The sequence below is a fragment of the Falsiroseomonas sp. genome (assembly GCF_041690465.1).
In the GTDB taxonomy this organism is placed as follows: Bacteria; Pseudomonadota; Alphaproteobacteria; order Acetobacterales; family Acetobacteraceae; genus Falsiroseomonas.
Genome location: NZ_JAWLHG010000017.1, coordinates 1 through 102,841, shown reverse-complemented (window position 1 = coordinate 102,841; position 102,841 = coordinate 1). Strand labels below are relative to the sequence as shown.

96 protein-coding genes, 3 tRNA genes and 1 pseudogene are annotated in these 102,841 nt (G+C 71.3%); 34 read left to right on the top strand and 66 right to left on the bottom strand.

Annotated elements, in window-relative coordinates; genetic code table 11:
- Positions 1 to 134 precede the first annotated feature (134 nt).
- On the bottom strand, positions 135 to 950 hold the full coding sequence (gene rpsB, locus ACESM1_RS17310; protein ID WP_372622128.1) for a 30S ribosomal protein S2: 816 nt from the start codon (positions 948 to 950) through the stop codon (positions 135 to 137).
- A 385-nt stretch (positions 951 to 1,335) separates the two neighbouring features.
- Between rpsB and ACESM1_RS17305 the strand changes: the two genes are divergently transcribed.
- The 6 genes from ACESM1_RS17305 (at position 1,336) to ACESM1_RS17280 (ending at position 9,270) form a co-directional block, all read left to right on the top strand.
- On the top strand, positions 1,336 to 3,660 hold the full coding sequence (locus tag ACESM1_RS17305; protein ID WP_372622126.1) for a glycosyltransferase: 2,325 nt from the start codon (positions 1,336 to 1,338) through the stop codon (positions 3,658 to 3,660).
- A complete protein-coding gene (locus ACESM1_RS17300; protein WP_372622124.1) occupies positions 3,657 to 4,778 on the top strand; it encodes a glycosyltransferase family 4 protein in 1,122 nt (373 codons plus the stop codon). The genes ACESM1_RS17305 and ACESM1_RS17300 overlap by 4 nt, the downstream gene beginning before the upstream one ends.
- Positions 4,775 to 6,655: a DUF6212 domain-containing protein gene (locus tag ACESM1_RS17295; RefSeq protein WP_372622123.1), complete on the top strand. Its 1,881-nt coding sequence runs from the start codon at positions 4,775 to 4,777 to the stop codon at positions 6,653 to 6,655. Before ACESM1_RS17300 ends, ACESM1_RS17295 begins: the two co-directional genes overlap by 4 nt.
- 166 nt (positions 6,656 to 6,821) lie before the next feature.
- Positions 6,822 to 7,586, top strand: a complete 765-nt coding sequence (locus tag ACESM1_RS17290) for a hypothetical protein (RefSeq protein ID WP_372622121.1) — start codon at positions 6,822 to 6,824, stop codon at positions 7,584 to 7,586.
- 11 nt (positions 7,587 to 7,597) lie between these two features.
- A complete protein-coding gene (locus ACESM1_RS17285) occupies positions 7,598 to 8,056 on the top strand; it encodes a phage holin family protein (protein WP_372622119.1) in 459 nt (152 codons plus the stop codon).
- On the top strand, positions 8,053 to 9,270 hold the full coding sequence (locus ACESM1_RS17280) for a DUF3618 domain-containing protein (RefSeq protein ID WP_372622118.1): 1,218 nt from the start codon (positions 8,053 to 8,055) through the stop codon (positions 9,268 to 9,270). The genes ACESM1_RS17285 and ACESM1_RS17280 overlap by 4 nt, the downstream gene beginning before the upstream one ends.
- 28 nt (positions 9,271 to 9,298) lie before the next feature.
- Here ACESM1_RS17280 and ACESM1_RS17275 read toward each other — a convergent pair whose 3' ends face one another.
- The 4 genes from ACESM1_RS17275 to cysN form a co-directional block, all read right to left on the bottom strand.
- Positions 9,299 to 9,547 (bottom strand): DUF3126 family protein, encoded by a 249-nt coding sequence (locus tag ACESM1_RS17275; protein WP_372622116.1) that lies wholly within the window; start codon positions 9,545 to 9,547, stop codon positions 9,299 to 9,301.
- Positions 9,548 to 9,617: 70 nt separating this feature from the next.
- Positions 9,618 to 10,451 (bottom strand): hypothetical protein, encoded by an 834-nt coding sequence (locus tag ACESM1_RS17270; protein ID WP_372622114.1) that lies wholly within the window; start codon positions 10,449 to 10,451, stop codon positions 9,618 to 9,620.
- Complete coding sequence (locus tag ACESM1_RS17265; RefSeq protein ID WP_372622112.1) at positions 10,448 to 11,236, bottom strand: hypothetical protein; 789 nt, start codon at positions 11,234 to 11,236, stop codon at positions 10,448 to 10,450. The genes ACESM1_RS17270 and ACESM1_RS17265 overlap by 4 nt, the downstream gene beginning before the upstream one ends.
- 189 nt (positions 11,237 to 11,425) lie before the next feature.
- On the bottom strand, positions 11,426 to 13,294 hold the full coding sequence (cysN, locus tag ACESM1_RS17260) for a sulfate adenylyltransferase subunit CysN (RefSeq protein ID WP_411278372.1): 1,869 nt from the start codon (positions 13,292 to 13,294) through the stop codon (positions 11,426 to 11,428).
- A 215-nt stretch (positions 13,295 to 13,509) separates the two neighbouring features.
- Between cysN and cysQ the strand changes: the two genes are divergently transcribed.
- From cysQ to ACESM1_RS17245, 3 genes are all read left to right on the top strand, one after another.
- Complete coding sequence (gene cysQ / locus ACESM1_RS17255) at positions 13,510 to 14,298, top strand: 3'(2'),5'-bisphosphate nucleotidase CysQ (RefSeq protein ID WP_372622110.1); 789 nt, start codon at positions 13,510 to 13,512, stop codon at positions 14,296 to 14,298.
- Between the two features lie 160 nt (positions 14,299 to 14,458).
- Complete coding sequence (locus ACESM1_RS17250; protein ID WP_372622108.1) at positions 14,459 to 16,054, top strand: hypothetical protein; 1,596 nt, start codon at positions 14,459 to 14,461, stop codon at positions 16,052 to 16,054.
- Positions 16,047 to 17,333: a glycosyltransferase gene (locus ACESM1_RS17245; protein WP_372622106.1), complete on the top strand. Its 1,287-nt coding sequence runs from the start codon at positions 16,047 to 16,049 to the stop codon at positions 17,331 to 17,333. The genes ACESM1_RS17250 and ACESM1_RS17245 overlap by 8 nt, the downstream gene beginning before the upstream one ends.
- 25 nt (positions 17,334 to 17,358) lie before the next feature.
- On the opposite strand, the pseudogene ACESM1_RS17240 reads toward ACESM1_RS17245, so the two are convergent.
- From ACESM1_RS17240 to dnaE, 4 genes and pseudogenes are all read right to left on the bottom strand, one after another.
- A pseudogene (locus ACESM1_RS17240) lies at positions 17,359 to 18,872 on the bottom strand (IS5 family transposase).
- Positions 18,873 to 19,053: 181 nt separating this feature from the next.
- The gene (locus tag ACESM1_RS17235; protein WP_372622104.1) at positions 19,054 to 20,214 is read right to left on the bottom strand and encodes a hypothetical protein; all 1,161 of its coding nucleotides are present in this window, start codon (positions 20,212 to 20,214) and stop codon (positions 19,054 to 19,056) included.
- Positions 20,211 to 20,948, bottom strand: coding sequence for a hypothetical protein (locus ACESM1_RS17230; protein ID WP_372622103.1), 738 nt, complete (start codon positions 20,946 to 20,948; stop codon positions 20,211 to 20,213). The genes ACESM1_RS17235 and ACESM1_RS17230 overlap by 4 nt, the downstream gene beginning before the upstream one ends.
- The gene (dnaE, locus tag ACESM1_RS17225) at positions 20,945 to 24,394 is read right to left on the bottom strand and encodes a DNA polymerase III subunit alpha (protein ID WP_372622101.1); all 3,450 of its coding nucleotides are present in this window, start codon (positions 24,392 to 24,394) and stop codon (positions 20,945 to 20,947) included. The genes ACESM1_RS17230 and dnaE overlap by 4 nt, the downstream gene beginning before the upstream one ends.
- Before the next feature lie 37 nt (positions 24,395 to 24,431).
- On the opposite strand from dnaE, the gene ACESM1_RS17220 reads away from it, so the two are divergent.
- Positions 24,432 to 24,899 carry a nucleoside deaminase gene (locus tag ACESM1_RS17220; RefSeq protein WP_372622099.1) on the top strand — a complete coding sequence of 156 codons (468 nt, stop codon included), beginning with the start codon at positions 24,432 to 24,434 and terminating at the stop codon, positions 24,897 to 24,899.
- Positions 24,900 to 25,025: 126 nt separating this feature from the next.
- On the opposite strand, the gene ACESM1_RS17215 is transcribed toward ACESM1_RS17220, so the two are convergent.
- From ACESM1_RS17215 to ACESM1_RS17045, 35 genes are all read right to left on the bottom strand, one after another.
- Positions 25,026 to 26,393, bottom strand: a complete 1,368-nt coding sequence (locus tag ACESM1_RS17215) for an NAD(P)/FAD-dependent oxidoreductase (RefSeq protein ID WP_372622097.1) — start codon at positions 26,391 to 26,393, stop codon at positions 25,026 to 25,028.
- 73 nt (positions 26,394 to 26,466) lie between these two features.
- Positions 26,467 to 27,150, bottom strand: a complete 684-nt coding sequence (locus ACESM1_RS17210; protein WP_372622095.1) for an ABC transporter ATP-binding protein — start codon at positions 27,148 to 27,150, stop codon at positions 26,467 to 26,469.
- Entirely contained in the window at positions 27,143 to 28,390 is a 1,248-nt protein-coding gene (locus ACESM1_RS17205) for a lipoprotein-releasing ABC transporter permease subunit (RefSeq protein ID WP_372622093.1), read from the bottom strand. Before ACESM1_RS17205 ends, ACESM1_RS17210 begins: the two co-directional genes overlap by 8 nt.
- Positions 28,390 to 29,697, bottom strand: a complete 1,308-nt coding sequence (gene proS, locus ACESM1_RS17200) for a proline--tRNA ligase (protein WP_372622091.1) — start codon at positions 29,695 to 29,697, stop codon at positions 28,390 to 28,392. The genes ACESM1_RS17205 and proS overlap by 1 nt, the downstream gene beginning before the upstream one ends.
- A gap of 487 nt (positions 29,698 to 30,184) precedes the next feature.
- A complete protein-coding gene (locus ACESM1_RS17195; protein ID WP_372622089.1) occupies positions 30,185 to 30,475 on the bottom strand; it encodes a DUF1467 family protein in 291 nt (96 codons plus the stop codon).
- 70 nt (positions 30,476 to 30,545) lie between these two features.
- Positions 30,546 to 32,183 carry a ribonuclease J gene (locus ACESM1_RS17190; protein WP_372622087.1) on the bottom strand — a complete coding sequence of 546 codons (1,638 nt, stop codon included), beginning with the start codon at positions 32,181 to 32,183 and terminating at the stop codon, positions 30,546 to 30,548.
- A 54-nt stretch (positions 32,184 to 32,237) separates the two neighbouring features.
- Entirely contained in the window at positions 32,238 to 33,059 is an 822-nt protein-coding gene (locus ACESM1_RS17185) for a type III pantothenate kinase (protein WP_372622085.1), read from the bottom strand.
- 6 nt (positions 33,060 to 33,065) lie between these two features.
- Positions 33,066 to 33,809, bottom strand: a complete 744-nt coding sequence (locus tag ACESM1_RS17180; RefSeq protein WP_372622083.1) for a biotin--[acetyl-CoA-carboxylase] ligase — start codon at positions 33,807 to 33,809, stop codon at positions 33,066 to 33,068.
- Positions 33,810 to 33,813: 4 nt separating this feature from the next.
- On the bottom strand, positions 33,814 to 35,232 hold the full coding sequence (nuoN, locus tag ACESM1_RS17175) for an NADH-quinone oxidoreductase subunit NuoN (protein WP_372622137.1): 1,419 nt from the start codon (positions 35,230 to 35,232) through the stop codon (positions 33,814 to 33,816).
- A 13-nt stretch (positions 35,233 to 35,245) separates the two neighbouring features.
- Positions 35,246 to 36,757: an NADH-quinone oxidoreductase subunit M gene (locus tag ACESM1_RS17170; protein WP_372622081.1), complete on the bottom strand. Its 1,512-nt coding sequence runs from the start codon at positions 36,755 to 36,757 to the stop codon at positions 35,246 to 35,248.
- Entirely contained in the window at positions 36,754 to 38,667 is a 1,914-nt protein-coding gene (gene nuoL, locus ACESM1_RS17165) for an NADH-quinone oxidoreductase subunit L (protein ID WP_372622079.1), read from the bottom strand. Before nuoL ends, ACESM1_RS17170 begins: the two co-directional genes overlap by 4 nt.
- A gap of 4 nt (positions 38,668 to 38,671) precedes the next feature.
- Positions 38,672 to 38,983, bottom strand: a complete 312-nt coding sequence (gene nuoK, locus ACESM1_RS17160) for an NADH-quinone oxidoreductase subunit NuoK (protein ID WP_372622077.1) — start codon at positions 38,981 to 38,983, stop codon at positions 38,672 to 38,674.
- Position 38,984: 1 nt separating this feature from the next.
- A complete protein-coding gene (locus ACESM1_RS17155) occupies positions 38,985 to 39,689 on the bottom strand; it encodes an NADH-quinone oxidoreductase subunit J (protein WP_372622075.1) in 705 nt (234 codons plus the stop codon).
- Entirely contained in the window at positions 39,686 to 40,177 is a 492-nt protein-coding gene (gene nuoI / locus ACESM1_RS17150; protein WP_372622073.1) for an NADH-quinone oxidoreductase subunit NuoI, read from the bottom strand. Before nuoI ends, ACESM1_RS17155 begins: the two co-directional genes overlap by 4 nt.
- Positions 40,178 to 40,180: 3 nt before the next feature.
- The gene (gene nuoH, locus ACESM1_RS17145) at positions 40,181 to 41,203 is read right to left on the bottom strand and encodes an NADH-quinone oxidoreductase subunit NuoH (RefSeq protein WP_372622071.1); all 1,023 of its coding nucleotides are present in this window, start codon (positions 41,201 to 41,203) and stop codon (positions 40,181 to 40,183) included.
- Positions 41,204 to 41,210: 7 nt separating this feature from the next.
- Positions 41,211 to 43,268, bottom strand: coding sequence for an NADH-quinone oxidoreductase subunit NuoG (gene nuoG, locus ACESM1_RS17140; RefSeq protein WP_372622070.1), 2,058 nt, complete (start codon positions 43,266 to 43,268; stop codon positions 41,211 to 41,213).
- Positions 43,269 to 43,274: 6 nt separating this feature from the next.
- Positions 43,275 to 44,579, bottom strand: a complete 1,305-nt coding sequence (nuoF, locus tag ACESM1_RS17135) for an NADH-quinone oxidoreductase subunit NuoF (protein WP_372622068.1) — start codon at positions 44,577 to 44,579, stop codon at positions 43,275 to 43,277.
- Positions 44,580 to 44,583: 4 nt separating this feature from the next.
- Positions 44,584 to 45,141, bottom strand: a complete 558-nt coding sequence (locus ACESM1_RS17130) for a complex I 24 kDa subunit family protein (RefSeq protein WP_372622135.1) — start codon at positions 45,139 to 45,141, stop codon at positions 44,584 to 44,586.
- A 125-nt stretch (positions 45,142 to 45,266) separates the two neighbouring features.
- Entirely contained in the window at positions 45,267 to 46,529 is a 1,263-nt protein-coding gene (locus tag ACESM1_RS17125) for an NADH-quinone oxidoreductase subunit D (RefSeq protein WP_372622066.1), read from the bottom strand.
- A 14-nt stretch (positions 46,530 to 46,543) separates the two neighbouring features.
- Positions 46,544 to 47,188: an NADH-quinone oxidoreductase subunit C gene (locus tag ACESM1_RS17120; RefSeq protein WP_372622065.1), complete on the bottom strand. Its 645-nt coding sequence runs from the start codon at positions 47,186 to 47,188 to the stop codon at positions 46,544 to 46,546.
- Positions 47,189 to 47,192: 4 nt separating this feature from the next.
- Complete coding sequence (locus tag ACESM1_RS17115) at positions 47,193 to 47,747, bottom strand: NuoB/complex I 20 kDa subunit family protein (RefSeq protein WP_372622133.1); 555 nt, start codon at positions 47,745 to 47,747, stop codon at positions 47,193 to 47,195.
- Between the two features lie 87 nt (positions 47,748 to 47,834).
- Positions 47,835 to 48,203 carry an NADH-quinone oxidoreductase subunit A gene (locus ACESM1_RS17110; protein WP_372622063.1) on the bottom strand — a complete coding sequence of 123 codons (369 nt, stop codon included), beginning with the start codon at positions 48,201 to 48,203 and terminating at the stop codon, positions 47,835 to 47,837.
- Between the two features lie 263 nt (positions 48,204 to 48,466).
- Positions 48,467 to 48,543 (bottom strand) — tRNA-Asp (locus ACESM1_RS17105).
- A 201-nt stretch (positions 48,544 to 48,744) separates the two neighbouring features.
- Positions 48,745 to 48,816: transfer RNA gene (locus ACESM1_RS17100), tRNA-Val, on the bottom strand.
- Between the two features lie 135 nt (positions 48,817 to 48,951).
- The gene (locus ACESM1_RS17095; RefSeq protein ID WP_372622061.1) at positions 48,952 to 49,224 is read right to left on the bottom strand and encodes an HU family DNA-binding protein; all 273 of its coding nucleotides are present in this window, start codon (positions 49,222 to 49,224) and stop codon (positions 48,952 to 48,954) included.
- A 270-nt stretch (positions 49,225 to 49,494) separates the two neighbouring features.
- The gene (gene lon / locus ACESM1_RS17090) at positions 49,495 to 51,921 is read right to left on the bottom strand and encodes an endopeptidase La (RefSeq protein WP_372622059.1); all 2,427 of its coding nucleotides are present in this window, start codon (positions 51,919 to 51,921) and stop codon (positions 49,495 to 49,497) included.
- A gap of 195 nt (positions 51,922 to 52,116) precedes the next feature.
- The gene (gene clpX / locus ACESM1_RS17085) at positions 52,117 to 53,373 is read right to left on the bottom strand and encodes an ATP-dependent Clp protease ATP-binding subunit ClpX (protein ID WP_372622057.1); all 1,257 of its coding nucleotides are present in this window, start codon (positions 53,371 to 53,373) and stop codon (positions 52,117 to 52,119) included.
- A 205-nt stretch (positions 53,374 to 53,578) separates the two neighbouring features.
- Entirely contained in the window at positions 53,579 to 54,223 is a 645-nt protein-coding gene (gene clpP / locus ACESM1_RS17080; RefSeq protein ID WP_372622055.1) for an ATP-dependent Clp endopeptidase proteolytic subunit ClpP, read from the bottom strand.
- A 194-nt stretch (positions 54,224 to 54,417) separates the two neighbouring features.
- Positions 54,418 to 55,758 carry a trigger factor gene (tig, locus tag ACESM1_RS17075; RefSeq protein ID WP_372622054.1) on the bottom strand — a complete coding sequence of 447 codons (1,341 nt, stop codon included), beginning with the start codon at positions 55,756 to 55,758 and terminating at the stop codon, positions 54,418 to 54,420.
- A gap of 191 nt (positions 55,759 to 55,949) precedes the next feature.
- Positions 55,950 to 56,030: transfer RNA gene (locus ACESM1_RS17070), tRNA-Leu, on the bottom strand.
- Between the two features lie 57 nt (positions 56,031 to 56,087).
- On the bottom strand, positions 56,088 to 57,086 hold the full coding sequence (locus ACESM1_RS17065; protein WP_372622052.1) for a class I SAM-dependent methyltransferase: 999 nt from the start codon (positions 57,084 to 57,086) through the stop codon (positions 56,088 to 56,090).
- Positions 57,083 to 59,467 carry a 1-deoxy-D-xylulose-5-phosphate synthase N-terminal domain-containing protein gene (locus ACESM1_RS17060; protein ID WP_372622050.1) on the bottom strand — a complete coding sequence of 795 codons (2,385 nt, stop codon included), beginning with the start codon at positions 59,465 to 59,467 and terminating at the stop codon, positions 57,083 to 57,085. Before ACESM1_RS17060 ends, ACESM1_RS17065 begins: the two co-directional genes overlap by 4 nt.
- A 165-nt stretch (positions 59,468 to 59,632) precedes the next feature.
- On the bottom strand, positions 59,633 to 61,381 hold the full coding sequence (locus tag ACESM1_RS17055) for a calcium-binding protein (protein ID WP_372622048.1): 1,749 nt from the start codon (positions 61,379 to 61,381) through the stop codon (positions 59,633 to 59,635).
- A gap of 138 nt (positions 61,382 to 61,519) precedes the next feature.
- The gene (locus ACESM1_RS17050) at positions 61,520 to 62,968 is read right to left on the bottom strand and encodes a malonyl-CoA decarboxylase (RefSeq protein ID WP_372622047.1); all 1,449 of its coding nucleotides are present in this window, start codon (positions 62,966 to 62,968) and stop codon (positions 61,520 to 61,522) included.
- Between the two features lie 50 nt (positions 62,969 to 63,018).
- On the bottom strand, positions 63,019 to 64,434 hold the full coding sequence (locus ACESM1_RS17045) for an NAD(P)H-hydrate dehydratase (RefSeq protein WP_372622045.1): 1,416 nt from the start codon (positions 64,432 to 64,434) through the stop codon (positions 63,019 to 63,021).
- A 65-nt stretch (positions 64,435 to 64,499) separates the two neighbouring features.
- Between ACESM1_RS17045 and ACESM1_RS17040 the strand changes: the two genes are divergently transcribed.
- From ACESM1_RS17040 to ACESM1_RS17025, 4 genes are all read left to right on the top strand, one after another.
- Positions 64,500 to 64,976 (top strand): hypothetical protein, encoded by a 477-nt coding sequence (locus ACESM1_RS17040; protein ID WP_372622043.1) that lies wholly within the window; start codon positions 64,500 to 64,502, stop codon positions 64,974 to 64,976.
- A 75-nt stretch (positions 64,977 to 65,051) separates the two neighbouring features.
- Entirely contained in the window at positions 65,052 to 65,690 is a 639-nt protein-coding gene (gene parA, locus ACESM1_RS17035; RefSeq protein ID WP_372622041.1) for a ParA family partition ATPase, read from the top strand.
- A gap of 37 nt (positions 65,691 to 65,727) precedes the next feature.
- Positions 65,728 to 66,162 (top strand): GNAT family N-acetyltransferase, encoded by a 435-nt coding sequence (locus ACESM1_RS17030; RefSeq protein WP_372622040.1) that lies wholly within the window; start codon positions 65,728 to 65,730, stop codon positions 66,160 to 66,162.
- Positions 66,163 to 66,313: 151 nt separating this feature from the next.
- On the top strand, positions 66,314 to 67,621 hold the full coding sequence (locus ACESM1_RS17025; RefSeq protein ID WP_372622039.1) for a tetratricopeptide repeat protein: 1,308 nt from the start codon (positions 66,314 to 66,316) through the stop codon (positions 67,619 to 67,621).
- 21 nt (positions 67,622 to 67,642) lie between these two features.
- Here ACESM1_RS17025 and ACESM1_RS17020 read toward each other — a convergent pair whose 3' ends face one another.
- Together ACESM1_RS17020 and ACESM1_RS17015 are read right to left on the bottom strand one after the other, a co-directional pair.
- Positions 67,643 to 68,614: a Bug family tripartite tricarboxylate transporter substrate binding protein gene (locus tag ACESM1_RS17020; protein WP_372622037.1), complete on the bottom strand. Its 972-nt coding sequence runs from the start codon at positions 68,612 to 68,614 to the stop codon at positions 67,643 to 67,645.
- 103 nt (positions 68,615 to 68,717) lie between these two features.
- Positions 68,718 to 69,809: a mandelate racemase/muconate lactonizing enzyme family protein gene (locus ACESM1_RS17015; protein WP_372622035.1), complete on the bottom strand. Its 1,092-nt coding sequence runs from the start codon at positions 69,807 to 69,809 to the stop codon at positions 68,718 to 68,720.
- A 34-nt stretch (positions 69,810 to 69,843) separates the two neighbouring features.
- Between ACESM1_RS17015 and ACESM1_RS17010 the strand changes: the two genes are divergently transcribed.
- Positions 69,844 to 71,064 carry an enolase C-terminal domain-like protein gene (locus ACESM1_RS17010; RefSeq protein ID WP_372622033.1) on the top strand — a complete coding sequence of 407 codons (1,221 nt, stop codon included), beginning with the start codon at positions 69,844 to 69,846 and terminating at the stop codon, positions 71,062 to 71,064.
- A 10-nt stretch (positions 71,065 to 71,074) separates the two neighbouring features.
- Here the strand turns inward: ACESM1_RS17010 and ACESM1_RS17005 are convergent, their stop codons facing one another.
- Positions 71,075 to 72,001 carry a DMT family transporter gene (locus ACESM1_RS17005; protein WP_372622031.1) on the bottom strand — a complete coding sequence of 309 codons (927 nt, stop codon included), beginning with the start codon at positions 71,999 to 72,001 and terminating at the stop codon, positions 71,075 to 71,077.
- 37 nt (positions 72,002 to 72,038) lie between these two features.
- Here ACESM1_RS17005 and ACESM1_RS17000 point away from each other — a divergent pair, with 37 nt between their 5' ends.
- Genes ACESM1_RS17000 through metC form a run of 4 tightly spaced genes read left to right on the top strand, consistent with a single transcriptional unit; the run spans position 72,039 to position 75,487 of the window.
- Positions 72,039 to 72,683 carry an NUDIX domain-containing protein gene (locus tag ACESM1_RS17000; RefSeq protein WP_372622029.1) on the top strand — a complete coding sequence of 215 codons (645 nt, stop codon included), beginning with the start codon at positions 72,039 to 72,041 and terminating at the stop codon, positions 72,681 to 72,683.
- 2 nt (positions 72,684 to 72,685) lie between these two features.
- The gene (locus ACESM1_RS16995) at positions 72,686 to 73,405 is read left to right on the top strand and encodes an alanyl-tRNA editing protein (protein WP_372622027.1); all 720 of its coding nucleotides are present in this window, start codon (positions 72,686 to 72,688) and stop codon (positions 73,403 to 73,405) included.
- A gap of 5 nt (positions 73,406 to 73,410) precedes the next feature.
- On the top strand, positions 73,411 to 74,262 hold the full coding sequence (locus ACESM1_RS16990) for a sulfurtransferase (protein ID WP_372622025.1): 852 nt from the start codon (positions 73,411 to 73,413) through the stop codon (positions 74,260 to 74,262).
- A gap of 28 nt (positions 74,263 to 74,290) precedes the next feature.
- Positions 74,291 to 75,487: a cystathionine beta-lyase gene (gene metC / locus ACESM1_RS16985; protein WP_372622023.1), complete on the top strand. Its 1,197-nt coding sequence runs from the start codon at positions 74,291 to 74,293 to the stop codon at positions 75,485 to 75,487.
- Here metC and ACESM1_RS16980 read toward each other — a convergent pair.
- Positions 75,381 to 75,863 (bottom strand): helix-turn-helix domain-containing protein, encoded by a 483-nt coding sequence (locus ACESM1_RS16980; RefSeq protein ID WP_372622021.1) that lies wholly within the window; start codon positions 75,861 to 75,863, stop codon positions 75,381 to 75,383. The genes metC and ACESM1_RS16980 overlap by 107 nt on opposite strands.
- Positions 75,864 to 75,952: 89 nt before the next feature.
- A complete protein-coding gene (locus ACESM1_RS16975; protein ID WP_372622020.1) occupies positions 75,953 to 76,456 on the bottom strand; it encodes a transcriptional repressor in 504 nt (167 codons plus the stop codon).
- Positions 76,457 to 76,522: 66 nt separating this feature from the next.
- On the opposite strand from ACESM1_RS16975, the gene hisI reads away from it, so the two are divergent.
- Positions 76,523 to 76,954 carry a phosphoribosyl-AMP cyclohydrolase gene (gene hisI, locus ACESM1_RS16970; RefSeq protein WP_372622018.1) on the top strand — a complete coding sequence of 144 codons (432 nt, stop codon included), beginning with the start codon at positions 76,523 to 76,525 and terminating at the stop codon, positions 76,952 to 76,954.
- Positions 76,951 to 77,982, top strand: a complete 1,032-nt coding sequence (locus tag ACESM1_RS16965) for a CobW family GTP-binding protein (protein ID WP_372622016.1) — start codon at positions 76,951 to 76,953, stop codon at positions 77,980 to 77,982. Before hisI ends, ACESM1_RS16965 begins: the two co-directional genes overlap by 4 nt.
- On the opposite strand, the gene ACESM1_RS16960 is transcribed toward ACESM1_RS16965, so the two are convergent.
- The gene (locus tag ACESM1_RS16960; protein ID WP_372622131.1) at positions 77,979 to 78,224 is read right to left on the bottom strand and encodes a SemiSWEET family sugar transporter; all 246 of its coding nucleotides are present in this window, start codon (positions 78,222 to 78,224) and stop codon (positions 77,979 to 77,981) included. The two genes, ACESM1_RS16965 and ACESM1_RS16960, sit on opposite strands and share 4 nt — an antisense overlap.
- A gap of 68 nt (positions 78,225 to 78,292) precedes the next feature.
- Here ACESM1_RS16960 and ACESM1_RS16955 point away from each other — a divergent pair, with 68 nt between their 5' ends.
- Genes ACESM1_RS16955 through lpxB form a run of 3 tightly spaced genes read left to right on the top strand, consistent with a single transcriptional unit; the run spans position 78,293 to position 80,960 of the window.
- Positions 78,293 to 78,895 (top strand): GNAT family N-acetyltransferase, encoded by a 603-nt coding sequence (locus ACESM1_RS16955; protein WP_372622014.1) that lies wholly within the window; start codon positions 78,293 to 78,295, stop codon positions 78,893 to 78,895.
- 2 nt (positions 78,896 to 78,897) lie between these two features.
- A complete protein-coding gene (locus ACESM1_RS16950; RefSeq protein ID WP_372622129.1) occupies positions 78,898 to 79,788 on the top strand; it encodes a carbon-nitrogen hydrolase family protein in 891 nt (296 codons plus the stop codon).
- Positions 79,785 to 80,960 (top strand): lipid-A-disaccharide synthase, encoded by a 1,176-nt coding sequence (gene lpxB / locus ACESM1_RS16945; protein ID WP_372622012.1) that lies wholly within the window; start codon positions 79,785 to 79,787, stop codon positions 80,958 to 80,960. Before ACESM1_RS16950 ends, lpxB begins: the two co-directional genes overlap by 4 nt.
- A 237-nt stretch (positions 80,961 to 81,197) precedes the next feature.
- Here the strand turns inward: lpxB and ACESM1_RS16940 are convergent, their stop codons facing one another.
- Genes ACESM1_RS16940 through hemC form a run of 4 tightly spaced genes read right to left on the bottom strand, consistent with a single transcriptional unit; the run spans position 81,198 to position 85,669 of the window.
- The gene (locus ACESM1_RS16940) at positions 81,198 to 82,472 is read right to left on the bottom strand and encodes a heme biosynthesis HemY N-terminal domain-containing protein (protein WP_372622010.1); all 1,275 of its coding nucleotides are present in this window, start codon (positions 82,470 to 82,472) and stop codon (positions 81,198 to 81,200) included.
- Between the two features lie 13 nt (positions 82,473 to 82,485).
- On the bottom strand, positions 82,486 to 83,868 hold the full coding sequence (locus ACESM1_RS16935) for a mitofilin family membrane protein (protein ID WP_372622008.1): 1,383 nt from the start codon (positions 83,866 to 83,868) through the stop codon (positions 82,486 to 82,488).
- On the bottom strand, positions 83,865 to 84,626 hold the full coding sequence (locus ACESM1_RS16930; protein ID WP_372622006.1) for a uroporphyrinogen-III synthase: 762 nt from the start codon (positions 84,624 to 84,626) through the stop codon (positions 83,865 to 83,867). Before ACESM1_RS16930 ends, ACESM1_RS16935 begins: the two co-directional genes overlap by 4 nt.
- Positions 84,623 to 85,669 carry a hydroxymethylbilane synthase gene (hemC, locus tag ACESM1_RS16925; protein WP_372622005.1) on the bottom strand — a complete coding sequence of 349 codons (1,047 nt, stop codon included), beginning with the start codon at positions 85,667 to 85,669 and terminating at the stop codon, positions 84,623 to 84,625. The genes ACESM1_RS16930 and hemC overlap by 4 nt, the downstream gene beginning before the upstream one ends.
- Before the next feature lie 60 nt (positions 85,670 to 85,729).
- Between hemC and tsaD the strand changes: the two genes are divergently transcribed.
- The 6 genes from tsaD (at position 85,730) to ACESM1_RS16895 (ending at position 89,715) form a co-directional block, all read left to right on the top strand.
- On the top strand, positions 85,730 to 86,770 hold the full coding sequence (tsaD, locus tag ACESM1_RS16920) for a tRNA (adenosine(37)-N6)-threonylcarbamoyltransferase complex transferase subunit TsaD (protein ID WP_372622003.1): 1,041 nt from the start codon (positions 85,730 to 85,732) through the stop codon (positions 86,768 to 86,770).
- 16 nt (positions 86,771 to 86,786) lie between these two features.
- Positions 86,787 to 87,098: a hypothetical protein gene (locus ACESM1_RS16915; RefSeq protein WP_372622001.1), complete on the top strand. Its 312-nt coding sequence runs from the start codon at positions 86,787 to 86,789 to the stop codon at positions 87,096 to 87,098.
- 62 nt (positions 87,099 to 87,160) lie between these two features.
- The gene (locus ACESM1_RS16910) at positions 87,161 to 87,367 is read left to right on the top strand and encodes a YMGG-like glycine zipper-containing protein (protein WP_372622000.1); all 207 of its coding nucleotides are present in this window, start codon (positions 87,161 to 87,163) and stop codon (positions 87,365 to 87,367) included.
- Between the two features lie 58 nt (positions 87,368 to 87,425).
- Positions 87,426 to 88,256 (top strand): 23S rRNA (adenine(2030)-N(6))-methyltransferase RlmJ, encoded by an 831-nt coding sequence (locus ACESM1_RS16905; RefSeq protein ID WP_372621999.1) that lies wholly within the window; start codon positions 87,426 to 87,428, stop codon positions 88,254 to 88,256.
- Between the two features lie 12 nt (positions 88,257 to 88,268).
- Positions 88,269 to 89,264: an NAD(P)H-dependent glycerol-3-phosphate dehydrogenase gene (locus ACESM1_RS16900; protein ID WP_372621997.1), complete on the top strand. Its 996-nt coding sequence runs from the start codon at positions 88,269 to 88,271 to the stop codon at positions 89,262 to 89,264.
- A 196-nt stretch (positions 89,265 to 89,460) separates the two neighbouring features.
- A complete protein-coding gene (locus ACESM1_RS16895) occupies positions 89,461 to 89,715 on the top strand; it encodes a DUF1127 domain-containing protein (RefSeq protein ID WP_372621995.1) in 255 nt (84 codons plus the stop codon).
- Positions 89,716 to 89,842: 127 nt separating this feature from the next.
- On the opposite strand, the gene ACESM1_RS16890 is transcribed toward ACESM1_RS16895, so the two are convergent.
- Positions 89,843 to 90,097 (bottom strand): hypothetical protein, encoded by a 255-nt coding sequence (locus ACESM1_RS16890; protein ID WP_372621993.1) that lies wholly within the window; start codon positions 90,095 to 90,097, stop codon positions 89,843 to 89,845.
- A gap of 199 nt (positions 90,098 to 90,296) precedes the next feature.
- On the opposite strand from ACESM1_RS16890, the gene ACESM1_RS16885 reads away from it, so the two are divergent.
- Positions 90,297 to 90,815, top strand: a complete 519-nt coding sequence (locus tag ACESM1_RS16885) for a hypothetical protein (protein ID WP_372621991.1) — start codon at positions 90,297 to 90,299, stop codon at positions 90,813 to 90,815.
- Between the two features lie 20 nt (positions 90,816 to 90,835).
- Here ACESM1_RS16885 and ACESM1_RS16880 read toward each other — a convergent pair whose 3' ends face one another.
- The 9 genes from ACESM1_RS16880 to dgoD all read right to left on the bottom strand — a co-directional run bounded on the left by ACESM1_RS16880 (position 90,836) and on the right by dgoD (position 98,088).
- Positions 90,836 to 91,201, bottom strand: a complete 366-nt coding sequence (locus ACESM1_RS16880; protein WP_372621989.1) for a gamma-butyrobetaine hydroxylase-like domain-containing protein — start codon at positions 91,199 to 91,201, stop codon at positions 90,836 to 90,838.
- 7 nt (positions 91,202 to 91,208) lie between these two features.
- Entirely contained in the window at positions 91,209 to 91,409 is a 201-nt protein-coding gene (locus tag ACESM1_RS16875) for a Trm112 family protein (RefSeq protein ID WP_372621988.1), read from the bottom strand.
- A gap of 29 nt (positions 91,410 to 91,438) precedes the next feature.
- Positions 91,439 to 92,098, bottom strand: a complete 660-nt coding sequence (locus ACESM1_RS16870; protein WP_372621986.1) for an LON peptidase substrate-binding domain-containing protein — start codon at positions 92,096 to 92,098, stop codon at positions 91,439 to 91,441.
- A gap of 109 nt (positions 92,099 to 92,207) precedes the next feature.
- Positions 92,208 to 93,164 (bottom strand): tetratricopeptide repeat protein, encoded by a 957-nt coding sequence (locus ACESM1_RS16865; protein ID WP_372621984.1) that lies wholly within the window; start codon positions 93,162 to 93,164, stop codon positions 92,208 to 92,210.
- 102 nt (positions 93,165 to 93,266) lie between these two features.
- Entirely contained in the window at positions 93,267 to 93,791 is a 525-nt protein-coding gene (locus ACESM1_RS16860; RefSeq protein ID WP_372621982.1) for a prolyl-tRNA synthetase associated domain-containing protein, read from the bottom strand.
- An 87-nt stretch (positions 93,792 to 93,878) separates the two neighbouring features.
- On the bottom strand, positions 93,879 to 94,724 hold the full coding sequence (locus ACESM1_RS16855) for a carbohydrate ABC transporter permease (RefSeq protein WP_372621981.1): 846 nt from the start codon (positions 94,722 to 94,724) through the stop codon (positions 93,879 to 93,881).
- Positions 94,721 to 95,566 carry a carbohydrate ABC transporter permease gene (locus ACESM1_RS16850; RefSeq protein WP_372621979.1) on the bottom strand — a complete coding sequence of 282 codons (846 nt, stop codon included), beginning with the start codon at positions 95,564 to 95,566 and terminating at the stop codon, positions 94,721 to 94,723. Before ACESM1_RS16850 ends, ACESM1_RS16855 begins: the two co-directional genes overlap by 4 nt.
- Before the next feature lie 97 nt (positions 95,567 to 95,663).
- Positions 95,664 to 96,929: an extracellular solute-binding protein gene (locus tag ACESM1_RS16845; protein ID WP_372621977.1), complete on the bottom strand. Its 1,266-nt coding sequence runs from the start codon at positions 96,927 to 96,929 to the stop codon at positions 95,664 to 95,666.
- 25 nt (positions 96,930 to 96,954) lie between these two features.
- The gene (dgoD, locus tag ACESM1_RS16840) at positions 96,955 to 98,088 is read right to left on the bottom strand and encodes a galactonate dehydratase (protein ID WP_372621975.1); all 1,134 of its coding nucleotides are present in this window, start codon (positions 98,086 to 98,088) and stop codon (positions 96,955 to 96,957) included.
- A 97-nt stretch (positions 98,089 to 98,185) separates the two neighbouring features.
- On the opposite strand from dgoD, the gene ACESM1_RS16835 reads away from it, so the two are divergent.
- From ACESM1_RS16835 to thiE, 3 genes are all read left to right on the top strand, one after another.
- Entirely contained in the window at positions 98,186 to 98,875 is a 690-nt protein-coding gene (locus ACESM1_RS16835) for a GntR family transcriptional regulator (protein ID WP_372621973.1), read from the top strand.
- Between the two features lie 78 nt (positions 98,876 to 98,953).
- On the top strand, positions 98,954 to 99,679 hold the full coding sequence (locus ACESM1_RS16830; protein WP_372621971.1) for a TSUP family transporter: 726 nt from the start codon (positions 98,954 to 98,956) through the stop codon (positions 99,677 to 99,679).
- A gap of 74 nt (positions 99,680 to 99,753) precedes the next feature.
- Entirely contained in the window at positions 99,754 to 100,386 is a 633-nt protein-coding gene (gene thiE / locus ACESM1_RS16825) for a thiamine phosphate synthase (protein ID WP_372621969.1), read from the top strand.
- Between the two features lie 11 nt (positions 100,387 to 100,397).
- Here the strand turns inward: thiE and ACESM1_RS16820 are convergent, their stop codons facing one another.
- Both ACESM1_RS16820 and ACESM1_RS16815 read right to left on the bottom strand, forming a co-directional pair.
- Complete coding sequence (locus ACESM1_RS16820) at positions 100,398 to 101,345, bottom strand: lysophospholipid acyltransferase family protein (protein WP_372621968.1); 948 nt, start codon at positions 101,343 to 101,345, stop codon at positions 100,398 to 100,400.
- Positions 101,342 to 102,736, bottom strand: coding sequence for a cytochrome P450 (locus ACESM1_RS16815; RefSeq protein ID WP_372621966.1), 1,395 nt, complete (start codon positions 102,734 to 102,736; stop codon positions 101,342 to 101,344). The genes ACESM1_RS16820 and ACESM1_RS16815 overlap by 4 nt, the downstream gene beginning before the upstream one ends.
- Between the last annotated feature and the right edge of the window lie 105 nt (positions 102,737 to 102,841).

Sequence of the window (102,841 nt, the reverse complement as noted above, 5' to 3'; positions counted from 1 at the left end):
AACGCGTCGTGCCAGAGGCACGCCTTCGGCATGGCGCGGCCTGCGGCCGCATGGCTGCGCGCCACGGGGCGCGGCGCCCATCCGGGCGCCCGGCCGGCTTTCGCCGGCCGGCAGCTCAGCCGGTCACAGTCACATCAAGCAGCCGGCGGCTGCTCCGGCGCAGCCTCGGCCGGCGGAGGCTCGGCAGCGGCCACCGGCGGCTCCGGCAGCGCTTCCTCGGGCAGTTCCTCCATCGCGCCGATATCGGCGCCGGAGGCCGACATCGCGCCGGCAATGCCATCCAGCACCGCGCCCGCGACGCTGTCGCAGTAGAGGTGGATGGCGCGGATCGCGTCGTCGTTGCCCGGGATCGGGAAGGCGATGCCGGCAGGATCGGCGTTGCTGTCCACCACGGCGATCACCGGGATGCCGAGCTTGTTGGCCTCCTCGATCGCCAGCTTCTCCTTCACCGTATCGATGACGAAGATGATGTCCGGCAGGCCACCCATGTCCTTGATGCCGCCGAGCGCGCGGTCCAGCTTCTCCTTCTCGCGCGTCAGCATCAGGACCTCCTTCTTGGTGAGGCCCGCGATGTTGCCGCCGAGTTGCTCCTCCATCTGCTTCAGGCGCTTGATGCTGCCCTGGATGGTTTTCCAGTTGGTCAGCATGCCGCCGAGCCAGCGGTGGTTGACGTAGTACTGGCCGCAGCGCTTGGCGCTTTCCGCCACGTAGTCGGCCGCCGCCTTCTTGGTGCCGACCATCAGCACGCGGCCGCCGCCGGCGACGACATCGCGGATGGCGCGCAGCGCGCGCTCCATCATCGGAACGGTCTGCTGCAGGTCCAGGATATGCACCTGGTTGCGCACGCCGAAGATGTACGGCGACATGCGCGGGTTCCACCGGCGCGTGTGGTGGCCGAAATGCACGCCGGCCTCGAGCAGGCCGCGCAGGGTGACGTCGGGCATCGCCATCGGGCGAGATTCCTCCAGCTTCCAGTGGTCCGGTTAGGCCTCCGCGATGCGAACCCCGTTGCCGGAGACCGAACCCTCCACCTTGGGCAAGGCAGGAAGGGTGCACCGCGTGCGAATTTGCCGCCGCGGGGTCACCCCTGCGCCGACGCGGCGGCATATGCCCCACGCCAGCCGCCGGCGCAAGCTTTGTGCGGCCTCGCGCAAGCGTTATCGTGCTCTGGCCCGCGAGAAAAGGATGGAGCGGGTCGGTCCGGCGGGTCTCTCCCGCCCTGGGTTCGTCAGGCGGCTTGCCGATGCAGCGCGGCATGGGCCGCGCCACCTTCCTGCCCAGGACGAAAGATCTCTCGCCGCTCCTCCGCCGCCATCCTTCTCTCGCGGACCCCGAATGCGCATCCTGGCCGTCAGCCCCACCCCGACACACCCCCAGGATGCCGGCAACCGCGCCCGCATCCACGCCCTCTTGTCGTCGCTGAAGGCCGCGGGCCACGCGATCCATCTCTGCCTGCTGGCCCGCGAGAATCCCTCCGCCGCCACGCTCGCCGCCATGCGCGAGGCCTGGGACGAGGTGATCGAGGTGCCGCACGACCGCGCCCGCGAAGCCCGCAGCCTGGGCGAGCTCAACGCCCTCGACGACTGGATCCTGCCGGAGGCGGAAGCCGCCTTCACCGCGCTCGCCGCACGCGAGCCCGGCTTCGACATGATCCTGGTGGAATACGTCTTCCTCAGCCGCGCCTTCGAGGTCTTCCCCCGCCACATCCCGCGCGTGCTGGACACCCACGACATCTTCGCCGGCCGCGCCGAACGGCTCGCGGCGCTCGGCCTGGAGAACCGCTTCTTCGCCACCACCGAAGCCGAGGAAAACCGCGGCCTCGACCGCGCCGACCTGGTACTCGCGATCCAGGCGGAGGAGGCGCGCGAGCTCGCTGGCCGCACCCGCGCGGTGGTCATGACGCTCGGCCACCTGCCCTGGGACGACCGCCCGCACTTGCCGCCGCGCGAGAGCCTCGGTCCGGTCGCACTCGGCTATCTCGGCAGCCCCAACCCGCTCAACACCCGCGCGCTCGGCCGCTTCCTCGCCGCGCTCGACCCCGCCGCGCTCGCCGTCGAGGGTGGCGAGGTCGTGGTGGCCGGCGCCGCCGCCCGTGACCTGGCCCCCAGCCCCGGCCTGCGCCCGATCGGGCCGGTGGCGGATGCCGATGCGCTCTATCGGCAGGCCGATCTGGTGGTGAACCCGCACGAGGGCGGCACCGGCCTCAAGATCAAGACGGTGGAGGCGCTGGCGCGCGGCCGGCCGGTGATCGGCACCGCCGAAGCCTTTGCCGGCCTGCCCGCCGAAGCCCCCTTCCACGCCGCCGCCGACGCCGCGGAGCTTGCCGGCATCGCCCGCGCCTGCGTCGCCGATCCCGAGCTGCGCGAAACGGTCGCGGCCGAATCGGCGCGGCTCGCGGCCCGCTACGCGGCGGAGGTGGCCGGCGCGCGCGCCACCCTCGCCTCCCCCGCCGCGCTCGCCCGGCTGCTCGACCGGCCGCGGATGCTGCTGGTGACCGACGTGCCCTTCTGGCAGGCACGCCTCGGCAACCACCAGCGTATCGCGGCCCTCGCAGGCGCGGCGCGCATGGAGATGGATCTCGACCTGTTCTACGCCGCCCCGCTCACGCCCGCCGAGTGCCGCGCCGCGCAGCGCGCGATCGGCCCGCGCGGCCGCGTCTTCGCCGCCGCGCCCTGCGCGCCCGCAGATATCCCTTGGGGCCTCACCCCGTTCGAGCGTGCCCGCTTCGATGGCGCGGTCTTCGCCGCCCTCGCCGCGCATCTCCGCCGCCACCCGCCGCATGCGATGCTGGTCGAGTATATCCGCCTCTCCTACCTGCGCCGCGCGACGCAGTTCCCCGCACCGCTGACGGTGCTCGACACCCATGACGTGATGTCGCTGCGCGCGCAGAACTTCCGCCATTTCGGTCGCGAGCACTTCATCCGCATCTCCACATCCGAGGAGCTGCAGATCCTCGACGCCTTCAACCTGGTCCTCGCCATCCAGCCGGAGGAGGCCGCCTGGCTGGATCGCCTGCTGCCCGGCCGCGTGATCCTCGCCCCGCATGCGCTGCCGGCCATCCCGCGTGCCTCCGGCGGGCCACGCGCGATCCCGCGCATCGGCTTTCTCGGCGGCGACAGCCCGATGAACCGCGACGGGCTGCTCTGGCTGCTGGATCAGGTCTGGCCGGCGATCGTGCCGCTCGGAGCCGAGCTGCACATCGCTGGCGGCGTCTGCCCGAGCGTCCCGCCCGGCCGCGAAGGTGTCGTCCTGCATGGCGAGGTCGCCGACCACCACGCATTCCTCGCCGGGCTGGACATCGCGGTGAACCCGGTCTTCTTCGGCGGCGGATTGAAGATCAAGACGGTGGAGTATCTCGCCCATGGCCTGCCGAGCGTGCTGACGGCCGAGGCGTTGTTCGGCATTGCCGGCGGCAACAAGCGGCTCACGTCCACCGGCTCCGAGACCGGCGCCTACGCCCTCGCCGCCGACCGCGCCGAGTTCGTCGCCGAGTTGGCCGCGCTGGTGCGGGACGCCGCTGCACGGGCGCGCATGGGCGCCGAGGCGCAGGCCTTCGCACGCCGCCACTTCGGCCCGCGCGCGCTCGATCCGGCGATGCGCGCGCTGGCCGGGCTGGCGCGCGGCGTCACGCGGCCCGAGCCGCTGTCCATCGTCGCATGATCGCGCCGAGGCGGCTGGCGCGGCTGCTCATCCTGCTGCCCTCCACCCGGTTCGGCGGGACCGAGCGCCACACGGCCGAACTCGCCGCGCGCCTCACCGCGCGCACCGGCATCGCCGTGGACCTCGCAGCCGAGCCTGCGCTGCATTCCGGCCTTGGCGAACGGCCGGGCGTCACCCTGCGCGCTGCCGCACTCGGCTGGGAGGGCGCGCCCGCCGGGCAGCAGGCGGCGGAAACCGCGCGCCTGCTCGCCGAATTGCGCCCCGACGCCGCCTTCGTGCCCCTCCCCTGGCCCGACGCCGCCTCCGGCATCCTGCCCGCGCTCGCCGCGGCCGGCCTGCCGCGCCTCGTCCTGCTGCACCTCGCCCCCGAGGCGCCGGCACCCGAAGCACCGCCAGCGCTCGGGCTGGAGCGTGCCATGATCGCCGCCGTCTCCGCCCCGCTGACACGCCGGGCCGAGCGCGCCTGGGGCCTCGAGCCCGGCACCGTCGCGCTGCTGCCCAACCCGGCCCCGCCGCCGCCCGTGATGGAGCGCCAGGCCGCACGCGCCCGGCTGCGCGACGCTCTCGGCCTGCCGCCCGATGCGAAGCTGCTGCTGTTCGTCGGCAGGCTGGAGGAGGCGAAGGGCGCCGACCTGCTGCCCGACATCTCGGACCGCCTGCCCGCCACACTTGCCTGCGCCGGCGATGGGCCGCTCCGCGGACTGCTGGAATCGCGCGCCATGGGCGACCCGCGTGGCCTGCTGCGGATGCTCGGCCCGGTGGCCGATCCCGCGCCCTGGTATCTCGCCGCCGATGCGCTGCTGCTGCCCTCGCGGCTGGAAGGCGCGCCGCTGGTGTTCCTGGAGGCGGCGGCGCATCGCTGCCCGGTGGTCGCCACCCCCGATGCGCTGGAAGCGCTCGGCGAGGCGGCGCCAGCGATGGCCTGCCTCGCCACCTCCCCGGATGGCCGCGGGATGGCCGAGGCGGCGGGCGCGGTGCTGGACGATCCGCGGCGCTTCGACGGCATGCTGGCCCGCGCGGCGGCCTTAGCGGCGCGACAGGATTGGGCGAAGACGGTGGAGACGGCGCTCGGCCTGCTGCGCGCCGCGGTGCTGCGGGCGGAGGAAAGCGCGGGATGATCGGCCTCAGGATCGGCGCGGCCGAACTCGTGGAGATGGAAGCCGGCGCACCCGCCGTGGTGCTGGCGCCCGGCATCCTGCTGCCGCACGCCCCGCCGCTGCTCGCGCTGACGCTCAAGGAAGGCGTGCTGGTTCGCCCCGGCGGCGAGACCGCGCGCAGCCTGCCGCTGCCTCCCTGGGCGAAACTCCTGGCGCTGGTCGGGCCGGAGGCGGCGGCCGAGCGGCTGCTGCCGCTGCTCCCGCCTGGCCTGCCGGTGCTGCCCGATGCGACCGCCCTGCTCGGCCGCCTCGCCGAGGTGCTGCGGGAGGCCCGCCGGAGCGCCGAGGCCGCGGCGGCCGAGCGCGACGGGCTGAAGCGTGCCCTCGCCGGCCAGGGTGCAGCGCTGCCGCGCCGGGTGATTGCCCTGCCGCCGGGCGCCGGCACCGAGCCGGCCGCCCCGCCGCTGACCCAGCCGCTCGGCCGCGCGGCCGAAGGGCTCTGCACTGTGGAACTGCATGTCGCGGCGCGGGCCGCATCGGGCCTGATCGTCCGGCTGCTGGCCGGCGCGCAGGTGATCGGCCTGTGGCGCGTGCCGGCCGCGGCACTCCTGCCTGGCTGGCTGGCGCTCGACCTGCCCGAGCCCGCCACCGCGACCGAGGACGCGATCCTGGAAGTTCTCGCCGAACCCGGCGCCGCGCCGCCGCAACTCTCGCCCAGCGCCGACCATCCGCGGGCGAGCCTCGCGCTGCGTGCCTGGACGGCGCCGCCCGGCTGGGCGGTGCTGCCGCGCCATTTCGACTGGGCCGCGAGCGGCACGCCGCGCCCTGCCCTGCCTCTGCCGCTGCCCGCCGCGCTGCTGTCCGAGGCGGTCACCGAGGGCGCGCGTGTCGAGCTGGTCGCCGCCGGCGCGGAGCCCGCCCGCCTGCTGCTGGAGCTCCCGCCTGGCGGCGAGGCGCGGCTCACCCTACCCGCCACGCCGATCGGCCCGGCCGACCTGCTGCGGCTGCGCCTGGTGCAGATCGGCGCCGCGGCTTCGCCCATCTCCGCCGCCATCGAGGTCACCGGCCTGGCGGGCGAGCGCGTGGCCAGCGGCTGGCGCGAACTCGACAGCTCCGGTGCGCTGGCCGTCGCGCTGCCGCTACCGCCCGGCCCGATGGCCACGCTGGCGCTGGCGCTGCGCCATCGCGGCAGCGCCCCAGCCCTGCTGGAGCTTTCCGGCATCGCGCTGCAGGCCGGCGCCGCCGGCGAGCCGCGCCGTCCGCCCCCGGCCGAGGCGAGTTCCGCCAGCCGCGCCGCCGTCATGCTGCCCGGCACATCGCCCGGCGTGCAGCCGGCCGGCTGGCGAGCCGCCCCGCCGGCGCCGCGGCTCTCCGCCGCCGGGCCCGGCGGCTCGCCCGCGCCCCCGAGCCTCGCGGCCCCGATTCAGGCCCCCCCGGGCGCCGCCGGCTTCCAGGAGGTCAAGGTCAACCAGCACCTGGTCAATGCCGAAGGCACCTACAGCCACCTCGACATCGGCGTGGCCGGGCTGGTTTCCGGCGGCGGGCTGTGGCGCCAGCTACGGCTCAAGCTGTTCGACCGGCGCGGGGCCGCCGGCCTGGAGTTCCGCGAGGCGAAGGGCTGGCCGCAGATGTTCGATGTCTGGCCAGTGGGCGGCAGCGACAATTACGGGCCCTTCTGGCGGCTCGACACCGAGGCCGCCGCCGCCGCCCTGCCAGCGCTCGCCACGCCACATGACCGCGCGCTCATCGCCGCGCTGCTGGACGTGCTGCCCGACCTCGCAGCAAAGGCGGCCGCCGCCGCCGGCCTCGCCGGCCCGGAGGCCGAACTCTGGGCCGCCCGCGCCCGCCGCGTGGCGCAGGCCGTCGCGGAGGTACGCGGGGTCCGCGCCGCCGGCTGAGCCACGCCGGAACCGCCCGGCTGAACCTTTCTCTCCCGCAACGCCTGGCATCGGCAGCCTTCCGCAACGAGCGGTTGTCCGGAACGCTTTGGCTCGGCGCGTCGTTGTGGTCGCGACGCCGCCGCCGGACGGCGGTCCAGCTTCGTTGCCAGGAGAGATCAGCAGCATGAGCGACCCAGCACATCCCACCACCCCCACCCCCACGCCCCCAAGCGTGAAGGCTGCCGGCGAGCCGCGGCGGGACGCCACCGAGGACCTGCGCGCCACCGCGCGCGAGACCCGTGCGGCGGCCGGCGAGGCCGCCTCGACCGTCTCGGCAGAGGCCTCGGCCGCTGCCGGCACGCTCAAGCGCGAAGGAGCCGCGCTGCTCGACACTGCGAAGGACCGTGCCGGGGAGATGGCGCGCGAAGGCGTCGAGGCCGGCGCGGAGCGCGCCAAGGGCCTGGCGCGCGCCATCCACCGCGCCGCCGACGATCTGGAGGGCGAGAGCCCGGAACTCGCCCGCACCATCCATGAGGCGGCCGGCGCCGTGGACGGCATGGCGCGCGCGCTGCGCGAACGCAGCCCCGGCGAGATGCTGCGCGGTGCGGAGGCCTTCGCGCGCCGCCAGCCGCTGGCCTTCTTCGGCGGCGCCGCGCTCGCCGGCTTCGCCCTGGCCCGCTTCGCCCGCGCATCCGCCGCCCACCACCACGAGACGCGCCACGCCCACCCGACCCACCAGGCGGCGCATGGCGAGATCCCGGGCACGCCGGTCGGCGGTGGCGTGACGACGAGCCCCGGCACCGCAACGGCCGGCAACGCGGGCACGACGTACCCGAACGCGGCGACACCGCGCGATCCGGTGACCGGCGCGCCGCGACCGGCAACGCTCGCCAGCGCATCGCTCGGCGGCAGCGCCGCCTATCGCCCGCCTGGCCAGGACAAGGTCTGAGGAGCCGCCCGATGTCCACGCAATATGATCCGAACCGCCACGAGCCCGTCACCGGCCGGCCCGTGAACGACGACGCCCGCACGGCCGACAACCGCAGCGTCGGCGACCTGCTGAGCGACATGGTGAACCAGCTCACCCAGCTGTTCCGAAAGGAGCTGCAGCTCGCCCGCGCCGAGATGGGCGAGAAGGCCTCCCAGGCCACCAGCTCGATCCCGGCCATGGCGGGTGGCGGCGCATTGGCCTTCGGTGGGCTGATCCTGCTGCTGATGGCCGCCGCCGCCGGCGTCGCCCGGCTGTTCGAGCTCTCCACCGGCTGGGGGCTGCTGATCATCGGCGTGCTCGCCGCGCTCATCGGCTACGCGCTGGTACGCAGCGGCATCTCGAAGCTGAAGGCAACCAACCTCACCCCGCAACGCACCGCCGAGCAGCTCTCGCGCGATGCCCAGGCCGCGAAGGAGCAGGTCCGATGAGCACGACGAACCCCGGAGACCGCTCGGCCGCAGAGATCGAGCGCGATGTCGAACGCACCCGCGCCCGCCTGACCGGCACCGTCGAGGAACTGAAGGACCGCGTCTCGCCCGGCCAGATGGCCGAGCAGGCGATGGACTGGCTGCGCAGCTCGGGCGGCCGGGACTTCCTCGGCAACCTCGGCGCGACGGTGCGCGACAACCCGATGCCGATCATGCTGGTGGCCGCCGGGATCGGCTGGCTGGCGCTGTCGGGCCGCAACGACGACCGCAACGACCGGCGCCGCGCCCGCCGCGGCATCGGCGACACCGGCCCGGTCGGCGCCTATCCCGGCGGCGACTACCCGGAGGATTACAGCGCCGAGTATGTCGGTGAGAGCTACCCGGCCGGCACCTATATCGCCACCGGCACCTCCACCGGCGAGCACCATCGCTCGCTCGGCGAGCGCGCCGGCGAGACGGCGGGCGGCGTGCGGGAGCGCGCCGAGGACCTGGCCGGCCGTGCCGGCGAGGCCGCGAGCGGTGCCTGGGAAAGCGCGACCGGCGCCGCGCGCTCGGTCACTGGCGGCGCGGCGGCGGCCGGCCGGGGCGCCGCGCGGCGCGCCGGCGATGCCTGGCATACCGCCTCCGACACCGCGGGCGACGCCGCCTACCGCGCGGCACGCCTCGGCAGGCGCACCAGCCGCAGCGTCGCCGAGGCGGTCGAATCGCAGCCCCTGTTGCTCGGCGCGATCGGCTTCGCCCTCGGTGCGGCGCTCGGCGGGCTGCTGCCACCGAGCGAGGCGGAGGACCGGCTGATGGGCGAGCGCCGCGACCGCATGGCCGGGCGACTCTCCTCGCTGGCCGGCGAGGCGTACGGCAAGGCGCGCGAGGCGGCGGGCGAGCAGGCCGAGCGCGCCGGCGAGCACCTGGGCGAGGCCTATGACCGCTCGCGCGAGCGCGTCGGCGGCGTCTCGCCGCAGCAGGGTGCGACGGCGCTCGGCGAGGTTGCGCGCGATCTGCGCCACGCCGTGGAGCGCACCGCCCAGGAGGCCGGCGAGGCGGCGCGGGAGGCAATGGGCAAGCCCGAAAGCGGCACCAGCAGCGGCTCCGGCAGCGGCTCCGGCACGAAGCCCGGCACCAGCACGGGCGCCGGCAGCGCCAAGCCGCCGACCAGCGGGACGCCCTCGACGGGCTCTCCCACGGCCCAGCCGTCCCGCCCGGGCGGGACGGTCTGACGCAGGCCGGGCGGCGCCGCGGCGGAGCCTATTTCCGGCGCGGCGCCGGGCCGGCCGCGGCCGGTGCCGGCGGCAGGTCTTCCTCCAGCACCGTGATGTGGACGGCGTAGGAAACCTCGCCCTCCTCGTCGTCACGGTGGATGGTGCCGATCACCTCCTCGTCCACCGCGAGCTCCACCGACATGCCCTTGCGCGCCGGTGGCACCAGCTTGATCTTTTCCGAGCCGAACAACCGACGCAGATAGGTCTGCACGCGAGTGATTTCGGTTGGTGTCATGCGTCGCTTGCTCCGGAATCTCGGCGCACCCTATGCACCCGGCCATCCCGCCGGTCGAGGGCGCGGGCAGTCAGGCCGCGGCTTCCTGCTCCCGCGCGGCAAGCCAGGCGTCAAGCGGGGTGGCGATGCGGTCCCATTCGGCGGCGATCGCAGCATGCACGCCGAGATCGAAGGCGTTCAACTCGGCGATGCGGGCACGCAGCGCCGGCTCCTCGAGCGCCTGCATCACCTCCGCCTTCTCGGCGGCCGCGCCCTCGTTGACGCGCTTGCGCGCCGCCGGGCGCGAGGGCCGGCCGGCCGTTAGCGCCGTCAGCGCCCGGTAGCCGAGCTCGTAGCGCTCCTGCAGGCCGATGAAGGCGAAGCGTTTGCCCAGCAGATCGAGGCCACCTGCGACATCGCCATCCGCCACCACCTTCGGCGGCAGCAGGTGGCGGGCGATGCGGTTGCGCTGACCCTTCAGCTCGACGAAGGCGGCGAAGTCCGGGATGCGCGCGCGCACCTCGGCGGCCAGCGGGTGCATCGGCGAGAGCTGGTAGAGATAGTCCGAGACCAGCCGCGCCACCGGCTCGCGCAGCATGGTGAACAGCCGCGTGCCGGGCACCGCATCGGAGATGCGCTTGACGTTGCGGAACTGCACATGGCCGGAGGCGATGCGGCACGGCGCCGCCGCCTGCGCCTCGAGGAACCGCTCGGTGACGATGTCGTAGCGCTCCGGCGCCGGGCGGGAGCGGTCGGTGTGGTCGATATGGATGCTGCGATAGGGCGGGATCAGGGCCGCCAGGTCCGCGGCCAGCGAACTGCCGGCGGTCTTCGGCACATGCACGAAGAGCCACAGCGGCGGCCGCGGGCCGGGTGCCAGCCAGGTGTCGAACCGGCCGGCGAAGAGGTGCCGGGTCGCCGTCATGCCAGCCGCTGGGCCAGCGCCTCGCGCATCTGCTGCCAGCGGGGGAAGAAGGCGTCGTAGATCGCAACGTCGAGCGGATTGGCGGCGCGGATGCGCTCGGCGACCTCGGCTGCGACCTGCCGCTCGGCCTCGTTCTCGGTGTTGACGTTCTCCCGCAGCTTCGGCCAGGAGGGGGTGCCGACCAGGGTGGTCAGGACCCGGAAGGAGATCGGGTACATCTCCTGCATGCCGACGAAGGCGTAGGTCCGCATCACGTAGTCCACGCACTCCGCCGCGTCGCCGGCTAGCAGGATGTCCGGCGGAACAAGGTGCTGCGCGATCTTGTTCCGCTCCGACTTCAGCTCGAGATAGGCGTCGAGGCTCGGCACCCTGGCGACGAACTCGGCATGCACGGGGTGCCGCGGCGACCGCTGGTAGCGGTAGTCGGAGATAACCCGGTGGACCGGGTCGCGCAGGAAGGTCACCAGCCGCGCCTTCGGGAAGCTGCCGCGGATGCGCAGCACGTGCCGGCCGAGGATGTGGCCGGAGCCGAAGCGGATCGGCGAGGCGCTAGCCTCGGCGATGAAGGCCTCCACCGCCTCGTCCATCCGCTCGTGGAAGCTGCGCGCCGTGTCGGTGTAGTCCACCGCGATGTTGATGTCGGGCTGCAGCAGCTTGGCGATCTCGCCACGCAAGGAGGTGCCGGCGGTCTTCGGGACATGCACGAAGACGCAGAGCTCGCCGCCGACCGCCGCTTCGCGGAAATACTCGTCAAGCCGCCCCGCGAAGAGCAACTCCATCATCATCGCGCGACCCGCTCCCGGGGCGAATCAACCATGGCGTGCAAGCCTCCCCGCCCTCGTCGCCTGCGATCTTCGCAGTTAGGTGGTCGTTCCCGTGTGACGGTCCCTATTCCTGTGCCCCGGCGCGCGTGGTGTTGCAAGACCGCGCCAAGGCAAGCGATCAAAAAAATAGCAATTGCCCATACAGCGCGATCATGCCTCGAGCAACCGCCGGACATGTGCCAGGACGACTTCCGCCGCCTGCTCCGGCGTCTGGCCGACGGTGTCGATTCGCAGTTCGGCATTCTCCGGGGCCTCGTAGGGGCTCGAGACGCCGGTGAAGTTCTGGATCGCCCCGCGCGCCGCCTTGGCATAGAGCCCCTTCGGGTCGCGCCGCATGCATTCCTCGATCGGGGTGTCCACGAACACCTCGACGAACTCGCCCGGTTCCATCAGTTCGCGCACCGTCCGCCGCTCGGCCCGGAAGGGCGAGATGAAGGAGCAGAGCACGATCAGGCCGGCATCGGTGAACAGCTTCGCCACCTCGCCGACGCGGCGGATGTTCTCCACCCGGTCCTGGTCGGTGAAGCCCAGGTCGCGGTTCAGCCCGTGGCGGAGGTTGTCGCCATCCAGCGAGTAGGTGTGCCGCCCCTCGCGGTGCAGCGCCTGCTCGACCAGCTTGGCGATGGTGGACTTGCCCGAGCCCGACAGGCCGGTGAACCACAGCACCAGCGGCTTCTGGTGGTCGAGCGCGGCGCGGGCGCTCTTGTCCACCAGGAATTCCTCGGTGTGGATGTTGGTCGCACGGCGCAGCGCGAAGCTGACCATGCCGGCGGCGGCGGTGCGGTTGGTGAACCGGTCCACCAGCACGAAGGCCCCGGTGGCGCGGTTCTCCGCATAGGAATCGAGCGGCACGCGGTTGGCCAGCGAGAGATTGCACACTGCGATCTCGTTCAGCTCCAGCCGCTTGGCCGGTTGCTGCTCCAGCGTGTTCACATCGACCCGGTGCTTGATCGTGGTGACCGAGGCGGCGGTCCAGAGGTTGCCGAAGCGGGCCAGGTACTGGCGGCCGGGCAGCATCGCCTCCTCGTCCATCCACAGCAGGTGCGCGGCGAACTGGTCGGCCACTTCCGGCCGGTCGGCGAGCGGGGCGAGCACGTCGCCGCGCGCCACGTCCACCTCATCGGCCAGGCAGATCGTCACCGCCTCGCCCGCCCCGGTGCTCTGCTGGTCGCCATCCGGGCCGAGGATGCGCGCCACCCGGCTCTGCCGGCCGGAAGCGGCGACGACGACGCCGTCGCCCACCGCGATGCGGCCCGATGCGACGGTGCCGGAGAAGCCGCGGAAATCCAGGTTCGGCCGGTTCACCCACTGCACCGGGAAGCGGAAGGGCTTGTCCTCCACCCCGTGCTCCACATCCGCGGATTCCAGGTGGGCGAGCAGCGTCGGGCCGCGGTACCACGGCGCATTGCCGCTGCGCTCGGTCACGTTGTCGCCGAACCGCGCGGAGACCGGGATCGGCACCAGCGAGGTGAAGCCGAGGCCGGAGGCGAAGGTCGCCCAGTCGCCGACGATGCGGTCGAAGGTCGCCTCGTCCCAGTTCGCCAGGTCCATCTTGTTCACCGCCAGCACCACGTGGCGGATGCCCAGCAGCGAGCAGATGAAGGTGTGCCGCCTTGTCTGCGTCAGCACGCCCTTGCGGGCGTCGCACAGGATGATGGCGAGGTCGGAGTTGGACGCCCCGGTCGCCATGTTCCGCGTGTACTGCTCATGGCCCGGCGTGTCGGCGACGATGAAGCTGCGCTTCGGGGTCGCGAAGAAGCGGTAGGCGACATCGATGGTGATGCCCTGCTGGCGCTCCGCCTCCAGCCCGTCAACCAGCAGCGCGAGATCGATGTCCTCGCCCACCGTGCCGTGCTTACGGCTGTCCTTCTCGATGGTGGCGAGGGTGTCCTCCATGATCTGGCGGGACTCGTAGAGCAGCCGCCCGATCAGGGTGGACTTGCCGTCGTCCACCGAACCACAGGTGAGGAAGCGAAGCAGGCCGCGCGCCGAATGGGCGCCGGCAGGGTGCATGTCCATGATCCCGCTATCCTCGAATCCGCCTGTCCTGCAGCACGGCCCCACCCCGGAAGCCACGCCCGACTTGAGATGCAGCCGCCGTCACACGCCTTCGCACGGGGTGCAACCGGCGCGCGGGTGCGCTATCCCATGGACCACCTCAGCGCTGCAAGGTGCCAGCGCCTCAAGAGCACCCTGGTGCCCTTCCCCTCGTGACCGCAGGAACGTTCCGCACGATGCAAGATGCCGCCGCGCTGCTCCCCCGCCTGGTCGCCATCGCCGCTGAGGCCGGGGCGCGCATCGTCGAGGTGCGGCAGCGCCCCCATTCGGTGGAGGCCAAGGCCGATGGCAGCCCGCTGACCGAGGCCGACCTGGCGGCCGAAGCGGTGATCGCCGCGGGCCTCGCCGCCGCCGCCCCCACCATCCCGGTGGTCTCGGAGGAGGACGCCGCCCGCGTCGCCCCGCCCGAAGGCGCGACCTTCCTCCTGGTGGACCCGCTCGACGGCACGCGGGAGTTCCTCGGCCCGACCGGCGAGTTCACCGTGAACATCGCCCTGATCGAGGCCGGCCGGCCCGTCTGCGGCGTGGTCTATGCGCCGGCGCTCGGCCGCATCTGGCAGGGAGCCGCCGGGCTTGGCGCGCAGGCCGGCGACCTGCCGGCCGGGGGCGACGCGGGTGCGATCGCCTGGCGGCCGGTCCGCGCCCGGCCGCGCCCCGCCGAGGCGCTGGTGGCGGTGGCCAGCCGCTCGCATCTCGACCCGCAGACCGAGGCCTTCCTCGCGGCGCTGCCGGTCGGCGAGCGCCGCTCGATCGGTTCCTCGCTGAAGTTCTGCCTGGTCGCGGAGGGCGAGGCGGATGTCTACCCGCGCCTCGCCCCCACCATGGAATGGGACACCGCTGCCGGCCAGGCGGTCCTGGAGGCCGCCGGTGGCCGCGTCACCACCCCGGAGGGTGCGCCCTTCCGCTACGGAAAGGCGGGCGCTGGCTTCCGCAACGGGCCGTTCGTCGCCTGGGGCGCGGAGTGATTGGCCTGGGGCGCGGCCTGACAGCTCCCACGCGGAACGACGCCGCGCAGGCCTCGCGGCAAGGTTGACAGGGGGCGCCAAACCACCGCTCTGTCGCCGTGGCGCGCTGCGCCCGGCGTGACGGGGGGCCGGGCGGCGCGTAGGGCGGGCGGAGGTCCTGGTGTTCGTCTATCTGGATGAATCTCTGCAGTTGGCGCTCGACTGCGTCGCAATGGTCACGCCGCGCCGGGGCATCGCCTATGGCTGGGCGATGACGCCGCGCGGCGTCGGCACGGAGCTCTCGGTCTCCGCTGGCGCCGAGGGCGATTGCGCGATCGAGCATTGCAGCTTCCATCCGCGCCCGGACGTGGTGCCCGCCGATCCGCGGCGTGCCGCGGTGAACGGCTTCACCCTGCTCTTCGACCTGCCGGAGGACCCGCGCGAGCTGGTCCTCACGCTCGCAGCCGGCGATGCGCTGCTGCGCGCCGACATGCGCGACCCGAGCATCGAGGCCAACCTCTTCAAGGCAACCGCCGAACGCAACTGGCGCGTCACCTTCGGGCTGATGCAGGAGAGCGCCGGCAATGCCGCGCTCGGCAGCCTGCTGCGCTACCAGGGCCGCCCCTTCGGCGCCTTCGCCGACTGGATGGCGCGGCTGCCCCTGGTGCGCGGGCGCGCCGAGAATTTCGGCCAGCTGGCCGAGGTGGAGGCGCTCACCGCCGCCTCCGGCGAGGTGCTGGTGATGCTGCGCGCCGCTGGCGCCGTCCCGCGCGAGGCGGAGATCGGCGCCGCCATCATCGGCTGGCTGCGCGGCGAGGCCGGTGCGCTGGCCGAGCCGGTGCTGCTGCCGCTGGCCGATTGGCACGGCACGCGGATGCCCGCCGCGCTCGGCGGCTATGGCCGGCTGGAGCCGGCGGTGCTCGACCGGCTGCAATCGGTCGAGGTGATCGTGCGGGCCGAGCTGCGCCCGGGCGAGGAGGTCTGGCTGCGCTGCCAGCCCGGCCCGGCCACCGTGCCGGACCTGCTCGACGCCGCGTGCCGAACCACCGCCGCCGCGCTCGCCCTGCCTGTCGAAGCCGCCGCCTCGGCCGGGCTCGAATTGCTGCGCCAGGTGCTGGCGCGTCGCGAGGCCGCCTTCTCGCCGATGCTCGGCGCACTCGCCGCCCATGGCGCGACGGCCGAGCCGGGTGCCGGCCGGCTGCCGCGGCTGGCGCTGATCCTCGGCGCCGACGACCCGATGGCCGGCCGCCTGTTCCACGTGACCGCCGCCGAGTTCGAACGCCGCTGCGACACCGTGCTGGTGATGGGCGCGGCCGCCGACGATGTCGCGCAGGCCTTCGCGCGGCGCGGCCTGGTGGAGGTGATGGTCGGCGTGGAGGCGACGCAGGCGCTGCGCGAGGCCGCGGGCCGCGCCGGCATCATCGCGGTGGACGCCGCCGCCTTCGCCGAGGCCGTGGCCGCCGGCACGCCGGAGCGTGCCTTCTCCCGCCCGCTCGATGCGGCCGAGGTGGCGCGGCTGCTGGCGCTGCATGCGGTGGCCGGCTGCGCGCCCGCGCTGACCGACAGCCTGCAGCGCCTGCTGCGCGCGCGTGGTGGAGGCCCGGCGGAGGCGCGCGGCGCGTCACACCGCGATGCCCGCTTCACGCCGGTGCAACGCGCCTGGGGCAACCGCCACGCCGCCGAGCTGGTGAATGCGCATCTGCAACGCCTCTGGTCGGCCGGCGCCGCGCCCGCCGCCCCGCACGCCATCCTGCCGGAGCCTGCCCTCCATGGCTGAGGTCCCCGCCGCCGACCGCAGCGTCTGCATCCTGGCCCATTCGCATCCCGATTTCTCGAAGGGCGGCGGCGAGATGGCGGCGCACCGGCAGTTCCTCGCCATGCGCGCCGCCGGCCGCCGGGCGGTGTTTGTCGGCGCCTGCGATGTCGGCACGCAATACGCGGCGCAGCGCCCGATCGAGCAGATCATCGAGCATGGCGAGGACGACTACGTCTTCGCCTTCGCCGGCATGGCGGAGGACCGGCTGGGCTGGGAGGATCCCTATCAGCGGCGGATGATGGTGGAGTTCCTCGCCGGGCTGCGCAGCGACGTCTACCACTTCCATCATTACTGGCGGCTCGGCGTGGACCTGATCCACGATCTGATGGAGGCGCGGCCGGACGCCACCTTCGTCATGACGCTGCACGAGATGCTGGCCATCTGCCTGCACCATGGACAGATGATCAAGACCCGCTCGCGCGAGCTCTGCCGGCGCGAGAGCCCGCTGAGCTGCCTGGCCTGCTTTCCGGACCAGACCCTGGAACGCTTCGCCTTCCGCAAGGCGACGCTGCTGACCATCATGCGGCGCTTCGACCACATCATCTACCCCAGCGAGTTCGTGCGCGCCCGCTACGAAGCCTGGGGTCTCAAGGGGCGGCCTTCCTCCGTGCTGGAGAACTACCTGGGCGACGAGCTGATGGCGACGCCGCGCATGCAGTGCGACGCAGAGCGCATGGCAGCGCGCTTCGGCTTCTTCGGCCAGCCGACACCCTTCAAGGGCCTCGACATCCTGCTGCGCGCGCTGCCGCTGGCGCTGCGCGAGGACCCCGGCATCACCGTCACCGTCTTCGGCGCCGAGCGGGAGGACGTGCTGCGCTTCTTCCCGGTGCTGGAGCCGGTCATTGAGGCATCCGGCCAGAGCCTCTCCTTCGCCGGCCGCTATGACCCGCTGGATGCGGTGGAGCTGATGCGCTCGGTCGGCTGGGCGGTGGTGCCCTCGATCTGGTGGGAGAACTCGCCGGTGGTGATCCAGGAAGCGCGCCGTGCCGGCACGCCGCTGATCGTCGCCGACATCGGCGGCATGGCGGAGAAGGTGGAGGCCGGCGTGGACGGCATGCATTTCAAGCGCGGCTCGCCGGTGGACCTGGCGCGCGCGATGCTGGATGCGGCGCATCCCGCCCGCCGCGCGGCCTACGGGGCCACGGTGCGCGACGTGATCGGGCTCAAGGAGTTCCTCGCCGGGCTGGATCTCGCCTTCGCGCCGCGCGGCACCGCAGCGGTGGCACAGGCCGCGGAGTAGCTAGTCGCCCGTGAAGAATGCGATTTCAGCGGGCGATGAGCCGCAGTGCCGGCATGAGAGCCGTGGGCGCGCTGATGGCGAGGAGGCTGAGGAGGAACGCAAGAAGCCGGATCAGCCAGGCGCGGAGGAGGCGGAGGTTGTGGCCGGCGGTGGCCAGGGTGACGTTGATGGCGTCGCCCGCAGCGCCAGCGAGGAAGTTGCGGCCTAGGAGCCTGTCCGAGAAAGCAGATTCGCGACAAAGGGCGACACAACCTTGCTCCTATAGCGTCTGTGAAAGTGAAGGCGGATACCGATGATAGCCTTCGCGTATCAAAATTGCTGACTGCGGCGTGGGCGGGGAATACTCGGACAGGCTCCTAGATGGCCGTCGGCCTTCATGTGGCCGATCACTGGCTCGATGCCGGCACGCCGTCTGATCTCGCGACGAATGGTCGGCGTGACGCCACGCTTCTGTCCGGAGAGGAAGACGCGCGCCTTGTCGGCGTCGTGCCCGCGATAGCCGCGGTCGACATAGGCGCGCTCGATGGGCAAGCCGGTGATGCGCTCGATCTGGGCGATCTGTTCGGCGAGCGTGTGGCCGTCGAAGGGATTGCCCGGCAGGGTGCGGGCGCCGAGCACGAACTGCCCACCCGGTGCTGGTCGGTTGGTGGTGGCGAGGGACACCTTGCACCCGAATTCGAAGCGTGTGCGTGCCTTGCCCTTGCCGATGCACTCCACCTCGGGGGCGTGCAGCGCGTAGATCTTCTCGCGACCGCGGTCATCGCGGCGCTGGCGCAGCAGGCGGGCGATGCGCTCGAGCGGCGCAGCGAAGGCGGCGCGCACCGCCTCGTCGGCGCCGGCGATCTTGCGGGCGATGTCGCGGGCAAGCCGGCCGAGCCAGGTGCGCATGCGCCGGACCACGCGCTCGGCCTCGCGGTGGCGGCCGCGATGGATCAGCTTTGCGACCTCGCGCCGGGCGCGGGTGGAGACGCGCACGTAGGACTGGCGCAGCGCGATGCTGTGCTGGCGTGCGAGGCGGCCGAGGATCTCGACGCCGCGATGCAGCAGTTTGCTGTCGGTCGGGTGCGTCACCGCCTTCGGCTGGACGGTGGTGTCGATGGTCACCCGCTGGAAGTGCTTCGGCTCGACGGCCCCGGTGCGCTCTGCGGCGGCGAGCGTCTCGGCGAGCAGCAGTTCGAGCCGCTCGGCACCGATGCGCTTGCGCCAGCGGGTCATCGAGGAGCGGTCGAGCGGCAGGGCGTGCTGGAAGTGGGCCTCGCCGCAGAACAGCTGGACATAGGGGCTGTCGAGGAAGCGGCTGCAGACGGCCTCGTCGGAGAGCCCGTCCATGTGCTTGATCAGGTGCAGGCCAACCATCAGCCGGGTCGGCAGCCCGGGCCGGCCGATGCCGTCGCGGTAGAGTGGGCCGAAGGCCTCGGCGAAGCGCTGCCAGTCGATCAGGCTGGCCAGGCGCACCAGCGGATGCTTCGAATCGACCAGGTTCACCAGGGCCGAAAGGAAGAGTTCGGGCTGCTCGGGCGGCGGCGATACGGGAGGCAACGGGGCGTGCTCCTGCGCGGCGACGCGCCGACAGAATCGCGCCGCTCGACCGGCGGCAACAGGGGCGCCGAATCGCAAGGTTTTCACCCGCTCCGGACAGCGACCTTGCAAACGCGAATACTTGCGCCGGCCAGAAACCCAAGGAAATCCGCGGGCCTCCACGTTCTTCACGGACGACTAGCTACGGGCAGAACTGCCGCTCGGCCCGCGCGGCGACGCGCTGCTGGACGAGGTCGAAGGGCAGCTGGAAGGCAATCTCGTCCCAGCCCCAGAACTGGCGCAGTGCGCCGCGCAACGCGTTGGGCCCCAGCGCAGGCCTCCTTCCATCATGCGCAGAAACCGGCAGGACGGGTGCCAGCAGGTCTCGCCAGAAATCGGCCGAGAGCCAGGCATCCACCACGCTCGCGTGCATGCCCGGTGCCAACTCGTGGCGTTGCCGCGCCAGACGGAAGGGCGGCGTGCCGAGGAAGACGCCCTCCTTCCCGAAGAAGCGCGCCTCCTCCACCAGCGAGGAGGAGACGCCGACCACACGGCGGATGCTGTCCTGCGCCATCAGCAGATAGGCGTTGTCCGTCGCCTCGCGGATGCGGCGCAGCGGCAGGCAGAGATCGTGCAGGCCGAAGCCGTCCGCGTTGTAGGGGTGCGGCTTGAACAGCACGCGGCCCTCGCGCCCCACCGCCTTGTGAAAGGCTTCGAGAAAGCTGGCGAGATCGAGCAGCCTTCCCTGCGCGATCAGTGCACGGTCCACGCGCGTCTGGCCGACCACCAGCACGGATTCCGTGACAGGCGGGTGTAGCGGCACCTTCACCGCCGTCGCGGCGAGAAGATCGGCCCAGGGCTCGAAGACATGCTCCTCGGCATGGTGCGGCGCCAGCGCCTCGGCAATCGCGGCGTGGTTCGTCTGCACGGCGAAGAGGAGGTCCGGGCCGAAGCGCACCGGATGGATGTTCAGGTCCACCCAGGCGATGCCGAGGCGCGTCAGCAGGCGCTTCTGCGTCTCCGCCAGCTCGAAGCCGATCACCGCCGCCGCGCCCTCGAAGGCGCGCGCCAGCAGGCGGGCGGCGTCGCGCGGCAGTTCCGACGCGTCGAACAGCCCGACCCAGCCTTCGATGTCGGCGGGCGCACCGGCCTCGGCGAAGAAGGCCGGCGTGTCGAAGGCGATGGCGCCCGAACCCGCCGGCGGCGCCCAGGCCAGCGCCTGCACCTCGAGGCCCGATGCTGCCGCGAGCGGCCGGCGCAGCAGCCGGTGCAGCCACAGGATGTTGCCCGTCTGCGCCGGCCGGAACGCCTCGTCCTGCGGGCGAAGGAAATCGCCCGTGAGGATGATGCGCGCCGCAGTCAAGCGCGCTCGATCCTCGCCCAGATCAGGCCCAGGCCGATGCGGCGCGTGTCGCGCTTCGGCCCGACGGCCGGATCGTCGTGCTGCGGGCCGTGCAGCAGCAGCGTCAGCCGCGCGCTCGCCGGCATCTCGGGCAGGGTCAGCGCCGCCTCGAAGATCCCGACGACGCCGTCATTGGCCACCGTGTGGAAGGCGAGCGGTGCCCCGTCCAGGAACAGGTCGTGCTCGCCGATGTCGAGCGGCAGGCCGAACGGCGCGCGCAGGCAGAGCGTCAGCACCAGCTCGCCGCCGCCGAGCGCCGGCAGCAGCAGGGTTGCGCAGCGCGAGGCGCCCGACCAGCGCAGCGAGCCGCCCTCGGTGCGCTCCGCCTGCCACCAACCGAAGCCGACGAAGTCCGGCGCGCCGGCATCGAGCGCAACCGGCCCCTCGATCGGCTCCTCCGCCGGGCCAAGCGCGGCGCCAAGCCGCGACTTCGGGATGAAGCGCAGCGGATCGAGGCGCATGCGCTCCTCGCGCGACAGCATCGCCGCGCGCTGTGCATCCTCCAGCGCGTCCAGCCGCGCCGCCTGCCGCGCCATCTCGGCCAGCAGGAACTCGCCGAAGGGCTGCGCCTCCGCGGGCAGCGCGGCGAGCAGCGGCGCCACGTCCTCGCCCAAGCGCAGCGCGTGGCGACGTTCCAGCGCCGCGTCGATCAGTGGCGCGCGGTCGGGCGAGAGGTCGGGCAGGTCATCGGTCACAACTCCTGCACCTCCGCCACGCCGGGCAGCACCTTCATCGCCTGCATCAGCCGCGGCGAGACGTTGAAGCCGCCGGGCAGCGCGATCTCCACCTCCTGCCCCGGCCCGGTGACCGGCACCAGCACGACGCGCCCGCGCCCCTTGCCCTCGCGGTGGAGCAGCGCGCGAATGGAGCCGATCGCGGCCGTCTGCTCCAGCCAGAGCTTGATGCCGCCGGCGATGCCCTGCGCCGCCTTCTCCAGCGGCTCGGCATCCTGCGCGGTGATGCGGATGGTCTCGCCATCCATGCGGATCTCCGCCGTCAGCAGGATGGCGTTGCCCTCCGTCAGATGCTCGCCGGCGCGTGCGAGGCTCTCGCTGAAGAAGGTCGCCTCGTAGCTGCCCTGCGCGTCGGAGAAGCGGATCCACGCCATCTTGTTGCCGGTCTTGGTGCGGCCGTTCTTCACCGCGACGACGGTGCCCGCCAGCTTCATGCGCGCCGCGCCGCCCCGCGCGCGCTCCGCGATCTGCGCGGAGGACACGACGCCGAGCTTCGCAAGCGCCTTCTTGTAGGTATCGAGCGGATGCGCCGAGAGATGGAAGCCGACGGCCTCGGCCTCATAGGTCAGGCGTTCCAGCATCGGCCAGTCCTGCGCTTCCGGCAGGCGCAGCGGCGGCGGCGCGGTCTCGGCGCCGAACATGTCGCGCGTCGGGTTGAGGCGGCGCTCGGCCGCTTCCTGCGCGCCGCGCAGGATGAACTCGGCGCCCTGCACGACCCTCGCGCGGTTCCGCTCCAGGCTCTCGAAGGCGCCGGCCTTGGCGAGATTCTCCAGCTGCATCTTGTTCAGCAGCTTCGGGTCCACGCGGCCCGCGAAATCCGAAAGCGACGCGAATGGCCCGCCCGCATCGCGCGCCTTCACCAGCTCCTTCATCGCCGCGACGCCGACCCGCTTGACCGCGCCGAGCGCAAAGCGGATGGCGGCCTTGCCGTCGGCCATCGTCTCCATGACGAATTCCGCGCCGGAGAGGTTCACATCCGGCGGCAGCACCGGAATGCCGAGTCGTGCCGCCTCCTGCATGTGCCCGGCCAGCTTCTCCGTCTTGTCGAGGTCGAGCGACATCGAGGCGGCGAGGAACGCCACCGGGTGGTTCGCCTTCAGATAGGCGGTCTGGTAGGCGACCAGCGCGTAGGCGGCGGCGTGCGACTTGTTGAAGCCGTATTCAGCGAACTTCTCCATCAGGTCGAAGATCTCGCCGGCCTTCGCCTCCGGCACGCCGTTCTTCACCGCGCCATCCACGAAGATCCTGCGCTGCGCCTCCATCTCGGAACGGATCTTCTTGCCCATCGCGCGCCGCAGCAGGTCCGCGCCACCGAGCGAATAGCCGGCCAGGTCCTGCGCGATCTGCATCACCTGTTCCTGGTAGACCAGGATGCCGTAGGTCTCGTCCACGATGTGGCGGATCGCGGGATGCGGCGGCTCCCACTTCTCGCCATGCTTGCGCTGGCAATAGGCCGGGATGTTCGCCATCGGGCCCGGCCGGTAGAGCGACACCGCCGCGATCAGGTCCTCGAAGCGGTCGGGGCGCATCATGCGCAGGCATTCGCGCATGCCCTGACCTTCGAACTGGAACACGCCCGCCGCATCGCCCTTCGCCAGCATCGCGTAGGATTTCGCATCGTCCAGCGGCAGCGTCGCGAGGTCGATCACGATGCCCTGCGTCTTCAGCAGGTCCACCGCGCGTTCCAGCACGGTCAGCGTCTTCAGCCCGAGGAAGTCGAACTTCACCAGGCTCGCCTGCTCGACATACTTCATCGAGTACTGCGTGATGAGCATCTCGGACCGCGGGTCCCTGTAGAGGGGCACGATCTCCATCAGCGGCTTGCGCCCGATCACCACGCCCGCCGCGTGGGTGGAGGCGTTGCGGTACAGCCCCTCGAGCTGCTGCGCCACGTCGAGCAGGCGCGCCACCTGCTCGTCATTGTCGCGCATCTCCTGCAGCTTCGGCTCGCCCTCGATGGCCTGCGCCAGGGTCACCGGCTTGGCCGGGTTGAACGGGATCAGCGAGGCGATGCGGTCCACCTGGCCGTACGGCATGCCCAGCACGCGGCCGACGTCGCGCACCGCTGCCTTCGCCTGCAGCTTGCCGAAGGTGATGATCTGCGCCACGCGATCCGCGCCGTATTCGCGCACCACGTACTGGATCACCTCGTCGCGCCGGTCCTGGCAGAAATCGATGTCGAAGTCCGGCATCGAGACGCGCTCGGGGTTCAAGAAGCGCTCGAACAGCAGGCCGAAGCGCAGCGGGTCGAGATCGGTGATCAGCAGCGCCCAGGCGGCAACGGAGCCAGCCCCCGATCCACGCCCCGGCCCGACCGGGATGTCGTTCTGCTTCGCCCACTGGATGAAGTCGGCAACGATCAGGAAGTAGCCGGAGAAGCCCATCTTCTCGATCACGCCCAACTCATAGGCCAGCCGTTCGCGATAGACGCCGCGCGCCTCCTCGGGCGTCTTCTGCGCATCGAGCCGCTTCTCCAGCCCTTCGCGCGCCATGGCGGCGACGGTCTCCGGCTCGGTCATGCCGGGGCGGACCTTGGGGCAGATCGGCAGTTCGGGCTTGCGGCTCTCGGCCATCACGGCGCAGCGGCGCGCGATGGCGAGCGTGTTGTCGCAGGCCTCCGGCAGGTCGGCGAAGAGCTCGCGCATCGCCTCGGCCGCCTTGAACCAGTGCTCGCGCGTGACGCGGCGGCGGTCCTGCTCCGCCAGCACGCGGCTCTCGGCGATGCAGAGCAGCGCGTCATGCGCCTCATGCATCTTCGCCTCGGCGAAATAGACGTCATTGGCCGCGACGATCGGCAGGCCGTGCTCATCGGCCAGGCGCAGCAGGCCCGGCTCGATCGCGCGTTCCACCGCCAGTCCGTGGCGGTGCAGTTCCACCACCAGATCGTCCGGCCCGAACATCTCGCGAAGCTGTGCCAGCAGCTTGCGCGCAGCCTCCCGCCGGCCTTCCGCCAGCAGCCGCCCGAGCGGCCCGGTGGTGCCGCCGGTCAGCAGGATCAGCCCTTGCGCGTGCCGCCCGAGCGTCTCCAGCGTCACGCAGGGCTGGCCGGAGGGATCGCTGCCGAGGAAGCCGGCGGAGGACAGGCGCTGCAGGTTCTCCAGCCCCGCCGCATCCCTGGCCAGCGCCACGATCGGGTCCGGCCGGCTGCGCTGCGGATCATGCGCGCGGCCCGGCTCATCGGTCGCTGCGCGGCCGAGGAAGAGCTGGCAGCCCATGATCGGCTGGATGCCCTTGGCCGTGCACCCTTGTGCGAATTCCAGCGCGCCGAACAGGTTGGCCGAATCGGTCAGCGCCACCGCCGGCATGCCCGCGGCACGCGCCAGGGCCGGCAGCTTCTCCGCCTTGATCGCCCCTTCGGAGAGCGAGTAGGCGCTATGGGTGTGCAGGTGGACGAAGGAGGCGCTCATCGCCCCGTTCCTAGCACGGACGCCGAGGAGATTCGCGATGCCCGACGACCTGGCCCTGCTCCGCCGCGCCATCGCGCTGGCGGCCGAAAGCCGCGAAGCCGGCCAGCATCCTTTTGGCGCCGTGCTGGCCGATGCGCAGGGCCGCGTGCTGATGGAGGCGACCAACGGCTTCCACCCGCATGGCGACGGCACCGCGCATGCCGAGCGCCTGCTCGCCACCCGCGCCTGCCTGGAACTGCCGCCGGAATTGCGCAGCGCCGCGACGCTCTATTCCAGCGCCGAGCCCTGCGCGATGTGCAGCGGCGCGATCTACTGGGCCGGGATCGGCCGGCTGGTCTATGGCCTCTCCGAGTCGCGCCTGAAGGCGATGATCGGCCCGCACCCCGAGAACCTGACCATGGCCCTGCCCTGCCGCCAGGTCTTCGCCGCCGGCCAGCGCGCCATCGCGGTGGAAGGCCCGCTGCTGGAGGACGAGGCCGCGGTGGCGCATCACGGGTTCTGGTGAGCCGCTCCACCACCCCAGGCCGCGCAAGCGGCCCGCGCACAGCGCAACCGCTGGGCAGGTCGCACGAGCGCGTAGGCGCGCAAGCCAGGCGGCCGGAGGCCGCGCCCGGCGCCTGAGGGCACCGGATCAGTGCAGCTTCACGCGCGGCTCCGTCCGCTGGCTGAGCAGCCGCCCGAGCGAGGCCAGCGCCGTCTTCGGCACGCCATGCAGCGCGCGCTGGTGCATCTTGTAGAGCGAACGGTACATCAGGCGGGCGAAGTAGCCCTCCACCATCAGGCTCTTGCCGACCAGCACGCCCATCAGGCTGCCGACCGTCGAATAGTGGCCCAGCGAGACCAGCGAGCCGAAATCACGGTACTTGAACGGCTCCGGCGCTTCGCCCTTCAGGCGGCGGCGGATCTGGCGCAGCACATGGCTGGCCTGCTGATGCGCCGCCTGGGCGCGCGGCGGCAGGAAGCCGCCCGGCCCGGGACCGGGGCAGGCCGCGCAATCGCCGATCGCGAAGATGTCGGGATCCTGCGTGGTCTGCAGCGTCGGCAGCACCGCCAGCTGGTGCATGCGCGCCAGTTCCAGCCCGTCCAGCCGCGCCAGCACCGCCGGCCCCTTCACCCCCGCGGACCAGACGACGAGTTCCGAATCGAGCCTGCGCCCATCGGCCAGCTCCACGCCCTGCGCCGTGACGGCGCTGACCCGCGTGCCGGCCAGCACCACCACGCCAAGACCCTCCAGCAGCTTGGTCGCCGCTTCCGAAAGCCGCTCCGGCAGCGCCGGAAGGATGCGCGGCGCCGCCTCGATCAGCGTGATGCGGATGTCGCGCTCGGCGTCGATGCGATCCAGCCCATAGGCGACCAGCGAGCGCGTCGCGCGATGCAGCTCCGCGGCGAGTTCGGTGCCGGTCGCGCCGGCGCCGATGATCGCCACATGGAGCTGGCCCGGGCGGATCGGCTCCGGCTGGGTATGGGCGCGGATGCAGGCATTCACCAGGCGGCGGTTGAAGCGCCGCGCCTGCTCCGTGGTCTCGAGCGGAATGGCATGGTCACGCACGCCGGGCGTGCCGAAATCATTGGTCGTGCTGCCAACGGCGATCACCAGCGTGTCGTAGGGCTCCACGCGCTCCGGCGTGATCTGCCGCCCATCCTCGTCGAAGGTGGGGCCGAGCAACGCCAGCTTCCGCGCGCGGTCCAACCCGACCAGGTCGCCATAGCGGTAGGTGAAGTGGTGCCAATGCGCCTGCGCGAGGTAGTCCAGTTCGTGGTCGTCCACATCCAGGCTGCCGGCCGCGACCTCGTGCAGCAGCGGCTTCCAGAGGTGGCTGCGGGAGCGATCCACCAGCGTCACCACCGCCTTGCCGCGCCGGCCGAGCGTGTCGCCGAGGCGCGTTGCCAATTCCAGCCCGCCGGCGCCGCCGCCGACCACCACGATGCGGTGCAGCCCCGCCGCCCCCGCGGCCGCGGCATCCGCCGGGCCCTGCGGCCGGCTCAGATCATTCGGCATGCCGGCTTTCCCTCCGCTGCGCGATCAGCATAAACCGGCAGCGCGCGGCGAAGCCAAGCAGAACCGTTGCGCCTCAACCCGGGACGACGTGGCCCTCGCGCAGCGTCACCACCCGGTCCATCCGGGCGGCGAGGTCTGGATTGTGGGTGGCGATCAGCGCCGCGACGCCCTGGCCGCGCACCGCGTGCAGCAATTCGTGGAAGACGCGATCGGCGGTGCCGACATCAAGGTTGCCGGTCGGCTCGTCGGCCAGCAGCACGCGCGGCGCATTGGCCAGCGCACGCGCGATCGCCACGCGCTGCTGCTCGCCGCCCGAGAGCTTGCCCGGCCGATGCTGCTCGCGGCCCGTCAGGCCGAAGGCGTGCAGCAGCTCCGCGGCGCGGGCATTGGCCGCCGCGCGCGGCGTGCCGGCGGCCATCTGCGGCAGGGCGATGTTCTCGAGCGCGGTGAACTCCGGCAGCAGATGATGGAACTGATAGACGAAGCCGATGGTGCCGCGGCGGATCGCGGTGCGCTGGTCGTCGTTCAGCGTGCCGGCGGCGCGGCCCTCGACGAAGACCTCGCCGGCATCCGGCTTCTCCAGCAGGCCGGCGAGATGCAGCAGCGTGGACTTGCCGGTGCCGGAAGGTGCGACCAGGGCGACGATCTCGCCGGCATGCAGCGTCAGGTCGGCGCCGCCCAGCACCGGCAGCTCGCCCGCCTCCGTGCGGAAGCTGCGGACGACGTTCCGCAGCTCCAGCGGTGCCGCCTCACTCATTCCGCAGCGCCTCGACCGGGTCGGTCTTCGCCGCGCGCCAGGAGGGATAGATCGTCGCCAGCAGGCTGAGGCCCAGCCCCATGCCGACCACCTGCGCCACCTCCCTCGGGTCCACCACAGCCGGCAGGCGGGTGAGGAAATAGACCTCCGGGCTGAACAGCTCGGTGCCCGACAGCCACTGGATTGCCTGGCGGATGCTCTCGATGTTGGCGACGAAGGCCATGCCGAGCAGGAAGCCGATCAGCGTCCCCGCCACGCCGACGCTGGCCCCGCACAGCAGGAAGATGCGCAGGATCGCGCCGCGCGTCGCCCCCACCGTGCGCAGGATGGCGATGTCGCGGCCCTTGTCCTTCACCAGCATGATGAGCGAGGAGACGATGTTGAACGCCGCGACCAGGATGATCAGCGTCAGGATCAGGAACATCACGTTCCGCTCAACCTGCACGGCGGCGAAGAAGCTGGAGTTGGCGTCCTGCCAGTCCAGCACGCGCACCGGCGTCTCCAGTGCGCTGCGGATCGCGCGCGTCACGCCGCGCACTGCCGTCGGGTCCTGCACGAAGACCTCGATCTGCGTCGCCGTGTCGCCGGTCTGGAAGAAGGTCTGGGCGGCGGAGATCGGCAGGAAGACGAAGCTGCTGTCGTATTCGTGCATCCCCACCTCGAACAGCGCCGCGATGGTGAAGGCGCGCACCCGCGGCACCGTGCCGAACACCGTGGTGCGCCCCTGCGGCGAGACCAGCGTGACGCGGTCCCCCACCGTCACGCGCAGGCGCTGCGCCAGCCGCGTGCCGATCACGATGGCATCGTCGCCCGCGAACCGCTCCAGCGAGCCGACCGCGATGTTCTGCGCCACCAGGCCGCGCGCGCGGAACTCCTCCGGCCGGATGCCGCGCGCCAGGCCGCCGGAAGCGCCGCCCTGCTCGCTGGTCAGCAGCACCTGGCCCTCGACGATCGGCGTGGCGCTGACCACGCCGGGCACGGCGCGGATGCGGCCGGCCATGGCATCGTAGTCCGTGATGTTCCGCTCGACGCCGTAGACGCCGAGATGCCCGTTCAGCCCGAGAATCCGGCTCAGCAGCTCCTGGCGGAAGCCGTTCATCACGCTCATCACGATGATCAGCGTCGCCACGCCCAGCGCGATGCCCACCAGCGAGAAGATCGCGATGACCGAGACGAAGCGCTCACCCTTGCGCGCGCGCAGATAGCGGAAGGCGACGGCGCGCTCGAAGGCGTCGAACATCAGCCGCGGATCTTCGCGAGCGCGTCCTCGGGCGAGACCTCGTGCCGCTCCCCGGTCATGCGGCGCTTGAGCTCCACCCTGTTCGCCGCGGCGCCGCGGGGGCCGACGATGACCTGCCAGGGATGCCCCATCAGGTCGGCATCGGCGAATTTCGCGCCGGCGCGGTCGGCTCGGTCGTCATAGACCGCCGCATCGCCGAGCGCGCCGTAGAGCCGCTCGGACAAGGCATCGCAGGCGGCATCGCCGGCCTTGAGGTTCAGCACCGCCGCGGCGAAGGGCGCCACGGCGTCGGGCCACTTGATGCCCGCCTCGTCGTGATTGGCCTCGATGATCGCGCCGACCAGGCGGGAGACGCCGATGCCGTAGCTGCCCATCTCCGGCACCACAACCTGGCCATCGGCGCCCTGCACCGTCAGCCCCATGGGCTGGGAATACTTGGTGCCGAAATAGAAGATGTGGCCGACCTCGATCCCCCGGGCGGAGACACGCTCGGCCGCCGGCAGCTTCTCCCACGCCAGCGGGTCGTGCATCTCGTCGGTGGCGGCGTAGTGACCGGTCCAGCGCCCGACCAGCGGCGACAGGTCGGAATCGTAGTCGGGCGCCTCGGCGAGCGGGTCCATCTCCAGCAGCGCCTTGCTGACGAAGACCTGGCTTTCGCCGGTCTCGGCCAGGATGATGAATTCGTGGCTGAGGTCGCCGCCGATCGGGCCGGTGTCGGCGCGCATCGGGATCGCCTTCAGGCCCATCCGCGCGAAGGTCCGCAGATAGGCGAGGAACATCTGGTGATAGGAATGCGTCGCGCCTTCCTTCGTCAGGTCGAAGGAATAGGCGTCCTTCATCAGGAATTCGCGGCCGCGCATCACCCCGAAGCGGGGGCGCACCTCGTCGCGGAACTTCCATTGGATGTGGTACAGGTTGCGCGGCAGGTCGCGATAGGACTTGGCGAACTGGCGGAAGATGTCGGTGACCATCTCCTCGTTGGTGGGGCCGAACAGCATCTCGCGCTCGTGCCGGTCCTTCAGGCGCAGCATCTCGGGCCCATAGGCGTCATAGCGGCCGGACTGGCGCCAGAGATCGGCCGGCTGGATCGTCGGCATCAGGATCTCCTGCGCGCCGGCGCGGTCCTGCTCCTCACGGACGATCTGCTCCACCTTCTGCAACGCCCGCCACCCGAGCGGCAGCCATGCATAGATGCCGGCAGAGGTCTGGCGAACCAGCCCCGCACGCAGCATGAGCCGGTGGGAGACGATCTGCGCCTCGGCCGGGGTTTCCTTGAGTGTCGGCAGGAACGCACGAGAGAGGCGCAAGGGGTGGCTCCGGGGGAGAAGGGAAGGCGCCGGACCCTACAGCAGGATGGGGGCGTCCGGAACGGGCCATGGGCGCGGCGGCCGGAATGCTGCGCCAGATGAAGCACCGTCCATGCTCCGACCCCCAGGGCACTGTGAAACGACGAGTCCCGATCATGTTGCGCCGCAACAAAATGACTCGTGCGGGGTCGCGCAAGAATAAGTCGCGTCGTCACGCGCGGCACAGTGTTCAAAAATCCCTTTGCATTTCTGAATCGCGCCGCTACAAAAAAAAGCGGGCCGCGCCCTTACGGGAGCGGCCCGAGTTTAGGGAGGAAACGCCAGTCACACGGCAGAGAGAGGATCAACCTCTCCCTGAAGACATAGTGGCGTGGGGAGCAAAGGCGGCACAACAGCAAAGCCCGCCGCGGAAAGCCAAAAAACGGGCGTCTAGAACCGAACTGCACATTCGAGTGGCGGCACCCGCTGGGGAGGCGGGTTTGCCGCCCTAATTTTGTGCACCGCCCTGCGGCGGCGCCGGGCCCTCATAAGCCAGCCAGCCCTCCCGGAAACTGATCAGGTCGGACTCGATCAGCGCGTAGGCGCCAAGCCAGAGCAGGCTGGCCAGCACCGTGGTGCCGATGAGCTTGCGGGCGAGCAGCGGCCGCGCCGGCGCGCCGCGCCAGCCGCCGGCCTCGGGGTCCGGATCCTCGACCGGGCGGGTGCCGATCGGCAGCACGGCGAACAGCGCCGTCCACCAGATCAACACATAGACGACACTCCCTGTGAACCAGTCCATGGCGTTCCGCCTCAGCGTCCCTCGCTCTCGGGAAATCTGGCGCGCAGGCCGAGCAATGCCAGCCGTGCCGTCAGACCCGCAGCAGATGTACCTCGACGCTCGGCCGCTTGCGCAGCCGGCGGCCGACTGCCTTGCGCACCGCGCTCCGCGCCGCTTCCCGCAGCGTGCCGTCCTCGCGCTTCATCGGCGCCGGCAGGTCGCCCATGGCGCGCGCCAGATCGGCGGCGATCTGCGCCGGCTCGTCATCGGTGCCGTCGAACAGGCCGGGCGCCGAGATCTGCGGCTTGCCCAGCACCCGCCCTGCCCCATCCACCGCCAGCGAGGCGACGACCACGCCGTTGAACAGCATCTTCTTGCGCGCCGCGAGCAGTTCGCCATCCAGCGGCAGCAGCCGATGGCCATCCACCGCCAGCCGCCCGACCGGCGCCGCCTCCACCACGTCCGGCGTGCCGGGCGCGAGGCGCAGCACGTCGCCATCCTCGATCACATAAGCTTCCGCCCCCAGGCTCTCGGCCAGGTTCGCGTGCTCGTTCATGTGCCGCCACTCGCCATGCACCGGCACCGCGTATTTCGGCTTCACCAGGCCGTAGAGCCGCTTCAGCTCGTCGCGCGCCGGATGGCCGGAGACATGCACCATGTGGTCGTCCGCGGTCATCACCTCGACGCCCGCCCGCGCAAGTTCGTCCTGGATGCGCAGGATCGCCCGCTCGTTGCCGGGGATCATCCGGGAGGAGAAGATCACCGTATCCCCCTCCCCCAGCGAGACATGCGGATGGGTGTCGCCGGCGATCTTGGCGAGTGCGCTGCGCGGCTCGCCCTGGCTGCCGGTGCAGATCATCACCAGTTTGCTGTCCGGCACGTCGCCGGCCTGTTCCTCCGTGAGGAAGGGCGGCAGGTCGCGCAGATAGCCGCATTCGCGCGCCGCGGCCTCGGCATTGCGGAGGGACCGGCCGAACAACGCGCATTCGCGCCCCGCCGCGCGGGCGGCGAGCGCGACGCTCTCCACGCGGGCGACATTGGTCGCGAAGCAGGCCACCGCCACACGGCCCTTCAGCTTGCGGATGATCGCGGCGAGGTTGCGCCGCACCTCCGCCTCGCTGCCGGAATGCCCCTCGACCAGCGCATTGGTGCTGTCGCCGACCATCGCCAGCACGCCTTCCTCGCCGAGGCGGGCGAAGGCGGCCTCGTCGGTCGGAGGGCCGATGAGCGGGTTGGGATCGAGCTTCCAGTCGCCGGTATGCAGCACCGTGCCGTGCCTGGTGCGGATCGCCAGCGCCTGCGCCTCCGGCACGGAATGCGCCACGCGGAGGAACTCCAGGTCAAAGGGCGCCACGGTCCAGCGGCTGCCCGGCGCCTGGGTGATGATCTCCACCTGCCCGAGCAGGCCGGCCTCGCCCAGCTTCCGCCGCAGCACGGCGGAGACGAAGGGGCCGGCGTGGATCGGGCAACGCAGCTGCGGCCACAGATGCGCCACCGCGCCGATGTGGTCCTCATGCGCATGGGTGATCACCAGCCCGACCAGCCGGTCGCGGCGTGCGACCAGCCAGGACGGGTCGGGCACCATGACCTCCACCTCCGGATGCTCCGGCCCGCCGAAGCCGAGGCCGCAGTCGACGGCGAGGAGTTGCCCATCGCAGCGATAGACGTTGAAGTTGAGTCCGATCTCCCCCGTCCCGCCGAGCGGGATGAAGGCCAGGTCTCCGGTCATTTCTGTTCCAGTGTCGTCGTCAGTTCGGTTCGGGGATCGGTCGGATGGCGCGCCTCAGGCGAGGCCGTCGTCGCGGCGGGGATGTCGCACCAATGTGGGGGCGGGATTGCGCTGCGCCAACAGTCGGAGGCCGTCAAGAGTGGTGTCGGGGTCCGTCGTCTCGATCACGGTGGTTCCCTCGGCAAAAAGGGGGGCGAGCCCGCCGGTTGCGATCACCTTCAGCCGCCCGTCCTTCACCTCGTCGTATTCGGCGCGGATCCGCGCCACGATGCCCTCGAGCAGCCCGATATAGCCCCAGTAGATGCCGGACTGCATGGCGGCCACGGTGTTGCGCCCGACCACCGCCTGCGGCCGGCCGATGCCGATGCGCGGCAGGCGGGCAGCGGCACGGTGCAGCGCCTCGATCGAGAGGTTGATGCCGGGCGCGATCACGCCGCCGAGATAGGCGCCATCCTTGGCGACCACGTCGAAGGTGGTGGCGGTGCCGAAATCGATCACCACCAGCGGGCCCTTGTAGCGGTGATGCGCCGCCAGCGCATTCAGCAGGCGGTCGGCGCCGACCTCGTGGGGCGCGTCCACCCGGATCTCGAACCCCCAGTCGAGCGGGGCGCGCGCGATCAGTGGCTCGCAGTCGAACCATTCGCGGCAGAGGCGCCTGAGGTTGTAGAGCGCCGCCGGCACCACCGTGCCGATGGCGCAGCGCGTGATGTCCATTGGCTTCAGCCCCGCGTGCTGCAGCAGCGCGAGCAGCCAGACGGCGTATTCGTCCGAGGTCCGCTCGGCTTCCGTGCGTAGGCGCCAGCGGCCGCGCCACTCGGTGCCGTCATGCACGGCGAAGACGACGTTGGTGTTGCCTGCATCCACTGCCAGCAGCATCGCACCTCAATCCCCTCCCGCGGCCAACTCGCCGGTGGCGAACCGCCGTATTCCGCCCGCCGTCTCGAGCAGCAGGGCGCCGTCCCGGTCCAGACCCCGATACAGGCCGATGGTTTCGCCCGCGGTGGTCCGCAGCGTCAACCTCGCACCGAGCGCCGGGCCGCGGCGCTGCCAGGCTTCCAGCAACGGCCCGAGCCCTTCCCCGGCCAGGACGCGGCGCCAGCGATCCACGGTGGAAACCAGGGCAACCGCGGCATCCTCCGCATCCGGCGCCGGCGAATGGGCGGCAATGCAAGTGGTCGCCCGTCCCTCGATCGCCGGGGCGACCGCCAGGTTGGCGCCGAGGCCCAGAACCACCCATTCGATCCGGCCATCGCGGGCCGATGCCTCGCAGAGCATGCCGGCCAGCTTGGCGCCGCCCAGCAGAAGGTCGTTCGGCCATTTCAGGCGGATCGCGGCGGGATCGGGGAGAAATCGGGCCAGCGCCTCGGCCAGCGCAACGGCGCCGAGCAGCGCCCAGTGCGATGCCTCGGAGGCCGGCGCATCGGGCCGCAGCAGAAGGGAGATGTAGAGATTGCCCGCCGGGCTCTGCCAGTTGCGCCCGTCGCGGCCGCGGCCAGAGGTCTGCCGGCGTGCCATCACCGCCAGGCCATCCGGCTCCCCTGCCGCAGCCAGCCGCAGCAGGAGATCCGAGGTCGATGGCAACTCCGCCTCGACCCGCAGCCGCCAGCCCGGCGGCAGCATGGCCATTGCGTCAGCCGGCCAGGGCCGCGACGGCCACCTGCGCCGCGCCGATCAGCGCCGCCGGGAACAGGAAGAACAGCAGCGTGAGAAGGCCGGTGCCCGCCATCACCACGGTGAGGCTCGCCGGCCGCGCATCCAGCGCGCCTTCCGAGGCCGCGTCGAAATACATCACCTTGACGATGCGCAGGTAGTAGTAGCTCGCGATCACGCTGGTCAGGATGCCGATGATGGCGAGCGTCCAGTAGCCCGCCTGCACCGCCGCCAGGAACACGTAGAGCTTGCCGAAGAAGCCGGCGAGCGGCGGGATGCCGGCCATGGAGAACATGAACACCGCCATCCACAGCGCCATGCCCGGATCGGTGCGGCCGAGGCCGGCAAGGTCGTCCACCTCCTCCAGCGCGCGGCCCTGGCGGCGCATCGCGATCAGCACCGCGAAGGTGCCGAGGCTCATCACCACGTAGATCGCCATGTAGACCAGCACGCCGCGGAACCCGACATCGTTCACCACGGCAAGGCCCATTAGCGCGTAGCCGACATGGCCGATGGAAGAATAGGCCATCAGCCGCTTGATGTTGCGCTGCCCGATCGCCGCAAAGCCGCCGAGGATCATCGAGCCCGCCGAGATTAGCCACACCACCTGGCCCCATTGCGCCGCCATGTCACCGAAGGGGCCGATCAGCACATGCATCAGCAGCGTGATCGCCGCCACCTTGGGCGCGGTGGCGAAGAAGGCCGTCACCGGCGTCGGTGCTCCTTCGTAGACATCGGGCGTCCACATGTGGAACGGCACCGCCGAGATCTTGAAGGCGAGGCCGGCCAGCACGAAGACCAGGCCCACCACCACGCCGGTGGATGGCTGGCCCGAGAGCGCATCCGCCAGACGGTCGAAATTGGTGGTTCCGGCGAAGCCATAGACCAGCGACGCACCATAGAGCAGAAGCCCCGAGGCCAGCGCGCCGAGCACGAAATACTTCAGGCCCGCTTCCGCGCTGCGCGGATTGTCGCGGTCGAAAGCGGCGATGACGTAGAGCGAGAGCGACAGCAGCTCCAGCCCGATATAGACCGACATCAGGTCGTTGGCCGAAACCATGACCATCATGCCGAGCGTCGCGAACAGCAGCAGCACGCTGTATTCGAAGCGCGCCAGCCCGGACTTCTCGTTGAAGTCCAACGCCAGCACCAGGCTGAGCGCAGCGCCGAGCAGGATCAGCACCTTGGCGAAGCTGGAGAAACCATCCGCCACATACTGGCCGACGAAGGCGGTGCCCTCGCCCTGTCCCAGCACCAGCACTGCGGTGATGACCAGCGCGCCGATCACCGCCATCGAGACCGGGAAGAACGTCTCCTTCCGCGGGATGACCCCGCCAAGCAGGATCAGGAGCCCGCAGACCGCAAGCACGATCTCCGGCAGGGCGAGCGACCAGTTCATCGGCACCATGGCGTCACATCCCGGCCAGGCGTGCGGCACCGAGCGCGGCCTCATGCCGCGCCACGAGGTTCGCCACGCTCGCCTCGAAGAAGTTCAGGAAGGACGAGGGATACACCCCCATCCACAGCGTCAGCAGGATCAGCGGCGCGAAGGTGGCGTATTCGCGCGGGCTGAGATCGAGCAGCGAACGCAGGTCGTCGCGGGTGATCTTCCCGAAGGCGACGCGGCGGTAGAGGTAGAGCATGTACGCCGCGCCGAGGATCATGCCGGTCGCCGCACCCAGCGCCACCCAGGGGTTCACCTTGAAGGCCCCGACGATCACCAGCAGCTCTCCCGGGAAGTTGGCGGTGCCGGGCAGCGCGACGGAGGCCATGGTGAACAGCATGAGGACCAGCGCGTAGGCGGGCATGACCTTCGCGATGCCGCCGTATCGCGCGATCTCCCGGCTGTGCACGCGGTCGTAGAGCACGCCCACGCAGAGGAACAGCGCGCCGGAAACCACGCCATGCGCCAGCATGGTGAACAGCGCGCCCGAGAGCCCCTGCTGCGTGAAGGTGAAGATGCCGAGCGTGACGATGCCCATATGCGCCACCGAGGAGTAGGCGATCAGCTTCTTCATGTCCTCCTGCGCCAGCGCCACCAGCGAGGTATAGACGACGGCGACGACCGAGAGCGCGAAGATCAGCGGCGCGAACTCCGCCGAGGCGATCGGCAGCATCGGCAGCGAGAAGCGCAGGAACCCGTAGGCGCCCATCTTCAGCAGCACGCCCGCCAGGATGACGGAGCCCGCCGTCGGCGCCTCCACATGCGCGTCAGGCAGCCAGGTGTGCACTGGCCACATCGGCACCTTCACCGCGAAGGAGACCAGGAAGGCGAGGAAAAGCCAGAACTGCATCGCCGGCGGGAAGGCGGTCGTCATCAGTGTCGGGATGTCGGTGGTGCCGACGTGGTACCAGACCGCCAGGATCGCCAGCAGCATCAGCAGGCTGCCCGCCAGCGTGTAGAGGAAGAACTTGAAGGCGGCATAGACCCGTCGCGCGCCGCCCCACACCCCGATGATGAGGAACATCGGGATCAGCACCGCCTCGAAGAAGATGTAGAACACCACGAAGTCGAGCGCGCAGAACATGCCGACCATCATGCTTTCCAGCACCAGGAAGGCGACCATGTACTCGCGCACCCGCGTCTGCACGCTCTCCCACGAGGCCAGGATGCAGAGCGGGGTGAGCAGCGTGGACAGCAGCACGAACAGCACCGAGATGCCGTCCACGCCCATGTGGTAGGCAACGCCATACTCCGGCAGCCAGGTTGCGCGCTCGACGAACTGGAACTCGGCGCTCGACTGGTCGAACCGCGCCCAGAGGATGAGCGAGAGCGCCAGCGTGATCAGGCTGGTCCACAGCGCGGTCCAGCGCGCGTTGCGCGCCACCACCTCCTCCTCGCCGCGCACCATCAGGATGATGAAGGCGCCCGCCAGCGGCAGGAAGGTGACCAGCGAGAGGATCGGGAAACCGGCGGCGTTCATCGGGCACCGTAGAGCAGGATGGAGACGAAGAGGACGAGGCCGATGATCATCGCGAAGGCGTAGTTCGCGACCCGTCCGGTCTGGATACGCACCGCGCCGCGGGCCGCCTGCACCGCCAGCGCCGCGGCGCCGTTCGGCACCCCGTCGATCAGCCGCGCATCGCCGGTCTTCCAGAAGGCGCGCGCCAGGTGGCGCGCCGGCTGGACGAAGATGGCGTCATACAGCTCGTCGAAATACCACTTGTTGAGCAGGAAGCGGTACAGCCCCTGGAAGCGCGCAGCGAGGCGCCCCGGGATGCCCGGCGCCACCATGTAGAGCAGGTAGGCGAGCACGATACCCGCCACGCCCACCACCGTCGGCGCCAGCGGCACCCAGGCCGGTACGTCATGTGCATGGTGCAGCACTTCGTTGTGGGCGGCGGTGTGGATCGCCCCGCGCCAGAAGCTCTCCTGCAGCTCGCCGACGAAGAGCGGGTAGAACAGGTAGCCCGTCACCACCGCGCCGGCCGCCAGCACTAGTAGCGGGATCAGCATCACCGCCGGGCTTTCGTGCACATGCTCCATGGTGTGGTGGTCGGCCCGCGGCGCGCCGTGGAAGGTCAGGATCAACAGCCGCCAGGAATAGAAGGCGGTCATGAAGGCGGCCAGCAGGCCGAGCACGAAGGCATACATGCCGGGCCCGCTATGCGCCGCATAGGCAACCTCCAGCACGATGTCCTTCGAATAGTAGCCGGCGAAGAAGGGCACGCCCGCCAGCGCCAGGCTGCCGATCCACATCACGGCGTAGGTGATCGGGATCTTCCGCCAGATGCCGCCCATCCTTCGGATATCCTGCTCGTCCGACATCGCGTGGATCACGCTTCCGGCGCCGAGGAACAGCAGGGCCTTGAAGAAGGCGTGCGTGAAAAGGTGGAAGATCCCCGCCTGGTACACGCCCACGCCGATGGCGAAGAACATGTAGCCGAGCTGCGACATGGTGGAGTAGGCGATGATCCGCTTGATGTCGTTCTGCACGCAGCCGATGGTCGCCGCGACAAAGGCCGTGCTGGCACCGACGATGGCGACGATCGAGAGCGCAACCGGCGCGTATTCCATCACCGGCGACATCCGCGCCATCAGGAAGACGCCCGCGGTCACCATCGTCGCGGCATGGATCAGCGCGGAAACCGGCGTCGGCCCCTCCATCGCGTCCGGCAGCCAGGTGTGCAGGCCGAGCTGCGCCGACTTGCCGCAGGCGCCGAGGAACAGCAGCACGCCGATCACTTCCAGCGCCGGCATTCCCAGGAAGGTGATCTGCCGTGCCGCCTCGACGCCGGCGAAGATCGTCGCGAACTCCACCGACTGGAAGGTCCAGAAGGTCAGCGCCAGGCCGAGCATGAAGAACAGGTCGCCGACGCGGTTGACGATGAAGGCCTTCATCGCCGCGGCGTTCGCGCTCTCCTTCTCGTACCAGTAGCCGATCAGCAGGTAGCTCGCGAGGCCCACGCCCTCCCAGCCGAAGAACAGCTGCACGAGGTTGTCGGCCGTCACCAGCATCAGCATCATGAAGGTGAACAGCGAGAGATAGGCGAAGAAGCGCGGGATCGTCGCATCGTGCGACATGTAGCCCACGGAGTAGAGGTGGATCAGCGTGGAGATGAAGGTGACCATCGCCACCATCACCACGGAGAGCGTGTCGTAGCGTAGCGCCCAGGCCACCTCGAAGCTGCCGACGTCGATGAATGTGACGATCGGCACGACGCCCGAGGCACCATTCAGCGCGACCTCGATGAACGCTCCGATGCCGAAGACCGCGGCCATGGCCATGCAGGCGACGGTGACCCACTGCGAGGCCTTGTCGCCGAGCCAGCGGCCCAGGAACCCCGCCAGGCAGGCGCCCAGCAGGGGGAAGAAGACGGCGCCGACGTACATCGACCTAGCCCTTCAGGGTGGAGACGTCCTCCACCTCGATCGTGCCGCGGTTGCGGAAGTAGATGACCACGATGGCGAGCCCGATCGCCGCCTCGGCGGCAGCGACGGTCAGGATCAGCATCGCGAAGACCTGGCCTGTCAGATCGCCAAGCGCGGAGGAGAAGGCGACCAGGTTGAGGCTGACCGAGAGAAGGATCAGCTCCACGGACATCAGGATGACGATGACGTTCTTCCGGTTCAGGAAGATGCCGAGCACGCCCAGCGTGAACAGGATGGCACTGACCGTGAGGTAGTGCGCGAGGCCGACGGCCAGCATCTCAGTGGTGCCCCCCCCCGTTGGAGCCGTGGGCGCCGGCGTGTTCGACCTGCTTCGGCTTGGCGCCCGGCGGCGGCTCCACCGGCGGCCGCTCGACGCCGATCTCGCCCAGTCCGGCGCCGAGCGCCGGCTGGCGCAGGTTGACGCTTCCCGCGCGCGCGACCTGGCGCCCGATATCCTGCCGCTTCGAGGTGGGCTTGCCGCGCAGCGTCAGCACGATGGCGCCGATCATCGCCACCAGCAGGATCAGGCCGGAGAGCTGGAACAGCCAGACGTAGTCCGTGTAGAGGATCCGCCCGAGCGCACGCGTGTTGTCCACGCCGGCCGGCGTCGGGTTCAGGCGGAAGCCCGCCGCATCGGAGGCGAACTGCCAGGTGCCGAACACCAGCAGCAGTTCCAGCAGCAGGATCGCGCCCACGACGCCGCCGACCGGCGCGTAGCGCTGGAAGCCCTGGCGCAGCGCCGAGAAATCCACGTCGAGCATCATCACGACGAAGAGGAACAGCACCGCGACCGCGCCGACATAGACGATGACCAGGATCATCGCCAGGAACTCGGCGCCCGCGATCAGGAACAGCGCGGCGGCATTGAAGAAGGCGAGGATCAGGAACAGCACGCTGTGCACGGGGTTGCGGCTGGTCACGACCATCACCGCGCTCGCGATCAGCACCGCGGCGAAGAGATAGAAGGCGGCGGCAGCGATCATCGGTAGGGTGCGTCCAGCTCGAGCCGCTTGGCCAGCACCGCTTCCCAGCGGTCGCCGTTATCCAGCAGGCGTTCCTTGTTGTAGATCAGCTCCTCGCGCGTCTCGGTGGCGAATTCGAGGTTCGGCCCCTCAACGATCGCGTCCACCGGGCAGGCTTCCTCGCACATGCCGCAGTAGATGCACTTCGTCATGTCGATGTCGTAGCGCGTGGTGCGACGGGATCCGTCCTCGCGCGGCTCGGCCTCGATGGTGATGGCGAGCGCGGGGCAGATCGCCTCGCAGAGCTTGCAGGCGATGCAGCGCTCCTCCCCGTTCGGGTATCGGCGCAGCCCATGCTCGCCCTTGAAGCGAGGGCTGAGCGGCGCCTTCTCATGCGGATAGTTGATCGTCGCCTTGGGCTTGAAGAAGTAGCGCAGCGTCAGCGCCATGCCGGAGACGAGCTCTGCCAGCAGGAAGCTGCGCGCCACGCGGTCGAGCGTGATGGCCATATGTCAGACTCCCCCCGCCACCGGCAGCCAGCCGAACAGCTTGAGCGCTGCGGCCGTGATCACCAGCCAGACGAGGCTGAACGGCAGGAACACCTTCCACCCCAGCCGCATGAGCTGGTCGTAGCGGTAGCGCGGGAAGGTGGCGCGCACCCAGATGAAGACGAACAGGCAGAAGCAGATCTTGAAGATGAACCACAGCGGCCCGGGGATCCAGTTGAACGGCGCGATGTCCACGGGCGGCAGCCAGCCGCCGAGGAACAGGATCGTCGTCAGCGCCGACATCAGGATCATGTTCGCGTATTCGCCGAGGAAGAACAGCGCGAAGGACATGCTGCTGTATTCCACGAAGAAGCCGGCCACCAGCTCGCTCTCGCCCTCCGGCAGGTCGAAGGGCGCGCGGTTGGTCTCCGCCAGCGTGCTGATGAAGAAGATCACGAACATCGGGAAGAGCGGGATGACGAACCACATGTTCGCCTGCGCCCGCACGATCTCCGTCAGGTTCAGCGAACCCACGCAGAGCAGCACGGTGACGATCACGAAGCCCATGCTGACCTCGTAGCTCACCATCTGCGCCGCGCTGCGCAGCGCGCCGAGGAAGGCATACTTCGAGTTTGACGCCCAGCCCGCGATGATGACGCCGTAGACGCCGAGCGAGGAGATCGCGAAGAGGTAGAGGATGCCCACGTTGATGTCGGCGATCGCCCAGCCATCGTTCACCGGGATCACCGCCCAGGCCAGCATGGCCAGCATGAAGGTGATCATCGGCGCCATGATGAAAAGCGCACGCGATGCGCCGGCGGGGATGATCGTCTCCTTCATCAGCATCTTGATGGCGTCGGCGAAGGGCTGCAGCAGGCCGAAGGGACCGACCACATTCGGCCCCTTCCGCAGCTGCATCGCCGCCAGCACCTTGCGCTCCGCCCAGGTGAGATAGGCGACGCCGATCAGCAGCGGCACCAGCAGCGCCATCGCCTGCGCGACAGTGAGTGCCAGGACCCCGACCGGGGTGGCGAGGAAGCCTTCCATCGTCAGCTCACTCCGCCGCCTGCAGGGTCGGCTGTCCGCCATAGGTGCGCGCGCATTCCGCCATCACGTCCGAGGCACGCGCGATCGCGTCGGCCAGGTGGTACTGGGCGATCGGCAGCGCGAAGGGCGCGTCCGACATCTGTGCCGGGTCGCCCGCCGGACCAGCCGCGTCCTCGCAACCACGCCGCTCGAACGGCTGCGCCAGCACCGGCGCCGCCTGAGTCATCGCGGCGCGAAGCTGCGCCAGGTCGTCGAAGGGCAGGCGCAGGCCCATCGTCTCGCCCGCCGCGCGGATGATGCGCCAGTCCTCGCGCGCATCCCCCGGCGCGTGCACCGAGAGCCAGGCGCGCTGCACGCGGCCTTCGGTGTTGACGTAGGTACCGTCCTTCTCGGTGTAGGCGGCGCCGGGCAGGATCACGTCGGCGCGGCCCGCGGCGCGGTCGCCATGATGGCCCTGGTAGATCACGAACGTCTCCGCCGGGATCAGCGACGGGTCGAAGCCGTCCGCGCCGAGCAGCCACATCGCATCCACGCCGCCGCCCAGCATCGCACCGAGCGTCTTCCCCTGCGGACCCGGCAGGAAACCGAGTTCCAGCGCCCCGACCTGCCCGCCGAACAGGTGCAGAAGATTGATTCCATGCCAGTCCGGCCGCAGCGCATTCGCCGCCGCCGCCACCTGCCACGCCGCCGCGAGCACCGCGAGCCCGTCGCGCCGCGCCAGCGCGCCGCGTCCTACGATCACCATCGGGTTCTTCGCTGCCTTCAGCGTCTCCATGAAGGGATGCGAACCATCGAGCAGCGCACGCAGCACCTCCGGCCCGTCGCCGAGATGCTGGTGCGGATAGGTCAGGTCCACGCCCGCCGGCCCAATGCGTCCGATGGGGAACTTGCCCAACACCCAGCGCTTGCGGATGCGCGCATTGATCACCGGCGCTTCCTTGCGCGGATCGCTGCCGACGATCAGCAGCGCATCGGCCTGGTCGATGCCGGCGATGGTCGTGTTGAACAGGTAGAAGTCGCGCCGCGTCGCATCGATCGCCGCACCATCCTGCCGGCAATCAAGGTTCTGGGAACCGATCGCACTCATCAGCGCCTTCAGCGCAAAGGTGCTCTCCGCCTCCACCAGGTCGCCCGCCACCGCGCCGATGCGCTCCGCCGGCAGACCGCGCAGCTTCGTCGCGATGACGCGGAACGCCTCGCCCCAGCTCGCCGGCTTCAGCCTGCCGTCAACCTTCACCCAGGGCCGGTCCAGCCGCTTGCGCTTCAGCCCGTCGAACGAGAAGCGGCCGCGGTCGGCCATCCACTCCTCGTTCACGTCGTCATTGATACGCGGCAGGATGCGCAGCACCTCGGGCCCACGATTGTCGATGCGGATGTTGGTGCCCGTCGCATCCTGGACATCGATGCTGTCGGTCTTGCGCAGCTCCCAGGGCCGCGAGACGAAGGCATAGGGCCGGCTGGTCAGCGCGCCGACCGGGCAGATGTCGATCAAATTGCCGGAGAGCTCGGTCGTCAGCGCCTTCTCGACATAGGTGCCGACCTCCATCGCCTCGCCGCGGCCCGTTGCGCCGAGTTCCGGCACGCCGGCGACCTCGCTCGCGAAGCGGATGCAGCGCGTGCACTGGATGCAGCGCGTCATGATCGTCTTGATCAGCGGGCCGACATACTTGTCCTTCACCACCCGCTTTGGCTCGCGATAGCGGCTGTGGTCCATCCCGTAGGCCACGGCCTGGTCCTGCAGGTCGCACTCGCCGCCCTGGTCGCAGATCGGGCAGTCGAGCGGGTGGTTTATCAGCAGGAACTCCATGACGCCACGGCGCGCATTGCGCACCATCGGGCTGTCGGTCTTCACCACCATGCCGTCCGCAACGGGATAGGCGCAGGAGGCGATGGGCTTCGGCGCCTTCTCGACCTCGACCAGGCACATGCGGCAATTGCCGGCGACGCTCAGCCGCTCGTGGTAGCAGAAGCGCGGGATCTCCTTGCCTGCGGCCTCGCAGGCCTGCAGCACCGTCGCCCCGTTCGGGACTTCGACCTCGATGCCGTCCACGATGATCTTCGCCATGGCGCGCTACTCCGCCGCCATCGGGAGAGGCCGCGCGACGCGCCGCTTGTACTCGGCGATGCGCTCCTCCATCACCGGGCGGAAATGCCGGATCAGGCCCTGCACCGGCCAGACGCCGCCATCGGCGAGCGCGCAGATGGTGTGGCCCTCGATGCGGCGGGTGACTTCCTCGAGCAGGTCGATCTCCTCGATCTCGGCGCGGCCTTCGACCATGCGTTCCATCATGCGGCTGACCCAACCCATGCCTTCACGGCAGGGCGTGCACTGGCCGCAGCTCTCATGCTTGTAGAACTTCGACAGCCGCGCGATGGCGCGGACGATATCGGTGGACTTGTCCATCACGATCACGCCCGCGGTGCCGAGCCCGGTCTTGTGCTCGCGCAGCGCATCGAAATCCATCAGCACGTCGTCGCACACGCTCTTCGGGATCAGCGGCGTGGAGCTCCCGCCGGGGATCACGCAGAGCAGATTGTCCCAGCCGCCGCGCACGCCGCCGGCGTGGCGCTCGATGAGTTCCCGCAGCGGGATGCTCATCTCCTCTTCCACGTTGCATGGCTTGTTCACGTGCCCCTGCAGGCAGAAGATCTTGGTGCCGGAGTTCTTCGGCCGCCCGAAGCCGGCGAACCAGGCCGCACCGCGGCGGAGGATGGTCGGCACCACGGCAATGGTCTCGACGTTGTTCACCGTGGTCGGCGCGCCGTAGAGCCCGACGGCGGCGGGGAATGGCGGCTTCAGCCGCGGCATGCCTTTCTTGCCCTCGAGGCTTTCGATCAGCGCCGTCTCTTCGCCGCAGATATAGGCCCCTGCCCCGCGATGGACGTAGAGGTCGAAATCCCAGCCGCTGCCTGCGGCATTCTTCCCGAGCAGGCCGGCATCGTAGGCCTCCTGGATGGCGGCCTCCAGCACGACGCTCTCGTTGTAGTATTCGCCGCGGATGTAGATGTAGCCGGCATGCGCGCCCATCGCGAAGCCGGCGATGAGGCAGCCCTCGATCAGCGTGTGCGGATCGTGCCGGATGATGTCGCGATCCTTGCAGGTCCCGGGCTCGGACTCGTCGGCGTTGACCACGAGGTAATGCGGCCGCTCGCTCGCCTGCTTCGGCATGAAGGACCATTTCATCCCGGTCGGGAAGCCCGCGCCACCCCGGCCGCGCAGGCCGGACTGCTTCATCTCCTCGATGATCCAGTCGCGGCCCTTCTCCAGGATGCCCTTGGTCCCATCCCAGTTGCCGCGCCGCTGCGCCGCGGGCAGGCGCCAATCCTGCACGCCGTACAGGTTGGTGAAGATCCTGTCCTTGTCGGAGAGTGCCATCGGCCTATTCCCCCGCCACGTCGAGCAACGTCAGCGGGCCACCTTCCGGCGCGCTGGTCTGGCGGCCGATGGTGCTGCCCGGCTGCGGCCGCTCACCGCGCTTCAGCGCCTCAATCAGCGCGACCGTGCGGTCGTAATCGAGGTCCTCGTAGTAGTCGTCGTCCACCTGCAGCACCGGCGCGTTCACGCAGGCGCCGAGGCATTCCACCTCGGTCAGCGTGAACAGCCCGTCCGGCGAGGTGTGGCCATAGCCCTTCACGTGCCCGGCATCCTTGCAGGCCCGCAGCACGTCATCGCTGCCACGAAGCATGCAGGGCGTTGTGCCGCAGACCTGCAGGTGAAAACGGCCGATAGGGCGCGTGTTGAACATGAAGTAGAAGGTCGCGACCTCATAGACGCGGATCGGCGGCATGCCGAGCCGTGCGCCGATCACGTCCATCGCCACGCGCGGCACCCAGGCGCTGCCGGTCTGCCGCCCCATCTGCTTCTGCGCGACATAGAGCAGCGGGATCACCGCGCTGGCCTGCTTGCCCGCGGGATAGCGCGCGACGATCTTGTCGATCTGCGCGTTGCTCTCTGCGTCGAACTCGAAATGCGTCGGCTGTTCCGGGTGCTCCCGGTCGGCCGCATGCGTGGCCCCCCAGCCGCCGCCGAGCGACTGCGCGCCGTCCTTGCGGATGTCCTCGCTCACCGGTCGATCTCCCCGAAGACGATGTCGAGGCTGCCGATGATGGCGACCGCATCCGCCAGCATGTGCCCCTTGGACAGCACCTCCATCGCCTGCAGATGCGCGAAGCCGGGCGCGCGGATCTTCACGCGGTACGGCCGGTTGGTGCCGTCGGCCACCATGTACACTCCGAACTCGCCCTTCGGCGCCTCGGTCACGGTGTAGGTCGCGCCCGCCGGCACGTGGTAGCCCTCGGTATAGAGCTTGAAGTGATGGATCAGACTTTCCATCGAGCGCTTCATGTCGGCGCGCGAGGGCGGGACGATCTTGTTGTCCTGGATCTTGATCGGGCCGGGCTTCATCTGCGCCAGGCATTGCTCGACGATGCGCAGGCTCTGACGCATCTCCTGCATGCGCACCAGATAACGGTCGTAGCAGTCGCCATGCACCCCGACCGGCACGTCGAACTCGACACGGTCGTACATGTCATAGGGCTGCGACTTGCGCAGGTCCCATGCGCAGCCCGATGCGCGCAGGCAGGGGCCGGAGAACCCCCAGGCCATCGCCTGCTCCGCGGTCATCACGCCGATATCCACGGTGCGCTGCTTGAAGATGCGGTTCTGGCTCAGCAGCCCTTCGAGGTCGTCGAGGAATCTCGGGAATTGCCTGCACCAGGCGGCAATCCGGTCCTCAAGCCCCGCGGGGAGGTCGCGCGAGACACCGCCGGCTCGGAAGTAGTTGACGTGGTAGTGGCTGCCGCCGACCGCCTCGTAGAATTCCAGCAGCGGCTCGCGCTGCTCGAAGCCCCAGAGGGAAGGCGTGATGGCGCCGACATCGAGCGCATAGGTGGTGATGTTCAGCAGGTGGTTCGCGATTCGCGTGATCTCCGCGAACATCGTGCGGATCCAGCGGGCGCGATCCGGCACCTCGGCCTCGATGCCGAGCAGCCGCTCGGTCGCCAAAACGAAGCTGTGCTCCATGCACATCGGCGAGACGTAGTCCAGGCGGTCCATGTAGGGCATCGCCTGGAGATACGTCTTGTACTCCATCAGCTTCTCGGTGCCGCGATGCAGCAGGCCGATATGCGGGTCGGCGCGCTCCACCACCTCGCCCTTCATCTCCAGGATGAGGCGCAGCACGCCATGCGCCGCCGGGTGCTGCGGGCCGAAATTGATGGTGTGCGAATCCACCTCGATCGTCCGGCGCTGCAGGCCGTCTCCGGTGGCGGAGGCGAAGGCGGCGGGATCGGCGGAAGCCGCCAGCGGCCCCGCCTCGGACGCCATGGAAGAACTGCCGCTCATCGCGGACCCCCAGAGGAATCTTCTATCTGCCCGCGCTCGGCACGGGTGAGGTGCACCTTCTCGTCGCCCGGAAGCGTGGTCATCGCTTCCCAGGGCGAGAGGAAATCGAAGTTGCGGAAATCCTGCGTCAGCGCGACCGGCTCATACACCACCTGCTTGCGCGTCTCGTCGTACCGCACCTCGACATAGCCGGTCAGCGGGAAGTCCTTGCGCAGCGGGTGGCCCTCGAAGCCGTAATCGGTGAGCAGGCGACGCAGGTCGGACAGGCCCTCGAAGACGATGCCGTACATGTCCCAGGCCTCGCGCTCGAACCAGGTGGCGGTCGGCCAGATGCCGCTGACGCTCGGCACCGGTGTCGCCTCGTCGGTCGTGACGATCACGCGGATGCGCCGGTTATGCGTCAGGCTGAGCAGGTTGTAGACCACCTGGAAGCGCTCGGCGGCTTCGGGGTAGTCCACGCCGCAGAGGTCCACCAGCTGCTCGAAGGCCAGCCGCGGGTCGTCGCGCAGCAGCGTCATCAGCGGCAGCAGCCCGGCGCGCGTCGCCCGCAGCACCAGCTCCTGCCCGCGCTCGACATAGGCTTCCTCCACCGCAGGGCCGGCGGCGGTGGCGATGGCGGCACCGAGGTCCGCGAGGCTCATCCGCTCAGCCACGGAGGATGGTCCCCGTCCGGCGGATCTTCTTCTGCAACTGCAGGATCCCGTACACCAGCGCCTCCGCCGTGGGCGGGCAGCCCGGCACATAGACATCCACCGGCACGATCCGGTCGCAGCCGCGCACCACCGAATAGCTGTAGTGATAGTAGCCGCCGCCATTGGCGCAGCTGCCCATGCTGATCACCCAGCGCGGCTCGCTCATCTGGTCGTAGACCTTGCGCAGCGCAGGCGCCATCTTGTTGGTCAGCGTGCCGGCGACGATCATCACGTCGCTCTGCCGCGGCGAGCCGCGCGGGATGATGCCGAACCGGTCGAGGTCGTAGCGCGCCATGTAGGCGTGGATCATCGGCACGGCGCAGCAGGCCAGCCCGAAGGTCATCGGCCAGAGGCTGCCCGTGCGCGCCCAGTTCACCACCTTGTCCAGGTTGGCGACGACGAAGCCCTTCTCCTCCATCTCGCCGGTGATGCCCTTGATCACCGCGTCCTGCGCCGGGCCGGGGGGCAACGCCTCCCGGTTCCAGAGCATTTCGTCCCGCGCGCCCATCGGCGCGACCGCTTCGGAATTGGTAGCACTCATTGCATTCTCTCCCGGCGCCCGCCGCGCCCGAGGTTCAGGCAGCGCCCTTCGACGTCATTCCCAGTCCAGCGCGCCCTTCCGCCATTCGTAGATGAAGCCCACGGTCAGTACGCCGAGGAAGCCCATCATCGAGAGGAAGCCGAACCAGCCGATCTCGCCCAGGCTGACCGCCCAGGGGAACAGGAATGCGACCTCCAGGTCGAAGATGATGAAGAGGATCGCCACCAGGTAGAATCGCACGTCGAAGCGCCGGCGCGTGTCGTCGAACGGCTCGAAGCCGCACTCATAGGCCGAGAGCTTCTCCGGGTTCGGCTTCTGGTGCGCAGCCAACATCGCGCCGCCCACCATCGCACTGGCGATGGCCGCGGCGATCCCGAGGAAAACGAGGATCGGAAAATACTCCGCCAGCAGCGGCTGGGTCATGTGCCTGTGCTTTCGCCTTGCCGAACCAGACCCGGGATCTTGCGTCCCGCGGTGACGCAGCGCCGCGCCAAAGGCGGGCCTCCCGCGTGTTGTCCCGCAGGGCCCCGCCGATGCCGCACCGCAGCGTGGCCGGACATTAGCCGCGCCCCGCGCGCTCCGCCATAGGGGCAGGCGGCGATGAATCACAACTCGCGAGATGTGCAGCCAAAGCCGGAACGTCCAGCCCGAACGAATTAACGGTTTCAATGGGGAGATGCGCGGCGTGGCGCGAGTGACGGGGCTCGAACCCGCGACCTCCGGCGTGACAGGCCGGCGCTCTAACCAACTGAGCTACACCCGCATAGCGCGACAGGCGGCGGGAAATACGGGGGGAGGGCGGAGGTGTCAAGCGGCGGGGTGCGGCATTTCGTGGCGGGACGAAGGACAGTTTCACCGCTGGTCAGCCGCACTGCGCGGCAGCGTCGCGCAGGCCGCTCCGCCGAACGCCCTCGGGATCCGGCCCCGTCCAGGGGGTTCTTCCGCGGCTTTCCCGCAGAAGGAATGGGCGCTGACGGATTCGAACCGCCGACATCCTGTGTGTAAGACAGGCGCTCTACCGCTGAGCTAAGCGCCCCCGCACCCCTGCCCTACGCCGACCTGTCTTGCACGCCAAGAGGCCAGCTTTCAGCGCCACATGCAAAAGGGGCCGATCCTCCGCAGGATCGGCCGCCTATGCACGTCCCTCCGACCCAATGCCGGCAGGCGAAACTCAGCTCACGGCATCCTTCAGGCCCTTGCCGGCCTTGAACCGAACCGTGGTGCTGGCCGGGATCGTGATCTCCTCGCCGGTGCGTGGATTGCGACCCTTGCCGGCCTTGCGCTTCGACGTCGAGAAGGTGCCGAAGCCGACCACGCGGACCTCCTGCTGCGTCTTCAGCGCCGTCTGAATCGCCTCGAACAGCGCGTCGAGCACATCGCCCGCCTTCGCCTTCGGCAGATCGCCCGCCTCGGCGACGACGGCAACGAGATCCTGCTTGTTCATCCCACCCCCCAGCTTCCCCGCAGAAACAGGCAGACGACCCGGCCCCTTTTCACGGCGACTCTAGGCGCGCCGTTTCGGTCGCGTCAACGTGCGCCCCACCCCGATTCGCGGGGAAGGGCCGCCCCTTGCAGGCCGCTCGGGACGACGAAGACAGGCCCCCCGCCTGCGGCTGGGGTGACCCCGGCACCCTCGGTGCCGGAAACCAGCCGTCACAACGGAAAAGGGCGCCCGCCGCAAGGCGGACGCCCTTCCCGAACATCACGCTCCGCGTCAGTGCGGGCGGACAGCGGCCCCGTCGCCACCCGCGGCCGCCGGCGGCGCCTCGGGCGGCTCTTCCCAGGTGATCGGCTCCGGCTTCCGCACCAGCGCCTTGCCGATCACCTCATCCACATGGCTGACCGGGATGATGGTGAGGACCTTCTTCACGTTGTCCGGGATGTCGGCCAGGTCTTTCTCGTTGTCCTTCGGGATGAAGACCGTGGTGGTGCCGGTGCGCAGCGCCGCCAGCAGCTTCTCCTTGAGGCCGCCGATTGGCAGCACGCGGCCCCGCAGCGTGATCTCGCCCGTCATGGCGACATCCCGCCGCACCGGAATGCCGGTGAGCACCGAGACGATCGAGGTCGCCATCGCGATGCCCGCGCTCGGGCCGTCCTTCGGCGTGGCGCCCTCCGGCACGTGCAGGTGGACGTCGCGCTTCTCGAACAGGGTCGGCTTGATGCCGAAGGTCGTCGCACGCGAGCGGACATAGCTCATCGCCGCGCTGACGCTCTCCTGCATGACGTCACCAAGCTTGCCGGTCTGCTTCACGTTGCCCTTGCCGGGCACCATGACGCTCTCGATGGTCAGGATCTCGCCGCCCACCTCGGTCCAGGCCAGGCCGGTGACGACGCCCACCATGTCCTCCGCCTCGGCCTCGCCGTAGCGGAATTTCCGCACGCCGGCGAACTTCTCGAGGTTCTTGACGGTGACTGCCACCTTCTTGGCCTTCTTGGCGACGATCTCGCGCACCGCCTTGCGGGCGATGCCGGCAAGCTCGCGCTCCAGGTTGCGCACGCCCGCTTCCCGCGTGTGGTAGCGCACCATGTCGCGGATCGCCTCGTCGCTGATCGTCCACTCGCCCTTCTTCAGCCCGTTGGCCTCGTTGACCTTGGGCAGCAGGTGGCGCTTGGCGATCTCGACCTTCTCATCCTCGGTGTAGCCGGGGATGCGGATGATCTCCATGCGGTCGAGCAGCGGCTGCGGCATGCGCAGGCTGTTCGCCGTCGTGATGAACATCACGTCCGAGAGGTCGTAATCCACCTCCAGGTAGTGGTCGTTGAAGGTGCTGTTCTGCTCGGGGTCGAGCACCTCCAGCAGCGCGGCCGAGGGGTCGCCCCGCCAGTCGGCGCCGAGCTTGTCGATCTCGTCCAGCAGGAACAGCGGGTTGGAGGACTTCGCCTTCTTCATGCCCTGCACGACCTTGCCGGGCATCGAGCCGATATAGGTCCGCCGGTGGCCGCGCACCTCCGCCTCGTCCCGCACACCGCCGAGCGACATGCGCACGAAGTTCCGCCCCGTCGCCTTGGCGATGGACTTGCCGAGCGAGGTCTTGCCGACGCCGGGCGGGCCGACCAGGCACAGGATGGGGCCGCGGATCTTCTGGCTGCGCGACTGCACCGCCAGGTATTCGATGATCCGCTCCTTGACCTTCTCCAGCCCGTAATGGTCGGCGTCGAGCACCTGCTCGGCCGCGACGATGTCGTTGCGGACGCGCGTGCGCTTCTTCCAGGGGATGGAAAGGATCCAGTCAAGGTAGTTGCGCACCACCGTCGCCTCGGCGCTCATCGGCGACATGGACTTGAGCTTCTTCAGCTCCGCCATTGCCTTCTCGCGCGCTTCCTTCGACAGCTTGGTGGCCTTGATCTTGGCCTCGAGCTCCGCAGCCTCGTCCTTGCCGTCCTCGCCTTCGCCCAACTCCTTCTGGATCGCCTTGAGCTGCTCGTTCAGGTAGTACTCGCGCTGGGTCTTCTCCATCTGCCGCTTGACGCGGTTGCGGATGCGCTTCTCCACCTGCAGCACGCCGATCTCGCCTTCCATATGGGCGAAGACGCGCTCCAGCCGCGGGGCAATGCCGGCGGTCTCCAGCAGTTCCTGCTTCTCGGAGATCTTGAGGTTGAGGTGGCTCGCCACCGTATCGGCCAGCTTGGACGGATCGTCGATCTGGTTGATCGAGACCAGCACCTCCGGCGCGATCTTCTTGTTGAGCTTGATGTAGCTCTCGAACTGCGTGACGACGCTGCGCGCCAGCGCCTCCTGCTCACGCCCCTCGGACGCCTTCTCCTCCTCCATCGGGGCGGCGAAGGCCTCGAAATAGGGGTCCGTGGACTTGTAGGCAGCGATCTTCGCGCGCTTGCCGCCCTCGACCAGCACCTTAACGGTGCCGTCCGGCAGCTTCAGCAACTGCAGCACGGTGGACACCGTACCGACCTCATACAGGTCGTCGACGCCAGGGTCGTCCTGCGCGGCATTCTTCTGCGCGACGAGCAGGATCTGCTTGTCGTCGCGCATCACCGCTTCCAGGGCACGCACGGACTTCTCGCGCCCGACGAAAAGCGGGACGATCATGTGGGGGAAAACCACGATGTCGCGCAGCGGGAGCACCGGCAGGAGCTCGCCACGGCCGACTGGAACCTTCACTTCAGGCGCATTATCCGCCATCTGGACCTCGCTCGGACGATCGGTGCGGGGACGCCCACGGAGGGGCCAACGATGGCCCTCCGCCTCTTTCGGCACGGCCCCGGCACCACGGGATTGTCATGCAGATGGCCCCCGCCCCCCACCGCCGCAAGAACCTGACCGGCGCATGGCCGGTCGGCGTCGCAGGGAGGGGTGGGGGGCCTTGAACCATGCGGCTCAGCCGGCGGACTGCTCCGCCTTGCGCTCGCCGTAGATGAAGAGCGGGCTGGCCCGGCTTTCCGCGACCTCGCGGTTCACCACCACCTCCTCCACGTCCTCCAGCCCCGGCAGGTCGAACATCGTGCCGAGCAGGATGCTCTCCATGATGGAGCGCAGGCCGCGGGCGCCGGTGCGGCGCTGGATCGCGCGGGTGGCGACCGACTTCAGCGCGTCCTCGGTGAAGGTGAGCTTCGCCCCCTCCATCTCGAACAGGCGCTGGTACTGCTTGACCAGGGCGTTTTTCGGCTTGGTCAGGATCTCGATCAGCGCCTTCTCGTCGAGGTCCTCGAGCGTCGCGACCACCGGCAGGCGGCCGATGAACTCGGGGATGAGCCCGAACTTCAGCAGGTCCTCGGGCTCCACCTCGCGCAGGATGGCGCCGGTCCGGCGGTCATCCGGTGCGCGGACCTCCGCCCCGAAGCCCATCCCCGAGCCCTTGCCGCGCGCGCCGATGATCTTCTCCAGGCCCGCGAAGGCGCCGCCGCAGATGAACAGGATATTGGTCGTGTCCACCTGCAGGAATTCCTGCTGCGGGTGCTTGCGCCCGCCCTGCGGCGGCACGGAGGCCACGGTGCCTTCCATGATCTTCAGCAGCGCCTGCTGCACGCCCTCCCCGCTGACGTCGCGGGTGATCGAGGGGTTGTCGGACTTGCGGCTGATCTTGTCCACTTCATCGATGTAGACGATGCCGCGCTGCGCCCGCTCCACGTTGTAGTCGGCGGATTGCAGCAGCTTGAGGATGATGTTCTCGACATCCTCGCCGACATAGCCGGCCTCGGTCAGCGTGGTCGCATCCGCCATGGTGAAGGGCACGTCGAGGATGCGCGCCAGGGTCTGGGCGAGCAGCGTCTTGCCCGAACCGGTCGGGCCGATGAGCATGATGTTGCTCTTCGCGATCTCGATGTCGCCGGACTTCGCGCTGCTGGCCAGGCGCTTGTAATGATTGTGAACGGCGACCGAGAGCACCTTCTTGGCGTGGTCCTGGCCGATCACGTAGTCATCCAGCACCTTGCAGATCTCGCGCGGGGTCGGGACTCCATCGCGGGACTTCACGAGGTGCGTCTTGTGCTCCTCGCGGATGATATCCATGCAGAGCTCGACGCATTCGTCGCAGATGAACACGGTCGGCCCGGCAATGAGCTTCCGGACCTCGTGCTGCGACTTGCCGCAGAACGAGCAATACAGGGTGTTCTTCGAGTCGCCGGACTTGCTCATGCGCGCTCCAGGAGCCTCCCCCTCCATGCGAAGGGGTCGGCGTCAACTTTCGCCCGACTCCCTGCCAGGAGATCGGCCAAACAGAACCATAGCCCCCGGCTGTCCCCGGGGAAAGCAGAACCGCGCCCCGGCCCGCCCCGGCAACGGAACGTGGCAGGGACGGGACAGGGCCGGACGGGGTCGCCCCCGCCCCGAAGGGCCCCGCTCAGCTCTTCGCCGCCTCCGCGGGCGGCACCGGGCGCTGTGCGACCACCTGGTCGATCAGGCCGAAATCGCGCGCTTCCTCGGCGGACATATAGGTGTCGCGCTCGAGTTTCGACTGGATGGCCTCGATCGGCTGGCCGGTGTGGTGCACGTAGATCTCGTTCAGCCGCTGGCGCAGCTTCAGGATCTCGCGCGCCTGGATCTCGATGTCCGTCGCCTGGCCCTGGGCGCCGCCGGAGGGCTGGTGCACCATGATCCGGCTGTTCGGCAGCGCGAAGCGCTTCCCCTTTTCGCCCGCCGTCAGCAGCAGCGAGCCCATGGAGGCCGCCATGCCCATGCAGACGGTGGAAATCGGCGACCGGATGTATTGCATGGTGTCGTAGATCGCGAGACCGGCGGAGACCACGCCGCCCGGGCTGTTGATGTAGAAGGCGATGTCCTTGTTGGGGTTTTCGCTCTCCAGGAACAGCAGCTGGGCGCACAGCAGGCTGCCCACCTGATCGTACACCGGGCCGGTCAGGAAGACGATCCGCTCCTTCAGCAGGCGCGAATAGATGTCGAAGGCGCGCTCGCCCCGCGCCGTCTGCTCGACGACCATGGGGACGAGGGTGTTGTTGTAGACCTCGACGGGGTCGCGCTCAGACATGACAATCCCTTTCACCCCGGGCATGCGCCCAGGCCTGCCGGCGGCGGCGCGCCCCCTGCGGGGCGGCCCGGCCGCACGGCCATTGTGCAGCATCATGCTTAATGTGGTGGAACCAACCCGCCGCGCAAAGCCCCCGACGCACAGCGAAACGTGATCGCTGCCGCCGGAGCCGGGCGGGAGGGGCCGGCAGGGCGTCAGCCGCCGGCGTTGGCGGTCAGCTCGTTCGGCGCCACCGGCTTCTCGCTGACCTTGGCGAGTTCCAGCACGAAGTCCACGACCTTCTCCTCGAAGATCGGGGCGCGCAGGCCATCCACAGCCTGGGGGTTGCTGCGGAAGTAGTCGAGCACCTGCTTCTCCTGGCCGGGATAGCGGCCGGCCTCGGCGCGCATCGCCCCGGCCAGCTCGTCGTTCGTGACCTGGATGTTGTTGGTCCGCCCGATCTCCGAGAGCAGCAGGCCGAGCCGGATCCGGCGTTCGGCGATGCCGCGGTACTCGGCCTTCAGCGTGTCCTCGTCCTTGCCCTTGTCGTCCTCGTCCAGCCGCCCGGCCTTGAGGTCGGCCTCGACGCGCTGCCAGATCTGGGCGAACTCGGCCTCCACCATGCCTTCCGGCACGGTGAAGCTGGCCTGTTCGGCCAGCGCGTCGAGCAGGGCGCGCTTCACCTTCATCCGCGCCAGCGCGTCGTATTCGCGCTGCAGGTTCTCCACCACGCGGGCGCGCAGCGCCGCCAGGTCGTCCACGCCGAGGCGCTTGGCGAATTCGTCGTCGAGCTCCGGCAGGACCTTGTGCTTCAAGGACTTAGCGGTGATCGCGAAGACCGCCTGCTTGCCGGCCAGCTCGGCGGAGCCGTATTCGGCGGGGAAGGCGACCTCGATATCCTTCTTCTCGCCGGGCGACATCCCCTCGAGCTGCTCGGTGAAGCCCGGGATGAAGCCGGTCCCCGCCACCTCGATCGGCATCTCGGAGGCGGTGCCGCCCTGGAAAGGCTCGGCCAGGGTGCCGTCCTCGTTCTTCAGCCGGCCCTCGAAATCGCAGACCAGGATGTCGCCCTTGGCGGCGGGACGGGCCTCGGCCACGTCCTCGGTGCCGGCCAGGCGCTCGCGCATGGTCTTGAGGAACTCGTCCACCTGCTCGTCGCCCGGGGTCGCCTTCTCGCGTTCCAGGCTGATGGCGGCGAAGTCCGGCATCGGGATCTCGGGCAGGAGCTCCAGGTCGAGCTTGTACTCCAGGTCAGCGCCGTCGCTGTAGTTCACCAGCTCGATCTTCGGCTGCAGGGCGGGGCGCAGGCCGCGATCGGCGATCACCTGGCGGGTGGCCTCGTTGACGCTCTCCTCGAGCACCTCGCCCTGCACCGCGGCGCCGTAGCGCGCCTTGACGACGGCGGGCGGCACCTTGCCGGGGCGGAAGCCCGGCAGGCGCAGCTCGGTTCCGAGCTTCTTCAGGCGTGCGTCGCGCCGTTCGGCGAGGCTCGCCGCGGGCACGACAACCTGGAATGCCCTCTTCAGCCCCTCGGCCGGCAGCTCGGTGACCTGCATGGTGACTCCGGAATCCTTCTCGCGGCCCCACGGCGGGGACCGCCCAACGCGATCAAGCCCGCCCCGTTAGCGCCGTGCGGCCCAGGGGGCAATGGGGCGAGCCCGATCCTGCCCGGCCAGGAGCGGCACCCGTGACGGCGCGAAAGGCAAGCGGCCGGAGGCTGCGCCCGCCGCTCGAGGGCAACGGATCATGCGGGCGGAGGGACTCGAACCCCCATGGCTTGCGCCACTGGAACCTAAATCCAGCGTGTCTACCGTTCCACCACGCCCGCGCGCGCCAAGAAATGCGACAAGCCATGCCGCCGGTCGAGTCCCCCCGCCGCCCGGCCTCAGCCCGGCCGCCGCAGCACGAAGCTGTGGGAGAGATAGCGCCCGGCCTCGCGAGTCGCCTGGTGGCTGTCCTCGCGCACCTCCAGCACGGCGAGGCCGGCCTCGGCAGCCAGGCGGAACACCTCCACCTGCGGCAAGGCGTGCATCTCCATCCCCGCGGCGGGCGGGCGGGCAAGGTAGTCGGCCATGCTGAACCTGTAGCCACGGATATGGGTCAGCAGCTGGAACAGCGCGACGCCGCCCGGCGCCAGCCCGGCGAAGGCCCTGCGCAGCACCTCCCGGCTCACCGGCGGCGGGTTGTGCTGCAGCACGAGCTGGCTGAACCAGAGATCCCACGGCGGCGCCGGCAGGGGCGCCTCCGGCGTCGCATGCCACCAGGCGATGTTGCCGCGGCCGGCGATCTCCGCGGCTTCCCGCGCGAAGCCGAGGTGCGGGTCGGAGATGTCGCAGCCGGTGACGCGCGCGAAGTGCCGGCTGAGCGGCAGCGTGATCCGCCCGACCCCGCAACCGAACTCAAGGCAATGCGGCAGGGCGGCGGGTGCGATGCCGTGCCGGGCCAGCATCGCCAGCGCCACGCGGCAGGCCTCCGCGCCGGTCGCCTCGAAGGCCGCCAGGTTCTCCGCAAGCCGGTCGGGGCGGAAGCGGTCGTCGGTGACGACGGACCAATGCGCCCCCGCCTCGCCCAGCCCGGTCCAGGCACGGCCGGTGCGGGCGAGCAGGGCCTGCAACGCGCCCTCCCCTGCCTCGGTCTCGACATCCGCAGGCGGCAGATCGAGCTCCATCGGCCGCCAGCGCGCCGGGTCGAACTGCGCGCGGCACTCGGCCGAGGCGAGGAAGCGGTTGCGCAGGTCGCGGTTGGTGGAGGCGGCGGCGAGATGGGCGGCGATCACCGCCTCGCTCTCCGGCTCGCGGCCGAGCAGGTAGCGATAGGCGGCGACGACCTGCGGGCGTTCCGGGCGACGTTCGAACCAGCCCAGCGGCCGGGGCCGGTCGCTCATCCCGGCAGCAGCGCCTCGGCGCAGGCATCCAGCACGGCGTCCACGTCGAGGCCGTATTCCCGGTAGAGGTCCGGGATGTCGCCGGCCTGCCCGAAGCGGTCCACGCCGAGCGGCACCACACGCTGCCCGCGCACCGCGCCGATCCAGGCATGTGCCGCAGGGTGGCCATCCAGCAGGCCGACCAGCGCCGCATCAGGCGCCAGCGGGGCGAGCAGGCGCTCGATGGTGGAGGGCTGCGCCGCCCTGCCCTGCCGCCGCGCCCGCCGCGCGGCGAGCCATTCGGCGTGCAGGCGGTCGGGCGAGGTGATCGCCAGCAGCCCCGCCCCCGGCTCCTCCTCGCGCAGTTGCGCGAAGGCTTCGGCCGCCTCCTGCGCGACGGGGCCCTGGTAGGCGATCGCGATCCGGGCGCCTTCCGCCGGCGGCACCGCCCAGTAGCCGCCGGCGATCACGCCGGCCGGGTCGAGCAGCCGTTCAGGCTGCGCCAGGGCCCGGGTGGACAGCCGCAGCCAGACCGCCGAACCGTCCGGCTTCTGCATGTGCGCGAAGGCGTAGCGCATTAGCACCGCGAGTTCGTCGGCATGCGCCGGCTCGAAGGCGGCGAGGCGGTCGGCCGCCATGCCGAGCAGCGGCGTGTTGACGGATTGATGCTGCCCGCCCTCCGGCGCCAGCGTCAGCCCGGAGGGCGTGGAGACCAGAAGGAAGCGCGCATCCTGGTAGCAGGCATAGATCAGCGCATCGAGGCCGCGATTGACGAAGGGATCGTACACCGTCCCCACCGGCAGCAGCCGCGCCCCGTAGAGATCGTGCGAGAGGCCGAGCGCCGAGAGCAGCAGAAACAAATTCTGCTCGGCAATGCCGAGCTCGACATGCTGCCCTTCCGGCGCCATGCCCCAGCGCTGCGCGGAGGCGAGCTTGGCGTCCCGGAACACATCGTTCTTCTGGTGCCGGTCGAAGATGCCGCGCCGGTTCACCCAGGGGCCGAGGTTGGTGCTGACCGTCACGTCCGGGCTGGTGGTGACGATGCGCTGCGCCAGCTCCTGTGCCTCGCCATGGCCGCGGCCGAGCTCGGCCAGGATCTCGCCGAAGGCACCCTGGGTGGAGAGCTTGCGCCCGGGCGCCACGCGCGGCGGCGGGATGACGGCCGGCACCGGCACGACAGGCGTTGACAGCCGCCGGCCCTCCGGCGCGACCGGGCGCGCGAAGGGGCTGGCGTCGAGGAAGGCGCGCAGCTCGGCCTCGGATGCCTCCAGCCCCTCGAACTGGTCCCATTCATGGCCGTCGCGGATGCGCATGGCGTCCTTGAAGGCCGCCATCTGCTCCTTCGTCATCAGCCCGGCATGGTTGTCCTTGTGGCCGGCGAAGGGCAGGCCCATGCCCTTGATGGTGTAGGCGATGAAGCAGGTCGGCTGGTCGCCCTCGGCATCCTGCGCGCGGAAGGCTTCCGTCAGCGTCTCGATGTCGTGGCCGCCGAGATTGGTCATCAGCTCGGCCAGCTCGTCATCGGTGAGCGGATCGATGATCGCCCGCACACCCGGCACGCGGCCGAGATCGGCCAGCACGGCGTTGCGCCAGGCCGCGCCCCCCTGGAAGGTCAGCGCGGCGTAGAGGCTGTTGGGGCAGTCGTCGATCCAGCGGCGCAGCGTCTCGCCATCCGGCCTCGCGAAGGCCGCCTGCAGCCTGCGGCCGTATTTGAGCGTGACGACGTTCCACCCCATGTCGCGGAACAGCCCCTCGATCCGCCCGAACAGCCGGTCCGGCACCACGGAATCGAGGCTCTGGCGGTTGTAGTCCACCACCCACCAGACGTTTCGCACATCGTGCTTCCAGCCCTCGAGCAGCGCCTCGTAGATGTTGCCCTCGTCGAGCTCGGCATCGCCGACGACGGCGACATGCCGCCCCCTCGGCACGTCCGGCCGCGCCATGCCGTGCAGGTGGACGTAATCCTGCACCAGGGAGCCGAAGGTGGTCAGCGCGACGCCGAGGCCGACCGAGCCGGTGGAGAAATCCACCTCCGCCCCGTCCTTCACGCGGCTCGGATAGGGCTGGATGCCGCCGAATGCCCGAAGCGTCGCGAGCTTCTCCCGCGATTGCCGGCCGAGCAGGTAGTTGATGGCGTGGAAAACGGGGCCGGCATGCGGCTTCACGGCCACGCGATCCTCCGGGCGCAGGATCTCGAAATAGAGCGCCGCCATGATCGAGATGCAGGAGGCGCAGGAGGCCTGGTGCCCGCCCACCTTCAGCCCGTCCCGGTTGGGCCGGATATGGTTGGCGTGATGGATCATCCAGGCCGAGAGCCAGAGCAGCTTGCGCTCCACCTGGCGGAGCAGGGCGAGGCGCTGGGCGGGCTGCCTGCCTGCCCGGATCGGCTGCTGCACCGTCATCGTCCCACTCCGCTGCCTTGCCCGGACGGAAGATAGGGCGGCCCGGCGCCGGCGCGAAGGCTGGGGCTCAGCACGGCTCGACCCGAGCGCCAGGGCGGTGCGGCGGAGACGCGGCAAGGGCGGCAGCGCCGGTGCGCCGCCGCCGCTTCCCGCATCGGTCCCGTTTCAGAGCGCGAAGTCGCTCGCCGTCAGGTTCCACACGCCGACCACGGTCATGGACATGTCGGCCAGGCCGTCGCCGTTCACGTCCATGTTCACGTTGCTGCCGACCAGCGTCGAGCTCACCCAGAGATCGCCCGGGCTCTGGAAGAAGGCGCCCGACCCGGTGAAGGCGAAGGCCTGGTTGCCCGCGAGCGTCGTGTTGGCGTCGATCCAGGTGAGGTCGATCTTGTCCTGTCCCTGCTCGAAACCGTAGATGAAGTCCCGGCCGTTCGCGGTGTTGCTCTCCGAAAGGCTCTGGTAGCAGAAGCGGTCCATGCCGACCTCGCCGTAGAGCTTGTCGGCGCCGAGGCCGCCATAGATGTTGTCGTTGCCCTCGCCGCCGCGGATGATGTCGTTGCCGCTGCCGCCCTGGATCAGGTCGTTTCCGGCTCCGCCAAGCATGCTGTCGTTGCCGGCATCGCCGTGGAGATTGTCGTTGCCGGTTCCGCCGTCGATCGTGTCGTTGCCGTCGCCGCCGGTGACGTAGTCGGCGTCCCCCATCCCGTAGAGACGGTCGTTGCCGGCCTCACCATGGAGGCTGTCGATGCCGTTGCCGCCATTGGCATAGTCGTCGCCATTGCCGCCCTTCAGCTGGTCGGCGCCATCGTTGCCGAAGAGCTGGTCGTTGCCGTCGAGCCCGTTCAGGCTGTCGGCGCCGGCGCTGCCGCGCATCACGTTGCCCAGCGCGTTGCCGTTGCCCTGCGCGGCCGCGCTGCCCTGGAAGGTCAGGTTCTCGACATTGGCGCCGAGCGTGTAGGAGGTGACGCGCGTGACCACCGTGTCGGTGCCGGCGCCGGCGGCCTCGACAACCACGTCGGTCGCATCCATCACGATGTAGGTGTCGTTGCCCTCGCCACCGTTCATCGTGTCGGCGCCGACGCCGCCGTTGATGTAGTCGTTGCCGGCGGCGCCGTGGATGACGTCGTTGCCCGAGCCGCCGTCGATGGTGTCGTTCTCGGCGCCACCGTCGATCAGGTCATGGCCGGCACCGCCGTAGAGCTTGTCGTGTCCGGCGCCGCCCGAGAGGGTGTCGTTGCCGTGATCGCCTTGGAGGTGGTCGTTGCCGTTCTCGCCGTAGAGCTTGTCGGCGGAGACCCCGCCGCGCAGCGTGTCGGCGCCCTCGCCGCCCTGCAGCGTGTCGAGCATGTCGCTGCCGGTGATGACGTTGTCCACCGCATTGCCGACGATCTTGACGCCGACATCCGCCTTGCCGTGGTCGTACTTCCCGTCGGTGGTATCCCAGCTGTCGCTGAAGAAGCCCCAGTACCAGACGTCGGTGACCTGCAGGTTCTCGACGTTCTGCGGGATGTGGTAGGTGTCATTGCTCCAGAGGCTGATCTCGATCGTGTCGGTGCCCTCGTTCGCGTTCTCGACGACGCTCACCTGATGGTCGTCGCCGTCGATGATGTAGCGGTCGTTGCCGAGGCCGCCGTGCAGGACGCCGTCGGAGTTGTAGAAGTCGAAGGTGTCGTTGCCCTCGCCGCCGTACACCGTGGAACTGCCCGAGGTCTTCGGGTTGGTGTCGAAGGGGCCACCGATGGTGTTGGTGGCGGCGTAGTAGTCGTTGCCCTTGCCCAGGTAGAACAGGTTCGTTCCCTGCCCCGCCTCGGCGAAGTCGTGGCCGCCGCCCATCTGCACGATCAGGTCGTCTTCGTAGGCCTGGCCGCTGAAATGGTCGTTCTCGTCGCCGAAGGTGATGCTCGTGGTCGCCATGTCGCGTCTCCCGCGTCCGGATCGGCCCGGGACATCCGGGCCTGCGGGAGACCTTCTGGCGGCGTAACCTTGCCGGCGCATTTTGCTGCCGCAACAACTGTTGCGCGACGCGTTTCAGTTGTTCCCGAGCGTGCGTGTCTAGATGAAGCCCTTCGCCAGGCGCCGCACCGCGGAGGAGGCGGCGCGCTTGCCCTCCCCGGCATAGTCCTCGTGGTAGTCCTCGATCTTGGCGGGATCGTAGAGGTAGTTCACCATCATCCCGGCACTCTCCCGCCAGCCCTTCTCGCTGAGGTCGCCGCGTGGGTTGAGCCGTTCCACCCGCGCGCCGTTGGAGAGGTGGAAATGCGCCACCGGGTCGCGCGCGCGCTTGCCGCCGCGGCCATTCTCCGCAAGCAGGTAGCGGGCGCAGGCACGCGAAAGCACGGGATCGAGCAGCTTCGCCACCGGCTCCTCCCGCGCCACGGCACGGCGGGCCAGCAGCCTGGCCAGGGTCTGCGCCGGCGCCTCCTCAAGCTGCGCCGCCTCCAGCACCTCGCCCTCCGCCGCGGGCGCGGGCAGCGCCAGGTCCGGCGGCGCGGCTTCGCGCAGCGCCCCGGCCTCGTCCCCGGTCAGCAGCGTGGCGTCGCCGGCGGCGATGCGCTCCTCCAGCCAGCGGCGGAAGCCGGGGATGGGCGAGAGGGTGGCGAAGCTCTTCAGGTTGCGGAACTCGTCGGCCAGCAGCGCGACCACGCGCTTGATCAGGAAGTTGCCGAAGCTGATCCCGTCCAGCCCGCGCTGGCAGTTGTTGATCGAGTAGAAGATCGCGGTGTCGGCCTGCTTCGGGTCCAGCACCGGCTCCTTCTCGTCCAGCAGCCGCTGCACATTCCCCGCCATGCCCTTGACCAGCGCGACCTCGACGAAGATCAGCGGCTCCTGCGGCATGCGGGGGTGGAAGAAGGCGTAGCAGCGGCGATCGGAATCCAGCCGGTTCTTCAGGTCGCGCCAGGTGCGGATGCGGTGCACCGCCTCGTAGCCCACCAGCTTCTCCAGCAACGAAGCGGGAGAGGACCAGTCGATCCGCCGCAGTTCCAGGAAGCCGACATCGAACCAGGCGGCGAGCAGGTTGCGCAGGTCGCCTTCCAGCGCCTCCAGCAGCGGGTCGCCCTTCATCCGCGCCAGCAGGTCGGCGCGCAGATCCACCATGAACTTCACTCCGTCGGGGATGGCGGTGAACTGCGTGAGCAGCCGCAACCGCGGCGGCTCCAGCGCCCGGCGCAGCCGGGCCTGTGCCGCGGCGCGCTCGGCCGCGCCGTTCGCGGCGGCCACACCCTCCCAGGCCCGACGCACCGCCTCGTGGTCGGAATCGAAGGAGGCCAGGGCACGCAGGAACTCGTCCCGCCCGGCATGGTCGGCCACCAGGTATGCCTGCGCCAGGCCCGCCGCGCGCGCACGGGCCGAAACCTCGCCGCCGCGCGCCTCCAGGCAGGCACGCATCTGCTCGGCGAACCCGTTCCCCGACGCGGCGGGGCCGGCCATGTCGCGCCAGAGGGCCGTGACGCGCCGGAGCGCTCGGTCAAGCAGGCCGGGGCCCTCCGCCAGATCGGACATCACGGATCCTTACCGCATGTTTCAAGCAGATAGTGACCGAAGGCGCCGCTTCAATCGAGCCATAAGGTTGCGAGCGCAGCCGGAATCGCACGCGGCAGGTCCTCCGCCAGCAGACCTGGGCCTGCCAGGCGGGCCGCCGCGCCATGCAGGTGGACGGCGGCGGCCGCGGCCTCGAAGGGCGCCATGCCCTGGGCGAGCAGCGCCGCCGCGACGCCGGCCAGCACGTCGCCGGTGCCGCCGGTGGCCAGCCAGGGCGGCGCGTTGTCGTTGATCGCGAGCCGCCCGTCGGGCGCCGCGATCAGCGTGTCGGCCCCCTTCAGCACCACCACCGCGCCGGTCGCCGCCGCGGCGGCGCGAACCGCGGCGGGGCGGTCGGCACCCGGCGGGCCGAACACCGCGGCGAACTCGCCGGCATGCGGGGTCAGGATCGCCACCCCGGCGAGCGCCGCCGCATCGCCCGACGCCGCGCGCACCGCCCCGGCATCGGCCACCACCTGCCGGCCCGCTGCCACCGTCTGGCGCAGCAGCGCCAGCGTGGCCGCATCCGGCGGCAGCCCGGGGCCGAGCACCCAGACGCCGATTCGCGGATCGGCGAGCAGCGCAGCGCGATCGGCGACGACGATCACGCCCGGATCGCCGGCGCGCAGCACCGCGGCGGTCGCCTCATCGGGCGCGGCGATGCTCAGCAGCCCCGCCCCCGCCCTCCGGGCGCCGGCGGCGACCAGCCGCGCCGCACCCGTCATGCCCGGCCCGGCGGCCACCGCGACATGGCCGCGCGCGTATTTGTGGCTCGCTGCGCCGGGCCGTGGGATGCGCCAGAGATGCGGCCCGTTGCGCCAGGCGCGGGGCGCGATGGCAGGCAGCACGGTGGCCGGCAGCGCGATCCCGGCAAGCACCGTCTCGCCGCAGAGATCGCGGCCGGGCAGCAGAAGATGCCCGGGCTTGCGGCGGAAGAACGTCACGGTCAGCGCCGCCTGCGGCGCCACGCCCCGCACCGCCCCGGTCGCGCCATCCACGCCGGAAGGCACATCCACCGCCAGGACGGGGCCGGCGAGCGCGGCCAGCACCTCCGCCGCGCGCCCCTCGACCGGCTTCGACAGCCCGGCGCCGAACACCGCGTCGATCACCAGCCCCGCCCGCGCCGCCTCGGCGGCGGAGAACGCCACCACCTTCCCGCGCCAGCGCGCCGCCGCAAGCGCCGCATCGGTGCCGGCGCGCGGCGGCGCCAGCGGCGCGACCGCCACCGGCCAGCCCGCCTGCTCCAGCAGCCGCGCCGCCGCCCAGCCATCGCCGCCATTGTTGCCCGGCCCGGCCAGCACCAGCGTCCGGCACGGCCGGAAGCGCCGCATCGCCGCCCGCGCCACGGCGCGCCCCGCGGCCTCCATCAGCACGATGCACGGCACGCCGCCGGCGATCGCCGCCGCATCCGCGCGCGCCATCTCGGCCGGGGTGAGCAGTTCCTCCATCGTGCCCAGCCTATCGCCTCTGCGGATCGCAGCGAACCCGCCCCTTGGCGGCGCGCTAACCCCGCATGATCCGACATGTGCCGCTCGCCCTGCTGCTCCTTGCCGCAGGATCCGCCCAGGCCCAGCGCGAGGCCGACCCGCGCGAGGCCCTCCGCTCCGGCCCCGATGCCCCCGCGGTCAGCAGCCAGCTGCCGCCCTCCATTCCGCCGGGCAACAGCTTCCAGGGCCCGGAAGGCCCGCTGCTCGCACCGCGCCTGACGCCGGACGCCGAGACCGGGGACACCGGTGCCGGCGCGCCGGAGACGCAGAGCACCGACCACATCCGCGGCGTCGCGCCGACCCCGGAACTCGGAATCGGCGGCGTGCAGGTGCCCGGCGCGGGCCGCAGCCCGCCCCCCGGCCACGAAGTGCTCGGCGGCCCGGCCCTGCCCGGCGCCGTCCGGCCGGACGACTCGACCGGCATCTTCACCGATCGCGACGTCATCCCGCCGCGCCCCGGCGAGGGACCTTCACTCAGCGACGTGCCACCCGTGGTCCGCTGACGTCGCGACGTTTGGGCCAAGGGGGCCGCGGCTGCTATATCCCGCACCGCACAATGACCGTGCGGAGCAGCACCCATGGCCTTCATCGTCGCCGTCGCGCAGCGCAAGGGCGGTGCGGGCAAGTCCACCCTTGCCGCCAACCTCGCCGCGGCCTTCGCCGGCCAGGGCGAGCGGGTGGCGCTGCTCGACACCGATCCGCAGAAGACGCTCAGCCACTGGCATGGCGAGCGCGCGCGCGCGGGAAGCCGCGCCGGCCTGCTGGCCTTCGACGCGCCGGCCGGCTGGCGGGTGCCCGCCGCCTGCGACAAGCTGCGCCGCAGCCACGACGTCATCCTGCTCGACACCCCCCCGCACGACGACACCGATGCCCGCATCGCGATCCGCGCCGCCGATCTGGTCCTGGTCCCGCTGCAGCCCTCGCCGGCTGACCTCTGGGCCACCGGCGCGACGCTCGATCTCGCCAGGGCCGAGCGCCGGCCGGTCGCGGTGGCGCTGAACCGCGTGCCGGCGCAGGGAAAGCTCGCCGAGCAGGTGGCGCAGCAGCTGCGCGCCCAGGGGCTGACGCTGCTCGATGCGACCCTCGGCAATCGCACCGGTTTCGCCAGCGCCTTCGCCGCCGGACTCGGCGTGACCGAGGCCGCGCCGCGCTCGCTCGCGGCGGAGGAGGTGCGCGCACTGGCCGCCGCGCTGAAGGGGCTGGCGCCGCGGCGTTGAACGTGGACTCCTGCGCGGCCCGGTGCGACGAGACGGCATGAGCGAGAAGAAGAACGACATCGAGATCGTCGAGGACGCCTTCCCGGAGCTGGACGCGGTGGCGGCCATCCAGCGCGGGCTGCACGCCTTCAACCAGGAGATGGGCGGCGACTATGACCGCGAGCCGGTGACCCTGCTGGCCCGCGCGCCCGGCGGCACGGTGCGCGGCGGCCTGCTCGGCCTCACCTTCTGGGGCTGGCTGTTCATCGACTGGCTCTGGCTGGCGCGCGAGGCCCGCGGCCTCGGCCTGGGGTCGGAGCTGCTGCGCCGCGCCGAGGCGATCGCGCGCGAACGCGGCTGCGCCCATGCCTACACCGACACCTTCTCCTTCCAGGCGCCGGATTTCTGGCAGCGCAACGGCTATGCCGAGTTCGGCCGGCTGGACGGCATGCCCGCCGGCCATTCCCGCCTTTGGTTCAGGAAGAGTCTCTGATGATGCCTCAGGCGCGGGCGCCTGAGGCATCCCGCGGCTTGGCTTCGCGCCCACGCACTGGCCCACGGACGGGCAAGCCCGCGCTGTGCGCGGGGCCGCATGCGCGACCCGGACGGGCTGCATCGGCCTCGACCATGTCGTAGAACGGCGCATGCCCAAACCGGATCTCATCCTCCACATCGGCCAGTCCAAGACCGGCACCTCCTCGATCCAGCGCGTGCTCGGCGCGCGGCGGGAGGCACTTGCGGGGCTCGGCGTCTGCTATCCGCTCTCGCCGGGCTGGGCGAACCACGGGCTGCTGCCGGCCTCGCTGGTGCCGCTGGAGCGGCTCGGCCACTTCCATCCGAATGTGTGGGAGGGCCTGGCGCCCGCCGCCCGCCTCGCCCGCTTCCGCGCCGCCTTCGCGGCCGAACTCGCCGCGCTGCCCGCCTCTACCAGGCTGCTGCTGATCTCGGCCGAGCAGATGTCCGGCCTGCTCGACACCGAGGAGAGCCTCGGCGCGCTGCGCGACCTGCTGGCGCCGCATGTCGGCAGCGTGCGGGTGGTGATGTATCTGCGCCGGCAGGACAGCCACTTCGCCTCCGGCTACACTCAGGCGCTGCGCGTCGGCCATGTCGGCCCGCCGATGCTGCCCCCGGCCGGGCCGGAGCAGCGGCGCGACTACGACTACCACGCCATCCTCGACCTCTGGGCGCGGGTCTTCGGGGAGGCCGCGGTGCAGCCCCGCATCTTCGAGCCGGAAAGCCTGCTGAACCGCGACGTGGTGGACGACTTCCTCGCCTTCTGCGGCATTCCGCTCGAGGTGCCGAAGGACGACCCCGACCGCCAGAGCAACCTCTCGCTGACACCCGGCGGCATCGACCTGGTGCGCGCCATGGCGGAGGCGCTGACGGCGACGCCGGCCGGCCTCAACGGCTCCTCGCCCCTCTGGCGCCGCTTCGTCCAGGCGGCGAACGAGCACCTGCCCGGCCGCGGCTGGAAGCCCGGCCCGGCCGAGGCCGCCGCCTTCCTCGCCCGCTTCGCCGCGGTGAACGAAGCGGTGCGCCGCCGCTGGTTCCCCGACCGCCCGAGCCTCTTCGCGCCGATGGCGGTGCCCGAGGGCGCGGCGCCCGCCGCCGCCGCCTCGCCGATCGACCGCGCCGCCGCGCTGACAGCCGCCCTTACCCTGATCCTGCGCGAGACCGAGGCGGCGATGGCCCGCGAGGCGCAACTGCAATCCAGCATCGGCCGCCTGCGCGAGCGGCTCGGCGAGCATGACGGCGCACGCACCGCCTGGCGCGCCGCGCTGCGTGCCGACCCGGCGCATCCCATGGCGCAGCAGCGCCTGGCCGAGGCCGCGCTCGCGAATGGCGACCGTGCGACGGCGGAGGCGCACCTGGCGGTGCTGAAGGCCGCGCATCCCGCGCATCCGCTGACGCAGCGCGTCGCGCGGATGGTGGCTAAGGCCGCCCACGCGTGATGCGCGGGCGGCGCGGCGCGATCAATCCACGGTGATGTTGCTGCGCCGGATCACCTCGGTCCATTTCGCGGTGTCGGCCTGGATGATGGCGGCGAAGCGGGCGCGGTCGGTGGCGGCGACCTCGTAGCCGATCCCGGCGAGGCGCGCGGCGATGGCGGGCTTGCTCGCCTGGCGCACCAGCAGCGCATTGGCGCGCTCCAGCACCTCGGCCGGGGTGCCCGCGGGCGCCACCACGCCGAAGAAGGGTTGCGCATCCACCGCCGGCAGGCCGGACTCGGCGAAGGTCGGCACCTCGGGCAGCACCGCGCTGCGCCGTGCGCCGGTCACCGCCAGGGCGCGCAGGCGGCCGGCCTCGATATGCGGCTTGCAGGCGGGGATCGAGGAGAAGACGTAATCCACCTCATGCGCCAGCGCCGCCGTCAGCATCGGCCCGCCGCCGCGATAAGCCACCAGCGCCGCCTGCGCATCGGCCGCCAGCAGCAGCTGCGCGGAGGCCAGGTGGATCGCCGTGCCGTTCCCCGCATGGCCGATATTGCTCTGCCCCGCCCGGTCGCGGATGCGAGCGGTCGCCTCCGCAAGGGAGCGCGCCGGCACGTCGGGATGTGCCAGGAACACCAGCGGCGACGTCGCGACCAGCCCGACCGGCGCCAGGTCACGCATGGCGTCATAGGGCAGCCGCGGGCCGAACAGGCCCGGATTGATCACCAGCGCGGTGTCGATGAAGCCGAGCGTGTAGCCATCGGGCGGCGCCGTCGCGACGGCCTGGGTGCCGGGGATGCTGGCGCCGCCGCCGCGGTTCTCCACCACGAATGACTGCCCGGCCTCCCGGCCCGCGGCTTCCGTCACGATCCGGGCAACGATGTCGGTCGCGCCGCCGGCCGAGTAGGGCACGATCACCCGCACCGCCCTGGTGGGCCACGCCTGCGCGCGCGCCGGCGCCGCGCCGAGGCCCGCCATCGCCGCCGCCAGCATTCCGATATCCCGTCTGCGCATGCGTCTTGCCTCCCTGTTCTGGTTCACGCGCGGAACCGCGCGACCTTCCTTCACGCGCGGAACCGCGCGCCTTTCCTTCACGCGCGGAACCGCGCGTTGCCTGTCACACGCGGAACCGCGCGATCAAGTCCGGCTCCGGCTCCACCCCGAGGCCAGGCCCCTGCGGCACCGCGACGCGGCCGCCGACCACATCGAGCTGGCCCGCGAAGGGCGTGGCCTCCAGATCCACGAAGAACCGCTCGATCACCGTCTCGCGTTCGGCAGCGGCGAGCAGGTGCAGCGTCGCCGCAAAGCCGGGCCCGAAATAGGCCGAGTGCGGCGCGAGGCGCACGCCATGCTGCGCCGCCGCCGCCGCCGCCTCCAAGAAGCCAGTGATGCCGCCGATCTTCGTGACGCTCGGCTGCGCAAAATCCACCGCGCCCGCTGCCACCATCTGTGCCAGATCCGGCGCGCAGACCGACGTCTCGCCCGCCGCCACGGCGACCCCCGCCTCGCGCCGCACGCGGGCAAGCGTGGCATGGTCCTCCGGCGGCCAGGCCGGCTCCTCGACCCAGAGCGGCGCGATGGCGGCGATGCGCCGTGCATTCTCCACCGCCTCGTCGCCGCGCCAGGCGCAGTTCACATCCACCATGATCGGCACATCGGCGCCCGCCGCCTTGCGCGCCGCGGCGATCGCATCGTGGCGGATCTCGTGCAGCTTCACCTGGCGGTAGCCGGCCGCCAGCGCGCGCTCCACCCCTGCCGCGACCAGCGTCGGATCGCCGTAGCGCAGCAGGCTCGCATAGGCATCCAGGCTCTGCCGCCGCGCGCCGCCGAGCAGCGCGTGCAGTGGCTTTCCCTGCGCCTTGGCCGCCAGGTCCCACAGCGCGATGTCCACGCCGGAGAGCGCGAACATCGTCGGCCCGCCACGCCCGAGATTGTGCAGCGTCACCTGCAGCCGCTGCGACATCGCCGCCGGATCGCCGAGTTCCGCGCCGATCAGCAGCGGCGCGACCAGTTCCTCCACCACCAGCCGCGTCGCCGGCCAGATCAGCGCGCCGAAGCCATCGCCCCAGCCGACAAGGCCGGCATCGCTCTCGATGCGGATCAGCAGCGTGTCCATGGTGGTGCGCGGGCGGCCGGCGAAGGCCGGCGGCGGACCGCCATGCGTGAAGGGAATCCGCAGCGGGATGGTCTCGATGCTGCTGATCTTCATCGGCCGCGGCGCCCCTCTTGCGGCGCGATCCTAGTTGGCGTCGGATCGGGGTGTCGAGGGCTGGTGGAACACGATGCGCATCCTGGAGATCCGTGAGACGGCGGTGCCGATCCGCTCGGCGATGCGCAATGCGGTGTTCGATTTCTCGGAAATGACCACCTCCGTCGTCGCGGTGATCACCGACCGGTTGCGCGATGGCCGCCGCGTGGTCGGCTTCGCCTTCAACGCGACCGGCCGCTATGCCTGCGGCGAGCCGATGCGCACGCGCTTCATCCCGCGCCTGCTCGCCGCCGCGCCCGACACGCTGCTGGACGCCGACGGCATCATCGATCCCGAGCGCTGCCTCGCGGTGATGTCGAAGCGCGAGAAGCCCGGCGGCGACGCCGAGCGCGCCATCCCGATCGGCACCATCGAGACCGCGCTGTGGGATGCCGCGGCGAAGGCGCGCGGCCTGCCGCTGCACGCGCTGCTCGCGCGCCGCTACGGCCCCGGCACGCCGGGCGGAAAGGTGTTCTGCTATGTCGGCGGCGGCTGGTACCTGCCGGGCCAGACGCTCGACGATGTGCGCAACGAGATGAAGCGTCACCGCGATGCCGGCTATGTGATGATCAAGACCAAGGTCGGCGGCCTGCCGCTCGCCGAGGACCGGGAGCGCATCGCCGCCGTGGTCGAGGTGGCCGGCGCCGGCAGCAATGTCGCGGTGGACGCCAACGGCGCCTTCGACCGCGACCGCGCCTTCGCCTATGCGGAGATGCTCGCCCCCTTCGGCCTGCGCTGGTTCGAGGAGCCGGCGCCGCCGCTCGACTTCGCGCTCTACGCCGAGATCTGCGCCCGCTACCCGCACCCCATCGGCAGCGCCGAGAATCTCTACAGCCCGCAGGATGTCGCCAACCTGATCCGCTTCGGCGGTCTGCGCCCCGACCGCGACATCCTGCAGGTCGATCCGCCGCAGGCCTACGGCCTCGCAACCTTCGCGCGGATCGTCGCGATGGCGGAAGCGGCCGGCTTCTCGCGGGCGCAGATCTTCCCGCATGGCGGCAACCTGATGTCGCTCGCCTGCGTCGGCGGCCTCGGGCTCGGCGGATGCGAGGCCTATCCCGGCGTCTTCGGGCCCTTCGCCGGCTACACCGACGATGCCCGCGTCGAGGATGGATGGATGCGGCTGCCGGACCTGCCGGGCATCGGCTTCGAAGGGCAGTCCGCGCTCTACGCCGTGATGCGGGAGCTCGCCCCGGAAGCCGCGTCCGGCATGTGAGCCAGGCGCCTCAGCGCCGCACCCCCAGCCGCGTCTCGCGCCACCAGATGAACAGCCCCGCGCCGACCAGCACCGCGAAGCCCGCGAGATCCACCACGCCGGGCCACTCCGCCCAGATCAGCGCGCCCAGCAGCATGGTCCAGACCAGCCCCGCATACTCGAAGGGCGCCAGCAGCGTGGTCTCGCCCCGCCGATAGGCCTCCGTCATCAACAGCTGCGCGACCGCGGAGACCACGCCGATCGCGCCCAGAAGCAGCCATTCGCGCGGCGTCGGCTCCACCCAGACGGGGATCGTCGCCATCCCCGCCAGCACCGCGGAGCCGATCGCGAACCAGATGACGATGGTCACGCCATGCTCGCCCGCCTCGCCCAGCCGGCGAATGGTCATCATCGCCAGCGCCCATCCCAGCGCGCCCAGCAGCACCAGCAGCACCGGGCCGAGCGGCAGCGCCGCCGCATCCGCCCCCGGCCGCGCCACCAGCAGCACGCCGGCGAAGCCGACCCCCACCGCTGTCCATCGCCGCCAGCCCACCCGCTCGCCGAGCAGCACGACGGACAGCGCCGTCAGGAACAGCGGCATGGTGAAGCCCAGCACCGTCGCGGTCGCCAGCGGCAGGTAGGTGTAGCCCGCGAAGGCGCCGACCATGCCGCTCATGCCGAAGAGGATGCGCAGCGCGTGCATCCCCGGGAAGCGCGGCCGCAGCAGCGCCAGCCCGCCCACCTGCATCAGCATCAGGAACAGCAGCGGCAGGGCGAGCAGGTTGCGGAACAGGATGAGCTGCGCCATCGGGATGGCGCCACCCAGCGCCTTCACGGCGGCCGCCGCCAGGGTGAAGGTCGCCGAGGCGCCCAGCACGAGCAGGATGGCGCGCTTCCGCGCGTCTGCAGTGGCGCGCTGCTGCGCGACGGCGATCGCCGCCGGATCGGGTGAGGACATGGACCTTCCTGACACCCGAGGCTAGTTTCCCCCGCGAATGAGCGCCAGCCCGCCACGCCACCCGAAAGCGCCGCCGATCCCGCCCGCGCCGGGCCTTGCCGTGGAGGAGGACGAGGTGGTGTTCGGCAACCGCTTCGCCATGCAGCGCGTGCGCTTCCGCTACACCCGTTTCGACGGCAGCCTCTCCGGCCCGCTGACCTGGGAGCTCTGGCGGCGTGGCCGCGGCGTGGTGATCCTGCCCTACGACCCGCGCACCGACCGCGTCGCGCTGATCGAGCAGTTCCGCCTGCCCGCCCATGCCGCGGGCCTCAACGGGGTGCAGACCGAACTCCCCGCCGGGCTGCTCGACACGGCGGAGGATCCGCGCCTCGCCGGTATCCGCGAGCTGCGCGAGGAGGCGGGGCTGGAGGCGCGGGCCATGGCCCCCATCGGCCCCTTCCTGCTGATGCCCGGCGGCTGCGACGAGGTGGTGCATTTCTACTGTGCGCATGTGGACCTCTCGGCCAAGGAAGCCGACACCCACGGCCTCGACGCCGAGCACGAGGAGACGCGCGTGGTGGTGCTGCCGGCCGAGCACGCTTTCCGCCTGGTCGCGGAGAACCGGGTGGACGGCGCCCCCACCGCGCTGGCGCTGCTTTGGCTTCAACTGCATCGCGCCAGGCTGCGCACCGAATGGACATGACGATGGCGACCGAACAGCTCTTCACCGCCGATGCCTATCTGCGCGAGGCGACGGCGCGCGTGCTCGCGCATGAGGAGCGCGGCGTGATCCTGGACCGCACGGTGCTCTACGCCCGCAGCGGCGGGCAGCCCGGCGATTCCGGTGCGCTCGCCTGGAGCGGCGGCGAGGTCGCGGTGCCCGAGGCGATCAAGGGCGAGGAGGGCGCGATCATCCACACCCTCGCCCCCGGCGCCGTGCCGCCGCCGATCGGCGCGGAGGTGACCGTCACCCTCGACTGGGCGCGGCGGCACCGGCACATGCGCATGCACACCACGATGCATCTGCTGTGCAGCGTGCTGCCCGGCATCTACGCCACCGGCAACCAGATCGGCGCCGAGAAATCCCGCCTCGATTTCGACCTGCCGGAGCCGCCCTCGAAGGAGTGGTTCGGCGAGAAGCTGAACGCGCTGATCGCCGGGGACCATCCGGTCGGCGCCAGCTGGATCACCGAGGCCGAGCTCGATGCCAACCCGCAGCTGGTGCGCACCCTCTCGGTGCAGCCGCCGCGCGGCGCGGGCCGGGTGCGGCTGGTGCGCATCGGCACCGAGGCGCAGCAGGTGGACCTGCAGCCCTGCGGCGGCACGCATGTGCGCTCGACCGGCGAGATCGGGCGCGTCGAGGTGACGAAGCTCGAGAGCAAGGGCCGGCAGAACCGGCGCATCCACTTCATCCTGGCGGAGTGAGCGCGATGGACAATCTCGTCTCGACCGAGTGGCTGGCCGGCGAGCTCGGCAAGCCCGACCTCGTCCTGCTGGACTGCACGAAATACCTGCCGAACGAGGCACCGCTCGACGGCCGCACCGAGTTCCTGAAGGCGCACATCCCGGGCAGCCGCTTCGCCGACCTCGACGAGCTGGCCGACATCGAGGACCCGTTGCCGCACATGGTCCCGACGCCGGCGCGCTTCGCGAAGGTGGCCGGCGCGCTCGGCATCTCCAATGCGTCGCGCGTCGTCGCCTATGACCAGAAGGGGCTGCAATCCTCGCCGCGCATCTGGTGGCTGCTGCGGCTGTTCGGGCATGAGGCGGTGGCGGTGCTGGATGGCGGCCTGCCGAAGTGGAAGGCCGAAGGGCGCAGGCTGGAGTCGGGCGAACCCGCGCCGCCGCAGCGCGCCACCTTCGTGCCGGACCTGATCGCGCGGCGGCTGGCCGGCATCGGCGACATGAAGCGCATCGTCCGCCAGGGCGGCGGCGAGGCGCTGATCCTCGACGCCCGCAGCAAGGCCCGCTTCGACGGCAAGGCGCCCGAGCCGCGTGCCGGCATCGCCTCCGGCCACATGCCCGGTGCGGCGAGCATGCCCTTCACCGAGTTGCTGAATGCCGACGGCACCATGAAGGACGCTGCCGCGATCCGCGCCCTGTTCGAGGCCCGCGGCGCCGACGACACGCGCCCGCTCGTCACCTCCTGCGGCACCGGCGTCACCGCCTGTGTCCTCGCGCTCGGCGCGGTACGCGCAGGGCTGCCCGAGCCGGCCGTCTATGACGGCTCCTGGACGGAATGGGCATCGCGGCCCGAGACGCCGAAGGCGTCGAACCCATGAGCAGCACAACCCCGAAGGCAACCGCGTGATGGATGACGTGACCTCTCCCGGCGCGCGGCGTGGCTTCGGCACGCGGCTGACACATGGCTCCCGCCCGGCAGTGCGCAGCCACGGCTTCGTCAACCCGCCGCTCCATCGCGGCTCCACGGTGCTGCAGCCCTCCTGCGAGGCGCGGATCGAGAATGCGAAGCACCGCTTCGAGCGGGTGATGACCTACGGCACCCAGGGCGGGCCGACGCATTACGCGCTCGAGGACATGGTCGCCGGCATAGAGGGCGGCACGCATTGCACCATCGTCGGCACCGGCCTCGCGGCCGTCGCGGTGCCGCTGCTGGCCTTCCTCAGGGCGGGCGACCACTGCCTCATGCCCGACAGCGCCTATGGCCCGGCCCGCAACCTGGCCGAGGGCCTGATGACCGGCTGGGGGATCGAGACCACCTTCTACGACCCCACCGCCACCGCCGAGTCGCTGGCCGCGCTGTGGCGGCCCAACACGCGGGTGCTCTACATGGAGAGCCCCGGCAGCCACACCTTCGAGATACAGGACGTGCCCGCGCTTGCGGCACTCGCGCGCGCCCGCGGCGCGATATCGATGATCGACAACACCTGGGGCATCCATCATTTCCAGCCCTTCGCGAAGGGCTGCGACGTCTCGATCCAGGCGCTGACCAAGTATGTCGGCGGCCATTCCGACATCCTGCTCGGCTCGGTCACGGTGAACAGCCAGGCACACCATCACGCCGTGCGCGCCGCGTCCTCGGCGATGGGCCACTATGCCAGCCCCGATGATTGCTGGCTGGCGCTGCGCGGCGCGCGCACCATGGCCGTGCGGCTGGCGCATCAGGAGAAGGCGGGGCTGGAGGTCGCCCGCTGGCTGCAGGCGCGGCCGGAGGTGGACCGCATCCTCCATCCCGCCTTGCCGGAGGATCCCGGCCACGCGATCTGGAAGCGCGACTTCACCGGCGCCTGCAGCCTGTTCGGCGTGGTGTTCCAGCCGCGCTATGCGCAGGAGGAGATCTTCCGCTTCGTGGACGGGCTGCAACTGTTCGGCATCGGCGCGTCCTGGGGCGGCTATGAGAGCCTGGCGCTGCCCACCAACCTCGCCGTGGTTCGCCGGGTCACGCCCGCTCCTGCCGCGCAGATCGTCCGTCTGCATGTCGGGCTGGAAGAGGTTGCCGACCTCCAGGCTGATCTGGCCCAGGCCCTGGCACTCCTGCCGCGCTGAACCCGCGCAGCCCGCCGAGCGAGGCGGCCGCCTGCTCGGCGAAGCCCAGGGTCGCTGCGACATAGGCGTCGTAGCCCGCATGGCCATGCGGCGTGAGGCGGTAGAAGCGGGTCCGGCCGACCCGGCGCCCGACGCAGACGCTGTCCGCCTCCATCAGGCGCGTCAGCACCATGCGGATGGTCGGGCCGCTGTAGCCTGTGCGCTCGGTGATCTGGCCGACCGCCATGCCCACCTCGCCCCGCTCGTAGAGCAGCAGCCCGACATCGAAGGCGATGCCGCTGTGCCGGACCCCGATCGGTTCGCTCAGGCGGCGCAGTTCGCGCAGCAACGCGATGGCTGAGTCTCGGGGGGCGAGGAGGAGAGCCGTATCGGGCATGGCGTGCGGTTCTGCCATCGGGCCCGCGAAAGGCAACGATGTAGCAACGGCTTGTAAGAACTCTCACACAATCGTGAAGAGTAACAATTTCAGGCGCATGCCGGTGCGGCTGCACAGGCGACGCAAAGCCCCTCGACCTCCACCGTGGTCCGGCTGGGCACGAAACCGGCGGCGCGCGCCGCCTCGGCCACCGCCTCCGCCACCCGCTCGTCGCAGATCTCCGCCGTGGCGCCGCAGCGGCCGCAGATGAGGAACTGGTGCGGATGGTCGTGGCCATGGCCGCAGCTGTGATGCGCCTCCGGTCCGGCGCAGCCGACGAAGGCGTTGAGCCGCTCCACCCGGTGCACCAGCCCCTGCTCCTGCAGGAAATCCAGCGCGCGGTAGATGGTGGGCGGCGCCGCGCCGGGGCGGTCGGCACGCAGCCGGTCGAGCAGTGCATAGGCACCGATCGGCTGCGGCGACTCCAGCACCAGGCGCAGAACCTGCCGGCGCAGCTCGGTGAACTGCACGCCACGCGCCACGCAGGCCGCTTCCGCCCGATCCACCGCTTCCGCCACGGCGGAGCCGCGCACTGCCTCTGTCGTCTCGGCCATGGCTTGCCTCTTTCGCCCCGGCTGCTGCGGGGCGATATACTGTAACGCCGCAGCGGATCTCTCGCCATGCCCTCGCTTCCCGTCACCCCACCCGATGCCATGGAGCCCGCCGCCCGCGCGCAGCTTCTGGATGCGGTGCGCTTCGATCACGCCGGGCTCGTCGCCTGCATCGCGCAGCAGCACGACACCGGCGAGGTGCTGATGATGGCCTGGATGAACCGCGCCGCGCTGGCCGAGACGCTGGCGACGGGCCGCGTCACCTACTGGTCCCGCTCGCGTGGCGCGCTGTGGCGCAAGGGGGAGAGTTCCGGCCAGGTGCAGAAGCTGGTGGACCTCCGCCTCGATTGCGACGGCGATGCGCTGCTGGCCCTGGTGGACCAGACCGGCGTGGCCTGCCACACCGGCCGCCGCAGCTGCTTCTTCCGGGCGCTGCGCGAGGGCGAACTGGCCGAGATCACTGCGCCGGAAGTGGCCCCCGAGGCGCTGTACGGCCGATGACCACCCCGGTTCCGCTGACCGTCCTCACCGGCTTCCTCGGCGCCGGCAAGACCACGCTGCTGAATGCGCTGCTCGGCGACAAGGCGCTGGCCGACACCGCCGTGCTGATCAACGAATTCGGCGAGATCGGCCTCGACCATCTTCTGGTGGAAAGGCTGGACGGCGAGGCGGTGCTGCTGAACGCCGGCTGCCTCTGCTGCACCGTACGCGGCGACCTCGTCCGCGCCCTCGATGGCCTGTGGGAGCGCATCCTCGCCGGCCGCGTGATCCGCCGCGTGGTGGTGGAGACCACCGGCCTCGCCGATCCCGCCCCGATCCTGGCGACCCTGATGGCCGATCCCCGCCTCGGCGCCCGCTTTGCGCTGGATGGCGTGGTGACGGTGGTGGACGCCGTCGCCGGCGATGCCACGCTGGACACGCAGGAGGAGGCGGTGCGCCAGGCCGCCGTCGCCGACCGCATCGTGCTGAGCAAGACCGACCTCGCCACGCCGGAGCAGGTCGCGGCGCTCACCGAAAGGCTGCAGGCGCTCAATCCGGTCGCGCCGGTGATCCCGGCCGTGCAGGGCGCCGTGGCACCGGAGGCGATTCTCGCCGCCGGTCCCTTCGACCCCGCCGCCAAGGCGCCCGATGTCGCGCGCTGGATCGGCGCCGCCGGCCACCACCATCACCACCACGCACACGACCCCAACCGCCACGATGCGCGCATCCGCGCCCTCTGCCTGGAGTACGACCGCCCCCTGCCATGGGAGGGCATCGCCGGCTGGCTCGATATGCTGGCGATGACCCGCGGCGCCTCCGTGCTGCGCGTGAAGGGCATCCTGGATCTCGCCGGCGAGGACCGCCCGGTGGTGGTCCATGGCGTCCAGTCGGTGTTCCACCCGCCCCGCCGCCTGCCCGCCTGGCCGCCCGGCGAGCCCCGTCGCTCCCGCCTCGTCTTCATCCTGCGCGACCTCGACCCGCAGGTGGTGGAGGAGGGTCTCGCCGCCTTCCTGCGGGCCGCCGAGGAGAAGGCGGCGATCGCCGGCTAACCCTGCCGCAGCTTCATCCCCAGCAGGTAGAGCGTCAGCGGCACCGTCACGACATTCGCCGCCACCAGCGCCGCCGAGCCGGTCAGCGCGCCATAGGTCAGCCAGAGGCAGTTCCCCAGCACCAGCAGCCACAGCAGCCCCAGCGAGAAATCCCGCGCCGAGCGCGTGCGCCAGGTGCGCACCACCTGCGGGACGAAGGCCGAAGTGGTCAGCACCCCCGCGATCCCGCCGATCGCCTCCACCGGATCCAAGCGCCTCTCCCCCTCCCCGGCCCTTCCCCAGGGCGGGCGCGATCCCTATGCATCCCCCCATGGCCGAAATCCATCTCACCTTCGAGACCCTGGCCGGCCCGGCGCTGCACCCGCTGCTGCCGGACCTCGCCCGGCTGCGCACCATCGTGTTCCGCGGCTGGCCCTACCTCTACGAAGGCGAGGAAGCGTACGAACGCGACTATCTCCGCGCCTATGCCGATGCACCCGGCGCCGTGGTGGTGGTCTGCCGCGACGGCGTGCGGGTGGTGGGTGCCGCGACCTGCGAGCCGATGAGCGAGGGCCACGAGCCCGTCCGCCGCAGCTTCCAGGCCGCCGGCCTCGACCCGGCGCAGTTCTGCTATTTCGGCGAATCCGTGCTGCTCGCCGAATACCGCGGCCGCGGCGCCGGCGTGCGCTTCTTCACCGAGCGCGAGGCGCATGCGCGCTCGCTCGGCCTGCGCTTCGCCGCCTTCTGCGCCGTGGTCCGCGACCCCGACGATCCCCGCCGCCCGGCGGACTACGTCCCGCTCGACGCCTTCTGGCGCAAGCGCGGCTACACCCCGCGCCCGGAGATCACCGTCACCTTCGACTGGAAGGAGGTCGGCGCGGACGCCGAGACACCGCACACCCTCTCCTGCTGGATCAAGGACCTCGACGCGTGAGCCTGCCCGAGCCCCGGACGCTCCGCCTCGGCCTGCTGCAGTATCCCGTCGAGAAGCCGGCCTCGATCGAGGCCTTCGGCGCCAAGCTCGACCGCTGGCTCGCCGAGGCGAAGGGCCACGCCGATCTCTGCGTCCTGCCCGAATACGCCGCCGTCGAGCTCGGCGCCGCCCTGGTCGGCCGCGCGACCACCGACGAGCCCACCGAGCTCGCCGCCATGGTCGCGCACGCGGACGCCATCCTCGGCGCGATGCGAGCCGCCACGATGCGCGCCGGCATCTGGCTGCTCGCCGGCACCCTGCCGATGCGCCACGGCGACCGCGTCATCGCCCGCGCGCCCCTCATCACCCCCGATGGCCGCATCGCCTTCCAGGAGAAGCGCGCCATGACCCGCTTCGAGACCGAGCGCTGGGGCATCACTGGCGGCGCCCCGCCGCGCGTCTTCGACACGCCCTGGGGCCGCCTCGGTGTCTCGATCTGCTACGATGTGGAGTTCCCCAAGCACGTCCGCGCCCAGGTCGAGGCCGGCGCCTGGCTAATCCTGGCGCCGAGCTGCACCGACACGCTGCATGGCTTCACCCGCGTGCGCGTCTCCGCCGCCGCGCGCGCCATCGAGAACCAGTGCTACGTCGCCTGCACGCCGACGGTGGGCGAGGCGCCGTGGTCGGCGGCACTCGACATCAACCACGGCCACGCGGCGGTGTTCTGCCCGCCCGATCGCGGCTTCCCCGCCGATGGCGTGCTGGCCGCCGGCAAGCTCGACGCCGCGCAATGGCTGTTCTGCGAGCTGGACCCCGCGCGCATCGCCGAGGTGCGCGAGCATGGCGCCGTGCGCAACCACCGCGACTGGCCGCGCGCACCCTACCCGCCCACCGTCGCAGCGGACTTCGCGTGAGCCTGGTCTACATCGTCGCTGGCGAAGCCTCCGGCGACGCGCTCGGCGCCCGCCTTCTCGCCGCGCTCCGCGCCCGCCGCCCCGACCTGGCCTTCGCCGGCATCGGCGGCGAGCGACTGGCCGAGCAGGGCATGCCGAGCCTCTTCCCGATGCGCGAGCTCGCCCTGATGGGCCTGATCGAGGTGCTGCCCAACCTCCGCAACCTCACCCGCCGCATGGCCGAGACGGTGGCGGACATCACCGCCCGTCGCCCCACGGTGATCGTCACCATCGACAGCCCCGGCTTCGCGCTGCGCCTGGCGGAGCGCGTCAGGCCGCTCGGCATCCCCATCGTGCACTACGTCGCGCCGCAGATCTGGGCTTGGCGACCCGGCCGCGTGGCGAAGATCCGCGCGCGCGTGGACCGCATCCTCTGCCTGCTGCCCTTCGAGACGGTGATCTTCGAGGCGGCCGGCATCCCCGCCAGCTTCGTCGGCCACCCGGTGCTGGAAAGCGGCGCCGGCACCGGCGATGCCGCGCGCTTCCGCGCCACCCACGACATCGCGCCGGACGCGGCCCTGCTGCTGGTGATGCCCGGCAGCCGGCGGATGGAGGCGAAGCGCCTGCTGCCCATCTTCGGGGCCGCCCTCCGCCTGCTCGCCGCGCGCATCCCCGGGCTGCGCGCCGTCATTGCCGTCTCGCCGGTGGTGGCGGATGCGGTTCGCGCCGGCGTCGCCGACTGGCCCGGCCGCCCGGTCCTGGTGGACACCCTGGCCGCCAAGCACGACGCCTTTGCCGCCGCGGCGCAATCCGGCGGCGCGGGCCTGATCAAGTCCGGCACCTCAAGCCTGGAGATGGCGGTGGCCGGCGTGCCGCATGTCGTCTCCTACCGGGTGAACCCGATCACCGCCGCCATCGTCCGCCGGCTGGTGCAGGTGCGCTTCGCATCCCTGGTGAACCTGCTCGCCGAGCGCGAAATCGCGCCCGAATTCATCCAGGACCGCGCGACACCCGAGGCGCTGTCGGAGGCCCTGCACCGCCTGCTGACCGACCCCGCAGCTGCCGCCGCGCAGCGCGCCGCCTTCGCCCCCGTGCTGGCGCAACTCCACCCGCCCGGCCTCGCGCCGAGCGAGGCGGCAGCGGAGGCGGTGCTGGAGCAGATCGCCGGAGGGCGGAATCGCCCGGAGTCGTGAAGCCGCTCCTGGAGCAGCCGTTAGAGCGACGTGCCGATATTCTGACCTGCGGCCGGCGACGCTGGCCGAGCGGCCGAATGGCCGCCGCCGCCAGTGCGGCGAAGCCGAGCCGCGGAGCGGCGCTGGCGTTTGAAGGCCGAAATGCACCAGCATTTCGGCACGCCGCTCTAAGCGTGCCGTGCGACGCCTGATCCGGACCAGGCGCGCCGGGCTCCGGACCGGGCCTGGCCCGCCGGCCTACCCCGCCGCCACCGGCAGAAGCTGTGGGCTCGTCCAGCCGATGGTGCCGACCGACTGGCAGTGCGGGCAGACCGGCGCCCAGGCCGGCTGGTCGGTGCCGCAGGCGGAGCAGCGCCAGCGCGGCTCCGGTGCCGCGGTGGCCGCCATGCGCAGCCATTTCGCCTGCGCCGCGCGGGTCTCCGGCGTGTCGCCGCCCTCGGCCTCCTCGAGGTCGGACAGCGCCAGGAAGGCACGGCGGTCGGCCTGCCCGGTTGCGGTCAGCGCCTCCAGCTCCTGGCGGGCGCGGCCGGTGAGGCCGGCCTCCACCGCGAGGCGGCCGATCAGCAGATGGCTCTCCGGGTGGCGCGGGTTGCCATGCACCAGCTGCTCCGCCGCCTTCACCCGCTGCAGCGGATCGGCCTCGGCGCCGATATAGGCGTCGGCGAGGTCCGGATGCGGCCGCGCCTTCCAGGCTTCCTCGAGCACCTGCCGGGCGCGGCGGGGGCTGCCGGCCTCCTTCAGGCGGCGGGCATGCGCCAGCGCGGCGGGGGCGAAGCCGGGATCGGTCTGGAAGGCCTGCCGCTCCAGTTCCGCGGCACGGCCACCCTCCGCCGGCTCCTGGCTCGCCGCGGCGAGGGCAAGCGGCGCCTGGGCGGTGCCGGGGGCAGCGAGCGCCAGCGCCTCGCGCCAATCCCGCGTGCGCAGCGCCAGCGTCTCGCGCTCCTGGCGGAGCCAGGCGGCGCCGGGCTGGGCGGCTTCGGCCTCCCGCGCCAGGCGCTGGGCGGTCGCCCAATCCTCGCGCTGGATCGCCTGGCGCAGCAGGCCGCGCAGGCCGAGGAAACGCGAATCCGGGCGCGCCGCCAGCGCGTGGAAGGCCTCGGCCGCCGCCTCCTCGCGGCCGGCCAGGCGTTCCGCCTCGGCGGTCAGCATCAGGGTCTGCGGCGTATCGCCCAGCCGGTCGCGCGCGCGGCGCACCTCCAGCCGGGCGACTTCCGGCGTGCCGGCGGCCAGCGCCACCAGCGCGCGGGTCACCGCCGCCTCCCCCTCGACGCGATGCCGCGCCTCCCGCTTGGCGCGCCGCTTCGCCGGCCAGCGGCGCAGCGCGGCGATCGCGGCGAGCGTCAGGTGCAGCGCCAGGAAGAAGATGGCCAGCAGCAGCAAGGCCACCGCGAAGGGCACGATGACCTGCACATCGCCGACGCGGATCTCCACCGCGCCGCCGAGGCGGGCCATGTAGAGCACGCCCGCCACGCCGAGCGCGAGGAGGGCGAGATAGACGAGGGCACGACGCATCCGGGGGCGCCCCTCAGCCCGCGGCCATCTGGCGCAGCGCGTCGCGCGCCGCGACCAGCGCCTCGGCCTGGGCGATCCAGTCGCCCATCGCCTGCTTCGCAGGCGGGGAGAGGCGCGACAGGAAGCGCAGCGCGCCCTGCAGGTCGCCAGCCTCGACGGCGCGCCGGGCGCGCTCGATCTCGGCGGCGGCGGCGTCGCCCCACAGGACCTCCTCGCCGCGCCGGACCGTCACCAGGCCCGAGAGGCGCGAAACCGCGCTGTCCAGCACGCCGGCGCCTTCCCGCGCCGGCTCGCTGGCAGCGAGCGCGGCCCGTGCGGCCTCGTCGAAGGAGAGGCGCAGCTGCGATTCGGTCGGCGGCGCCGCCTCGGCGAAGCGGCTCAGCGCCGGCGGTGGATCCTGCAGCGGGCGCAGCGCCGGGCCGAGCGGCTGGCCGGCATCGAGCCTGAGCCGCGCTGCATCCAGCGCCGCCATCCGGGCCGAGCGCCCCTCCAGCGCCGAGAGGCGCTGCGCCGCAGCCTCCAGCGTCGCGAGGCGCTGGGCCTGCTGTTCGAGCGCCTGGCCGCGCTGGGTCAGCTGGCCCTCGAGCTCGCGGATGCGGCCGGCGAGCTGCTGCTCGACATTGCCGATCCGGCCCGCGAGCTGCTGCTCCAACTGGCCGATCCGCCCGGCCTGCTGCTCGAAGGTCTGCGCGCGGGAGGCGAGCGCCGCCTCGTTCGCGGCGACGCGGCCGGCGAAGCCGCCGATCGCCTGTTCGGTGGCGGCCAGCCGCTGCTGGGTCTGCGCCCCGGCTGCCTGCAACTCGCGCGACAGCGCCTCGACGCGGTTCGCCAGCTGCTCGACGGCGGCGCGGGAGGCCAAGGTGGCGGGGTCCAGCTGCGGGCGCCCGGCGAGGTCGCGGGCGGTGGCGGCGACGCGCTCCTCCAGCGCCGCGGCGCGCTGCTCGGCTGCCTCGGCGCGCTGGGTGGCGGCCTGCACCTGCTGCGCCAGCGCCTGGGCCCGCTCGGCCGCGGCCTGCGCCTGCTGCTCGGCTGCCTGCGCCCGCCGCTCGGCAGCCTCGACCCGGCCGGTGGCGGCGGCGAGCCCCTCGCGCAGGGGCGCGAGATCCGGCGCGGGCGGGGTCGGCCGGCCCTCCAGCGCGGAGAGGCGCGGCGCAATCCCCTCCAGCGCGGCGACGCGGCCGGCGAGCTGTTCCAGCTGTGCCTGGCGCTCGCGCAGCACGGCGACGTCCTGCGCGGTCTGCGGATCGGGCCCGGCGACGGGCTGCGGCAGCGGCCGGCCGAGCAGCCAGACCACCGCGCCGATCAGCACGATGACGGCCACCACGATGGGCAGGACCGTCGGGTCGAACTGGCGCAGGCGATCAAGGAAGCTGGGGGAGGGCTTTGGCGGGCTCATGACTCTCCTGACGGGGTAGGACCGCCGGCGCGGGCGGGGGCGTCCCGCCTGCCGAGCAGCCTCAGCAACGCGTCTTCCTCGGGCCGGTCGGCGACGCGGATGGCGCGCCACGCCAGGGGAGCGAGGGCTGCGGCGGCGGCCTCGGCCACCCGCCGGCTGATCGCCAGCACCTCCATGCGCGACGCAGCCGGCGCAAGACCGGCGGCCCGGAGCAGGGTCATCGCACACAGCGCGGAGCGTGGCGAGTGGAACAGCACGGCACCGACCCGTCCCGCCGCCACCGCCCGGACGGCCGCTTCCGGCAGCGATGCGGCCGGCGCCGCGGCATAGGCGATCCGGCGGATGACGCGAAATCCACGCCGCCGCAGATCGCCGGCAAGGTCCAGCGAATAGCCCTGACCGACAGCCAGCAGCAGCGGCCCGGCGGCCGGATCGAGGCGTTCGGCGGCGAGGCGGGCGAGGTCCTCGGCGGTGCCGGCCGCCGCCTCGGTCAGCGGCCACCCATTTGCGCGCGCCTCGGCCGCCGTCGCGTCGCCCACCGCGAGGATCGGCAGGCCGGGAACCGGCGCGGGCAGCGCGCGGGCGGCGGCCCGGCTGGTCAGGAGCAATGCGTGGGCAGGCGGCATCACGAAGGCGCGAGGGCGCAGCACCAGCGCCGGTGCCAATACCGGCTCCCAGCCCAGCGCCGCGACCCGGGCCGCGGTCTCCGCACCGCCCGGCTCCGGCCGGGTGACCAGCACGGACGGGGCGGTGCTCACCCGAAGATGTCGGCCGGGCTGTCCCGCCGCAGGCTCTCGCCGAGGTCCCGCCCGAGCCGCGCTGCCTCCTTCGGGTCGCCATGCAGCGCACGCTTGAGCAGGAAGGACCCATCAGCCCGCGCGACAAGGCCGGTCAGCAACAGCTGACCATCGGGCAGCAGGCGTGCATGGCCGCCGATCGGGGTGCGGCACGACCCATCGAGCGCCGCCAGCAGCGACCGCTCGGCGGTGGAGACGGCGCGCGCCTCGGTGTCCTCGATGGCGGAAAGCAGCTCGTGCAGTTCGATATCGTCGGCGCGGACGGTGACGCCGACGATCCCCTGCCCGGCCGCGGGCACCATCGCCTCCGGGTCCAGCACCACCGCCGCCTGCTCCTCCAGGCCGAGGCGCCGCAGCCCCGCCAGCGCCAGCAACGAGGCCGCCGGGCCGTCGGCGGAATGCACCTTGGTCAGCCGGGTCTGCACGTTGCCGCGGATCATCTCGACCTTCAGGTCGGGCCGGGCGTGCAGGATCTGGCTCTGCCGCCGCACCGAGGAGGTACCGACCACCGCGCCTGCCGGCAGGCATCCATAGGGGTCGGCCGGGTCCACCGGGCTGCAGGACGGACCGAGAATCAGCGCGTCCCGTGCATCCTCACGCGTCAGGGTGCAGGCCAGCACGATGCCGGGGGGAAGCTCGGTTTCCAGATCCTTCAGGCTGTGCACCGCGAAATCGATCCGGCCATCGGCCAGCGCCTCGTGGATCTCCTTCGAGAACAGCCCCTTGCCGCCGATGTCGGCCAGCCGCTTGTCCTGGATGCGGTCGCCGGAGGTGGCGATGGCGTGCTCCTCGAACGCCTTGGCGTCGCGCAGCACGGGGCAGATCCGGGTGATCAGCGCGAGGAAATGCCGCGTCTGCCAGAGCGCCAGCGGCGAGCCGCGGGTGCCGACGCGCAGCGGCAGCGCATGGACATGCGGCCGCACCTGCGGATGCGCCGCGGCCCGTGGACCGGCCTGGGGATGCGCGCCGGGATGGGCTGCGCCGTGCGGATGGGCTACCGACATGTTGGCGCGCGTCATAGAACCGTCAGGGAGACCACGGAAGTGCTGGCTGGGGATGCCGCCATGCCTGTCCTGCGGGACGGATCGCTCGTGCTGGGCCTTGAAAGCTCCTGCGACGAGACGGCTGCCGCCGTGCTGCGCGCCGATGGCACCGTGCTGGCCGAGGCGGTGCTGAGCCAGCTGGCCGACCATGCCCCCTTTGGCGGGGTGGTGCCGGAGATCGCCGCCCGCGCCCATCTCGCGCACCTGCCGGCCCTGGTGCGCCGCGTGCTGGCCGAAGCCGGCACCACGCCCGCCGGGCTCGCCGCGGTCGCGGCCACGGCGGGGCCGGGGCTGATCGGCGGGCTGATCGTCGGCGCCACGCTTGGCAAGGGCATCGCCGCGGCGCGCGGCATCCCCTACCTAGCGATCAACCACCTGGAGGCGCATGCCCTCTCGCCGCGGCTGCCGATGGTCAGCCCACAGGGCCTCGCCTTCCCCTATCTGTTGCTGCTGCTCTCCGGCGGGCATTGCCAGTGCGTCGCGGTGGAGGGGGTCGGGCGGCACCGCCGGCTCGGCACCACGCTGGATGACGCGGTGGGCGAGGCGTTCGACAAATCGGCCAAGCTGCTCGGCCTGCCCTGGCCCGGCGGCCCGCATCTGGAACGGCTGGCGGCCGAGGGCGATCCGAAGCGCTTCCCCCTGCCCCGCCCGCTGCTCGGCCGGCCGGGCTGCGACTTCTCCTTCAGCGGGCTGAAGACGGCGGTGGCGCAGCTTGTCGCCAAGGGGCTCGACGAGCGGGGACGCCATGACCTGGCGGCGAGTTTCCAGGCCGCGGTCGCGGCCACGCTGGCCGATCGTGCGCGCCATGCGCTCGCCATGGTGCCAAGTGCGACGGCGCTGGTCGTGGCCGGCGGCGTGGCGGCGAACGGCGCCGTGCGCACGGCCCTGGCCGAGGTCGCCGCGCGCGCCGGCCTGCCGCTGGTGGCGCCGCCGATCCGGCTCTGCACCGACAACGCGGTGATGGTCGCCTGGGCCGGCATCGAGCGGCTGCGCGCCGGCCTCACCGACCCGCTCGACCACGCGCCGCGGCCGCGCTGGCCCCTCCAAGACCTCGCAGCCTGACGGAACCAAGCCCCCCATGGCCGACAAGCCCCGCTCCCTGCCGATGCGCAGCGAGGACCTGCGCGAGACCCTGAAGGATATCACGGACCTGCTGATGCAGATCCGCCGGCAGCAGCTGGAGATGGAGGCCTATGGCACGGTGACGCGCCTCGCCCTCGCCGCGTTGCTGCGCGGCCAGCCGGAAGCCGCCCGCGCCGTTGCCGCAAGGCTGGCGGAGCCGCCGGAGGCGCTGCTCGGCCCCGGGATTCCGCCTGCCAGCCCGCTCGGCCGCGCCGTGCTGGACGAGGCGGCGCGGCTCGCCGCCGCGCTGGGCGCCGACGTGCCATGATTTCGCCGCGCATCCTTCCGCCCCACAGTGCGTTCCGGGCCTGGACGCTGAAGGAGCATCAGATGCGCATGGCACCCCTGGCCCTGTTGGCCGCCCTCTCCCTGACTCTGGCCGCCTGCGGCAGCTCACCGACCTCGCGCGCCGCCAGCGGTGGCCTGCTCGGCGCCGGCACCGGCGCGGCGATCGGCTCGATGTCCGGCAATGCCGGCACCGGCGCGCTGATCGGCGGCGGCGTCGGCGCGCTCGGCGGCGCTGCCACCGCGCGCTGACCGCAACCGGCTGGGGGCGCGGCTTGCGCACCCAGCCCCGCGCGGCTAACCGCCGCCGGTGAACTACCGACACGCCTTCCACGCCGGCAACTTCGCGGATTGCGCCAAGCACGCATTGGTGGTCGCGTTGCTCCGCGGCCTGCTGGCGAAGGACAAGCCCTTCGCCGTGCTCGATACCCATGCCGGGACCGGCGGCTACGACCTCTCGGCGCCGGAGCCGCAGCGGACCGGGGAGTGGCGCGACGGCATCGGCCGCGTCGCGGCAAGCGACGACCCCGTGCTCGCCGACTATCTCGCGCAGGTGCGGGCAGAGGGCTTTCCCGGCCGCTATCCCGGCTCGCCGGCGCTGATCCACCGGCTGTTGCGCCCCGGCGACCGGCTGATGCTCTGCGAACTCCACCCGGAGGACGCCGCGACGCTCAAGGCACGCTTCCGCGGCGATCCGCAGGTCGCCGTGCATCGGCGCGACGCCTGGGAGGCGTTGACCGCCCTCACCCCCTTCCCCGAGCGCCGCGGCCTGGTGCTGATCGACCCGCCCTTCGAACAGGACGGCGAGTTCGAACGCCTCGCCGCGTCGCTGGCCGTTCTGCGCCACCGCTTCCGCGCCGCGGTGGTCGCGGCCTGGTATCCGGTGAAGCACCGCGCGCCTGTCCGCGCCTTCCACGCCGCGCTGCGGGAGGCGGAGGTCGCCGATTGCCTGGCCTGCGAACTCACCCTGCGCGAGCCCACGGACCCCACGCGCCTGAACGGCTGCGGCCTGCTGGTCGCCAATGCGCCCTTCGGCTTCGAGCTTGAGGCGCGGCGCATCCTCGATGCCTTGCTCGCCCGCCTCTCCCGGGGCGAGGATGGCGAAGCAGCAACGGTGACCCGCGTCACCGTGGAAAGATAGGGAGGCGCCCCGATGGCGGGTCGCACAAGGCGGCGGATCACGGTGCTGGGCGCCGGCGCCTGGGGGACCGCGCTTGCCATCCAGGCGGCGCGGGCGGGCAATGCGGTCGGGCTCTGGGCACGCAACCCGGATCGCGCCGCGGCGATGGCCGAGACGCGTGAGAACGCCGCCTACCTGCCGGGCATGCGGCTCTCGCCGGCGATCGAGGTCACCACCGATGCCGCCGCGGCACTCGCCGATGCGCTGGTGGTGCTGGTCGCAGTGCCGGCGCAGTTCCTCCGCCCGGTGCTGAACGCCCTGCCCGACACCGGCGCGCCGTTGGTGGCCTGTGCCAAGGGCGTGGAGCGCGGCACCCTGCGCTTCCCGCTGGAGGTGATCGCGGAACTCCGCCCGGCAACGCCGGCGGCGGTGCTCTCCGGCCCCAACTTCGCGCATGAGATCGCCAAGGGGCTGCCGGCTGCGGCGGTGCTGGCCAGCACCGATGCCGGGCTGCGCCAGGTGGCCGGCGACCTGCTCGGCACCGCCGGCTTCCGCATCTATGGCGGCGACGACCCGATGGGGGTGCAGGTCGGCGGCGCGGCCAAGAACGTGATCGCCATCGCCGCCGGCGCGGTGATCGGCGCCGGGCTCGGAGAGAATGCGCGGGCGGGGCTGGTCACGCGCGGGCTGGCGGAGCTGTCGCGCCTGACGGTCGCGCTGGGCGGGCGTGCGGAGACGGCAGCGGGCCTTTCCGGCCTCGGCGACCTGTTGCTGACCACCACCGGCCCGGGCAGCCGCAACACCTCGCTCGGCGTCGAGCTGGCGCGCGGGGCGAGCCTGGCCGATGCGATGGCCAGCCGTGTCGGCGTGGCCGAGGGCGTCGAAACCGCGCCGGCGATCGTCGCCCGCGCCGCGGAGGTGGGCATCGAGCTGCCGATCTGTGCCGCGGTGGCGGAGCTGCTGGCCGGGCGGCTCTCGGTCGGCGACGCCATGGGGCGGCTGCTCGCCAGGCCGCGCCGGGACGAATAGCCGGCCGCGCGAAACCTTCCGCGCCATCCTCGACATGCGCGCCGCGCGAAGCGGGGTCCGGCTGACATGCGCGCAACCTAATTCCCCGCCTGCCCCGCCATGCGCGACATCACGCCGCAATGCCGGAACGTCAGCATCCGCCACATCGCCCCCGCCCGGCATCGGGCCGGCCGGGGCCTCGTGACGGAGCAAGACCATGCAGATCCCCGCCTACATCCACCTGCCCGGCGACGCGCACGACGTGCCCGCCGGCCCCCGCCTGGACCGCCTCGCCAGCCGCCTGGTGGCACGGACCCGCCTGTGGCTGGCGGCACGGCGCACGATGAGCGAACTGCGCCGGCTGGATGACGCCACGCTGCGCGACATCGGCGTCACCCGCTGGGACCTGCGCGCCGGCCTCGTGGCAGCGCGCGAGCGGGCGGAAGGCGATGCGCGGCGGCTGCGCGTCTGAGCAGGCAGTCGGTGCCGGACCCGAGTTGCCCGGACTGTGTCCGGGCATCTCTGTTCCAGTCCCTTCGAGCCGGCGATTCACGCCCTGGCGTGCCCGCCTGCGGCGTGCACGCCAGGGCGATCGCGGGCTAGATCGCGCGGCGGCCGTATCCCGGTCGCACGACGATCGGCGGCCGCGGCCCGAGCACCGCGTCGATCATCGCCTTGGCCTGCGCGATGAGATCCGCCAGCGTGGCGTCCGGCTTGCCGGCCGTCACCTGGTGCGGCGAGCCGCGGCCGCCGGGCGGATGAATGATCACCGCACAGCCGATCCGCCCGCTGTCGCGCAGTTCGAGCTGGTGCCCACGATAGGGCTTGAACGACACGGCTGTCAGGCGACCCACACGGCACCTCGCAATCGCAAGGCCGAACGCCTCGCCGGGAACAGGCCGGAAGGCTACCCGCGGCTGCGCTGCACTGCAACATGAGGATGTCGCAGGCGTGATGCTCCGGTTTTCGTCAGCAGCGGCCCGGCCGGCCGCGGTCGCAATTCATGCTGCGATGCACCATATTGCAGGGATCAGCAGCAAAGCGAGACACGGCATGAACGCCAACCCCCTGTTCCAGGCGAACCCCTTCCTCGGCCCATGGCTGGCCGCTTCACGCTCCGTCGCGACGGCGTGGGGACAGGCATGGCTCGGACCCTTCGCCCGCCAGCAGTCGGATGTCATGGCGGATTTCAACCGTCAGGTGATGCAGTTCTGGGCGGCCGGCTGGATGCAGGCGCTGCAGACCCCCACGCCGGCCCCGAAAGCGCAGACCCGCACGCCGGAGCCACAGGCCGCGGAGCAGGAGGCGCCGGAGCCCGCGCCGATGCCGCAGATCCAGCTGGAGGCGATGGCCGAGACGGTCGAACTGTCGGCGGCGCCGGCGGAGGCCCCGGACGCGCCGGCGCCCGCCATGCGCTCCGCACGGCAGACCAGGGAGCAACCCGCACCGACACCGGCCGTCAAGCGCGGCAAGCCCGCGGCGCAGCTTCGGGCGGCGACGCAACGCCGCAAGGCGCCGGTCACCAAGCGCAAGCCCGCCCCCGCCCGCGCCTCCCGCGTCACCCGGCACTGACCGGGGCGGGACCTGCCGCGTCACCCCCGGCGCGGCGGGTCCCGGCTCAGGCCCTTGGCGGCCAGGGCCTGCTCATAGGCCGCCCAGCGCTCCGCCTGCTCGCGACCGAGTTCGTGCAGGTAGCTCCAGGAATAGATCCCGGTGTCGTGCAGGTCGTCGAAGACCAGCCTGACGGCGTAGTTGCCGACCGGCTCCACCCGCATGATGCCGACATGCCGCCGGCCCGGCACGATCACCCGCTGGCCGGGCCCATGCCCCTGCACCTCGGCAGAGGGGCTTTCCACCCGCAGGTATTCCGCAGGCAACGCGAAGTGCTCGCCGCTCTCGAAGGTGACGTGCAGCACCTGCTCCGCGCGGTTGAGCCGGATCTCGGTGGGAGTCGGCACGGCCGGGTCAGTCGAGCTTGCGGGCTTCCTCGGGCAGCATCACCGGGATGCCGTCGCGGATCGGATAGGCGAGCCCCGCCTTCTCGCTGACCAGCTCCGCCTTCTCGCGGTCGTAGCGCAGCGGACCCTTGGTCACCGGGCAGACCAGGATCTCCAGCAGCCGCGGATCAACCGTCGCAGCCGTCGCCGCACCTGCCTCGCCGCTCATGCCCTGCATCCTCTCGCCATTGGCGCGGTTTAGCTTGGGCGGCTGTCCGGCGCCATCCCGTGACTGTCCATCTGCATCAGCGCGACCAGCATCCGCGCCCGCTCCTCGGTGCCCCGCGCCTCCAGCAGCGCCTGCTTCTCCCGCACGTCGAAGGGACAGACCATGCTGAGGGTGGTGACGAGCATGGCATCGCCGCTCTGCTCCACCGCGTCCCAGTTCGCCTCGATGCCGCGGGCGCGGAAGTACGGCCGGAGCGCACCCAGCAGCGCCTCGCGGTCCAGTGCCGGCGGCGCGCGGCCGACGGCGAGGTCGGGGGCATAGTCGCCATACTCGACCCGCGCTCGCCGGTAGCCGCGGAGGCCCTCGATCTCCGCCTCGATCCGGTAGCGGATCACGCCCGTCAGGGTGATCAGCATCCGCCCGTCATCGGTCTCCGAGAAGGAGGAGATGCGGCCGAGGCAACCGACGCGGAACAGCTGGGAGCCTGCCTCCGTCCGCGGCAGGGAGGGATCGCCCTGCACCATGCCCAGCATGCGGCCGGAGCCGAGCGCATCCTCGATCATCGCGAGGTAGCGCGGCTCGAAGATGTTGAGGGGAAGCCGCCCTTCCGGCAGCAGCAGCGCGCCGGGGAGCGGGAAGATCGGGATCTCCCCGGGGAGATCTGCGAAGGCGGGATGGAAGGCGGGCATCATCTCCTGCTCGGCCGCATCGCCCGTCCCGGTCGCACCGGGTTGGCGGCCTGGCTGCGCCGCCCCGGCCTGCCGCCCGGGGTGGCGTGCAGGCCCGCGCAGACGCGGTTCAGCGAAACAGAAGGGTGGAGAGCTTCCGCCGTCCCGCAAGGGTCGCGGCGTCATCGAATCCCCAGGCTTCGAAGAACTTCAGCAACTGCTTGCGCGCCGCTTCGTCGTTCCACGACCTGTCGCGCCTGATGGCCTCGATCAGCGAATCGACAGCCTTGCCGCGCTCACCCATCGCGTTCAGCGCCACCGCCAGGTCGATCCGTGCGGCATGGTCGTCCGGGTCGGCCGCCAAGCGCCGCTCGAACTCGCCGAGCTTCTCGCGCGCCTTGCGGCCCTCGATCGCCAGTTGCAGGGCCGAGCGGACGGAGACGACCTCGGCGTGCTCCCGGACCTTCTCCGGCACCTGGTCGAGCACCTGCTGCGCCTGCTCCTCCTCGCCGAGGTTCATCAGCGCGCGGGCGAGGCCGGCGAAGGCCTCGGCGTTCTCCGGCTCCGCCTGCGCAAGGGCGGCGAAGAGCTCGAGCGCGGTGCGGTGGTCGCCGGCTTCGGCGGCGGTCTTCGCTTCGGCGAGCAGATCGGCCCCCGGCAGCTGGCCGCCGCCCATCTTGAGCAGACTCTCGACGAACTTCTTGACCTCGCCCTCGGGCAGCGCACCCTGGAACAGGTCGGCGATCTGGCCCTGGACGAAGCCGACGACGGTGGGGACCGACTGCAGCGGCAGCCCCATCTGCGCCAGCTGCTGGACCAGCTGCCGGTTCTTGTCGATGTCGATCTTCACCAGCCGCACCCGGCCCTGGGCGGCCCGCACCACCTTCTCGAGCGTGGGCGTAAGGGTCTTGCAGGGGCCGCACCAGGTCGCCCAGAAATCCACCAGCACGGGGGTTTCGCGGCTGGCCTCCACCACGTCCTGCATGAAGGTGCGCTGGTCGCCGTCCTTGATCAGGTCGGCGGCGCCGGGGCCGGAAGCGGTGCCGCCGGGGGCGGGCTGGCGGGTCGGGTCGAAGATCACGTCCATGGTCGGGCTTTCCCCAGTCTGTTGCGGCGATACATGCGCAGCGCCGGGGCGGAGGGCAATGGCCCCCCCCGGCGGTATGCGCAACGCGGCCACGATCCGTGGTCAGGGCGCGGCGGCGGGCGGCTCGGCGAGTTCCGGCGCATGGCCGAGCTCGCGCAGGAAGCGCAGCAGGTCGGCGGGCCGGATGGCCGTTGTCATGGCGTTGGTGAGCGGGTGGAAATTCACCCATTCGAACCCCTGCATCAGCTCGCGGTCGAACACCACGCGGACCGCGCCGGGGCGGGCGTTGACCATGCCGAAGGGGGTCACGGAGCCCGGTTCCACACCCAGCTGCGCCATCAATTCCTCGGCCGAGCCGAAGCCGACCCGCGGCAGCCCGAGACTGCGGCCGAGCGCATTGACGGAGACCCGCCGGTCCTCCTCGAGGACCGCAAGCAGGAACGGCCCGTCACCCTTCTGCGGCTTGAGGAACAGGTTCTTCGAGTGCCCGCCCGGCAGATCGGGGCGCAGGGCCTTGCTCTGCTCCACGGTGAAGACCGGCGGATGGGTAACGGTGCGGTGCGCGATGCCGAGGGCGTCGAGCCTGGCGAGGAGGGCTTCGGGGGTTTCGGGCATGGCGACCGGCATGGGGATTGGAGTCGCCATCTTCTGGTGCATCGGCGCCGCGAGGGGAAGTGAACCACCCCGTCACGCCTGCCCGACGGAAGTCGCCCGCTATCCCTTCACCGCTCCGGAGGTCAGGCCCGCGATGATCTGCTTCTGCATGGCGAAAAAGACGAGCAGCATCGGCAGGCAGGACACCACGGCGGCGGCCATGATCAGCCCGTACTCCGCCATCTGCTCGCTGTTCAGCCCGGCGATGCCGACGGGCAGCGTGAACATCTCCTCGCTCCGCATGAAGACCAGCGGCCAGATGAACGAGTTCCATGACGCGATGAAGATCAGGATCCCCACCGTGCCGAGCGCCGGGCGCGACAGCGGCAGGATCACCGTCAGGAACAGCCGGAACTCGCCGCAGCCATCGATGCGTGCTGCCTCGATCAGCTCGTCGGGCAGCGTGGACATGTACTGGCGCATCATGAACAGGCCGAAGGCGCTGGCGGCGAAGGGCAGCACCAGGACCAGGTAGGTGTTCAGCAGCCCGAGCTTGGCCATCCAGCCGAACAGCGGGATCACCGTGGTGAAGGGCGGGATCGAGACCGAGGCGATCACCATCCAGAACAGCAGCGTCTTGCCGGGGAAGCGGAACTTGGCGAAGGCGTAGCCGCCGGTGCTGCACAACACCATGCCGACCATCGCCGCCGAGACCGAGACGATGACGCTGTTGAGCAGCCAGCGCGGATACATCGTCGTGGCGAACAGGTCGCGGTAGTTCCCGAGATGCCAGACCTCCGGCAGGAAGCCGGTGGACATGATCTCGGAGCGCGGCTTGAAGGAGGAGAGCAGCGCCCAGACCCAGGGCATCAACACCACCGACAGCAGGGCGCACAGCGCCAGGAGCAGCCCGAGCCGCAGCACGGGCGAGGGATCCTGCGCGCTGCCGCGCCGCGCCAGGATCATCGGTCCTTCTCCCCGAGCCAGAGCTTCTGCGCGATCGAGATCAGCACGATGACCAGCGTCAGCACATAGGAGGCCGCCGCCGCGTAGCCGAGCTGCAGGAACTGGAAGCCCTGCTGGTAGACATACATCACCGCCGTCAGCGTCGCGTCGCCCGGCCCGCCCTGGGTGAGCACCATCGGCTCGTCGAACATTTCGAGCGCGGAGATGGTGGTCAGGATCACGCAGAACAGCATGACCGGCTTCAGCCCGGGCAGGATGACATGGCGGATCACCTGCCATTCGGAAGCGCCGTCCAGCCGCGCCGCCTCCTTCAGGTCGGAGGAGACCGCCTGCAGGCCGGCCAGGTAGATGATCGCGTAGTAGCCCATCGTCCGCCAGACGCGCATGGCGACGATGGCCAGCGGCGCGGTCGCGGGATCGCGCAACCAGGCCGGGCCCTCCAACCCGAACACCGAGAGCAGCTTGGCCAGCAGGCCGATGTCGCCGGCATAGATCAGCTGGAAGATCACCGCGGTGACCACCATGGAGATCGTCATCGGCAGGAAGAAGGCGGTGCGGAACAGATGCCGCGTCGGCATCCAGGGCGCATCGAGCAGCAGGGCGAGCGAGAGCCCGGCGAGGTTCGCGAGAACGACGTAGAGCGCCGCCATCCACAAGGTGTTGCCGAGCGCGGTGTAGAAGCGCTCGTCGGCGAACAGGTCCGCGTAGTTGCGCAGGCCGACGAATTCCGGCGCGGTGATGCCCCGCCACTCCGTGAAGGAATAGGCGAAGGAGGCGAGGATCGGGCCGGCCCAGAAGATGCCGAACAGCAGGAAGAACGGCGTCAGGAACAGGTAGGGCACCAGCGCGCGCCGCAGCCGCCACGAGGCGGGGCGGCGCCCGGGCCGGCTGCGGAGCCGGCCCGGTGCATCGCCCCCCGTCGCGCGCCGCGGCATCGCGTCAGCCCAACTGGCGGCCCATCGCGGCCTCGAAATCCGCCCAGGCCTGCTCCGGCGCCTTCTGGCCCTGGAACATCGCGTCCAGCTGCCGTCCCATCTCGATCTGCACCCGCGGCCAGTCGCGCACCAGGTTGAGGTAGTTCACCTCGCGCCCGAGCACGGAGGCCTCGTACATGGACTGGCCGAGGAAGGCCTGCGGCTCGCGCATGCGCGGATCGGCGAGCGCCGCGACCGAGGTCGGCAGGCCGTAGCCGTTCTGCCAAAGCCCGATCTGCGCCTCCTTCTCGGCCGAGAGGAAGCTCGCCCATTTCACTGCGGCCGCATGGTTGCGGTTGGCGCGCGGCAGCACCAGCACGCTGCCGCCCCAGGTGCCGATGGCCGGCGGCCCTTCGCGCCGCCAGCGGGGCCAGAACTGCACCTTCCACTTGCCCGCATCGGCCGCGGCCTCGCGCTCCAGTCGATCGAGGCCCCAATTGCCGGAATGCAGCGCGGCGATGCGCCCGGTGCGCATGGCGACGAAATGCTCGGGCGAGTTGTGCGTGACGAGCAGCGCGATCTCATCCTTGCGCACGATGTCGTGGTAGGTCCGCAGCACCTCCGCGCCCTGGCGGTTGTTGCGGATGATCCGGCCCTCCTCGTTGAAGAGCTGCGTGCCGGAGGCTTCGAGATAGCCGATCAGCGGCCCGAACCCGACCGCGCCGGGCGAGACCTGGTGCATGTAGATGTTGCGCTGGCGGTCGCGGATGCGTTTGCCGGCCTCCACCCATTCCTCCCAGGTTTCGATCGGCGCGGTGATGCCGCGTTCGGCGAAGTAGTCCTGGCGATAGAACATCACCGCGACGTTCTGGATGTAGGGGAAGCCGAAATAGCGCCCGCGGTGCTGCAGCCGGTTGCGCAGGCGCGGCGAGAAATCCGCCTCCCGCGGGGCGACGTGGTCGGTCACGTCGAGCAGCCCGCCGGTGGCCGGATAGCTCGGGAAGCGGCTTTCGATGATCAGCCCGACATCCGGCGCGCCGACGCCCGTTGCCATCGCCACCAGGATCTTGTCCTGGATCTCCTGCGGATTGAGGTTGACGATCTCCACCTCGATATCCGGGTTCTGCTCGCGGAACTTCGGATAGACCGCCTGCGCGCCGCGCGCGTGCTCGCTCCAGCACCAGTAGAGGATGCGCGTGGTGCGTCCCTGCGCATAGGCGGGCGCCCGGCCGGCCGACCACGCGAAGGCCGCACCGCCCGTGCCGGCGGCGAGCAGTTGGCGTCGGTTCATCGTCATGTCCTCCCCTTCCTTCGTTTCAGGTGTAGATGGCGCCGGTGCGCTCGCGCCGTGGCTGCGGTCGCGCGGCGATGGCCTGGATGGCCTCAACATCCGGCTCGACGCCGAGCCCCGGCGCGTCCGGCACGTGGAAATGGCCGTCCTCCAGGATCAGCGCTGGATGGGAGAGCCGGTCGCGTGCGGCGCGCTGCGGCTCCATCTGTTCCAGGATCAGGAAGTTCGGAATCGCTGCAGCCAGGTGCAGCGAGGCGGCGACGCAGATCGGACCGCCCGGATTGTGCGGCGCGAGCGGGACGTACCAGGTGTCGGCAAGGGCGGCGATGCGCCGCATCTCGGTAAAGCCGCCGCAATGCATGATGTCGGGCTGCAGCACCCGGCAGCCGCCGAGCTCGAGCAACTCGCGGAACTCGTGGCGTGAGAGCAGGCGCTCGCCGGTGGCGATCGGCGTGCGGATGCGGGATTGCAGCTGCGCCATCGCCCTGGCGTTCTCGTAGGGGATCGGCTCCTCGAACCAGAATGGATCGTAGGGCGCGAGCGCGCGGTCCAGCCGCTCGGCGGCGCGCGGCGAGAGGAACTCGGAGCATTCGACCATGATGTCCACGCCGGGCCCGACGGCGTCCCGCGCGGCCGCCATCAGCCGGGTGGCGCGGTCGATGGCGGCGGTCTCGCCGGCGCGCAGATGCTCATGCGTCACGGCGAGCCATTTGAAGGCGGTGAAGCCGCGGCGCACCGCCTCCCTCGCGCCTTCGGCGGCCTGCTCTGGCGTCTCGGCGCCGCTCAGCCAATGGCTGGCATAGGCGCGCACCCGATCGCGATGCGCACCGCCGAGCAGGCGATGCACCGGCACGCCGAGGCGCTTGCCCTCCAGGTCCCACAGCGCGATGTCGAGCGCGGAGAGCGCGGTCTGGAAGGCGCAGCCGCCGCGCCAGCGCCACATGTTGTAGAGGCGGTGCCAGTGCCGCTCCGGCCCGGCGGGGTCCTGCCCCACCAGATGCTCGGCATAGGCATCGATCGCCGACTCGACGGCCGCGACGCCGCCATGCAGCGAGCCCTCTCCCCAGCCGACCAGGCCCTCATCCGTGCGGATGCGGACCAGGATCCAATTGCACCAGTCCACCCAGAGGGTGAATCTGTCGATGCTGATGATCCGCATGCGATGGTCCTGCGCCTCGGCCGAGATGACCGGCAGATCGAGATTTGATCAGATTGCGCCGCTCTGGCAAGCACGTTCGGTGTAAGGAGGGCTTGATTTGATCAAGCGCGGCAAGAGAGGTGCGGGCGCCGAGGGCCCAGCCGGCGCGGCGACGACCGCCGACCGGGTGCAGGACAGGCTGCGCGGCGACATCCTGAGCGGGGCCCTCAAGCCGGGCGCCAGGATCACCGTGGAGGAGCTGGCCGCCCGCTACGACGTCAGCCAGATGCCGGTGCGCGAGGCGATCCGCGTGCTCTCGGGCGAAGGCGTGATCGAGACCAGCCCGCATCGCGGCGCACGAATCGTCGCGGTGGACGCGGCGTTCATCCGCAACGTCTACGACATGCGCGAGGCGCTGGAGGGCATGCTGGCGGAGCGTTGCGCCGAGCGCGCCGGCAAGGCGGATGTCGCGCGGCTGCGCGCGCTGATCGCGGCGCATGCCGCCGCGGTGGAGCGGAGCGATCTCGGCCAGGTCGTCCTGCTGGATCGCCAGCTGCATCTGCTGGTCGCCGAGATCGCGGCCAACCCGCTGGCGTGCCGGGCCATCACCATCGGGCGGGGGCTCATCGAGGCGCTGCGCATGCGCACCGGCTTCAGCGCGCCGCGGCTCGCCCGCATCGTCCACGAGCACGAGGCGCTGGTCAGGGCGGTGGAGGCACGCGACAGCCGGACCGCCGGACTGGTTGCGCGGCTGCACGTCGTCGGTGCCCGCGACGACCTGGTGCAGGCGCTGGCGGCGGAGTCCTGATCGCCACGCCGTCGCGCCGCCCGCCCATTTCGCCCACCCCCGAAGCATTTCGCCGCGCCCTGGTCCATTCTGCCCGGCATGGATCAAGCCCTTCTCGTCACAGTCGTCTTCCTCCTCGCCGGCACAGTGAAGGGCGTGATCGGGCTCGGGCTGCCGACGGTCTCGATCGGCCTGCTCGCCCTGGTCATGCCGCCCGCCGAGGCGGCCACGCTGCTGCTGCTGCCGGGCATCGTCACCAATGTCGCGCAGGCCACCGGCCCGCACCTGCGCCGGCTGCTCGGGCGCTTCTGGTCGATGTTCCTCGCCATCATCCCCGGCACGCTTGCCGGCGGCTACGTCATCGCGCAGGGCGCGGCGGCGCTGCCGGTGCTCGGCGCGGCGCTGCTCGCCTATGCGGCCTGGGGGCTCGCGACGCCGAGCTTCCACCTCTCGCCGCGCGCCGAGCGTGCCACGGCGGTGCCTGCCGGCCTCGCCTGCGGCCTGCTCACCGGCGCCACCGGCGTCTCCGTCATTCCGGCCGGCCCGTGGCTCGCTGCGCTGGGGCTGGCGCGGGAGGAACTGGTGCAGGCGCTCGGCCTCACCTTCCTGATCTCGACTGTCGCGCTCGCCGCGGCGCTGGCCTGGCATGGCGCGGGCTCGGCCACGCTCGCCGCCGGCTCGGCGCTTGCTGTCATACCGGCCTTGATCGGGCAGCGGCTCGGCGCGCATCTGCGCCAGCACATCCCGCCGCTGGTGTTCCGCCGCCTGTTCTTCGCCGCGCTGATCGTGCTCGGTGCGCAGCTGGCCTGGCGCGGCCTGGCGTAGCGAGCCGGCGGGCGCCGCCGGCCGCGGCGCGGCACCGCCTCGCCCACCGGCGCCCGATCCTGTAGAGCGCGCGCATGCCCGATTGCCGCCTCTACCTGATCACGCCCCCTGCCCTGCCGGACCCCGCGCGCTTCGCCGCCGAGGACCTCGCCCGCGCGCTCGACGCCGGCGATGTCGCGGCGCTGCAGATCCGGCTGAAGGGCGCACCCGACGAGGCGATCCTGCGCGCCACGGCAGCGATCCTGCCGGTGGCGCAGTCGCGCGGCGTCGCGGTGCTGATGAACGACAGCATGGAGCTGGCGAAGCGGTCGGGCTGCGACGGCGTGCATCTCGGCCAGCAGGATGGCGACCTGCTCGCGGCGCGGAAACTGCTCGGCACCGAGGCCACCATCGGCGTCACCTGCCACGACAGCCGCCACCTGGCGATGGAAGCCGGCGAGGCGGGCGCCGACTACGTCGCCTTCGGCGCCTTCTTCCCGACCTCCACCAAGGAGACGGTGCACAAGCCGGAGCCCGAGATCCTGGAATGGTGGTCCGAGATGTTCGAGATCCCCTGCGTGGCCATCGGCGGCATTTCCCCTGCCAACTGCGCGCCGCTGGTCCGCGCGGGGGCGGATTTCCTGGCGGTGATCGGCGCGGTGTGGAGCCACCCGGAGGGCCCCGCCGCCGGCGTGCGGGCGATGAACGCGGCCATCGCCGCCGCCTGAACCTCCCGCCCTCAGCGGTCCCAGCGGAAGGAGGTGGCCATCAGCCATTGCTCCGGATGCGCCCGCACCACCGCCTCCGCCGCTGCGTCCAGCACCGCCTGGTCCGCCGCCAGCGCGGCCACGTCGCGCGGGGCTCGGCGGAGGTCGAGCGCCGGCCCCACCACCAGCCGGAAGCGCGCCGCCCGCCCCACCCGCAGCGCATGCACCGGCAGCACCGCCGCACCGGTCAACGCCGCCAGCCGCACCAGGCGGTGGATGTTGCCCACCGCCCGCGGCGCCCGGCCGAGCGAAGGCGCCTGCACACGGCGGCGGACATACTCGTCCACATACATCAGCACCGCCGACTCGCGCCGCGCCAGCAGGCGCCGCGCCTCCAGCGCGCTGGCAGGCACCGGATCGAGCAGCCGGATCGGCGTGCGGCGCCGGGCGCGGTTCGCCATCGCCATCTCGAAGCGGCTCGGCAGTAGCTGGTAGATGCCGGCCAGCTCCACGCCGAGGCCGGTTATGCCCGCATGCATCGCCTCCCAGTTGCCAACGTGCAGTCCGGCGAACATCAGCGGCCGGCCGGAGGCACGGGCGGCCTCGATCCGCGCGGCACCTTCCACCTCGATCCGGCCTTCGGACCACAGGCGGTCGAGCACCACGAACTCGGCGACCACGCGGCCGACATGCTCCCACAGCCCGTCCTCCAGCGCCGCGACCTCGGCCGGCGTGGCCGCCGGACGCAACCGGGCGAGGAAGGCACGGATGGTGGCCGAGGTCTCGGGCCGCCCTGCCCCGTGCCGACGCCCGAGCCGGCCGCCGAAGGCGGAGACCGCCTCGGTCGGCAGCGGCCGCAGCAGCGCGTGCATCACCGCGTCCTTCAGCCCGCGCAGCGGATCGCGCCCCCAGTAGCGCCACAGCGCGCGCCGCGCCGCGGCCTCCCGCAGGGTGAAGGGGGGCGGCGGATACAGGCTCATCCGCGCGGACGCAGCCGCATCGGCAGCGCATCCCCCGGGCGCAGCGTCAGCCGCGCGACCGGCATCACCTCCAGCCCGGGCTCGAGGCGCATCTCCACCGCCTGGAACAGCGTGGCGAGGCAGATCACCGCCTCGGCCAAGCCGAGATGCAACCCGGTGCAGAGCCGCGGCCCGACACTGAACGGCACATAGGCGTGGCGCGAGGGCCGCGGCGCACCGGGCAGGAAGCGGTCCGGCACGAAGGCGTCCGGCCGGTCCCACAGCTGCGGCCGGCGATGCAGGATCCAGGGCGCGACCAGCACGATGCTGCCCTTGCGCACCACCCGCCCGGCGATCCGCCCCTCCGCGATGGCCTCGCGCGAAAGCAGCGGCACCGGCGGGTAGAGGCGCATGGTCTCCTCGATGATCGCGCGCGCGAAAGCCAGGCGCGGCAGGTCGTCCAGCGTGGCGGGACGGCCACCGAGCACGCGCTGCAGCTCCTCGGCCAGGCGGGAAGCGCTGCGCGCATCCTGGCTGAGGATGAACAGCGCCCAGGCCAGCACATTGGCGGTGGTCTCGTGGCCGGCCATGAACAGCACGATCGCCTCGTTGCGGAAGGCGCGGCGGTCCATCGGGCGGTTCGTGCCGGGCACCTTGGCCTCCGCCATGGACCGGATCAGCGAGGCCTCGCCGGTGCCGCCTTCCAGGATGTCGGCGATCAGGCGATCCACCACGGCATGGATGCGGCGCGCGGCCGCGCGGGTGCGCCAGCCCACCGGGCGCGGCACGCGGTCCAGGCCCGGGAACATGGCCAGCAGGTCCACCTGGTCCACCAGCCGCTGGTATTCGGCGAAGGCGGAGACGACCTGCGCCGCCGCGCCGGCGCCGAGGCTGCGGCCGAAGATGGTGCGGCAGATGATCTCGGCGGTGAGCCGGCCCATCTCGGCCAGCACGTCAATCGGTGCGTCCGGGGGATGGCGACGCCAGGCGGCGGCGCATTCGGCGGCGGCCTCGGTGATCTGCGGCGCCAGGTCCGGCAGGCGGGACGGATGAGTGACCGGCGCGACGACGCGCCGCCGCTCCCGCCACAGCGTACCATCGGAGACGAACAGGCCGTCGCCCAGCAGCGGCGCCAGCGCGTTGCGGTGCTGCGGGCTCTTGCGCTGGAAGATCTCGTGCTGCTCGACGAAGGCCTCGGCGACCGTCTCCGGGCTGTTGCAGATGACCAGGTCGCGGAAGAGGATGCGGCGGAACACCACGTCGTCGCGGAAGACGCTCGCCGGCCAGACGGCGAGGTAGTTCCGCCGCGCGATGCGGATCAGGCGGTCGAGGCGCGGCGTGCGCGGATGGCGCGGCGGAAAGGGCGGCACATAGGCGTCCGCGGTACTTGCGCCGCATAGGTCGTCAGGCATGGGCCGACCCTAGACCCGAGTAGCCCAGGCTGGAATCGGCTTGTGATTGGATGCGGCGCGGCAGGGTGTGATTCGTAGGCGTCCAGCTTTGGCTGGAGGCGGAGA

Bases quoted from the DNA above. Each gene is read 5' to 3' on its own strand.
- rpsB (WP_372622128.1), bottom strand. From the start codon at position 950: ATGGCGATGCCCGACGTCACCCTGCGCGGCCTGCTCGAGGCCGGCGTG.
- ACESM1_RS17305 (WP_372622126.1), top strand. From the start codon at position 1,336: ATGCGCATCCTGGCCGTCAGCCCCACCCCGACACACCCCCAGGATGCC.
- ACESM1_RS17300 (WP_372622124.1), top strand. From the start codon at position 3,657: ATGATCGCGCCGAGGCGGCTGGCGCGGCTGCTCATCCTGCTGCCCTCC.
- ACESM1_RS17295 (WP_372622123.1), top strand. From the start codon at position 4,775: ATGATCGGCCTCAGGATCGGCGCGGCCGAACTCGTGGAGATGGAAGCC.
- ACESM1_RS17290 (WP_372622121.1), top strand. From the start codon at position 6,822: ATGAGCGACCCAGCACATCCCACCACCCCCACCCCCACGCCCCCAAGC.
- ACESM1_RS17285 (WP_372622119.1), top strand. From the start codon at position 7,598: ATGTCCACGCAATATGATCCGAACCGCCACGAGCCCGTCACCGGCCGG.
- ACESM1_RS17280 (WP_372622118.1), top strand. From the start codon at position 8,053: ATGAGCACGACGAACCCCGGAGACCGCTCGGCCGCAGAGATCGAGCGC.
- ACESM1_RS17275 (WP_372622116.1), bottom strand. From the start codon at position 9,547: ATGACACCAACCGAAATCACTCGCGTGCAGACCTATCTGCGTCGGTTG.
- ACESM1_RS17270 (WP_372622114.1), bottom strand. From the start codon at position 10,451: ATGACGGCGACCCGGCACCTCTTCGCCGGCCGGTTCGACACCTGGCTG.
- ACESM1_RS17265 (WP_372622112.1), bottom strand. From the start codon at position 11,236: ATGATGATGGAGTTGCTCTTCGCGGGGCGGCTTGACGAGTATTTCCGC.
- cysN (WP_411278372.1), bottom strand. From the start codon at position 13,294: ATGGACATGCACCCTGCCGGCGCCCATTCGGCGCGCGGCCTGCTTCGC.
- cysQ (WP_372622110.1), top strand. From the start codon at position 13,510: ATGCAAGATGCCGCCGCGCTGCTCCCCCGCCTGGTCGCCATCGCCGCT.
- ACESM1_RS17245 (WP_372622106.1), top strand. From the start codon at position 16,047: ATGGCTGAGGTCCCCGCCGCCGACCGCAGCGTCTGCATCCTGGCCCAT.
- dnaE (WP_372622101.1), bottom strand. From the start codon at position 24,394: ATGAGCGCCTCCTTCGTCCACCTGCACACCCATAGCGCCTACTCGCTC.
- ACESM1_RS17220 (WP_372622099.1), top strand. From the start codon at position 24,432: ATGCCCGACGACCTGGCCCTGCTCCGCCGCGCCATCGCGCTGGCGGCC.
- ACESM1_RS17215 (WP_372622097.1), bottom strand. From the start codon at position 26,393: ATGCCGAATGATCTGAGCCGGCCGCAGGGCCCGGCGGATGCCGCGGCC.
- ACESM1_RS17210 (WP_372622095.1), bottom strand. From the start codon at position 27,150: ATGAGTGAGGCGGCACCGCTGGAGCTGCGGAACGTCGTCCGCAGCTTC.
- ACESM1_RS17205 (WP_372622093.1), bottom strand. From the start codon at position 28,390: ATGTTCGACGCCTTCGAGCGCGCCGTCGCCTTCCGCTATCTGCGCGCG.
- ACESM1_RS17195 (WP_372622089.1), bottom strand. From the start codon at position 30,475: ATGGACTGGTTCACAGGGAGTGTCGTCTATGTGTTGATCTGGTGGACG.
- ACESM1_RS17190 (WP_372622087.1), bottom strand. From the start codon at position 32,183: ATGACCGGAGACCTGGCCTTCATCCCGCTCGGCGGGACGGGGGAGATC.
- ACESM1_RS17185 (WP_372622085.1), bottom strand. From the start codon at position 33,059: ATGCTGCTGGCAGTGGATGCAGGCAACACCAACGTCGTCTTCGCCGTG.
- ACESM1_RS17180 (WP_372622083.1), bottom strand. From the start codon at position 33,809: ATGGCCATGCTGCCGCCGGGCTGGCGGCTGCGGGTCGAGGCGGAGTTG.
- nuoN (WP_372622137.1), bottom strand. From the start codon at position 35,232: ATGAACTGGTCGCTCGCCCTGCCGGAGATCGTGCTTGCGGTCTGCGGG.
- ACESM1_RS17170 (WP_372622081.1), bottom strand. From the start codon at position 36,757: ATGAACGCCGCCGGTTTCCCGATCCTCTCGCTGGTCACCTTCCTGCCG.
- nuoL (WP_372622079.1), bottom strand. From the start codon at position 38,667: ATGTACGTCGGCGCCGTCTTCTTCCCCCTGCTGGGCGCCTGCCTGGCG.
- nuoK (WP_372622077.1), bottom strand. From the start codon at position 38,983: ATGCTGGCCGTCGGCCTCGCGCACTACCTCACGGTCAGTGCCATCCTG.
- ACESM1_RS17155 (WP_372622075.1), bottom strand. From the start codon at position 39,689: ATGATCGCTGCCGCCGCCTTCTATCTCTTCGCCGCGGTGCTGATCGCG.
- nuoI (WP_372622073.1), bottom strand. From the start codon at position 40,177: ATGGCCATCACGCTCGACCGCGTGGCGCGCAGCTTCCTGCTGGCAGAG.
- nuoH (WP_372622071.1), bottom strand. From the start codon at position 41,203: ATGGAAGGCTTCCTCGCCACCCCGGTCGGGGTCCTGGCACTCACTGTC.
- nuoG (WP_372622070.1), bottom strand. From the start codon at position 43,268: ATGGCGAAGATCATCGTGGACGGCATCGAGGTCGAAGTCCCGAACGGG.
- nuoF (WP_372622068.1), bottom strand. From the start codon at position 44,579: ATGGCACTCTCCGACAAGGACAGGATCTTCACCAACCTGTACGGCGTG.
- ACESM1_RS17125 (WP_372622066.1), bottom strand. From the start codon at position 46,529: ATGGCGTCCGAGGCGGGGCCGCTGGCGGCTTCCGCCGATCCCGCCGCC.
- ACESM1_RS17120 (WP_372622065.1), bottom strand. From the start codon at position 47,188: ATGAGCCTCGCGGACCTCGGTGCCGCCATCGCCACCGCCGCCGGCCCT.
- ACESM1_RS17115 (WP_372622133.1), bottom strand. From the start codon at position 47,747: ATGGGCGCGCGGGACGAAATGCTCTGGAACCGGGAGGCGTTGCCCCCC.
- ACESM1_RS17110 (WP_372622063.1), bottom strand. From the start codon at position 48,203: ATGACCCAGCCGCTGCTGGCGGAGTATTTTCCGATCCTCGTTTTCCTC.
- ACESM1_RS17095 (WP_372622061.1), bottom strand. From the start codon at position 49,224: ATGAACAAGCAGGATCTCGTTGCCGTCGTCGCCGAGGCGGGCGATCTG.
- lon (WP_372622059.1), bottom strand. From the start codon at position 51,921: ATGGCGGATAATGCGCCTGAAGTGAAGGTTCCAGTCGGCCGTGGCGAG.
- clpX (WP_372622057.1), bottom strand. From the start codon at position 53,373: ATGAGCAAGTCCGGCGACTCGAAGAACACCCTGTATTGCTCGTTCTGC.
- clpP (WP_372622055.1), bottom strand. From the start codon at position 54,223: ATGTCTGAGCGCGACCCCGTCGAGGTCTACAACAACACCCTCGTCCCC.
- tig (WP_372622054.1), bottom strand. From the start codon at position 55,758: ATGCAGGTCACCGAGCTGCCGGCCGAGGGGCTGAAGAGGGCATTCCAG.
- ACESM1_RS17065 (WP_372622052.1), bottom strand. From the start codon at position 57,086: ATGAGCGACCGGCCCCGGCCGCTGGGCTGGTTCGAACGTCGCCCGGAA.
- ACESM1_RS17060 (WP_372622050.1), bottom strand. From the start codon at position 59,467: ATGACGGTGCAGCAGCCGATCCGGGCAGGCAGGCAGCCCGCCCAGCGC.
- ACESM1_RS17055 (WP_372622048.1), bottom strand. From the start codon at position 61,381: ATGGCGACCACGAGCATCACCTTCGGCGACGAGAACGACCATTTCAGC.
- ACESM1_RS17050 (WP_372622047.1), bottom strand. From the start codon at position 62,968: ATGTCCGATCTGGCGGAGGGCCCCGGCCTGCTTGACCGAGCGCTCCGG.
- ACESM1_RS17045 (WP_372622045.1), bottom strand. From the start codon at position 64,434: ATGGAGGAACTGCTCACCCCGGCCGAGATGGCGCGCGCGGATGCGGCG.
- ACESM1_RS17040 (WP_372622043.1), top strand. From the start codon at position 64,500: ATGATCCGACATGTGCCGCTCGCCCTGCTGCTCCTTGCCGCAGGATCC.
- parA (WP_372622041.1), top strand. From the start codon at position 65,052: ATGGCCTTCATCGTCGCCGTCGCGCAGCGCAAGGGCGGTGCGGGCAAG.
- ACESM1_RS17030 (WP_372622040.1), top strand. From the start codon at position 65,728: ATGAGCGAGAAGAAGAACGACATCGAGATCGTCGAGGACGCCTTCCCG.
- ACESM1_RS17025 (WP_372622039.1), top strand. From the start codon at position 66,314: ATGCCCAAACCGGATCTCATCCTCCACATCGGCCAGTCCAAGACCGGC.
- ACESM1_RS17020 (WP_372622037.1), bottom strand. From the start codon at position 68,614: ATGCGCAGACGGGATATCGGAATGCTGGCGGCGGCGATGGCGGGCCTC.
- ACESM1_RS17015 (WP_372622035.1), bottom strand. From the start codon at position 69,809: ATGAAGATCAGCAGCATCGAGACCATCCCGCTGCGGATTCCCTTCACG.
- ACESM1_RS17005 (WP_372622031.1), bottom strand. From the start codon at position 72,001: ATGTCCTCACCCGATCCGGCGGCGATCGCCGTCGCGCAGCAGCGCGCC.
- ACESM1_RS17000 (WP_372622029.1), top strand. From the start codon at position 72,039: ATGAGCGCCAGCCCGCCACGCCACCCGAAAGCGCCGCCGATCCCGCCC.
- ACESM1_RS16995 (WP_372622027.1), top strand. From the start codon at position 72,686: ATGGCGACCGAACAGCTCTTCACCGCCGATGCCTATCTGCGCGAGGCG.
- ACESM1_RS16990 (WP_372622025.1), top strand. From the start codon at position 73,411: ATGGACAATCTCGTCTCGACCGAGTGGCTGGCCGGCGAGCTCGGCAAG.
- metC (WP_372622023.1), top strand. From the start codon at position 74,291: ATGGATGACGTGACCTCTCCCGGCGCGCGGCGTGGCTTCGGCACGCGG.
- ACESM1_RS16980 (WP_372622021.1), bottom strand. From the start codon at position 75,863: ATGCCCGATACGGCTCTCCTCCTCGCCCCCCGAGACTCAGCCATCGCG.
- ACESM1_RS16975 (WP_372622020.1), bottom strand. From the start codon at position 76,456: ATGGCCGAGACGACAGAGGCAGTGCGCGGCTCCGCCGTGGCGGAAGCG.
- hisI (WP_372622018.1), top strand. From the start codon at position 76,523: ATGCCCTCGCTTCCCGTCACCCCACCCGATGCCATGGAGCCCGCCGCC.
- ACESM1_RS16965 (WP_372622016.1), top strand. From the start codon at position 76,951: ATGACCACCCCGGTTCCGCTGACCGTCCTCACCGGCTTCCTCGGCGCC.
- ACESM1_RS16955 (WP_372622014.1), top strand. From the start codon at position 78,293: ATGGCCGAAATCCATCTCACCTTCGAGACCCTGGCCGGCCCGGCGCTG.
- ACESM1_RS16940 (WP_372622010.1), bottom strand. From the start codon at position 82,472: ATGCGTCGTGCCCTCGTCTATCTCGCCCTCCTCGCGCTCGGCGTGGCG.
- ACESM1_RS16935 (WP_372622008.1), bottom strand. From the start codon at position 83,868: ATGAGCCCGCCAAAGCCCTCCCCCAGCTTCCTTGATCGCCTGCGCCAG.
- hemC (WP_372622005.1), bottom strand. From the start codon at position 85,669: ATGTCGGTAGCCCATCCGCACGGCGCAGCCCATCCCGGCGCGCATCCC.
- tsaD (WP_372622003.1), top strand. From the start codon at position 85,730: ATGCCTGTCCTGCGGGACGGATCGCTCGTGCTGGGCCTTGAAAGCTCC.
- ACESM1_RS16915 (WP_372622001.1), top strand. From the start codon at position 86,787: ATGGCCGACAAGCCCCGCTCCCTGCCGATGCGCAGCGAGGACCTGCGC.
- ACESM1_RS16910 (WP_372622000.1), top strand. From the start codon at position 87,161: ATGCGCATGGCACCCCTGGCCCTGTTGGCCGCCCTCTCCCTGACTCTG.
- ACESM1_RS16900 (WP_372621997.1), top strand. From the start codon at position 88,269: ATGGCGGGTCGCACAAGGCGGCGGATCACGGTGCTGGGCGCCGGCGCC.
- ACESM1_RS16895 (WP_372621995.1), top strand. From the start codon at position 89,461: ATGCAGATCCCCGCCTACATCCACCTGCCCGGCGACGCGCACGACGTG.
- ACESM1_RS16885 (WP_372621991.1), top strand. From the start codon at position 90,297: ATGAACGCCAACCCCCTGTTCCAGGCGAACCCCTTCCTCGGCCCATGG.
- ACESM1_RS16875 (WP_372621988.1), bottom strand. From the start codon at position 91,409: ATGAGCGGCGAGGCAGGTGCGGCGACGGCTGCGACGGTTGATCCGCGG.
- ACESM1_RS16870 (WP_372621986.1), bottom strand. From the start codon at position 92,098: ATGCCCGCCTTCCATCCCGCCTTCGCAGATCTCCCCGGGGAGATCCCG.
- ACESM1_RS16865 (WP_372621984.1), bottom strand. From the start codon at position 93,164: ATGGACGTGATCTTCGACCCGACCCGCCAGCCCGCCCCCGGCGGCACC.
- ACESM1_RS16860 (WP_372621982.1), bottom strand. From the start codon at position 93,791: ATGCCGGTCGCCATGCCCGAAACCCCCGAAGCCCTCCTCGCCAGGCTC.
- ACESM1_RS16855 (WP_372621981.1), bottom strand. From the start codon at position 94,724: ATGATCCTGGCGCGGCGCGGCAGCGCGCAGGATCCCTCGCCCGTGCTG.
- ACESM1_RS16845 (WP_372621977.1), bottom strand. From the start codon at position 96,929: ATGAACCGACGCCAACTGCTCGCCGCCGGCACGGGCGGTGCGGCCTTC.
- dgoD (WP_372621975.1), bottom strand. From the start codon at position 98,088: ATGCGGATCATCAGCATCGACAGATTCACCCTCTGGGTGGACTGGTGC.
- ACESM1_RS16830 (WP_372621971.1), top strand. From the start codon at position 98,954: ATGGATCAAGCCCTTCTCGTCACAGTCGTCTTCCTCCTCGCCGGCACA.
- thiE (WP_372621969.1), top strand. From the start codon at position 99,754: ATGCCCGATTGCCGCCTCTACCTGATCACGCCCCCTGCCCTGCCGGAC.
- ACESM1_RS16820 (WP_372621968.1), bottom strand. From the start codon at position 101,345: ATGAGCCTGTATCCGCCGCCCCCCTTCACCCTGCGGGAGGCCGCGGCG.
- ACESM1_RS16815 (WP_372621966.1), bottom strand. From the start codon at position 102,736: ATGCCTGACGACCTATGCGGCGCAAGTACCGCGGACGCCTATGTGCCG.